Source organism: Candidatus Villigracilis affinis (assembly GCF_016705895.1).
GTDB lineage: Bacteria > Chloroflexota > Anaerolineae > Anaerolineales > Villigracilaceae > Villigracilis > Villigracilis affinis.
This window is the reverse complement of sequence record NZ_JADJKT010000037.1, coordinates 229,786-345,128: the sequence shown is the minus strand read 5'-3', so window position 1 is coordinate 345,128 and position 115,343 is coordinate 229,786. Positions and strand designations below refer to the sequence as shown.

The window sequence follows — 115,343 nt, the reverse complement described above, 5'->3', positions numbered from 1 at the left end:
AGCATCAAGGTTTCGATTTTCGAGGAGCGCAACAGGCGCGCCGTTGCATGGTTTATCGCTGATAGAATGCGCGAATACTTGGTCAATGCCAATTCAGAGCGTTTTCGTTCGGAAATGTCACGAGCAATGCTTTGAATGTAGGCGGGTTCGTTCCTCTCATTGTAGATGATCGAAGCACTGACCTCAACAGGAAAAGTGGAACCATCCTTACGTTTCAGAATACGCTCCACCATGTTTGCATCGTCGTCCAGAACAGTACCGTTTTCCACCCCATCACTCAAGGACATAACGGAGCTTACAGGCAACCCCGCGATCTCTTCTTTCCTATATCCCAAAAGGTCAAGTGCCTGACGGTTCGCTGTAATGTAATGCAAATCCATCCCGATGATGAATACAACCTCGCCTGTCTGATCGAACAAGGCACGATAATGAATGTCCTCACCCCATTCCACCTTTTTTTGCTTGTTTAGCAGCATTGCCAGATGCGGGGGAAGGTTACCGATCGGGATCGTTTTCTCATCCATAGGTTACGTCGCCGGGCTGAAGGTCAGGGAGGACAGCTTGTATGTGACAGCCCCGGGTAGAGTCCAGAATATTCACATCACCGCGCAGGCTTCGGAACACGGCACGCGCAATCGAAAGGCCAACCCCCATTCCCTCAAACTCACGGGCATCGCCCTGACTGATCTGGTAAAAACGTTCGAATACTTTTTCACGCAAGCGGGTGGGGATGCCTGGCCCGTTGTCAAAAACATCCAAAATCACCCCCCCATTCTCCTGCGAGACTATGCGTAAATGAGCCTTGCCATGACTGGAATTAAATTTACAGGCATTATCAACGAGATGCCCAAGCGCATGAGTAAACTCACGGCGCGGGGCGGCGATCTTCCCGTTCACTTGAATATCCATTGTAAAATCCAGCCCTTTGTCGCAATAACGCTCCAACCGCCGATTGATAGGGACATGGATATCCATCTCAACATCAATGGGTTGGCGGATGGTATTCAAATTTCCCTGGTCAATATTACTTAATAGGATAAGGTCGGTAGTCAGAGACTCTAAACGGCTTGCGCTTGAGAGCGCCTTGCTTAAGAACCGGCTCTGCTCCTGCGCGTTATCGAATTTATTGTTGATCGCCAGTTGCAGCGGCATCATGATATTTGAAAGCGGAGTACGGATCTCATGATGGAAATTCTGCAGGATCTCCTGACGTACCCTATCCAGATCCGCCTCTGCCGCCACCTTTGCACGCTCTCTGCCATTCTCCTCAGCAATCTTTACCCTACGCAGAACCGCGCTGATTCTCGCGATCAACTCATACACGACAAAGGGCTTGGTGATGTAATCATCTGCGCCATCCATAATGGCATTGACTTTGTCATCCATCCTGGAGCGGGCGGTAAGAAATATGAACGGAATGGAAGCCAGTTGCGGGTCGAGACTCATCAATTTGCGAAGTTCAAACCCATTCGGTGGAGGCATCATTACATCCGAAAGGATCAGGTCTGGTTGGACCTCCTTCGCCTTTGCAAATCCATCGTTCCCATCCTCTGCGGAAACAACCTGAAATCCATGTTTTTTAATGGTTGCAGAAACTCCCATGAGCAGGGCGGGGTCATCATCAATGATCAGAATAAGCGGCTTGGAATTCATGTTCACTTTTCCGCATGCAATTTCTGGGTCATCCCCATGGCTTTGCCAGCAAGCCTGGCATTGTTATTCACAAACATCACTTGAATACAGGAAAACGAAATAAGGTCGCTTGATATCAAAACACAGCTGTCTACGCGTTTGCTGTTTACGTAGGTACCCGCCGTTGAGTTGTTATCGTAAAGAATATATTTCCCGTCTTCATAACGGATCTCTGCATGAAAACGTGAAACCGACTCCTCCTGAAGCACCACGTCATTACCTAATTGACGACCAAGACGTGTCACCTTTTTCTCCAGGGGGATCATTTGCCGGTTAATGATCAAAAATACATTTTGGTCGCGCGAAGATGTGAAATTCGACTCTTCATTCTGGCCTATCATAAAAACCTCCAAAAATCGCATATAAATCAGATAATATAACTCTCTGATACGACGAGTATACATACGAAAGCATGAAAGACCACTCGGTTTATTACTTAAAGTGAATACGTAAAACTACCAGATATTGACAGGTAGGCACATCTACTCAAATATCGGAGCATGAGGAACACGGGGCGATAATTAAGTAAAAATACGGATGGCGTGCCTGCGGGTGAGTCGATAAGATGTATACATTGGAGTCCATCATGCTCCATAAACGGGATTCACTTCGCACCCACACCACCTCCCAGTAAACAAGAAACCCACGCGGGCATAGCCGCAACGACCCTCTCCGCAGCATTATCGATTTTTTTTACGGAGCCAATCTTTTAAAGTCCATAATACAAATGTGCTTTATTCGGCCATGATCTGTATCCTGATGGGAGTTCTGTTCAGCAACCTGCAGGAAAGACTTAAGCTGGAACAATACAATTTACAGGTATCAGAAGCCGCCTTGCGGAAGCTGAACGAAGGGCTGCTGGCTCAAAGACCTCAAATTGGAGATCGTTCGCAATGATGGGAGCATTTTTGAACGTATTGTTAATGCAGCTGCAATCTGCGATGCCAAAGGAAGATATTTACAGAACCCCTCCACCATCTCTAATACACTGAACAAAAAATAACAGAAGACGCCTTGCGCGCCAGCAAGGAACGCCTGAACTACCTGCTTGCGGAAGACACCAGCCGTAATTTTTATCACCGGGCTTTCACAAGCAATTGCTGGAGACCGCGAACGCTGCCTGAATGCAGGCGCGGATGAATACATCAGCAAGCCAGTGAGACTGCATGAACTGGTATTGTCCATCAGGAAATTGATAAGAAAAGAGTGATATGACTTCCACTACTGTTCCAGTTTCAAAAAAGACGACCCTGCCATGGGCCATTCAATGGCTGATCGAGCCCTCGGAATCCATGCCGCCCATCCAAAGACGGCAGGCCCGTCTGATGTCGATCTTTTTACTCGCACTCATTCTGGCATCCTTCCTTTATCTATTTCTTCATAATTTTACAAGTATCTATCAAAGCGATTTGAAGGAAACCATTTCCGTTACCGTTACGCTGATCGTCACATATATGATGAGTCGCCGCGGGTATTGGAAACTGGCAGGATCCATAACGATCATTTTCATTTATATGAGTCTGCTGCTATTGGTCATTACCGGGGATGACCCGCTTGAAGAGGTGGATGTACTGGCATTTGTTATTCTCCCTCTGCTGATTAGCAGTATATTCTTTTCCGCTAAAAGTGTAATTTATGTCTCTGTCCTCTTTAGCCTCGGCGAATTGAGTCTTCCCATTCTTGCCCCGCCCATCACCTACATCGATCTGCTTTCAGGGACTCTCACGCTTCTATGGACCGCAACCATCGTTATTTACATTGCCAGCCGGCATCGTGACGAAATCGAAGCGGAACGCCAGACTGAATTGGCGCTGAGTGAAAACCGCTTCCGCCAGATGGCGGAAAATATCCGCGAAGTCTTTTGGACCTATGACCTGGCTGATGACCGCGTCAGTTACGTCAGCCCGGCCTACGATCAAGTAATGGGTAATTCCATTTCCACCTTTTACAAGGATCCGCTTTCCATTTTGAATATGGTCCATCCAGATGACCTCCCACTGGCTGAGTATGCCATTCGCGAATTTATGGGCGGCAATTCAGTTTCCATCGAAGTGCGCATCACCCGCCCGGATAACAACCCACACTGGGTCTGGGCGCGCGGCTTTCCAATAAGTGACGATCAAAACAAGGTCAAGGGTGTGGCGGGGATCATTTCGGATATTACCGAACGCAAACTTGCCCAGGAAAAAATAGAGGAAGTGAATCAAACCCTCGAACAACGCGTACAGGAACGGACCAAGGAACTGGTCATTGCAAACGTGGCACTCGACAAAGCCGCAAGGATGAAAGATGAATTTCTGGCAGGCATGAGCCATGAATTACGAACCCCACTTACCGGCATTCTTGGTTTTTCAGAGGCCCTGCAGTTAAGAGCCTATGGCGAGTTGAACGAAAAACAACATAAGGCCGTAAAGACCATCGAAGAGAGCGGACGCCATCTTTTGGAATTGATCAACGATATCCTCGATCTTGCCAAGATCGAAGCGGGCAAGCTGGAACTGCAATTTGGCTCTTACTCTATTGAAGATATCTGCCAGGCCAGCCTGAAATTGACAAAAGGCATGGCGCAAAAAAAGAGACACCAGTTTCATGTTCCCACCTTCGAAGAAACGATCCACGCCTACGTGGATGCGCGCCGCATCAAACAGGTCCTGGTAAACCTGATCAGCAATGCGGTTAAATTCACCCCGGAAAACGGCGAGATCGGACTGGATGTTCAAGCTGATCGAGACGGGCAAAAGATCAAGCTGACCGTATGGGACAAAGGCATCGGCATCAAACCCGAAGACCTGCATAACCTCTTCAGGCCCTTCACGCAGATCGATAGCAGCCTTGCGCGCGAATACTCCGGCACAGGGCTTGGCCTATCGCTCGTCTATCGGCTTGTCGAGTTGCACAACGGTGGCATCGAAGTGGAAAGTACGTTTGGCGAAGGCAGCCGTTTCACGATCTCGCTGCCCTGGTCACCCGAAAATACTCCACCTATCCCACATGCCTTAATGGAGCTTCCTGGTATGTTAACCAGCAACGCACAAATTCACGCTGAATCATCCAATACACCACTGATCCTGGTCGCCGACGACAATGCGGTGGTCTTGCAAATGCTTGCCGATTTTCTTGAAATGCAGGGATATCGCGTGATCAAAGCCAGCAGCGGCGTTGAACTGCTTGAACGAGTATCAGAAACTCCCCCGGACCTTATGCTGGTGGATATCCAAATGCCGCGCATGGACGGGTTGGAAACCATTCGCCGCATCCGCTCGAACAAAGACACTGCGATTGCCGCCATCCCCGTGATCGCAGTCACTGCACTGGCGATGCCCGGAGACCGCGAACGCTGCCTAAACGCCGGTGCCAATGAATATGTAAGCAAACCTTTAAAACTCAACGAACTTACCGTAATCATAAAAAAACATTTATTGAAGAAATAATCGGAAACGCGCAAGGAAACATTTATGAAGATAATTGACCAAAAAGAGAAACGATCAATAATACTCATTCGAGGCTTTTTCACGCTGCTATCGATGGGCATCATTGCTTTTGGGGTTATCGCCTATCAGGATTTCAAAGAACATCACCACGACCAGGTGAATGACCAACTCGCCGCCATCACCAGCCTGAAAATGAATGAACTGATAGATTGGCGGGACGGTCATCTGGCAAACGCCAAGATCCTTCGCCAGAACAGCGATTTTGCAGAACACGTGCGGGAATATCCGCTTCAAATCATCCTCACATGCTTGGCATTGATCTTTGTAGTGAGCGCAGCGCTGGCAATAGTCTGGCGTGAACACCGTATGCGCTATTTTCGCCAGCAGGACAGTATGGCCGAGACATTAAGTAAAAGCGAGGAGCGTTACCACAATTTCATCATGCACAGCTTCGAGGCGATCTCACGCATAGAGCTCGATCATCCCATCGGTACCTCACTGCCCGTGGAAACACAGATCGATCTCATTTATGAAAACGCCTACATCGCCGAATGTAATCAGGCCCTGGCAGACATGTTTAACGTCTCCTCGCCTGCAGGGCTTTTGAACATTCGGCTTATCGAAGTACATGGCAGTAAAGATAACCCAGTCAACCGCACCATGTTCAGGAAATTTATCGAGAATGGTTATAAATCCATCAACGAAGAAACATTTGAAGTGACCGCCGCTGGAAAGCCACTCTGGTTCCTGAGCAACACAATCGGCATGATCGAAAACGATCACCTTGTCAGAATGTGGAGCATTACGATCAACATCACCGAACGCAAGCTCATCGAACAGCAGCTGCAGGAAGCTGAGCGCAAATATCGGACGCTGGTGGAATATTCACCCGTTGTAGTTTACATCGATGAAGTCGGGGGGGAATGGCAATATCTGAGTCCGCAAGTTGAAAAGGTCCTGGGGTATTCGCCCGAAGATCTTACAAAAAACAAACTGACCTTAAAAACACTCATCCACCCGGACGACCTTCAACAATTCCAGACCCAGCTTGATGAAAGTCTGGAAGGAGGCGGGCGGATCAAACTTGAATACAGGTTACGTTCGTTCGAGGGAAACTATGTTTGGGTCCGTGATGAAGCGGATGTAATCAAAGACCCCATAAGCGGAAAAAATTATCTACAGGGTGTTTTTCACGACATCACCGAACAAAAAAAGGCGGGAGAGGCACTGATCGCCAATGAGCGCCGCTACCGCGCCCTCATCGAAAACATCGGTGACGGAATCGAGTTGGTTGATGCCCGCGGAATTGTCACCTATGCCAGTCCATCAGCGGCGCGGTTATTGGGGCATTCGCAAGCTACGCTTTTGATGCCGATCACCTCCTTGATTCACCTGGACGATCTTGATAATGCAGCCACAGGCTTCACGAAGGTATTCACCACCCATGAAACAGTGATGCAGTCTTACCGGGCACTGCACAATGATGGATCGTGGCGCTGGCTCGAAGGCAGCGCCACCAACCGCCTTGACGACCCCGCCATTGGTTCGATCGTCGTGACCTTTCGTGATGTGACCGAACGAAAACGCGCTGAAGACGCTTTGAGGGAAAGCGAGAGTTTTCTTCAATCCATTGTTCGCAGCGCGCCGGGTTATATCGTCTCCCACGACCTGGAGGGATATTTCCTTTACACGAACCACCGCTGGCCAGATCAAAGCGATGTGGAATTCTACAACATGAAACTCCAGGACCTGCTGCACCCGGATAATGCAGATGCAGTGATGGAAGCCTTCCAAAAAGCGATCACGACCCACGAACCACAGCGGGTGGAGCAATCTGTACTTACACCCGGAGGCGGTTATCACTGGTTCGATGTCATCTACAGCCCGCGCATCGTGGATGGTGAAGTAAAAAGCCTGACCGCCTTTGCATACGATATCAATGATCTCAAAATCGCCCAGAGCGAGCTGCTAGAACTTAACAGCACGCTTGAAGAACGCTTCCAAAGACGCACGGCCGAAGTGCAGGATCTTTACGATAACGCGCCGAATGGATATCACTCACTCGACCCGAACGGAGCCGTGGTCCTCATCAACCAGACGGAATTGAACTGGCTGGGGTACACCCGCGAAGAAATTTTTGAAAAAAAGATGTTCCGGGAACTGCTTACACCGGCAAGCCAGTTGATCTTTGATGAGATCTTTCCACGCTTCAAGACAACTGGAACAATATCGGATCTAACGATTGAACTCATCCGTAAGGATGGCAGCATCCTCCCGGTGTTATTGAATGCATCGGCCATTTACGATGAATATGGCAATTTCACGATGAGCCGTTCCATCACCACCGACATCACAGAACACGTAAGGATCGAAAATGCGCTGCGCGAAAGCAGGGATGAATTAAATAGCGCCAACATCTCCCTCGAAAAAGCCGCCCGTTTGAAGGATGAATTCCTTGCCAGCATGAGTCACGAGTTGCGCACGCCGCTTACAGGCGTTCTCGGCCTGTCGGAGGCCCTGCAGCTCAAAGCTTATGGCGAGTTGAACGATAGACAATTAAAAACCATCAAATCCATTGAAGACAGCGGACGCCATCTGCTGGTATTGATCAATGACATCCTCGACCTCTCCAAGATCGAAGCTGGAAAACTGGATCTGCAACTTATGTCTTCTTCCCTCAACGACATTTGCCAGTCGAGCCTGCAGTTGATCAAAGGCATGGCGCAACACAAAAAGCAAAATATCCATTATTCAGCGCCCGACGAGCCGATCGTCTTGAACGCCGATCCCCGTCGAATCAAACAAGTCCTCGCAAACCTGCTCAGCAATGCCGTCAAATTCACCCCGGAGAACGGCGAACTGGGGCTGGAGATCGAAACTGTCCCATCAGAGAAAAAGGTCAAGCTGATCGTATGGGATAAGGGCATCGGGATCAAACCTGAGAATATGCACAAGCTCTTCAAACCCTTTACCCAGATCGACAGCAGCCTTGCCCGCGAATACTCCGGCACAGGTCTTGGGCTTTCACTTGCACATCGCCTCGTCGAATTACATCATGGCGATATCGAGCTGGAAAGTGTCTTCGGGGAGGGCAGCCGCTTCACGGTCATCCTGCCCTGGTCCACGCAGGAACCGTCACTCCAGATCAATGAACAGGAATCCCTTGCACAGATCCAGTTTGAAAAGCCCGGCGATTCTCCAACGGTCATGGTCGCCGATGACAATGAAACAGTGCTGGAGTTGCTCACAGATTTCCTCGAATCAAAACAATACCGCGTGATCAGGGCTCACAGCGGCGACGAGCTGCTCTCAAAGGTTGCTGAAATTTGCCCCGATCTTATATTGATGGATATTCAAATGCCCGGCATGGATGGATTGGATACCATCCGCTGCATCCGATCCAACGCGGACCTGGTAATTGCTTCGACACCCATTATCGCTGTCACCGCCCTGGCAATGCCCGGCGACCGGGAACGCTGCCTGCTCGCCGGTGCGGATGATTACATGAGCAAACCCATGAAGCTGAATGAATTGGCCGCACTGATTCGAAAAATGAAACGTAAAAAATAAAAACAGGCCATTGACGGGAATTTCCGTCGAAACGCTCTCAAAGCAGCCCATAAGGAACTTGTCGATGAATGAAACCACTCGCATCTTGATCGTTGAAGACGCATCTATAGATATAGGCTTCGCAATGCATGAAATCCGAAAAACGATTCCGCATTGTGAGTTTCAACGCGTGGAGACCCAATCCACCTTCATGAATGCGGTTGAGGAATTTAAACCTGATCTGATCCTCTCAGGGTACCAGATGCCACACTTTAGCGGCATGGAAGCGTTGAAACTGGCAAGAGACCATACACCGCAAACGCCGCTGATCATTTATACAGACTCACTGAACGAGGATGTCATCGTTGAATGCATCAAAGCCGGTGCGTATGATTGTGTCCACAGAAATAATATCAGGCGGCTTGAGTCAGCAGTCACCCATGCATTGGAAGAAAAAAAGTCCGCCGCAAATACACAGCACATCACCGGGCACAAACTGGCTGAAAGGTCCCTGCGCGAAAGCGAGGAAAAGTTCCGCTCCATTATTGAGCAATCCAATGACGGCATTATCCTGATCGACGAACAGGGTATCATCATCGAATGGAATAAGGCGGCAACCCACATCACCAGTATTCCACGCGAAAAGGCGTTGGGCGCTCCATTTTGGGAAATTCAATACCAAATGCTCACGCCGAAACGCCGCGAAAGTCTTTCTTTGGAGGAATACAAAGAAGTTTTTACACAAATGTTCCAAACCCGAAAAAAGGAACAACTGGAAAAGACTGTGGAAATCGAGTTTGTAACAATAAACGGCGAAATCAAATTCCTCCATCAGACTTCGTTCATCATCACAACAGAAAAGGGAATTCGAATCGGCGCTATTGTTCAAGATATCACTGAACGCAAACTGGCTGAAGCGGCACTGCAAAAAAGTGAAATACGCTTTGCATCAGTATTCCGCGTCAGCCCGATCAGCATGGCGATCACACGCCTCAGTGACAACTGCCTCTTGGACGTCAATGAAGCCTGGCAGGTGATGACGGGTTTCCAAAAAGAGGAAGTGCTCGGCCACTCCATTTTGGAGTTTGCCAGTTGGGCAGATCCTTCTGAACGTCAAAAACTGCTTCAACAACTAAAAGAACACGGCCAGATACAGAATTTCGAATTCCAACTCATGCACCGTTCCGGCGAAATTCGGCAATTGTTGATGTCGGCGGACCTGATCGAACTTGCCGGAGAAGCGTGCATGGTGTCGCTCGCGCTTGATATTACAGAGCGAAAGAAAACCGAAGAGGAACTGCACAGAAGCAAGGAAAGATTCCATGCCCTCGTTCAAAACTCGGCAGATCTGATTGCAGTCATCGACGAAACAGGTATCATACAATACGCAAGCCCAACCTCCGAACGGATTCTGGGGTACACCACAGCGGAGTCAATAGGCAGGAATTTTATCGAATGGGTGCACCCCGAAGACATCCCGCTTGCACTCGAATCGCTTATCAGCCGCAGCCGAGAAGCGGGGACGGCCAATCAAAGCATTGAGGTGCGCGGACAACACAAAGACGGCACCTGGCGCGATATCGAAGTGCTTGGCACAAACTTATTGACCGACCCGGTGATCAAGGGAATTGTCTTGAATATGCGGGATATCACCGGACGCAAACAATCTGAGAAAGAAATTGCCCAAGCTGAGGAACGATTCCACAAGGCTTTTTACTCGGGACCAGTGGGGCTCGCCATTACCCGCGCGTCGAACAGTGTCTTCATCGAAGCCAATGATGCCTTCTCCAGGATCGTCGGTTTCAGCCATCAAGAACTTATTGACCATACATCGTTGGCCTTACAGATCACCACTCAAGATCAACGCGATGAATATGTTGAGTTAATAAAGAGAGATGGGTGCATTCGCGACAAAGAAATGACATTACGCCATAAAACCGGCGAAATACGCATTGTCCTTGGTTCGATGGAAATTATCGAACTTAACCATGAAACCTGTGTGCTTTCCACCGCCATTGATATTACCGAACGCAAGCATGCGGAAAAGTACTTGCAAGAGTCTGAAGAAAAATATCGCGCCCTGTTCCAAAACGCCCAAATAGGCATGTTCCGCTCGCTTGTCGAAGACTCTACCATTCTTGCGGTCAACCCAAAGTTTTGTGAAATATTTGGATACACTGAACAGGAATTGCTCTCGAAGCCCGCATTTTTACTTTGGGCACAGAGGGAAGATCGAGACCAAGTGGTGTTGGAGCTAAAAGAAAAAGGGAGGCTTAACGATCACGAAGTCGAGATCCGTACAAAAAACGGCGACGTCCGCACTCTCCTGTTGTCAGCTCAATATCTGCAGGATAAAAGCTACATGGAAGGCTCAGTTATGGACATCACTTCGCGCAAGCAGGCAGAGGACTGGGTGTCGCGCCTGAATCACCAACTGGAGGGAATTCTGAATTCTGCAGGCGAGGGTATCTATGGAGTTGATATTGAAGGCAGAATCACATTCATCAATCCGGCCATGGCAAGAATCATTGGCTGGGATACTGCCGACCTGCTCGGACACAGAATGCATTCGATCTGCCATCACACACGCACGAATGGACAGCCATACCCTGAAAATGAATGCCCGGCCTTCCTGGCTTTCCATGATGGGATCGCCTGTCCATCGTCAATCGATTTCTACTGGCACAAAGACGGCAGGATGATCCCGGTCGAAAATACCATCACCCCCATTCGCGAAGGTGACAAGTTAGCCGGTGCCGTGGTGGTGGTCAGCGACATTACCAACCGTCTGCAACTGGAAAATGAAACCAATCAGCATGTCACAGAAATGGAAATGCTCTATGAAAGCGGCCTGGCGCTCAGTCAACTCCTAAGCCCGAGGGAGATCGGTCAAAAGATCATCGAGCTGCTCGAGAAAAAAATGAACTGGCATCATACCGCGATCCGCCTGTATCATGCCAAGACCGATTCACTGGAATTGCTTGCTTTTAGTCAGCCAAATATAAAAAACGAAAAACAGCACAGTGATGTGGAAAAGCATTTCAACAATAAAATATCAAAACCCGGGGATGGTTTGAGCGGCTGGGTCGTCCAAAATTTTCAGATCATTCGTAATGGCGATGTAAGCAACGATCCCCGCTACAAGGAAACATACCCCGGCTTGAACTCCGGGCTGTATGTACCCATAAAAATGGGGGCAAGCATTTTCGGGGTGATCAGTATTGAAAGCGAAAAACCAGATGCCTTCAGTGAAGCAGACGAGCGTCTTGTTGTGACACTTGCAAATCAAGCTGCTGTCGCATTTGAAAATGCCCGCTTATTTCAGACAGCCCAACAGGAGATCATTGAACGCAGTCGAGTCGAGCAATTACTTGCCACAGAGAGAAATCAACTCGCCCAGCATGTGGAAGAACGTACAGCCGATCTCCTCCACGCAAACATGGATCTGGCACGCGCCTTGCGTGTGAAGGACGAATTCCTGGCCAGCATGAGTCATGAGCTCCGCACTCCGCTCACGGGCATCCTTGGCTTCTCCGAAGCCTTGCAGTTAAAAGCATACGGCGAATTAAGCGAAAAACAGGTAAGGCCGATCAAAGCCATTGAAGACAGCGGCCGACATCTGCTGGAGCTGATCAACGATATCCTTGACCTCTCCAAGATCGAGGCAGGGAAACTTGAACTGCAATTTGCGGCCTGCTCCATCGCGGATATCTGTCAGGCAAGCCTGCAGATCATTAAAGGCATGGCCCACCACAAGAATCAGATGGTCCATTACTCGCCAACCGATGAACCGATCGCTGTTTTCGCAGATTCCCGCCGCCTCAAGCAAGTCCTCGTTAACCTGCTTAGCAACGCCGTAAAATTCACCCCGGAAGGCGGCGAACTTGGGCTGGATATTGAACCCCTCCCTGTAGAACAAAAAATTAAATTAAGCGTATGGGATAAAGGCATTGGGATCAAGGCCGATGACCTGCCCAAACTCTTCAAACCATTCACACAGATCGATGGCAGCCTCGCCCGTGAATACTCCGGCACAGGGCTTGGCCTGTCACTGGCGCATCGCCTGGTGGAATTGCATAACGGTGAAATTGTAGCGGAGAGTATTCCCGGCAAAGGCAGTCGCTTCATCGTCACCCTACCCTGGCTGCTGCAAACTCAAAACATGATCTCACACAAGGCTGAAATCAATAAGCCAGATAGTTTTGAAGACCCTGAAAATTCCAACTCCATCCTGATCATGATCGCAGATGATAATGAAACCATATTGAGTCTAATCGGAGACTTCCTTGCCTTGAAACAATACCGTGTCATGAAGGCTCACAGCGGCATGGAATTGATGCAAAAAGTCACCGAGATTCTACCCGACCTTATTCTGATGGATATCCAAATGCCTGGCATGGACGGACTGGAAACCATCCGCCGCATTCGTTCACATTCCATTCCAGCGGTGGCCTCCATTCCAACGATCGCGATCACTGCGCTGGCCATGCCAGGAGACCGGGAACGATGTTTGCAGGCAGGCGCAAATGAATACATGAGCAAGCCCGTCGAATTACAGAAGCTTGTATCGACCATTCAAAAACTGACGGAGAAACAAAAATGAGCGAACAACCCTACACCATTCTCATCATTGATGACGAAGAAATAACACGCACAACCCTCGCCGCCTTGCTTGAAAAATCCAACTTCCTCGTGGAAATGGCTGAAGACGGAATTCAAGGGATTGAGCTTGCCAGGCGAATCCACCCCGATGTCATTCTTCTGGATGTGATGATGCCGCGCATGAGCGGATATGAAGTATGCAAATATATCCGCGCAGACGCCAAGATCGCCGAAGTACCGATCATCATGATCACCGCTCTTGACGACCATGATGCAAAATTGAGCGGACTAAGCGTCGGCGCAGATGATTTTCTTTCCAAGCCATTCGACAGGCTCGAATTGGAGATCCGCCTGCAAACACTCAAACGCGTAAATCGGTACCGCCATCTCATGGAAGAACGCGAAAAGCTTCAGGAAGCCCTCACCGAACTATCCAAAAAACATGAGCAATTGCGTCAGCTGTCCCGTCAAATCCTTGAAGCCCAGGAGAACGAAAGGCGGCATATCGCCGTGGAACTGCACGACGAGATTGGCCAGCTTGTGACCGGCTTGAAATTGATTCTGGAACGCAAACCTGAAGACATGTCCACCGTGATCACGGAAGCACGCGCTGTCACAGCCGAATTGTTCCAGCATCTGCGTGAAATGTCTCTGAACCTTCGGCCTACCACGCTGGATGATTTTGGTCTTTCTGCCGCGCTCGACGGCCTGCTCAAGCGCTTCACAAAACAAACCATGATCACGGTCAATCACAACATAAATCCGCTTGACGATCAACGTTTCGACAAGATGATTGAAACGACTGTCTTTCGCGTGGTTCAGGAGGCTCTTACCAATATCGCCCGCCACGCAGAAGTAAATATTGCCAACGTCACCATGACAGTCGCGCCCAGTCATTTACAGGTCAGCATCACAGATGCAGGAAAAGGATTCGACCTAAAATCGAAGGACCAGAATATCTCTATTGGTCTTTCAGGTATGGCAGAACGCGTAAACATGGCAGGCGGACTATTCACCCTGCAATCGACCCCCGGCAAAGGCACATTTATCCTGGTAGAGTTTGAATTGAAAACAACGGAGTAGCCCATCATGATGCATATAAAGATTATTCTTGCAGACGATCACAAACTGGTGCGACAAGGCGTCCGCTCCCTGCTTGAGGCTCAACCCGGTTTCGAAGTGATCGGTGAGGCCAGCGACGGGCAGGAAGCCTATAAATTGATCGAGACCCTTTCGCCGGATATCGCCTTTCTGGATGTCATGATGCCCAATCTGAATGGCATTGAAACCGCGAAGCTGGTACGTCAACGCGAACTGAAAACGAAGATCATCTTTCTATCCATGCACGCTAATGCGACTTACGCCGTCCGCGCCCTGCAGAGCGGCGCGCTCGGGTATGTATTAAAAGATTCAGATTTTAGTGAAGTATTGAATGCCGTTGAGCACGTAATGGAAGGCAGGCGTTATCTTAGCACTGCAATTGCCGATGAAGTACTCGAAATGCTTTTAAATGCCGAGGCAGGAAAAGACGAAACTCTCGACCTTCTATCGCCGCGGGAACGTGAAATCCTGCAGCTTGTAGCCGAAGGAAATTCCAACGCTGCCATCGCAGACAAATTATCACTCAGCGTACGTACAGTCGAATCTCATCGGCTGAATCTGACCAAAAAACTGCGGATCACCTCCCATGCCGACCTGGTTAAATTTGCGATCAACCAGGGCTTGATCACTTCATGACCCTGTATCGTATCCACGACAAATGAGTTAACTGGAAATGAGTTCGAGAGGAAAACACAATGCACACTGAGCGTCCAAAAATTTTGATTATTGACGACGATGCCATTGCCCGTGCCGCAATTGAAGGACTACTGGCGAGTGAGCCCTACGATACATACTTTGCTTCGAATGGGTTTGATGGAATATCCATGGCCATCAGCCTTCACCCCGATGTCGTTCTGCTGGATGTAATGATGCCAAAAATGAACGGCTTCGAAGTATGTCGAAGCATTCGGTCCATGCCCGAGATCGCTGAAGCGCCGATCATCCTCATTACATCACTAGACGATCATGAATCACGCATCCAAGGGCTGCGAGCGGGGGCAGACGATTTCGTCACCAAACCATATAACAGCATGGAATTATTTGCGCGCCTGCAAACCATTCTGCGCTTAAATCGCTATCGTCGCATTGCAGAACAACAAGAGGAATTACAGGCCTTAAATAAGGAACTTTTATCCGCCTATAATAGAACCATTGAAGGCTGGTCTCAAGCGCTTGATTTACGAGATAGGGAAACGGAAGGCCACACGCAACGCGTGACAAACCTGACTCTTAAATTTGCCACGGCCGTCGGATTTTCAGATGCCGACCTTGAACATGTACGCAGAGGCTCGCTCCTGCATGACGTAGGAAAGCTGGGCATCCCCGATTCGATCCTGCACAAAGCGGACAAATTAACCGACGAGGAGTGGATCACCATGCGCAGGCACCCAGTCTACGCTTATCAATGGCTTTCCTCCATCGATTTTCTTGGGCCCGCACTGGATATCCCCTACAGTCATCACGAAAAATGGGATGGCTCCGGATATCCGCGCGGCATCAAAGGAGAGGAAATCCCCCTTTCAGCGCGCCTCTTTGCAATCGTAGATGTATGGGATGCGCTTTGCTCCGACCGCCCCTATCGACATGCCATGTCCAAGGCGGATGCATTGGAATATATCCGCAGCTCAGCTGGCACACATTTCGATCCTTCGCTGGCAAGAGTTTTCATCGAACTTATCAAAGACGAAATTTGACACCCACCTCTGATCCGCGCTTCAACCAACAGGGCATGAAAAAGACTTCCTTTGCAGGAAGTCTTTTTCATTTGAAGTCCGCTACAAAAAATCTACCCGCCAGTGATCCTGGCCGTTGCAGCAGTCCGTGTATGGACATCCAATTTCTCGAAGATGGCTTTCAAATGTCGCTTGACGGTATTCGTCGTGATAAATAATTTTTCCGCAATTTCTTTGTTGGTCAGACCCAATGCCAACAGATCCAGTACTTCACGTTCGCGTTCTGTAAGGGCGTTCAACTCACTGGTTGATTGACTCTTCGATCTCGTCTCTTCGACCACGCGGCGGAAAGCAGCTCGGTCGAAAGCCTGCTTTTCGATGAAGGCAGAAATCGCGTATTCAGAATAGACCCGCTGAATCTCTTCCGTCTCTGTGATGCCGCTGACGACAATGGATGGAACTCCTTCAGACCGCGCAGTCGCCAGCAGTTGATAGCCATCTTGATTCGAACTATCCAACGATGTGCTCAAAGATAAGTCAATCACGGCGAGGGTAAATTTTTCCTTGCGAAGATATCCGAAGGCATCACCAAAACTTGCACAGGCGCGGACCTGGAATCCTGCATCGCTCAATAATTCTTCGAGGATGCTTCTCCAGCCTGCATCATCTTCCACAACGAGGGCTTTTTCATTGGGAGGCTTTTGTGGAGCAGCCAACCCTTTTTCAGCGGAGGAAGATGTTCCAGTTCCAGAAGCAGGCGCGGGCGCGGAAAGAGGCGGTGGGCTGACGAGGATCCTGTACACGATGTCGCGGAATTGGCTTCGGTGGAAACTTTCCTTGCGAAGAAATGTAAACGCACCATAATCTGTGAGCGCAGTGACAGCCAATTCAACGGTTGCAAAACCAGTGAGAAGAATCGCGCGGCAATTGGGGTCAAGGCGGCGGATGGAATCAAGCACGCGCAAACCATCCACGTTGTTGTGATCGTTCGGCGAAAGTGAAAGATCTACAACGGCGAGGCGATGCGGCTGGGCTTTGAGCGCAAGAGCAGCGGCATCCACACTGCTGGCAACATCCACTTCAAGGCCGCAATCCGAAATGATCTCGCTCAGAATTTGCTGCCAGGAATTATCGTCATCCACAACAAGGGCACGCAGGGCTTGCGGCGTCATAATTGATTCTCCACGCGCGGCAGGCGCAAAATAAATTTCGCGCCATGCTGGCCGTCGCTTTCGACAACCACAGAACCACCAAGGCGCGTCATCAGCGTTTTCACCCACCAAAGACCGAAGCCCAACTTGCCAGGCTGCACACCAGCCCGCCCTGAAAAATTCAGTTCAAAAATTTGGTTATGCAATTCAGGTGATATGCCAGGCCCGTTATCGATCACAGAGACCTCCACCCAATCCGCACCCACATGGCCGCGAATGGTGACGCTTCCATTTCCATTCATGGCAGCGTTTGCATTTTCAATTAAGTTTTTGAAAACAAAAGTAAGGCTTTGCCCGCTGGCTTTAACCATCGGCAGCGCATCCAATTCTTCAACGTTGATCTGCAAACTCGGCAGGATCTGCACTCCGCGAATCGCATCTGAAACGCAAGTGGCAATGCGAACATTTTCCATGCGAATGGGACGCAAGTGCGAAAGATTTTCCTGAACGATCTGCATTGCCTCCATCGCGCTGCGTTCGATCTCACTCAGGCTCTTATTGAGGTACGCATCGCTTTCAAGCACCTTGCTGTATTTATCTTGAATGCCTTGCACCCGCACAGGGATAATGCCAACTTTGTTGTTCATGTTGTGCAGCAGGTTCGCTGAGATGTCACCCACCGCGGCGAAGGTCTCTGCCGTCCAATGCTGTTCCTGTGACTTGCGCAATGCCTGTTGACGCGACTCATTTTGAACAGCGAGCACGGCATAGTTGGCGAGACATGCCAACACTTTATTATCCCATTCCGACTTTGCGCTTCTCGCTTCGCGCGCGCCCGTATCTGCGTAGAACACCCCAAACATTCCCAACGCCTTTGCATCTTCTCCTGCATGCAAGGGTAATGTAAATAAATTGGGAGAATTGATCTCATCGCCATGAAGCACGCCATCAGAGGATGCAAGCTGTAATTGTCCCTGCTCATTGTTCAACCAAATTCCACTTGAAGACGAATTCAGCAGATCATTTGCCATCAAACAAAGCTGGTCGAGAACCTTCAGGCTTGGCTGCGAGATCAGTAATTGAGCCGCTTCCTGTAAAGCATCCAACAAGCGGACTTCTTGAATAGCCGTAATGGCATGCGTTGCCAACGACTGGAGCATGTGACTGTCATCCTCAGTAAAGCCGCTGACTTTGGGGCTTTCCAAATTCAGCACACCTTCCAAACGTCCGCTGGCGTTGATGAGCGGCACGCACAACTCGGAACGCATCTCCAATTTTGAATCCAATGGATAATAGATCTCAGACCATTGCTTGTCGCGCAGGTCACGGATGAGCAGTGGCTGACGAGTCCGCGCTACATGCGCCATCACGCTCGCGCCATTGACGGGCAGCATTTCCACAAGCGGTCTTTCCAAATGCACCGAGCTGACCGCGCGAGTGACCAGAAAGTCGCCGCTCTTATCCAGCAGGCGGAAAATGCCGTATTGGGCATTGGTCAATTCGAGGGCAAATTCAAGGATCGATTCAAGGGTTTCTTCGAGGCGCAAACGGGAGGAGATGAGCATCCCTGCATGGCGCAGGCGGTTCAATTCATTTTCTTTTTGCGCAAGGTTGCGTTTGATCCCCGCAATGTGGCGGGCATGGAAGATCGCCATCGCCGCCTGATTGACAAAATTATCCAACATCAATTGTTCGATCTTCGTGAACTCGCGTTTTTCGTACAGATAAATATATAAAATCCCCACAGCCTGCTCGGCAACGATCAGCGGGAAGCAGCCCACCGCATTCACGCCCAACGCCGCATGAAAGGGATGCACATCCAGATCATGCTCTTCGTAGGATAATGTTCGGCGTCTGCGCTCAATGGTGCGGATGCCTATTCCACCAGGACGCGGGGCATCGTCCAAATATTCTGGATTTTTGGAAAGGGCGTGTCCCTCAGCCTGAGCAGAGACTCGCGACTCTGCTTCAAACCTGCCCGTGTCCTGATCGTATGTGTAGATCACCGCCGAAGACCCAGGCACCACGCGAATGGCACTCTCCACGATTAACTGCAAACTGACGCCGCTATTGTTCGCGTCTCCTGGGCCAATATGATTGATCGCATCACTGATCTGGTTCAGGCTGGCGAGGACTTCAAGCAGTTTTGATTCGTTAATTTCGGGAGGAGGCTGTCTTTTTTCCATTAAAGTAATTCTAACTGATATGCATGGTGCGGACGGTCTTTTTTGTACACAGGCAAATACGAATGTATTCTGTGCATGGCAAATATTTACACCAGACTCTGGGCGGTTTGTAAGCCAAGTTGAATGGCGAAGTACACCATGGCGGCGCCGCAGGTGAGATTGACCCAGCGGAAGAAATTATTCGTCATCCACTGTTTGCCCCAGGCAACGAGCCCTGCCATGACAAAGCACCACAAGATCGCGCCAGCCAGAAAGCCAGTGAAGAAGATGGCAAAATGAATTGGTTGCGGCCCACCTGTGATGGATGCAAAGACAGTCGTGCCAAGACCTGTCCAAAAAACGATGTTGAGCGGATTGCCGAGGGAGAGAAATGCGCCGCTGGCAAAATCTCCATGCGCAGATGTGGACTCGGAAGTGCTCAGTCCATTGCCGTGGCGGGCATCTTTGAAAGCATCCCATGCGAGTTTGAGCATCAGCAAAATGCCGATCAAACTCAGGGTGGTTTTGGCGATGGGGTTTTGAATGAGGAAGGCAAGACCAGTCAGTGCGATGATGGCCCAGGTCGTGTCACCCACGAGGGAGCCGAATTGAACATACAAGGCAGGGATAAATCCACGGGCAGAACCGCGGCGAACCGTCTCAGCGGTGATGATGCCAGGCGGAGCGCAGAAGGAGATCGCGAGAATGAATGAGGAAATAAAGAGTGTAGTGTGCATGGCTATTTTTTGTTTTGTAGGGGCGGGGTAACCCCGCCCCTACCAGGTTAGAAAAAGGCGACAGCTGGTTACAGGCCCATTGGTCTGCAACCAGCTGTCAGTGTACGCGAAGCGTGAAGCGGCTTACAGTCGGTTAGGCATCAAAGTACATGACGTATTCGTGCGGAGTTGGGCGCAGGCGAATTGCATCCACTTCGTGGGTACGCTTGTATTTGATGTATTCCTCGAGGAGGTCAGGAGTGAAGACGCCGCCCTTGAGCAGGAAGTCGTGATCGGCTTCGAGAGCATCGAGCACTTCGCCGAGGCTGGAAGGAACCTGCTTGATGAGCTTCTTCTCTTCTGCGGGCAATTCGTACAGGTCGCGATCTTGAGGCTGACCGGGATCGATCTTGTTCAAGACACCATCGAGACCAGCCATGAGGATGGCAGAGAACGCGAGGTACGGATTGCTGGTGGCATCGGGCGCGCGGAATTCGACGCGCTTTGCCTTGGAGCTTTTGTTCGCAGGAATGCGGCAGATGGCCGAGCGATTGCGCTGTGAGTAAGCGATGTTGACGGGTGCTTCATAACCAGGCACGAGGCGGCGATAGGAGTTGGTGGTCGGCGAAGTGAGCGCGAGCAACGCAGGAGCATGCTTGAGCAAGCCACCGATATAGTAAATAGCTGTTTGGGAAAGACCTGCATAGCCCTTCTCATCAAAGAAGACGTTCTTGCCGTCTTTCCAAAGTGAAGAGTGAACATGCATACCAGAGCCGTTATCACCGAAGATGGGCTTGGGCATGAAGGTGACGGTCTTGCCGTTCTGGCGAGCTACATTCTTGATGATGTACTTGTAGAGCAGGAGATCATCAGCCATGCGGGTGAGCGTGGTGAAGTGCATGGACATTTCGCTCTGACCAGCGGTGGCGACTTCGTGGTGATGCAAGTCCATTGAAACGCCAGCAGCTTGCATGGCAAGCATAAATTTGTTGCGCAGTTCCTGAAGGGTATCAGTTGGGGTGGTCGGGAAGTAGCCGCGCTTCGGCTGGATCTGCCCGCCCTTGCTGCCTTCACGATTGCTGCTCCACCAACCTTCTTCCGATTCGATGGAGAAGGATGATTCATATGGAGTAGATGCGTAGCGAATGCCGTCGAAGACGAAGAACTCCGCCTCAGGCGCGAAATAGGCTGTTTCGGCGAGACCCGTGCTTTTTAAGTACGCTTCAGCTTTTTGTGCCACATAACGCGCATCGCGAGAATAGGGTTCTTCGGTGAACGGGTCAAAGACGTTGCAGGAGATCACCAAAGTGGGGGTGATGGCTGTGGGGTCAACGAAAGCAGTCTCGGGGTCAGCCTTGAGGAGCATGTCTGATTCGTGAATTTCCTGAAAGCCGCGAATGGATGAGCCGTCGAAGGGAATGCCTTCGCTGAAGAAATCCTCTGTCAGACGCTGAACAGGCATGGTGAAATGCTGCCAGGTACCAGGTAAGTCAATGAAGCGCAGGTCCACAACCTGAACGCCTTTTGCCAATTCCAAAACTTCTTTAATTGTCTTTGCCATAATTGCTTCTCCTTACAATGTTTTTTGGTGTCGTATAGGGCGGGATTATATGGGTAGGGTTCGGGTAGGTCTATTACCCAAACGGGTACTTAAAAATAAAACATGGCGACTGGTAAAAAACCAATCGCCATGTACCCCCTCTGAAGGGGTAATCTGTTGTGGCAGGATGTGCCGAGAAGCCAGGTTTGCTTACTTCAGGCGCACCCACATCCTGCGGTTCCCAATCCACGGGATACCCCACTGCACCCATTTCCGAAATATCCAAGCCTTGCAATTCCACTTCGCGGGAAACGCGCAAGACTTTGAATGCAGCAAGCACTTTGAAGAATACATAAGAGAGGCCAAAGACGAAGGCAAAGATACTGGTCACTTCGGCAAGCTGTGCAAAGATCTGAGTAGTGCCGCCATACAGCAAGCCTGTCACTGCGGATTCAACCCCGTTCCATGCGGCGGTGTCAGGGTTGCCATTGGCAAAGATACCGACAGCCAGCACACCCCATGCGCCATTGAACAAATGAACAGGGACAGCGCCCACGGGATCATCGATCTTGAGTTTATCCAGCAAGGCGGTTGCCCAGCACACGATCACACCAGAGACCAGACCGATTACAACAGCAGCCCACGTATCCACAAAAGCACAAGGTGCAGTGATGGCAACCAAGCCAGCCAAAACCCCATTGACCGATAATGCAGGATCTGGTTTCTTGGTTGGGCCAACCAGCCATGCATACGCCATGGCTGAAACGCCGCCCGCCGCGCCTGCCATGAGTGTGTTGATGGCAGCGATCACCGCAAGGTTACGAAATGCGCCGACAAATCCCAAGGACGAACCAGGGTTGAAGCCAAACCAACCGAAGAACAAAATGATCGTTCCCAAAATTCCAAGCGACAGGTTATGACCAGGGATCGTATTGGCCGAACCATCCTTGTTGAACTTACCAATGCGCGGGCCGATCACGATCGCACCAGCCAAGGCAATTGCGCCGCCGATCAAATGCACCACGCCTGAACCAGCAAAGTCCACTGCGCCGTTACCAAGCCCGGCCGCGCGTCCCAAATTCTGCAGCCAGCCGCCGCCCCAAACCCATCCGCCCGCAATCGGGTAAATGATCATGCTGACCCACAAACTCATGAACACAAAACCAACAAACTTCAATCGCTCCGCCATCGAACCTGTCGGAATGGTCGCGGCCGTATCCATGAAAACCATTTGGAAGAGGAAGAAAGCCAGAACGCCAGCATTTGCACCAAGGCCGCCCAAAAGAAAGCCGCTTCCGCCAAGGAAACCATATTGACCAAAGCGGATGAGAGGAGTCGCGAGCAAGCCTGACCAATCACCGAGGGTAATGGGCGAATGAGCCCACTCGCCTCCAACCGCGCCGACAGTTGATACTGCTGGAAAAGCAGCATTTACCGCGCCGAATTGAAAAGCAAAACCAACCAACCAGTAGCCCACCGCGCCAATGCAGAAGACCATCATATTCATCATCATGGTGTGGGCGACGTTCTTGTTGCGGGTGAAACCAGTTTCCACCAAGGCAAAGCCTGCCTGCATGAAGAAGACGAGGAAACCGCCAACGATCATCCACAAGATGTTGATGCCCAAGGTCAGGTCAACTACTTCGTCTGACGGCGGCGTGCCATCCTGTGCAAAAGCGGGAGTGACGAAGACCAGAGCCATCACCATCACCAGAGACAAAATCCATACCCAGCGTTTTTTTATGTAATTCATTTCTCTCTCCTAGAATTAAGATTTTTATTTCAAGGTATCGGCGAACACCGTTATGCAACCAACGAATTAGTACCAGCCCCAGTGACCTTTGAGCATGACAGACAAAGAGGCAAATAGCATTGCAAGGATGGTGGGCGGAACTGCCACAACCAGCCAACGCTTCCAGCCGATGGAACCGTGATTGCGCTCCATGAATGAGTAAGCCACCACATTTGCAGATGCGCCAATTGGCGTCAGGTTCCCGCCAATGTCAATTCCCAGCGCCAGCGACCAGACCATCAGACCAAGGGCGGGCATCCCAGGGATGGCGGCCAAATCTTTGAGCACATAGCTCATGGCAAGCGCCAACGGGACGTTATCAACAATTCCACTGGCAAGGCCGGGGATCCAGTGCAATGCCATCACCAAGCCACTGTGATTGTCTGTGGATATTTCAGACAAGCCCTGCGCCATGGATTTAAAAATGTCGATCTTTTCCAATCCGCCGATCAGCACAAATAAACCAGCAAAGAAAAGGATGCTTTCGCCATCCACTTTGAGGACAGCCTTTTTGCGGTCCACACTTTTCATAACGAGCAAGGCAATGCCCGCAGGGACAAGAGCAGCCATCGCGGCGTTGATGTGAAAACCAGTCAAGTCACTCAGCGGGATGTGAAGCACGAGCAAGATCACTGCCGCTAGAAAACCGATCAGCCCAACGCGAGTCAGATGCGCGTGCATGGGTTCGTTGTGGAGGGCTTCAATTTCGGTGATGGTCGCATCGGTCAGCAGGTCATGGGCATCCATCAAAGATTTGCGATTGGTAAGGTAGAACATTCCAAGTAAAAGAAGCGCCGCAATCGCAGAGATCGGGCCAGTGTGGGTAATGAAATCAGCGAAGTTAAATCCAAGGGTTGTGCCGAGAATTACGTTGGGAGGGTCGCCAACCAACGTTGCGGCGCCGCCCGTATTTGCCGCGCAGACTTCTGCGATCACCAACGGAACGGGGTCGAGTTTCAGCAATCGGCAGAGTTGCAGCGTGAGAGCGGAGAGGAACAACATAACGGTGATGCTATCCATGAACATAGCCATGACAGCCGCGAAGATGATCAAAATCACGAAAAGAGCGACGGGGTGATAATTTACCTTCTTGAGAGATTTCATCGCCAGCCATGTGAAAAAGCCAGCCTCCTGCAAAATTGAAACCAGAGTAAACATACCCGCGAGAAGTCCCAGAGTTTCCCAATTGATATAGGACAATGCTTCCATGGGGCTGAGGATGCCGAAGACGATCAGCAACCCTGCGCCAAGCAAAGCCACATAATGACGTGGAAACTTTTCACTTGCAATCGCTATGTATGCCAAAATGAAAATGGTCAAAGTGAAAAACATGGACTACCTCGCTTTCTAAAATATGAAGAACGTTTTGTAGTTCTTATTCTATGGATTTGAAGCAGTACGCCTATTACCCCTACGGAGTATTTTGACTGGACAACCTGTTGAATTACAGGTTTCGAGCGAATAATTTCCTACCCAAATGGAGCATATCGCATGAAAAATAAAAAATGACCTGTGAATATTCACAAGTCACTTCAAATATATGTTTAACTCGTCATTTTATGCAATGTCATTCTGAGCGAAGCGAAGAATTTCGGATGACGGGAGTAGAGACCCTTCGCTCCGCTCAGGGAATCACAGTTACTCCGTTGCGAATTTCTGTTCTTCCTGCTGCCCCAACGGAACCACGCGGACAAAGGTGCTCTTCCAATCCACAAGCAGATCAATAGCCTTTTGAGCTTCATCAGCTTGATGATTGTGTTTTAGTTCATCTGCATAGATCGTCAAAAGTTCACGCAGATTTTGCAGGTCACTTTCGCCAACTTCCTGCACAGATACTTTTGCGCCTTTTCCCAAACGACGCTGAATGGCGGCTTGATCAAAATTGAGATGCGGCTGTAAGCGGAGATATAACACGCCGCCCGTCATGCCTGCGCACATCCACGGGCCGGGGTCGCCCAAGACCAGCACGCGGCCTGAGGTCATGTATTCGCACAGGAAGCCTTTCACGTTGGAGCGCGCGCCAATAAAGCCGAGGCTGTCATTGAGCGGCTTGAGAATTTCGCCGCCGATGATCACATCCGCGCCAGAGAGGCGGATGCAGGCGCGTGAATCCGCGTTGCCTTGCACGATCACCACGCCGCCCGTGCCGCCATACGCAAGGCTCTTCCCAACCGAGCCATCGATCAACTTGCCATCGTGGTTGTAGCCTTTCATGATGACCACCCGCCCGCCAGAGATGCCTTTCGCAACCCCATCCTGCGCGCCGCCTTCAACGAGGATATGAACGGGGTCGGCATTGTACGCGCCGAGTCCATTGCCTGGGACGGAACTGCTGACGAAGTGCAGAGATGTGCGCGGCACAGAATCTGTTTCAACATTATCAAGCGGCTGCAGCCATGTTTCCCGATGGCCGCCCTGACCACCATGCCCAGGCGACCAATTCCAATTATTGCGGAAGCGTGTGAGAGCGCCAGTGAGATGCGTGCCGAGGGCGCGGTCCACGGGGGTCACTTTATCATCTTCAAAAAGAATCGCTATCCTGCCGATACGTGGTGAAACTTTCCATCACCAAATTGGAAATGACCGTGGTCAGATGATTGCGCGGACGATGCAAGGGGCCGCGGTCAATGGTCAGCATTTCATTCATCGGTAACGAGATCGGGATGGGAGCCGCAGACAAATACTCACCAATCGGGATAAGCATTTGAGCAAGGTCAATTTTTTCGTGATGCGAAATTTGCACGAGCAAATCAGAACGGCCAACAATATCCTGTGAATTTTCAAAACCAAGTTTGGATACGATATCCTTCACGCCTTCGCCCAAGCCTGTGAACACATTGACCAAAGCTTGCGTGGCCTGCTCGATATCACGCGGGACAAAATGCTTGATGCCCTGACTAAACGCCTCTTCCTTCGTTTCAAGCTGGGTGGTGATTCCCGTGTGGCATGTGCCACTCTGACAGTCTCTACAGATCGTACAGCCGATGGCAACCATCGCCAGCGTGGCAAAGCCAATTCGATTCGCGCCGAGGCACATCAGCTTGACCGTGTCCGACGCGGAGCGGACTCCACCGTCAGCCCAGATCTCTACTTTGGAGCGCAACCCTGCCTCCGTTAAAGCACGATGCGCTTCCACGATTCCAATTTCCGCAGGCAGGCCAACATGTCGCAAAGAATGTTGACGCGCCGCACCCGTTCCTCCATCATAACCAGTGAGATAAATAATATCGGCTTCGGCTTTGGCAACACCGACGGCGATAATGCCGATGCCAGGCACAACTGGAATTTTGACCGCGACACGCGCCTTGGGATTGATGGTCTTGAGTTCCTCGATAAATTGCGCGAGGTCTTCGATGGAATAAATATCGTGATTGTTGGACGGGGAAATAAGGTCAACGCCCTTTTGCGAATGACGCGCCGCCGCAACTTTTGCGGTCACCTTGCGCGCAGGCAGATGCCCGCCTTCGCCAGGTTTCGCACCCTGCCCAACTTTTATTTCCAAAAGATTCGTGGCATTGATGGTTTCCGCCGTGATGCCAAAACGACCCGACGCAATTTGAATGCCGCGATTGAACGGATACTTGCCGAGCAGGTCAGGGATTTCGCCGCCCTCGCCGTTGAGCGAAAGCATGTTCAAACGGAACGCAGCCTCGGCATACGCGCGATAAGCCGTTTCACCCTGCGAACCAAACGACATGGACGCGATCAGGAACGGAAGTTTGTGCGATGTGATTCCGAGATTGACATTATTGGATTCAACAGAAGTTTGTTCGGGATAACGAAAATCAAGAATGTGGCGGATGGTGACAGGGTTGGCTTTTGCCGTGGTCTGCGTGTGCGCCTCATACTCACCCCAGCCTGATTCGCCCTTCCCAAGCTTTCCCGCCGCCTTCCAGATTTTTGGATAAAAATGATTGACGCGCGAAAGTTCGCCGCGGCCTGCGCTGTGATACGCCTGTGTACGTTTCTCCGTGTCTGCGTCAATATCATTCCACTTCAAGCCGCCCTGTTCTGAGCCGCCATAATTTTTCACACCCAACGCGAAAGCGACAGGATTGCTCAACCCGATGCTTGAGAATAATCGTCCATAGCCGCGCGCTTCATGAATGCCCATCGTGCTGATACATTTTTCAATGCCCGAACGCAGCGCCTTGAACGTTTTCTTTAATCCTTCGGTTTCTTCTTCATCATTCGTCGCTTTGACCGCCGCCTCGAAAATCAAGTAAGGTGAAATCGCATCCGCGCCCATGCCGATACACATGATGACATCATGCAAATTGCGGATGGCTCCGCTGCGCACGACCAGCCCCACCTGACGGCGCAGGTTCACCGCTGATTGGGAAGCCATCAGGCTGAGGTCTATTTTTCCGCTGTCATTTATTGGCAGCGGCGTGGATGAAGATTCTGAGGAGGAAAGTTCGGCAAAGGTTTTACGAAGCGCAAGGTCAATGACACTGAGCGCGAGAATGGGGTCAACCCATCCGTTTTGATTCTGGAATGCGGCGGAGTCATCCAACAGCATGAGCTTCGCCCCGTTGCGGACAGAGTCAATGGCGGCCTGCGCGAGACGTTCCAAAGCCTGAGCCGTTGTCTCTTCAGGCAATGTGACCGTTTGCAAGTGACCAAGCTGCTCATTTGGAAAACGGCTCGTCAACTGGCTCAGTGTGGGATAACCTGTTTTCAAGCCAGCACTGACCGAATCCAGCAAGATCGGCGTTTCGAGCGTAAACGTGGATTCTTCTCTTAATTCATTGGGCACAAGCGGTGGACGCGAGCCGATAATCGTTTGCGTGGAAAAATGTTCCACTTCACGCTCGCGGTCAATGGCGGGATTTGTGACAACGGCAACCGCCTCTTTGAAATAGTCTGCGATATTTTGGCGTTCGGTGGAAAGAGAAGCCAGCGGGCCGTCAAAGCCGAGCGAGCTGATCGGGTCAATGCCATTCTTGGCAAGTTCCTGAACCCACTCGCGGTCTTCACGTCCCCAGCCGAAAGCGGAGAGACGATTGTCCAAGTCCACTGCGGGCTGGACGTTGCTTTCGCCATTCTCTGCAATTTCCAATGGCAACGGCGGATGAGCAATTCGCTTGTTTAGTGTTTCGAGTGAACCAAATCTGCGCATGGTCAGGTTCAACATGCGCTGCTGAATGGCGGGGTAATCAAAGACTTCCACATTTCGTCCACGGTGAATGCGCACGCGCATTTTTTCACCAGGCGAAAGCGGAATTGGGTCAACAACCATATCGTCCAGATGGTAGACGCCCTTCTCCGAGGAGAAGAAATATTCCTTTTCCGTGTCACCAAACCAGAGCGGGCGCAGACCGAGCGCATCCACGCTGAAGACACATTCATCACCAAAGCGGGAGATGATCCCCGCAGGGCCTTGCGAGTATGGGCCAAACGCCTGACGATAATATTTATAAATTGTCTGTAATTCAGGGGAGAGTTTTTCCACTTCGCTGAGGATGGGCGGGAAAGCCAGTTCCAACGACTCGGTCAACGAGAAGCGATAATGATGGATCAATGTGGAGAGCAAACGGTCGAGGTCTTGAGAGTCGCTTCCGCTTTCCACCAAATTGACGCCGAGCATCTCCGCCTGTTCACGCAAACGGGCAATCGTATTGATCTCGCCGTTGTGCCCGATCAAACTAAAAGGCTGGACGCGTTCAAAACTCGTGGCGGTGTTGGTGGAGTAACGCGCATGTCCAATGGTGATGGCGGTGGTGAAATCAGGGTTGCGCAATTCAGGAAAATATTGATACAAAGTTTCGATCGAGCCGCGCACTTTGTAAACGACCACATTGCTGGAAAGGGAAGCAATGGCAACATTCGTAAATTTTTCAATGTGAAGCGCAAGGTCAAAGAGAGTCCGCTCTACATTTTCCAATGGGCCGTTATGTACCATGCCCGAAATCTGCCAAAGGTGCGGCACCTGCTGACGCGCCATTTTTCCGAGCGCCTGCAAACGCGTGGGAGTTGGGCGTTCCAACAGCAGGTCAATATCTCTTTCCTTGAGCATATTGATAATTTTGGTTTTGACGCCTTGAACATCCGCTTCAGTATTTGGGATCATCAAATGTCCCACAAAGAAGCGGCGGTCTTCGGCAAGCCAGCCAGGCTTGCCCGCCTGCTCCAACGCCTGCGACCACAACACGCGCGGAATGTCGGTCATCACACCGATGCCATCCCCTTCCCCGTTGACTTCGCCAGAGCGATGTCCCATGATGCTCAATGCAGCCAATGCACGTTTCAAATTCCCATGCGTGGCTTCACCATTCTTGCGAACCGATGCGACCAACGCGCAGGCATCACGTTCATCAAGCCAGGTCTTTGTATGAGCAGAGGTCAACCAGTTGAACGAATTGGAACGTGAATCATTTGCAGATTCATTGTCAACGTTTTGGAATTGAACTTTATTTTTCATGGCATCACCTTATGGTTGAATGGATAAAAGTTAATTCCATCCATCATAGGGCAATAAATAGTTAATGCTATTCCCCATACGGGTACTCATCAACAATATACACCACTCAAATGGGTAATATATAAACCAGCGATATACCCCTATGTTCTATTTTGATAATCAATGCAGTAATCTGAAAGATGATGCAAGGTTATGAACGAACATGCAGAATGTGTTTTAGCAATTAATAAAGCTTGGAATTCTTTTGAAAAATTTGTCTAAACAATAATAAATGAGGTGCTATAATCGGCGGAATTTACCGCCCAAAAATCTGCGGTATTTTGCAGGAGCCAACTTTTTATGAAATTAGCTACTCTCGTTTTACAAGATGGAACCGTGATCGAAGGTCAAGCCTTCGGCGCGGAAACAAACGCCGTGTTTGAGTTGGTGTTCAACACCAGCATGACAGGCTATCAGGAAATTCTCACCGACCCCTCGTATCGCGGACAAGGTGTGCTGTTCACCGTGTCGCACATTGGGAATGTGGGCATCAATTTGGAAGATGATGAGTCCGCGAAGCCGCAAGTTTCAGCAGCCGTCATCCGTTCGTTGAGTCCCGTAGTGTCGAACTGGCGTTCGGCACTTTCTTTATCTGATTGGCTCGCTCAACATGGCGTCCCAGGCATCAGCGGCGTGGACACGCGCTGGCTGACTCGCAAACTCCGCGATGGCGGCACACAAAAAGCCGCGCTTTCCACAAAGGGAACATCTCCAGAAAAGTTACTTGCAATGGCGCGTGACTGGGCGGGACTTGATGGCCGCGACATGGTGAAGGAAGTGACTTGCGAAGAGAGTTATCGGTGGGTGGATGATGAGGGAAGCAAGTGGGTAAAACCAGTGATCAGTGATCAGTTATCAGTGGTCAGTCGTCCGTGGTCAATCGTTGCTTATGATTTTGGAATTAAAGAAAATATCCTTCGCCATCTTTCAAGTTACGGCGCACATGTGACCGTTGTCCCTGCGGATACAACTGCCGATGAAGTGCTGGCGATGAAACCCGATGGAGTCTTTTTATCCAACGGCCCAGGTGACCCTGCGGGCTTGCCCTACGCTGTCGAAGCCGTGAGCGGACTCATCCAAAGCGGCGTGCCAATGTTTGGCATTTGTCTCGGTCATCAACTCATCGGGCGCGCGCTTGGTGCAGACACACACCGCCTCAAGTTTGGACATCACGGCGGGAATCATCCCGTTCAATATTTGCCGAATGGCGAAGTCCTTATCACCGCGCAGAATCATAACTACTGCGTCACTGAAGGCGACTTGAATAAAGACGAAGTGGAAATCACTTATAAAAGCCTGAACGATGACTCGCTTGAAGGCTTACGAATGAAAAACAAACCTGTGTTTAGCGTGCAGTTTCATCCTGAGTCTGCGCCTGGCCCGCATGATGCGCATGACATCTTCGGCGAATTCTTCAAAATGATTGGGGGTAAATAATCATGAAACGTACAGATATTCATACAATTCTTGTGCCTGGTTCTGGCGCTATTGTTATTGGTCAAGCCGCGGAGTTTGATTACTCTGGCACGCAAGCAGTGAAAGCACTCAAAGCCGAAGGCTATCGCGTGGTCTTGGTCAACTCGAATCCCGCCACCATCATGACCGACCCCGAAATCGCGGACGCAACTTACATCGAACCGCTCACTGTCGAATCACTTGAAGCCATCATCGCGCAGGAAAAACCCGACGCCATGCTTCCAACTGTCGGCGGGCAAACGGGATTAAATCTTGCACTGGCGCTCAGCGAAAATGGCGTGCTTGAAAAATATGGCGTGCAACTCATCGGCGCGAATCTCAATGCCATCAAAGCCGCCGAAGACCGCTTGCTTTTCCGCGAGACCATGCAAAAAGTTGGCATCCCCATTCCGCATGGCGGCGCGGCATATTCGTTTGCAGAAGCCGAAGAAATCATCAAGCAGACTGGCTATCCAGTTTTGGTCCGCGCTTCATTTGCGATGGGTGGCACAGGTGCATCGTGGGTCTATGAACCCGCTCAACTTCAAGAAGCAGTCCGCAGCGCAATTTCTGAATCGCCAATTGGTCAGGCGTGGCTTGAAGAATCCGTTCTCGGCTGGAAAGAATATGAACTCGAAGTCATGCGCGATAAAAAAGATAACTTCGTTGTCGTGTGTTCCATCGAAAATCTCGACCCGATGGGCGTCCACACAGGCGACAGCATCACCGTCGCGCCCGCGCAAACGCTCACCGACCGCGAGTATCAAATCCTGCGCGACCTTGCTCATCGCGTGCTGTCTGCCGTTGGCGTGGAAACAGGCGGCTCGAATGTGCAATTCGGCGTTGACCCGAAAACAGGCCGCGTCGTTGTCATCGAAATGAATCCGCGCGTCAGTCGTTCGTCCGCGCTCGCCTCCAAAGCCACGGGCTTTCCCATCGCCAAACTCGCCGCGCTCGTCGCCGTCGGCTACACCCTCGACGAAATCACCAACGACATCACAGGTCAAACCAAAGCCGCCTTCGAACCTTCGCTCGATTATGTCGTCGTCAAAATTCCGCGCTGGGCGTTTGAAAAATTCCCAGGCGTGGATTCGACTCTCGGCCCGCAGATGAAATCCGTCGGCGAGTCGATGGCATTGGGACGCACCTTCCCCGAAGCCTTGAACAAAGCGATTCAATCCCTCGAAATCGGTGTGGACGCACTCGACGCCTCTGGCCCTAACCGAGAGCTGGTCGCTGAACCTGAAACATTCGCCACTCTGCAACACCCCACCGCCGACAGACTCTTCCGTGTCTATCGCGCCATTCAACAGGGAATGTCACTCGAAGAAATTTCCAAAGCAAGTGGATATGATTTGTGGTTCCTTGCTCAGATGAAGGAGATTAGTGACTGGGAATTAGTGATTAGGAATTGCAAGACCTGAGCCGAACTCAAATCCATTTTGCGTATTGCCAAACAAATGGGCTTTGCAGACTCACACATTGCGCGGCTTCTAAATTCATCATTCATCCTTCATCATTCATCATTCCGGGAGTTACGAAAATCATTAGGCATAACGCCTACATTCCAAAGAGTCGACACCTGCGCCGCAGAATTCGAATCACAGACGCCCTATCTCTACAGCGCCTACGAAATGGAAGATGAATCCCGCCCGACGGATAAGCAAAAAATCCTCATCCTCGGCGGCGGACCAAACCGCATTGGTCAGGGAATTGAATTCGATTATTGCTGTTGTCAGGCTGCGTTTGCCTTGTCCAAGATGGGATACGAAACCATCATGTACAACTGCAACCCTGAAACCGTCTCCACCGATTACGACACCGCAGACCGTTTGTATTTTGAACCGCTCACACTTGAGCATGTCCTCAACGTGATTGACATTGAACAACCTGTCGGCGTCATCGTCCAATTCGGCGGACAGACTCCGCTCAACCTCGCGGCTGGGCTTGAAGCGGCGGGCGTGAAAATTCTCGGCACATCACCGCACGCCATTCAACTCTCCGAAGACCGCGAAGAATTTGCGAAACTGCTCAAAGAGTTGGACATTCCCCAGCCAGAAAATGGAATCGCGCGTTCCATTGAAGAGGCGCGTGTCATCGCTGAAAGAATCGGATATCCCGTTTTGGTGCGTCCATCCTTTGTTTTGGGTGGGCGGGCAATGGCTCTAGTTGAGTCCGAACCCCATTTGGCGGGCTTCATTCAAAGCGCAATTGAGGCGGCTCCTGGTCAACCGATTCTTATCGACAAATTCATGGAAGATGCTTTCGAAATCGATGTGGATGCACTCGCAGACGGCGAGCGAGTCGTTGTCGGGGCGATTATGCAGCATATCGAAGAAGCAGGCGTCCATTCGGGAGATGCGGCTTGTGTCCTGCCTCCGTATAAAGTCAGCGCCTATCATCTTGGGATCATGCGCGAATATACCGAGCAGCTTGGTCTCGCCCTCGGCGTGCGTGGATTGATGAACGTGCAGTTCGCATTGAAGGATGAAGTTGTCTGTGTATTGGAAGTGAATCCGCGCGCCTCGAGAACTGTCCCCTACGCCAGCAAAGCCACTGGATTAAATCTCGCCTATGCCGCCGCGCAAGTGATGGCAGGCAGCAGCTTGGAAAGTCTCGGAATTTTGGAAGAACCGCGAGTGGATGGTTTCTTTGTGAAAGAGGCTGTCTTGCCTTTCAAAAAATTATCTGGCTCAAGTTCATTGCTCGGACCTGAAATGCATTCCACTGGTGAAGTAATGGGACACGCTTCACACTTCGGGCACGCCTTCGCCAAATCACAAATTGCCGCAGGGACTGGTCTGCCACAAAGCGGCACAGTTCTGATTACAGTCAATGATTATGATAAAAGCTCAGGCCTGAAATTTGCGCGCGACATGCACCGCCTTGGCTTCAAAATATGTGCCACACCGGGAACGGCCGCATTCTGCCAGAAAGCCAACCTGCCTGTGGAAGTTGTTCAAAAAGCACAGGATGGCTCCACTGAGATCGTAGACTTGATCCGTGCAGGGAAAATCCAACTGGTACTGAATACTCCGCTTGGCCCGCACGCCCACAGTGACGGAGCAGCGATCCGCTCAGCCGCAATCGCTATGAATGTGCCTCTGCTCACCACTCTCTCCGCGGCAATGGCGGCAGTCTCTGCCATTCAAGCATTGAACAAAAAAGAACTTAAATATCGCAGCTTACAAAGCCATTTTCAGTCAGGCGATTCGTCTTCGGCAGGTTAAAAAATACAGGTGCCTCATGCAAAGTCATGGCCTGCATAAGGCACTTAAAGTTTATCTTTTGCATCCGAAACTAATTGACTACACGCTACTTAATTTAAACGAACAACCCGCCATTTCTAGCGGGTTTAGCTGGGGAGCCTGGATTCGAACCAAGATACTATCCTCCAGAGGGATATGTCCTGCCGTTGGACGACTCCCCAAGACGGCCAACATTTTACCATTGTTTTCTTCCTTTGTGGGTAATTCTATGGCCGCAGTTTACAGCATAAAATTATAGAAAAGGGAAATCACAATTACATTGGAGCGTATTTTATTTATACAGGTTCTATTTGCGGGCAGCACGGCGGGTATTGTCTTCGATATCCAGCAAGATCAACAGGGCCTGAGCAAAGGCTTGCAGGGCCACGTAAAAGATCACCCCAGCGAGGCTGGGCTGTAGCAGCCAGCCGATCTGCTGCATCAAATCTGTGGGGCCACCGATGTAGACAAGGTTACGGGAAAGTTGCAGGACGAATACTGCCATGCCGGTGATCAATTGATAGATATAGACCACCGCAACGATCCATGAGGCGATCTTCAAAAAGCGGGTCAGCCGTATCACGGCATCACGGTCAAAGTACGTGCCTGCAAAATTGGTTTTGTTTTGGTTTGATTCGGTCATGGGTACCTCCAGGGTGTGGTTATTATAAAGCAGTTATAATTGGCGTGCTATTCACCTGTAACGGTTTCAGGCAGGAAAATGTTCCTGAAACGCAATCAGGCTGAAGTTAAGAAAGAGGCGGTTTTTCATCCGCATAAAATCACTGTGAAGGTTGAGTCATCCATGAGTTCAGAAGAAGTTGTAAGTCGTATTCCCGCATTTATCCGTGAGGCGGTTGATGAAGATTTGAAGAATGGACGCTTCAAATACGTCCGCACGCGCCTACCTCCCGAGCCGAATGGATATTTGCACATCGGGCATGTCAAGGCATTTTTGATCGATTATTTCACCGCAAAGGAATTCGGCGGTGAGTTGTATTTGCGCTTCGATGACACGAATCCCTCGAAGGAGGAAACCGAGTTCGTGAACGCCATCGAAGATGATGCGAAGTGGCTCGGCATTGAATGGGCAAAGGTGACTTTTGCATCGGACTATTTTGACCTGCTCTATGAGTGGGCTGTGCGGTTAGTCAAAATGGGATTGGCGTACGTTGACGATCAGACTCAGGAGGAAATGAGTGCTGGACGAGGGACATTACCCAAGGGGACAAAGTGGAGCGAAACCGAGTCTGCTATTCGTCCTGGGGTCGATTCTCCATACCGCAACCGCCCAGTCGAAGAAAGCCTTGACCTGCTGGAGCGCATGAAGAACGGAGAATTCCCCGAAGGCAGCCGTGTATTGCGTGCAAAAATTGACATGGCACATTCCAATATTTTACTGCGTGACCCTGTAATGTATCGCATCATGCATGTCCACCATCACCGCACAGGCGACAAATGGCACATTTACCCGATGTACGATTGGTCGCACGGACAGAACGACTCGATGGAAGGCGTCACACACTCGTTGTGTTCTAACGAATATATCATTCATCGCCCGCTGTACGAGTGGTTTCTGGAAAAACTAGAAGCCTTCCCTAGCAGGCAGATCGAGTTCTCGCGTCTGAATCTCACCTATGCCATGATGAGTAAACGCAAACTCCGCAAACTCGTTGAGATGGGCATGGTACGCGGCTGGGATGACCCGCGCCTGACCACCCTGCGTGGATTGCGCCGCCGCGGCGTGACCCCTGAAGCCATTGTCAACTTCGTGACAGGCATTGGCGAGACCAACAACGATAGCTGGGTCGAGATGGCACAGTTCGATGCCGTCATTCGCGACGACTTGAATAAACGCGCGATCCGCCGCATGGCGGTGTTAAATCCGATCAAGTTGGTGATCGATAATTACCCTGAAGGCGAGTCGGAGGAATTGGACGCGATCAACAACCCCGAAGATCCGAATGCCGGTGCGCGCAAAGTGAAGTTTTCGAAGACAATTTATATCGAACAGGATGATTTCCGCGAGACTCCGCCGCCAAAGTATTACCGCTTGTATCCGGGGAACGAAGTGCGCCTGCGATATGCTTATTTCGTAAAATGCACACACGTGGTAAAGAATGATAAGGGCGAAGTGGTTGAAGTTCATGCCACGTACGACCCAACCACACGCGGCGGCGATTCTGCCGATGGGCGCAAGGTGAAGTCCACAATTCATTGGGTTTCGGCGGAGCATGCCATTTCCGCGGAAGTGCGGATGTACGACCAGTTATTCAATGTGGAGCGGCCCGACGACGGCGAATTGGAAAGCATCATCAACCCCAAATCACTGGAAATCCTTGAGAACGCCTTTGTGGAACCCGCGCTTGCAGACGTAAAAGCTGGCGAAAATGTTCAGTTCGAGCGCGTGGGATACTTCTGCGCCGACCTAGACTCAACGCCTGAAAAGCCCGTCTTCAATTTGACGGTGAATTTGAAAGACACCTGGGCAAAGCTGGAAAAGAAAAAATAAAACCTGCCCATACAAAAAAAACGCTGCCAAACTCGGCAGCGTTTTTTGATTCGTCTTCTAATCTATTTCCAAATAAAACTCAGTGGTGCAGACATTGGCAGCATCCCTGTAACAATTTCGGGGTCGGGTTTTCCGCAGGTGTCATTGAGACAGTTACAATTGGCATCCATGGTGGTGCTCGGGCACGACACAGAAACAAAGCTTACAGTCCATGCACCTGTAAATTTGGCGGGCAGGAAAATGTAAAACATCCCTGCCTCGTCTGTAACGGCATCATCTCGTTTATCGCCTTGAACAGCGGCAAACCCGATACCGTTGACAGGGTTTCCGTTCACATCAAGGATCTGCCCAGTTATCGTCAGCACATCTGTAGGGTTGACCACAATCAGGTTGCGCTCATTTGGGCGACCTTCCAAGAAATCCTTCCCAACCCAACCGACAACACCCTCGTCGTTCACGACGTTCAGCCATTGTCCGCCCGGGGCTTTACCCAATACCTGTAACCTTGTCCCTTTTGCCAACACGCGGCTGACTTGAAACAGCCTGCCCGGATTCACCCGTAGATTGACATTTTCTGCATTGGTGAAAAAGAAATTCGTCCCACCAATCGGCGGCGTGGACGTGGCGGTAATCGAAACTGGGATTGGCGTGAAAGTGAGCGGGATCGGGGTAAATGTAGCCGAAATCGGCGTAGACGAAATCGCTGGCTCGGAATTCGGCATGGCGGTCAGTGTTTGCGCTACAACGGTGGCTAGCACATCGGGCGTTGGTGATGCAGGTGCAATGGCGTCACAACCTGCAATCGCAAAAAATACCAGCAGTGTAAAAGTAAACTTCAATGAAAGTGTGAATGGTTTTCTCATCGGCTCCTCTTTTCACCCATTGTAAGCGATTCGGTGACAACAAAAACCCGTCTGAGTTCAACGGTGCTATAATCAAAAGAGATAAAAGGAGTGACCTATGAATGAAGAAAAACGCAAGTCCATGAGAGATAAACTTCCGCCTGAGGCGTTGGAACATATGAAAGCCGCCCGTCAGGAAATGCGCAAGAGCATGGAAACCATCCTTCCGCCGGGTTTTCTTGAGCACCGCCGCGCAGCCCGCAAGGAAGCGTTGCTCGCCTTCCGCAGCCTGATCGACGCTGCGATCAAGAAAACGGAAGAAAAATCCTCGTAAGCAAAAATCCCAGCCAGTCGGCTGGGATTTTTTTGTAAAGCCAATATGTGTCATGCGTGAACTACCGAAACGGACGCTTCCCTCTGGCAAGGAAAGCCGTGTAGAACAACGCCAAGATCGCGCCGCCGAACAATCCCTGCGCCAGCAAAACGTGACCGTCATACAGGATCGCGCCAGAGATCAGCAAACCAAGAAAAACAATCCCCCCCGTCAGCCGATTCAACGAACGCTCCAGGTAACTGATCTGAATATTAACCAGCGGCATCTGCACGTTCAATTCGCCGCGTTCGATGCGCCCCAGCACACGTTCTGTCCTGCCTGGGATGGCGATCAGGGTTTTGAGCAACTCCCCTGCTTCGTTCAGGAACACATCGAAGGTTGAGCCATTTTCGCCTTCGGTCAACTTCTTTGCATAGGGAGCGAGTTGTAGCCATAAATTAAAATCGGCATTTAGCCCCGTACACATGCCCGATAAAATCCCGATCGTCCTGCCAAGCAGTAAAAGATTCTCAGGCAATTGAAACGGCATTGTCAGCATCAACTCGCGAAACTGTAAACCAAACTTCATCATCTCGTCATGGCGGATGCTGCGCAGTTCGTTCATGCTCATGCCCCAGAAACGGTCAAAGACCTGGGTGCTGGCTTCCTCCAACAATTTGATGTTCGCGCTCGGAAGCAATACACCCAATGTTTGATACGCCTTGATCAAACGCGACGCATCCTGCAGGCCCACCGAGATCACTGCTTCGCGCAAGCCTTCCACCAGCCGTTCAGGCATCCGCCCGACCATGCCGAAATCAATAAACGTCAAGCGGAATTTTGCGGTGCCATCTTCATTCTTCTCATGCAGCGGAGAAACAAACAAATTCCCAGGGTGTGGGTCGGCATGGAAAAATCCGTCCTCAAAAATCTGCTTCAAGTACGTGGCAAGCAAACGGTCCGCAACAGCGCCGCGGTTGATTCCTGCGGCGGTAATAGCTTCGTAATCCGTGATCTTGATCGCAGAGACATCCTCCAACGTCAGCACACGGCGACTGGTACGAGTCCACACCACACGCGGGACGTAAACGTTCTCGTCTCCCTTGAAGTTGGTTGCAAAGGCCTCGGCATTTTTCCCCTCTGACAGATAATCCACTTCCTCGCGGATGGTGGCTGCGAATTCCTCGACGATAGCAGGCACATCGGCGCGGTCGCTGACGGGACGATAACGCTTCAGCCAGCCGCCCACCACCCGCAGCGCGGACATATCCACATCCACGATCTGCTCAATGTTGGGACGCAGAACCTTCACGACGACATTTTCGAATCCGACTGTCTCTGCTTCATGCGGAAATAATCGGGCGCGATGAACTTGTCCCAACGAGGCGGCAGCGATGGGCGCCTTCTCAAAGACGAGAAAAACCTTATCGAGGGCCGAACCAAGTTCCAGTTCGGTTTGGACGCGGATCGATTCATAATCCACAGGCGGCACTTCATCCTGCAATCCTGCCAGTTCGTCGGTGATCTCAGGCGGCAAAACATCCAGCCGCGCGGAGAGGAATTGCCCGACCTTGATCATCACGCCGCCAAGATGAATCGCCAGCGCGCGAAAGCGAATCGCGATGCCGCGCAGCCGCTGTGTACGTGAGTTTCTTCCGAGAAACCCCAAGCCAATGCGCGACAGGAAAATATCCCAAAAAATGATGCTCACAGTGACGCGGGCAAAGAATAAAACAATGCGCCAATAACGCATTCGATACTTATTTTTCATAAAGCCTCCGTAGGAGCATATTGTAGTCCTTTTGGAGTGATCACAAACCTGACGAACATCCACGAAAGTATATGACCCGCATCATTGCAAAGCGGATTAAATAAATTCTGCTCTTTTGGAAAACCCAAAAGAGCAGAAAGTTGCAGAAATAAACCTATGAAGCCTGTTTCATTTGCACAACGGCAACTCCCAACAAAACGGTTGCGGCAAAAATGGAGAGACCGCCGACCAGCACAAAGTAGTAAGGCAGCCCAAGGTACACTTCGCCCAAAATACCGAGCGGCATAAGCAGACCTAGTCAGCGCCAGCCATGAGGCCCATTTCGCCATGTTTTCCTTCAAGGGCAGTTTCATCAGCAAAAAGCCAAAGACAATGTTAAGCAGCGAGAAAAGGTTTCCATGCACATGCGCAAGCCGCGCTTCAAAGTGTTTTCCTGTTGAGTAACTTGCGATCCATTCCGCTTTACCGGGGGCGAAATCGCGCAGATAGATCAACACAAAACCATAGATCATAAACGCGGCCATTACCCACAGGCCAACGCCGATATTCCACTTTCCAGTTGTAGTTTTCATTTTATCTCCTCGTTATTTTTTCGAGCTTGGAAAAACATCAGGGCAAGAATAATCAACCAGACGGCCACTCGAAAGAACATGGCGAGGATGCTTTGGGCTGCGGGTGTTCCGCGAAAAGCTGACAAAAGAAGCACGGTCACAGTTGCATGAATACCGAGCGCGGCAATCGCGGCAGGCATGGCATAACGGCTGTTTCTCCAAATGAGCATGGCCGGGATAAAAACAGTCAACACGCCCATGATAAAGTTATAAACAGGCAGCCAGTTGAGGACAAAATACCCGGGATTCCAACCCCGCATTGCCATTCCACCTGCAAGGATGGACAATCCGCCGAGCGTAAAGGCAAGTATGGCCGCAATTTTGTTAAGCGTCAATTTCATCGCGCTCCTTTATGCCGCACTGTCTTTTTATTTTCCATACCACATGCGCGCAAAGAGCTTATCCTTGAGTGCGAGTTGATGATAGAAAGCCGCGCCAACATGTAAAAGCACAAGAAGAAGCAGTGTGGGTGCAATGAAACCATGCAGCATCCGTGCGGCGAAATCAAAAAAGTCTGCGGGCAAAGGCGAGCCTGAACCACCAAAAACTATTGAAGGGAGTCCAGTCTGCACGGAAAGTGACATGCCGCTGACCGCCATCAAAAAGACAAATAAATACAAGGCGTAATGGACAGCCTTGCCGACCCAATCGAAGAATGGGTTTCCCGCAGAAACATGGGCGGGTTTAGGGAGTTTCAATCTTGTCACAAAACGGATGACAATCACGATCATTGTGATGATGCCCAGCCCCATGTGCAATGCCAGTGGCATGAGTTTATCTGCGTCATTGGGTTGCCCGCTCATGGTTTTACCGATCACAAATGCGGCAAATACCAAAACAACAACCAGCCAGTGAAGCGTTACCTGAACAGGGTGATACCGGGTGGGTGTATTTTCAGTCATGTTTGATTACTCCCCTTTTGACCCGAGAAACACGACGCGTGTTTTTGCATTCATGCCGCGTTTTACACCCGCGGGCACAACAATGGTCGCCCCGGGCTTAATCGCAAAAGTTTCCTCGCCAACCGTCATCAATCCATCTCCTTCAAGAAAGTGATACATGGCCGGGCCGCCCGGGTGCGGCGGGATTTGCTGCCCAGCCTCCAACCCGACGACAAGCGCCTTGAAATTTGGCGCATCGATCAGGAACTGGGGCTTCGTCCCATCCGCTGAAAAAACCGCCTTCGATTTCGTATCCAAAAAATAAACCTGTGATGTTGTGTCAGACATATGAACTCCTTTTTGATATGCCTGACTTTAATCCTTTTCCCCACTTCGCAACCCGACTTTTGTCGGGTTTTTGAACCCAATTATCCCTGCACCGAATTACGCCTATTTATCCTGAAGCATCGCCCGCTTTATCAATTCATCACGATCCAAAATGCGGATTTGATGTTTATCCATCTCAATCAAGCCCGCTTTTGTCAACTCGCGGATGACGCGGCTCAAAACATCCGGCACAGTGCCGAGATGCGCAGAAAGCTCGGTTTGATTCATCCAACGGCGACGCTCGATCACATCCCCCTCAGGCTGATCCAGCAGCAATTTGGAGAATCTCGCCTCAACCGTTTTCAAAGACAGGTCCGCCGCAAGGGTGACCAGGTTGATGATCTTATCCGCCATGTTTTCAATAATCTGCAGCGCCATTTGCGGATGCGCCAGAATCACCGCCTCCAGTGTCTGACGCGGAATCAACCATATCCCCGATTCTTCCAGCGCAATGGCAGTGGCAGGATTTGGCTTTTTGGCAAGCACACCCACTTCATTGAACACCTCGCCCGCGCTGATAAATCGCAGTACTTGAGCGCGTCCATCCTGCGAGGATTTCACGATCTTCAACGAACCATATTGCAAATAAAACAAACTGCTCTCAACATCCCCCTCCCAAAACACAACGGCGTCAGGCGCGAATACTTTCCATGTTGAACTTTCCGCAAGCTGCAAAAGAACATCAGGATCCAGCCCGCGCAGAAATTCAAAAGCCTGCAAGCGCTTAAGAAGAAGATTTGTATCTGACATCGCATTACAGTTTAACATGAAGATACAAACCTAAACACCTTGACAGTTCATCCAATTCTCATGTAAACTGCAATCATTAAATCTAAAGAAAGGAACGCACTTCAAATGACCTTGCATCGTACAGCAAAACAGCCCCGAATATCTCCACCTTCTCGAAGTGCGCCTATTGACCGTTAACCGCGGATTCAATTCCCTGTGTCTCTCCAAACACGGCGCACCTGCGCCGTGTTTTTTATTGTCAAATGGATAAAACATCATGAACCTTTCCTTCAAATCTTATTGGAATCTGCTTTCCGACCACATCCGCCCGCAAAAGGGACGATTCATTCTGCTCGCCGCCTTGCTGTTTGGCAGCATCGGCTTGCGGATCTTCGCCCCGCAGATCATGCGCCGCTTTATCGACTCGGCGCTGGCTGGTGAGGCCCTATCCACGCTTATGTGGACCGCCATTGCGTTCATCGGTATCGCCTTGATCCAACAGGCTGTCGCCGTGAGTGTGACTTATCTCGGTGAAAACGTGGCATGGACCGCCACTAATGACCTGCGCGCTGAACTGGCGGAACATGCTCTGCATCTCGACATGAAATTCCACAACGACCACACGCCCGGCGAATTGATCGAACGCATCGACGGCGATGTGACCGAGCTGGCAACTTTCTTTTCGCAATTCGCGCTGAATCTAATCGCCAACGGCTTACTGCTCATCGGAATCCTCGTGGCGCTTTTCATTGAAGATTGGCGTGCAGGGCTGGCATTTACGGTCTACTCGGTCCTCACGATCGTCATTCTCGGAAGGCTCAAGGACATCGCCGTACCGCATCAAAAGGCCAGGCGCGAAGCGGAAGCGCAAATCTACGGCTTCATCGAGGAGCAACTGGCTGGCACGGAAGATATCCGCTCCAGCGGCGCAGTGGATTATTCCATTCGAGAGTTGTTCCGCTTGCAAGGCGTCAAACTGATCCATGACCGCAAGGCGCATTTCAAACGCTGGATCATTGAAAATGCGATGGGCTTCGCGCTGACAACTGGCAACCTGCTCGCCATTTCAAGCGGATATTGGCTTTTCTCTGCGGGTCTGGTCACCATCGGCACGGTGTATCTTTTCGTACACTACATCAATTTGCTGGAAGAACCATTCTGGGCGATGACCCACGAGATCGAAAGCTTTCAGACCATCGGTGCCTGTGTGGAGCGCCTGACCGAATTCCGCAATTTCAAGGCAGAGGTCATCAGCGGCGACGGCGTGGAAATTCCATCGCGTCCGCTCGAATTGACCTTCGAGGATGTGACCTTCTCCTACAATAGTGAGGATACAGTCATCAACGGTCTCTCCTTTGACCTGAAGCCTGGTTCCATACTTGGGCTGCTCGGCCGCACAGGCAGCGGCAAAACCACCCTCGGACGTTTGATCTTCCGTCTGTACGATGTGAACGCTGGCAGCATAAAAATCAACGGCTCTGACCTGCGCGATGCGCACATCGAAACCCTACGGCGCAACATCGCCATCGTCACTCAGGATGTTCAGCTTTTTCGTGCCAGCATCCGCGACAACCTGACCTTCTTCGACCGCACGATACCCGATGAAAAAATCATCGCAACCCTCGAAGAATTGGAACTCGGCGACTGGTTCCAGAATCTGCCCAAAGGGCTGGATACCGAACTCGAAACAGGATCCCGTTCCCTGTCCGCGGGTGAAGCGCAATTACTGGCTTTCACACGGGTCTTTTTACGAAATCCAGGCTTGGTGATCCTTGACGAAGCTTCATCCCGTCTCGATCCCGCCACGGAACAAAAACTGGAGCGCGCCATCGACAAGCTATTGAAAGACCGCACAGCCATCATCATCGCGCATCGGCTGGATACGATCCACCGCGCCGACAATGTCATGATCCTGGATAAAGGCAAAGTCAGCGAATACGGCAACCGAAAAGAATTGGCCGCCGACTCAAACTCGCGTTTTTATCAATTGCTGCAAACTGGCATGGAAGAAGTGCTGGCGTAACCGTAGACAATTGAGCAATACAAAAAATTTACCGTCCATTGTCTATCGCCGCGGCCAAGAACCGCAAGGAATTTTATTATGACAGAAACAACCTTCACTCAAAAAGTACCCGCGCTCCCAGCGTGGAAAGTTATTCTGGAAATGGTCCGCTTTCGCCCGTGGCTTTGGGTCGTGGATCTGTTTAGTGTGGCGCTGATTCGCTTCTGCTGGCAGGTTGCGCCCGCGCTCATCATCAAAGCCTTTTTCGATATGGTCACAGGCGAAGCACAATTGACCTTCGGCATTTGGGCCATCGTCGCATTTCTCGCCGCCACATGGATCGGACGCGTGGTCGCAAGCTATGGGTTTTATTATGCCGATGTACCCATCTTCGCGGACATGAATACGTTGCTGCGCAAAAATCTATTGCGCTACATTTTGAAGCGGCCAGGCGCATCACAACTCCCCGATTCACCAGGCGAAGCCGTAAGCCGCTTCAAAAAGGACGTGGACGAAATTCCGTTATTCGTCATTTTGATCAACGACATCATGGTTGGGCTCATCATCATCGCCGTCGCGATTGTATTGATGACACAGATCAGCCCCTCCGTAACGGTCATGGCCCTGATCCCGCTGGCGATCGTTGGCATCATCGCAAATCTTGCCACAGGCCGCATCGAACATTATCGCCGATCATCACGTCAGGCTGGCGGCAAAGTGACTGGCTTCATCGGCGAGTTTTTCGGCGCTGTGCAGGCTGTCAAAGTTGCCACGGCTGAAAAAGATGTCATCAACTATTTTCATAAACTCAACGATGAACGGCGCGTACTCACTATCCGTGAAAAACTGTTTGATGAAGTACTCGGCTCGATCTACCGCAACATGTCCACACTTGGCACAGGAGTCATCCTCGTCCTCGTCGGACAATCAATGCGCGAAGGCAATTTCACGCTCGGTGATTTTTCGCTCTTCGTTTATTTATTACAAAGCATGGGCGATCTCACCACTTTTGGCGGCATGCTTGTAGCTCGTTACAAGCAACTCAATGTCTCGGTTCAACGCATGTATCACCTGATGGAAAACGCGCCCCTGAACGCGCTTGTTGAACACAGCAAAGTAGATCTGGATGGGCCTCTGCCCGATGTGATCTATCCGACGAAAACCGAATCAGACTCACTCCGCAACCTGTCCGCTGACCATCTGACATTTCACTACCCCGATTCAGTCAACGGCATCGAAGACATCTCCCTGAAGATCAAACGCGGCTCGCTGACAGTGATCACAGGCCGAATCGGTTCTGGCAAAACCACGCTCCTGCGCGCCCTGCTTGGCTTGCTTCCCATCGAATCAGGCGAGATACGCTGGAACGAAACCATCCTCACAGCACCCGGCGACTTCCTCGTCCCTCCGCGCTGTGCCTACACCGCGCAGGTTCCGCGCCTGTTCAGCAATACACTGCGAAACAACATTCTGCTGGGCATGCAACGCAGCGACGAAGAAATTTACAAAGCCACAAAACTCGCTGTCATGGACCGCGACCTGGAACAACTCGATGACAATCTTGAGACCATGGTCGGCGCGCGCGGAGTCAAACTCTCGGGCGGGCAGGCGCAACGAACCGCCGCCGCGCGCATGTTCATCCGCGAACCTGAGCTGGTCGTCTTCGACGATCTCTCCAGTGCGCTGGATGTCGAAACCGAAAGTCAACTGTGGGAGCGAATCTTCGCAGCAGACAATCAATTGACCTGTCTCGTCGTCTCTCACCGCCGTCCGCTGTTGCGGCGCGCCGATCACATCATCGTGCTGAAGGATGGCAAGATCGAATCCGAAGGCACGCTCGATCAACTGCTCACAACCAGCCAGGAAATGCGCGAGTTGTGGAAACTGGAAGAACAATAAAAAATTCGCGTAAAGCACAAGGGCTGTGTGTATTCAGCCTCGAAGTCGAAGCGTAAAAGGAAAAGGAAAAACATCATGACTCAACCTACTTCAACCGAAATGATCCACTCCGCCCGCGAACGCTTCAATAGCGCCATCGCAACCAAAAACGCAGACATCATTAAGACTCTGTTAGCCCCGAATTACCATCTCATCACGGGTCGCAGCGCGCAATTCCACGGAGCGGAAGAAGAAGGCATACGTTGGTCTGAGCTTTTCCACGCCGACCCAACCGCCGTCTATCGTCGAACCCCGCGCGAGGTCACCGCCAACGAAAGTTGGGGAATCGCACAGGAAATCGGCAGTTGGCAAGGAAGTTACACTGCTGAAGGAATTTTGGTTCACGCGTCGGGCGTCTATGCCGCCAAATGGCAGCGGACAAAAAACGGTGTATGGATGCTTCAAGCCGAAGTATTTACCACCCTCGTCTGCGAAGGTCCCTGCGACCCGCCCGACCCGATCTAGCAAATTATGTCACTTTGAGAGAACGATAGCGACCGAAGAGTCTCCCATAGCGAAATAAAAGACCTCTCGCTACACTCAAAGTGACACATATCGGAGAATTTAAAATGGACATCATTACAGGAAAAATCCTGAAACTCAACAACTGGCCCGACGGAAGGATCATCGGGCTTGCAAAAGACGCTGCCGCAAAAATGATGGAACAAGGCATGGAACGCGACGCGGTTCTCGCCCAACTGGAAGCTGTTCGGCAAAACCCCGGCAGTTTCCTCGCCGATGCCGTGACCGCAGACCTCGCCCGCGAATGCATCCGCATCACGCAAAAGGACGAGCCCAAACCAGAAGCACTGCGGGAAAATCCGCTGCCATTCCCCATTTGGGGGCGGGACAATATCGACGACGAAGCGGTCAAACAAATGAATAACGCCATGCGCCTGCCTGTTACGGTCACAGGCGCGTTGATGCCTGATGCCCATGTGGGTTATGGCCTGCCCATCGGCGGCGTGCTGGCCACTGAAGATGTCGTCATCCCCTACGCCGTGGGCGTGGACATTGCCTGCCGCATGCGCATCTCCATTTACGAAGTCTCACCCAACTTGCTTGGACAAAAGAAAGGCATGTTCGAAGAATCACTGTGGAATGAAACCGCCTTCGGCATGGGCGCAAAATGGACGGGTGCAAAAAAAGCCCAGCACGAAGTGCTCGATGATTCAGCCTGGCTCGCCACCCGCCAACTGCGGACCCTAAAAGACACCGCCATGAACCAACTCGGCACCAGCGGCACGGGCAATCACTTTGTTGAATGGGGCAGTTTCAGACTGCACGAAGATTCGTTCGGGTTGAAGGCTGGTCAATACCTGGCATTGCTCTCCCATAGCGGGTCACGCGGCGTCGGCGCAAAAATCGCCGACCGCTTCAGTAAACTCGCCATGGAGAAACATCCCGACCTTGATAGGAGTGTTAAACATCTCGCCTGGCTCTCGCTTGATTCTGAAGAAGGTCAGGAATATTGGCTTTCGATGGAACTTGCTGGAAGATTCGCATCGGCCAATCACTACATCATTCACAAACGTGTGGCCGCCGCCATCGGGCTGAAGGAATCGGCTGTGGTGGAAAATCATCACAACTTTGCATGGCATGAAACACTCCCTGATGGGCGCAAGGTCATCGTCCACCGCAAAGGAGCAACGCCAGCAGGCGAAGGTGTGTACGGTGTCATTCCAGGCTCCATGGGAGACGCGGGGTACGTAGTCCGCGGCAGAGGGGTGGAGAATTCTCTTTCTTCAGCCTCGCATGGAGCGGGTCGGAGGATGAGTCGGAGAGTCGCCATCGATTCGATCAGCAGATCCGCTCGGGATGACTATCTCAAAGAACGTGGAGTCACCCTCCTCGGCGGCGGCCTCGATGAATCCCCGCAGGCGTATAAACAGATCGAGGATGTCATCGCCGCACAAAGCGACCTCGTGGAGATCGTCGGAAAGTTTTCACCCAGAATCGTCCGCATGGCCGATGAACCTGGAGATATTTAGAAAAATGCCCTCCCAGTTTTGGGAGGGCATTGTCATGAAATTTACTTGCGAAAACAAACCATTGGTTGTATTCTATTTATCATGAACCGAAAATTACCATCCAAATTTCAAAACCTGCTTTTGAAATACTCACAGGAAGTCAGCAGCGTCAATCGGGAAGCCATTGAAGCCGAGTTGTGGCAGGAATATGGCACCGAGCAGGCAATCTTTGTGCTTGACATGTCTGGCTTTTCGCTGTTGACACGCAAGTATGGCATCATTCATTATCTTTCGATGGTGCGGCGGATGCAGTTGGTTTCGGAGCCCATCATCACCTCCTTCAATGGAAAGATGCTCAAGTATGAAGCGGACAATTGCTTCGCCGTCTTCCCTGATGCGTTGCCTGCCGTTCAGGCGGCGATTTCCCTGCAACACGCCTTCGACGCATCGAACCTGCTCACGCCCAATGATTTCGATGTCCACATCGCCTGTGGAATCGATTATGGGAAGGTGTTGGTCGTTAGCAGCAAGGATTGCTTTGGAGATGCGGTAAATCGCGCCTGCAAACTCGGCGAAGATACCGCTGCCGCTGGCGAGATCCTGGTCACCCAAAAAGCCATGGAACGAATTTCGCCAGAGGCAGGCATCAAATCCCGCCCGCTCAGCGTTTCCATCTCGGGTATCACCATCCCGTCCTACACAATCGATTATCGCGGCACCTAATCCTTCGGCATCTCCCAAATTACCACCTGTCCTACCCCATTACTTATGTTTCATTGCAGACCTTGGAATTAAACCTTATGCTTACAAAAAAAACAAAAGGAGATTCCCAATGAAACGCCCTGCCTATTCTTTTATCGTTTTATCCGCTTTGATCCTATTTATCACCGCCTGCACCCCAACCGCCACAGCAACTCAACCGCCTGTTGTTCAGGCCAGCCCAGTTCCATCTGAAACTCCAACTGTCATACCAAGCCCTACATCCACCCCGTCGCCGCTTTTCATCACTATTAATATCGATTTCGCCTATCTCAGGTCTGGCCCCGATGTGGATTATCCGACCATTTCGGACGCATACATCCGCGGCACAAAGATGGAAGTGCTAAGCAAATACAAAGACTGGTTCTACGTCAAAGCGCCCGATGAAAAGATCGGCTGGTTGTATCTCGCCTGGGTTGATGCCAGCGGAATCGACCTGAGCATCATCCCCACGCCATCCTTCCTGCCCGAGCCTCCGGTGCGTCCCACACTCAAACCCACCAATCCCGCATATCCAAATCCGTAGATTTCAGATCAATAGGATAAGCGTTAAAATATCCACAACATGAAATCATCCACTCCAAGTCAACCCTTTCAGGCATTCATGGACGGCTTAATCGATTATGCCGGCCTCTTCCCACCTGCCAGCCTTGACCTTACTTCAGCATTGGACGAATATGGCGCGTATCTTCCCTCCGCCGACAGTTGGATGCTGGGCCGGTTCATCATCCCCGCTGTGGATTTATCCAAGCTGCCAATTCTCTCGGCCGCATGGCGCTTTTCCGTCCTCGGGCGCAGTGGAAAGATGCAGACGAATTCATGCGCAATCTGGAAGTTGACCTGGCGGATATACAGGCATTTCGCCAAACCCAGCCAGCAACCGCCGATATTTTCGAAGTGCGCCTCCCATCAGACATTCTCAGCTTTCCAACAAAGTTATTCAACCTGCTGAATCAAACCAGCCAGCAAATTACAAATCAACACAAATTGACCACCTTCTACGAGATTCCACTCGATGATGCCTGGCGCGAAAATATGGCTGCGACCATCACCACTCTTTCCCAACAAAACGAACAAAACAGCCGCCGCAGCGGATTCAAACTCCGCTGCGGCGGCGTCGTTGCGCATGCTTTCCCTGCCGTGGAGCAGGTCGCCCATGCCTTGCTCCTGTGTCGGGATCATCGAGTCCCATTCAAGGCAACCGCTGGGCTTCACCATCCCATTCGCCACTACAACGAGAGCGTGCAGACAAAAATGCACGGATTCATCAATGTCTTCGGTGCAGCCATCCTCGCGCGCGCGCATAATCTATCCCTGGAACAGACCATCGAAATATTGAACGAAGAAGACCCGCGTCATTTCGATTTTAATGAATCATATTTCGCCTGGAAAAATCTTTCCACCACTTCCGAAGAGATCGCCGACGCTCGAAAATCGCAATTCATCGCCTACGGCAGCTGCAGTTTCGATGAGCCTCGCGAAGACATGCAGAAATTGGGCTGGTTGTAAAACAACTGAAACCGTTACTATAATTTCAAAAAGGACACCTCTTAATGCTTAGATCGTTCATTCCTGTCTCCCCCGAGTCTCATTTTCCCATTCAAAACCTGCCATATGGCGTTTTCAGCACACCAGAAGACCAGCATCCACGAGTCGGCGTTGCGATCGGGGAATTTGTCCTTGATCTGGCTGTGCTCGAACAGGCGGGACATCTCAAAACCAAACATATATTCAATCACCCCAACCTCAATTCCTTCATGGCCCTGGGCCGTGAAGTATGGCATGAGACACGCATCACTTTGCAAAGCCTTCTTTCCGCTGACAATCCCATTCTGCGCGACAACTCAGAACTACAAAAACAAGTCCTGCATCCGATGAGCGCAGTGACCATGCATCTCCCAGCTACTATCGGCGATTACACAGATTTTTATTCCTCGAAAGAACATGCCACCAATATTGGATCCATGATCCGCAGCAAGGAAAATCCGCTTATGCCGAATTGGGTACACATCCCCATCGCATATCACGGACGGGCAAGCTCGGTCGTCATTAGCGGCACAGAAATACGCCGACCCAATGGGCAAACCATCGCCGAAGGCGCAGACAAACCCGCTTTCGGTCCAAGTCGCAATATGGACTTCGAACTCGAAATGGGATTCTTCGTCGGCCCTGGTAATCCACTTGGCTCCCCCATCCCCATTGAAAAGACCGAAGAACACATCTTCGGTCTTGTACTCATCAACGACTGGAGTGCGCGCGACATTCAAAAATGGGAATATCAGCCACTCGGCCCTTTCCTTTCAAAAAACCTCGCCACATCTATTTCACCGTGGGTCGTCACGCTTGAAGCACTCGAACCTTTCCGTTGCGAAAACCCCAGCCAAGACCCAACTCCACTTCCCTACCTGCAAAGCAGCGGCCCCGCCTCTTACGACATCAAACTGGAAGTAATGCTACAAACTGAGCAAATGAAATCACCCGCCACCATTGCACGCTCCAACTTCCGCCACATGTACTGGACGATGCGCCAACAGCTTACCCATCACACAGTCAACGGTTGCAATATGCGACCCGGTGATCTGCTCGGTTCAGGCACGATCAGTGGACCCACCCCTGATTCATACGGGAGCCTTATGGAACTTACATGGCGTGGCACAAATCCGCTTACCATGCCGAGCGGCGAAAAACGCACCTATCTCGAAGATGGTGATACCCTTGCACTGACAGGCTGGTGCGAAGGTGATGGTTATCGAGTAGGCTTTGGGGAAGTCACAGGCAAATTACTGCCCGCCCACAATTAGGTTAGTCAATTCAACTGCCAATCCGATATAGGTTTCGGGTGAGAGTGCTTTTAACTTTTCGCGCGTGGCATTATCTACGTCAATTGAATCACACCAAGCTTTGTAATCAGACTCGGTGAGGACTCGTCCGCGGGTTTGTTCTTTGAGCGATTCATACGCGTCTGATTTTCCAGCGGCACGCAGGATGGTTTGTGCGCCTTCGGAGACGACTTCCCAATGGGCATTTAACTCGGCTGTGAGTTTTTCCTCATCAGGAGCAATGCGCTTCAAACCGCGCTGGAAGTTGGTCCATGCTAACAGGCTGTGACCCAACGCCGTGCCAAACGTGCGGCGGACGGTGGAGTCGGAGAGGTCGCGTTGTAAACGTGAGACGGTCAACTTTTGGGCGTAATGCGCGAAGAGCGAATTCGCCACACCGAGATTGCCTTCGGCATTTTCAAAGTCAATCGGGTTGACCTTCTGCGGCATGGTGGACGAACCGACTTCGCCCGCCACAACGGCTTGTTTGAGATAGCCGTCGCTGATGTAACGCCAGACATCTTGAGCGAAGTCGATCAGGATGGAATTCGTTAATCGGATCAAATCAAAATATCTAACCCAATTATCGTAGGGGAGGATTTGGGTGGTGAGCAGATTGGGTTCAAGACCAAAACTTGAGACGAATTCTTTGCTGAATGAAATCCAATCCACATTGGGGACAGCGGCTTGCAAGGCGTTGAAGTTGCCGACGGCGCCCGTCAACTTGGCTTCGAATTTGTGGGATGCGATCTCGTCGCGAGTCTTTTTGAGGCGGGCGATGTAGACGGCGAATTCTTTGCCCAGCGTGGTTGGGACTGCGAACTGTCCATGCGTGCGGGCGAGCATGGGGGTGGATTTGTATTTGAGAGCAAAATCAGAGAGATTCGATATTAGAGATTCGATATTCGGGAGAATGACCTTGTCTCTTGATTCTTTGAGTGCAATGGCTTGACCTAGGCTGTTCGTGTCTTCGGAGGTCAAGCCGAAGTGAATCCACGGAATCAGATCTTCGAGAGAGGTTCCCTGCAATTTGCTTTGGATGAAATACTCAATGGCTTTGACGTCGTGACGAGTCTTGCGTTCGTATTCGAGGATCAGTTCTGCGTCGGCGTCTGAGAAATTTGCGAGAACCGATTCGAGGTGCGCGGACTCAGAGTCGCTCAAGGGGCGCACCAAGCCTGTTTTGGAAAGAGCAGGCAAAAAGTTAAGTTCGACGCGCACTCTGTCGCGTAGAAAAGCAAACTCGGAGAAGTGATCCCGCAGAGGCGATGTGGTCTCGGCGTAGCGTCCATCCAAAGGAGAAAGAAGGTGAAGGGTCATGTGTTATCGCTGGCTCAACTGATAGTTTGGGGCTTCCTTGGTAATAATAACATCATGCGGGTGGCTTTCGATGAGACCCGCGTTGGTGATGCGCGTGAGGCGGGTCTTGGTGCGCAGGTCTTCGAGCGAGGCGGCGCCCGCATAGCCCATGCCCGAGCGCAGACCGCCGACGAGTTGATAGACATATTCGCCGAGCGCGCCCTTATATGGCACGCGACCTTCGATGCCTTCGGGCACGAGTTTGCCGCTGCCGCTTTGACCCGTGGCATAGCGATCAACGCCGTAGCCTTTCATCGCGCCGAGGCTGCCCATGCCGCGATATTCCTTGAAGCGGCGCCCTTCATACATCATCACTTCGCCTGGCGCTTCTTCAAGCCCCGCGAGCAGACTGCCAAGCATGACGGCATTGCCGCCCGCGACGATGGCTTTGACGATGTCGCCGCTGAACTTGATGCCGCCATCGGCGATGATGGCGACGCCATGTTTTTGCGCGGCGCGTGAACATTCGAAGATGGCGGAGACTTGCGGCATGCCCGCGCCCGAAACGATGCGCGTGGTGCAGATGGAACCCGCACCGACTCCGACTTTAATTGCGTCTGCTCCTGCTTCGACGAGTGCATCCACGCCTTCGGCTGTGACCACGTTGCCCGCGAAGACGGGCAGGTCTTTCCATGCGCCTTTGATGCGGCGAATGGCTTCGAGCACACCTTTGGAATGTCCGTGCGCGGTGTCGATGGTGACCACGTCCACGCCTGCTTTGAGCATGAGGTCAACGCGGGTTTCGACATCCTTGCCCACGCCGACGGCTGCGCCGACGATGAGACGTCCTTTGGAGTCGGTGGAGGCATTGGGATAGTCGCGCGCTTTTTGAATATCCTTGACGGTGAGCAAGCCTTTGAGGATGCCATGTTCATCGACAAGTGGAAGTTTTTCGATGCGATATTTTTGCAGAATGTCTTGCGCGTCTTTGGCAGAGATGCCCACTTTGGCGGTGACGAGTTTTTCTCCGCTGGTCATGAACTGACTGACGGGCAGGTTGTAATCAGATGGTTCGACAAAGCGGATGTCACGATTGGTGAGGATGCCGACGAGTTTGCCTTTGTCATCGGTGACGGGCACGCCGCTGATGTGATACGTGGACATGATCTCTTCGGCTTTGCTGAGCGGCGCGTCGGGTTGCAGGCTGATGGGTTCGACGATCATGCCTGACTGCGAACGCTTGACCTTTTCCACTTCGGCGGCTTGGGCTTCGGGCGGCATGTTGCGGTGGATGATGCCCATACCGCCTTCACGCGCCAAGGCAATCGCCAGCCGCGCTTCGGTGACCGTGTCCATGGCGGCGGAGAGGATCGGGACGTTGAGTTGAATGTTCGGTGTGAGTTGGACGCGCACATCCGTTTCGTTGGGCAAGACTTCGGTGTAGCCAGGGACGATGAGGACATCGTCGAAGGTGAGGGAATCAAAGCGGTCAAAAAGTTCTTCGTTCATTATTTATCTCCTTGGTTGTAATGTAGGGGCGACCCGCCACTGCTAATCAAAGGATTCTGATTTTGCAGGACGGGTCGCCCTTACGCTTGAAAATCAACTTTATTTATTCAAGTAGGCGTGGATGGCGGTATCGTAATGCGCAGTGGAAGCAAAGCCTTTGATGGCAAGTTTGGTGCGGGTTTGAGCGGATATGCCACCAGCGCGGATTTCATCGAGAACAGAATTGTAATCGGCTGGGTCGCAGATAAGGGTAACACGTTCGTGGTTCTTCGCCGCGGCGCGGATGAGGGTCACGCCGCCGATGTCGATGTTTTCGATGGCGTCAGCGTAGGTGACATTGGGCTTGGCGATGGTCTCTTCGAAGGGATAGAGATTGACCGCGACGAGGTCAATGTAATCCCAGCCGAGGTTGAGGAGTTGCTGGTGGTCTTCGTCGGTGGGGCGGGCGAGGAGTCCGCCGTGGATGGCGGGGTGGAGAGTCTTGACCCGTCCGCCAAGGATTTCGGGCGACTTGGTGTAGTCCGCGACTTCGGTGACGGGGATGTTCTTGTCGCGCAGCAGTTTGGCTGTCCCGCCAGAGGCGAGCAGAGTCCAGCCGAGGGAGGCGAGTCCCTGGGCGAATTCGACGAGTCCAGTTTTGTTGTGGACGGAGAGGATGGCGGTAGGCATTTAATAACTCCTTGTTACTTTTTCTTCAAGAATTTTCTTGAGCGTGTTGACTAATAAAACATGTTCGGTTTGATGAACTCGTGCTTCGAGTGTTTCAAGCGTATCTTCTTTATCGATCGAGACAATTTCCGTTGCCAGCACGGGACCGTTGTCCACGCCTTCATCGGGGACGAGGTGAACCATGACGCCTGTGTGATCGATCTCGCCGCGTTGATAGGCTTCGAAGGCGCGTTCGATGGCGTGTGTGCCAGGGAAGGTATCGGGCAGGGCGGGGTGGAGGTTGATGACTTTGTTCGGGAAAGAGGAAAGAAAGGAAGAGGAAAGAATCCGCATCCAGCCAGCGAGGATGATGTAGTCGGGTTGTTTGGTGGTCACATAGTCGGCTAGTCGTTGGTCGTATTCTTGGCGAGTCTCGGTTGAAAGTTTTGCGAAGTGGACGGCTTCGACTCCTGCATTTTTGGCGCGGACAAGTCCGTAGGCATCCGCTTTGTTGGAGATGACGCAAACTACAGAAGCGGGAAGTTCACCTGATGCACAGGCGTCGAGGATGGCTTGTAAGTTGGAGCCATTGCCAGAGATGAGGACAACCAAACGCGCAGTCATATTAGTGATGAAAGAATCGCAAACCTGAGAAGACCATGGTCATGCCGTATTCGTCGCAGGCGGCGATGACATCTTCGTCGCGGTTGGAGCCGCCAGGTTGCAGGACGTATTTCACTCCGCTCTTGGCGGCGCGGTCAATCGAGTCGCGGAAGGGGAAGAAGGCGTCGGAGCCGAGCGTGACATCGGTGAGACCGTCGAGCCATGCGCGGCGTTCTTCGGCGGTCAGTTGCTTTGGAATTTCAGTGAAGACATTCACCCAATTCTTTTTCTCTTCGTCGGTGACATCGGGTTGCAGGAACTGGTCAATGGCGTTGTCGCGGTCGGGGCGTTTGACGCCTTCCTTGAATGGAAGCGCGAGAACGGATGGATGCTGGCGCAGACGCCACAAGTCCGCTTTGGAGCCAGCGAGACGGGCACAATGCACACGCGATTGCTGTCCCGCGCCGACGCCGATGGTCTGTCCATCGGTCACATAGCAAACGGAATTGGACTGCGTGAACTTGAGCGTGATCCATGCGATGAACATATCGCGCACCGCAGATTCGGGCAGGTCTTTTTTCTTCGTCACGATGTTGGCAAAATCTTCGCGGGTCACAATGCGGTCGTTGCGGCGCTGTTCCATGCTCACGCCGAAGACCTGGCGCGTCTCGGTCAACTGCGGTTCGTAGGCAGGGTCAATTTGCACCACGGCATATTTGCCTTGCTTCTTTTTCTTCAAAATCTCCAGCGCTTCAGGTTCATACGCGGGCGCGATCACGCCATCGGATACTTCGCGCGAGATCAGTTTTGCAGTCGGTACATCTACTGTATCTGATAACGCAATGAAATCGCCGAACGATGACATCCTGTCCACGCCGCGGGCGCGGGCGTAGGCGGTGGCGAGCGGCGAGAGTTCCATGTCGTCCACGAAGTAGATTTTCTTGAGGATGTCGGTCAACGGGACGGCGACGGCGGCTCCCGATGGGCTGACATGTTTGAACGAAGCCGCCGCAGGCTGACCGATGACCTGCTTCAGCTCCCGAACCAGTTGCCACGCGTTGAGCGCGTCCAGCAAATTGATGTAGCCTGGCGAACCGCCAAGGACGGTGATGGGCAAGTCACTGCCATCTTGCATATAGACGCGGGCGGGCGATTGATTGGGGTTTGTTCCGTAGCGGAGGGTGAGGTCTTTCATGATGATTCCTTTATTTCAAAATAACTTTTTGTTCACCATCGATCAATTCACCGATGATGAAGGTAGGTTCTGATATGGATGATTGCAAATCGCTGGCAATGGATTTGTCCACGATGGCGACCATGCCGATGCCCATGTTGAAGACGCGGTACATTTCTTCGGTGGAGATATTGCCTTTTTCTTGGATCAACTTCCACAACGGTGGGACTTGCCATGAATTCAAATTAATAACTGCGCTCAAGTTTTCTGGCAAGATGCGCGGAATGTTTTCGATGAATCCACCGCCAGTGAGATGTGCCAAGGCTTTGACTTTGTCGAGATGCGGATAGAGTGCATTGAAATACGAACGATGCGGAGCAAGCAATGCGTCTGCGAGTGAGCAACCGAGTTCGGGGTGAACGGATTCCAAGTCTGCGCCTTCGAAGACTTTGCGGATGAGCGAGTAGCCGTTGGTGTGCGGTCCGCTGGAGGGGAGACCAAGGATCAGGTCACCAGCGAGCAGGTTCGGGCGGGGGAGGAGGCGGGAGCGTTCCAATACGCCGACGATCGTGCCAGCCACGTCAAATTCTCCATCACGATACACGCCAGGCATTTCCGCCGTCTCACCGCCGAGCAATGCGATGCCCGACTCTTTGCAGGCTTCGGCGATGCCTGTCACCACATCCGCGGTTTGTTCGGGATTCAATTTTGAGGTGGCGAAGTAATCCATGAAAAAAAGCGGACGCGCGCCTTGCACGAGAATGTCGTTGATGCAGTGATTGACGATGTCGTGACCGATGCCGCGATAACGACCGACCGACGCGGCGAGTTTGACCTTGGTGCCAACGCCATCGGTGGACGCGACGAGCACGGGGCTGTCCATTTGCTTGAGCGCGGAGGCATCGAAGAGACCGCCGAACGAACCGATGCCCGCGAGCACGGATTCGTTGTAGGTGGCTTTGACCGAATCTTTCATCAACTCAACGGCGCGATTGCCTGCATCGATATCAACGCCTGAAGAAGCATAAGAGTTTGTCATTTGGCACCTTCCAATGCGCGGTGGGCGATGTCTTTGCGATATTGCATTCCATCGAATGTGACCTTGTCAATGTTTGCATAAACTTTCTTGACTGCACTGGCAATATCTTCTGCCCACGCGGTCAGACCGAACACACGTCCACCTGACGTGATGAGATTTCCGTTTTCCGTTTTCGTGCCTGCGTGAAAACAAACCATATCATCGGGGAGTTTCTCGATGGTTACGACTTTGCCGCTTTCCACTTTTTCGGGGTAGCCTTTGCTTGCCAGCACCACACAGACCGCCGCATTGTTTTTCCATTGAATATTGATGTTGGCTAAATTTCCATCCGCACAGGCTGCGGCGATTTCAACCAAATCTGTTTCCAACAGCGGAAGTACCACCTGCGTTTCAGGATCGCCGAAACGACAATTGAACTCCAATGTGCGGATGCCGTTCGGCGTGAGCATCAAGCCTGCATACAGCACCCCAACGAATGGATTGCCTTCACTTCTCATTCCGTTTACGGCGGGCTTCAAAACTTTTTCAATCGCTTCGTTCATCATCTCAGATGTAAAGATCGGCGCAGGCGCATACGCACCCATGCCGCCCGTGTTCAATCCTTGATCGCCATCCAGCAATCGTTTGTGGTCTTGCGCGGGCAACATTGGCACAACGGATGTTCCATCCGTGAACGCCATCAACGATACTTCCTGCCCCGTCATTCGTTCTTCGATCACCACTTCCGCGCCCGCTTCGCCAAACACTTTCTTCACCAAAATATCTTCAAGCGTAGACTTCGCCTCTTCATCCGTTTCAGGCAAGATCACGCCTTTGCCTGCTGCCAGTCCTGATGCCTTGATGACGATTGGATAATCAACGGATTGCAAATAACGAACGGCTTCATCGTAATTGGAAAAGGTCGCATACTTCGCGGTTGGGATGTTGTGCCTTGCCATGAAATCCTTGGCAAAGGACTTCGACGCTTCGATCTGCGCCGCGGCTTGACTCGGTCCGAAGCAGCGGATTCCCTCCGCTGAAAGCGAGTCCACCAACCCCGCCGCCAATGGTGCTTCGGGACCGACAATGACTAAGTCAATCTGTTTATCTTTGCAAAACGAAGCGACAGCCGTGTGGTCATCCACAGATATTCCGTTGACGTTCTCTGCCAATTCCGCTGTCCCTGGGTTGCCAGGCAACGCATATAACTTCGTCAACTTCGGCGATTGACTGACCTTCCACACAATCGCATGTTCCCGCCCGCCCGAACCAATGACCAACACATTCATTATTTCGTCCCTCTTTCAAAGCCTGTTTTTACAGACATCAAATCCACAGGGATGGGATATTGCCCCGTAAAACACGCCTGACAAAATCCATCCTTGCGTTGCACTGCTTTCATCATGCCATCCACGGAGAGATAATACAAACTGTCCGCACCGACATATTCGCGGATTTCCTCCACTGTGCGTTTGTGAGCGATCAAATCTTCGTGCCTGCCCATGTCCACGCCCATGAAGCATGGATGCGCAATCGGCGGGCAGGTAATTGCCACATGCACTTCCTTTGCGCCTGCATTCTTCAACAACTTGATCAGCGGACCTGTCGTATTGCCGCGCACAATGCTGTCGTCGATCATCACCACCCGCTTATCGCGGACATTCTCATTAATCACATTGAACTTCAACGCCACACCGCGCTTGCGGAGCGAATCCGTTGGTTCAATAAATGTTCTTCCAACATATCTGTTCTTGATAAAGCCATCGTTGTACGGAATCCCACTCACATGTGAAAACCCGATCGCCGCAGGGACTGACGAATCAGGCACAGGGATGACCACATCCGCAAATCGTCCTTTTCCATCCCCAAGTCCGCTTGCAACTTCTCGTGCCAACTCTTCCCCCAATCTCTGCCGCACATGATGGACGTTGATCCCATCCCAAGTCTGATCGGGTCTTGCAAAATAAATATGCTCAAACACACACATCGCCGAAGGCTGTTCTGGCTTCACCGCCTGCATCACCTTCAACGCATTATTCGATAACGAAACCACTTCGCCAGGCTTCACATCGCGGATGGCTTCGCAGCCCAACGTCTGCAATGCACCCGTCTCCGAAGCGACGGCATGTCCGCCGCTTGGCAGCATCCCAATACACAGCGGACGAAATCCCCACGGGTCGCGCACCGCATACACACAATCGCGCGTCAATATCACCAACGAATACGCACCAACCCATTTCTTCATCGCTGTCTTGATGCGCTCTTCCCACGTCGCGCCGCCGTTGCGCGCCAGCATCATCGTCATCACTTCAGTATCCGACGACGATGAAAACCCGACGCCCTGTTGCATCAACTCCTGTCGCAACTCAGCAGAATTGACCAAGTTGCCATTATGCGCCAACGCCAGCGGACCATTGATGGTCTCGATCATGAACGGCTGCGCATTGCGCAACGACGATGATCCTGTTGTTGAATAGCGCGTGTGCCCAATCGCGTAATGTCCCTTCAAATCTGCCATCACATTGGGCGTAAAAACATGCGACACAAATCCCACGCCCTTGTGCATCGACATCGTCTGACCATCCGCCACCGCCATGCCCGCGGCTTCCTGTCCGCGATGCTGCAAGGCATACAAACCAAAGAACGTCATGCGCGCCACATCTTCATTCGGCGCGAAGATCCCGATCACGCCGCATTCTTCCTTCGGCGACTCACTAAAATTCAGCATACAACTTCCTTATCTCATCCAGTTTTTCGTTCAACGTCGCAACATCTTTTTCAACCAACGTAATGTGCCCCAACTTGCGTTTCGGTCTCGGCGCCTTGTCGTACAGATGCAAATGCGCTCCCTCAATTTTCAAGATGGATGTCTCGTCTGGAAGCGTTCCCACCAAATTGACCATGGCACACACCCCAAGCGGATTCGTGCTCCCAAGCGGCGCATCACACACCGCCCGAACCTGATTCTCGAACTGAGACGTGATCGCCCCTTCGATCGTCCAATGCCCGCTGTTGTGAACACGCGGCGCCATTTCATTCGCCAGCAATTGACCGTCCTTCTCGAAGAACTCAATCGTCAGCACCCCAACATAATTCAACGCAGACATGACTCGTGTTGCATATTCTTCTGCTTGCGCTTGCAACTCTGCCGAGACATTCCCAATCACCAACGACAACCGCAAAATCCCATCGCGATGATGATTCTCGATCAACGGATAAAACTTCGTCTCACCTGATTTATTCCGCACAGCAATAATGGAAAGTTCACGGTCAAAGGAAACAAACTCTTCCAAAATACAATCGACTGCTTTTTCAGCCGCTACTTCCGCTTGCGAATGGACAATGCTTTGCCCCTTCCCGTCATACCCCATGCGACGAGTCTTCAACACAGCAGGAAAGCTAAACGAAGAATTGAGATCGATTGTGAATTTGGGAGTGGGTATTCCCAACTCTTGAAAAAAAGATTTCTCAACGAAGCGGTCTTGTGCTTTTTCCAATGCCAATGACGGCGGATACACAGGGACAAATTTTTCCAAATGTCTCGCCGCCTCCACAGGGACGTTCTCAAACTCGTAGGTGACTACATCCAATCCATTTGCAAACTGCTCGAGAGCGGATGTGTCCGCGTAGCCCAATGCCAGATGGTCAGCGAGCAAGCCTGCGGGTGAGTCCGAAGCGGGGTCTAGGAAGCGGAAGCGATGTCCGAGTGGGTATCCAGCCAGGGCGAGCATGCGTCCCAGTTGACCTGCTCCCAAAATGCCGATGTTCGTCATTCGTGAGTCTCTCGCGGGTCGGGGTTATCCAAAACGGATTGGGTTTGCGCGGCGCGATAGGCGAGCAGGGCGGCGAGATATTCGCTGTGCTTGTTGGCAACGATGGACGCCGCCAGCAACGCCGCATTGACCGCGCCCGCGCGACCGATAGCCAGCGTGCCAACGGGAACGCCCGCGGGCATTTGCACGATGGAGAGCAGCGAGTCCATGCCGTTGAGCGCCTTCGATTGGACAGGCACACCCAGCACAGGCAGATGCGTTTTCGCGGCGGTCATGCCAGGCAGATGCGCCGCGCCGCCCGCACCCGCAATGATGACTTCAATGCCGCGCTCGTGAGCGGACTCTGCAAATTGAAACAGCAGGTCAGGCGTGCGATGTGCCGAAACGATTTTGACTTCGTAGGGAATGTTTAGTTGGTCGAGCGTTTTTGTAGCATGTTCCATCGTCTCCCAATCAGACTTGGAACCCATGATGATGGCAATGAGTGGTTGGGTCATAGCAACTCTTTCAGATTTTTGAGCAGGCGTTCTTCGATGGGATATGCGCCCGCTTCAAAGGTTTTGCCCGTGAGCATTTCGTAGATGGTGATGTAGCGTTCACTGGCGGCTGCCCACAAGTTCATTCGGCATGGATGGGATTTCGCCATCGCCGCGATAGCCTTTTTCGGCATACGCAATGCGGACAAATTCCTTGTCGAAGTTTTCGGGTTCTTCGCCTGCGTTGAATTTTGCTTGGTAGGTATCCGCTTTCCAGTAACGGGATGAGTCGGGTGTATGGACTTCGTCAATGAGCATGACGCTGCCATCGGGTGCAATGCCGAATTCGTATTTGGTGTCCACGAGAATCAAGCCTGCTTTGTTGGCAACTTCTTGTCCGCGTTTGAAGATGGCGAGCGCGGCGGCTTGAACTTGATTCCAAGTCTTTTCGTCGAGCAAACCTTTTTCGGTCACTTCGGCGCAGGTCAGGCGTTCGTCGTGCCCCGTCTCGCCGCCTTTGGTGGTGGGGGTGATGATCGGCTCGGGCAAGGCTTGATTCTTTTTCAAGCCTTCGGGGAAGTCATAGCCGTAGATATTTCGCTCGCCGATGGAGTAGCGATACCACAACGCCGTGGACGTGACGCCTGTGATGTATCCGCGCACGATGACTTCGATGGGGAGTGGCTGAACGGTGGTGACGATCGAAACATTCGGGTCGGGAACAGAGAGCAGATGATTGGCGATGATGTCTTTTGTCTGCTCGAACCACCATGCGGAGAGTTGATTGAGCACCTGTCCCTTGTATGGGACTTTGGCGAGAATGCGGTCGAACGCCGAGAGTCTGTCCGTGGTGACGATGAGTCGTTTGCCATCGGGTAGGTCATACCACTCACGGACTTTGCCTGTCTGCTTATTGGGAAGCGGAAGATTTGTTTCGCCGAATGCTGCGGTAGTAATTTGATTATTTCTTCTTTTGCGATCATGCGAAATCCTTGGCGTATTTCACGCCATTTTCAAACAAGACCAATCCACTGTTGCCTTTCACGCCACGCGTCCATTGCGGATGTTGATAGGGATGAATGTGATTTTCAGGGTGGGGCATGAGTCCGAGCACGTTGCCTTGCGGGTTGCAGATGCCAGCGATGTCGAGAATGGAGCCGTTCGGGTTGATGGGGTAATCGCCGTTCGCAGGCGAGCCGTCCGCGTGGATGTAGGTGAGGGCGACTTGGTCGTTGGCGATGAAAGACGAAAGAGGAAAGGATTTGGATATTTGAAAATTGCCTTCACCATGTGCAATGGGACAGGCGATCGTGTCTTCCAAACCTTTTGTCCAAATGCAGGTTTGAGAAACGGGAGCAAGATTCACCCAACGACATTCGAAGTGACCTTCTGCATTGAAGGTGAGAGTTGCGCCCGATTCATTCTTTCTTCTTTCCTCTTTCTTTTCCCCTGGCAAAATCCCAGATTTGACCAACGCCTGAAACCCATTGCAAATGCCAATCACAGGTTTGCCTGATTCAACAAAAGCGGATATCTCTTCATTGAAATAGGAGTTCAGGTCGAGCGCAAGGAGTTTGCCTGCACCGAGTGAGTCTGCGTAGGAAAATCCGCCCGCGACGACGAGCATTTGATAATCGGCGAAGTGTTTTTTGCCAGCGCGGAGGTCATTGAGCGGAACAGGGTGTGGGTCTGCGCCAGCGAGAGTCAATGCTTCGGCGACGTCGTAATCGCGGTTGGTGCCGTGGGCTTGGAGGATGAGGGCTTGTGGTTTCATAAGTTTGTTAATTTATATTAGAGGGTGTGTTGAATGCTTGGTGAGGGCTTCGACAGTGATGTTTGTTTCGTTGAGTTTGAGAACAGGGTCAGTGATGACTTGCCCGAGTTTTTTGAATGGCAAGTCTTTGAAGGTCTCTTCGAAGCGGGCGATGTTTGCAGGAGAAACTTCAACGAGCAAACAGCCTGTGGTCTCGCCGAACAGGTCACGGGTAGAGAGAGGCGGGGTTTATATCCAGCCCCAAGCGCCCGCCAATGCACATCTCCGCGGCGGCGACAGCCAATCCGCCTTCGGAGAGATCATGTGCGGAACGGATGAGACTTGCGTTGATGGCGTTGTGCAATGCTTTGTAAACCTGTGGTGTGATTTCTGAAACTTGCGGAATGGATTCGTTGATTGTTGTATCAAAATGAGAACCACCAAACACGGGCGCAAAATCGCCAATGAGATATATCGCATTGCCCGCTTCTTTCAAATCCATCGTGACGGCTTTGGTGACATCGTCCATGATGCCGAGCGCGGAGATGAGCAGTGTGGGCGGGATGGCGTGACGTTGACCATCGGTGCCGAGATATTCGTTGTTGAGCGAGTCCTTGCCGCTGATGAAGGGCGTGCGGAACAAGAGCGCCGCATCATGACAGCCGCGGGCTGCTTCAACGAGTGAGCCTAAGGTTTCGGGACGTTTCGGGTCGCCCCAGCAGAAGTTATCGAGAATGGCGATGCGCTCGGGGTCAGCGCCGACGGCGACTGCGTTGCGAATGGCTTCGTCGATGACGGCGAATGCCATGTGATAGGCGTCGCGTTTGCCGTATTCAGGATTGATGCCGTTCGAGAGGACGATACCTTTCATGCCCTTCGTGCCAATCGGTTTGAGAACCGTCGCATCGGAAGGAGCGTCTGCTTCGACGCCCGTGAGTGGCTTGACGACTGTGCCGCCTTGAATCTCGTGGTCGTAGATGCGAATGACGGAAGATTTGCTGGCGATGTTGGGATGGGAGAGGAGGGAGAGCAGAGTTTGTTTTGTATCGATATTCGATATTCGGGAATCGATATTCGATATTCGTTCGTCGAGTATCGAATTATCGATTATCGCATTTAACTGTCTTTGCGGAATACCTTCATGCAAAAATTCGTTATCCATGTCCACGACGGGATTGCCGTTATAGCGGACGATGAGACGATGCTTGCCTGTGATTTCGCCGATGTCGGTGAGTTCGGTGTCGAAGGTGTCACAGAGTTCTTGCAGGGCAGGGATGTTCTCAGGTGCAACGGCTAAGACCATGCGTTCTTGTGCTTCGGAGAGCCAGATCTCCCACGGGGCGAGACCAGGGTATTTGAGTTTGACTTTTTTCAGTTCAACGTCACAGCCAATATTGGATGCCATTTCTCCAACCGCAGAGGACAAGCCGCCTGCGCCACAGTCGGTGATGTCGTTGTACAAGCGCAGATCTCTCGCGCGGGTGATGACGTCGATGAGTCCTTTTTCGACGATGGGGTCACCGATCTGAACGGATGCGCCAGCGACTTCACCTGTCTGCGCATCCATCGTCATGGAAGAGAAGGTCGCGCCGCGCAAGCCGTCACGTCCCGTGCGCCCGCCGAGGACAATGACTCGGTCACCGACTTGGGGAGTCTTGCGGTGCAGTCCCTTCGGGGCGATGCCGACACATCCGCAAAAGACGAGCGGATTGGCGGCATAACCTTCGTCAAAAAGAATCGCGCCGTTGACGGTGGGAATGCCGATCTTGTTGCCATAATCCTGCACGCCTGCGACGACTCCGCTCATGATGCGTTTGGGGTGGAGCACGCCTTCGGGTAGTTCATCGAAGGAGACGTTTTGTTTGCCGAAGCAGAGCACATCGGTGTTGGCGATCGGTTTGGCAGAGACGCCGAGAATATCGCGGATGACTCCGCCAACGCCGGTGTTCGCGCCGCCGAAGGGTTCGATGGCAGAGGGATGGTTGTGGGTTTCGGCTTTGAAGGAAATTTCGAATTCGTCGTCGAAGTCAATGATGCCTGCGTTGTCGACGAAAGCGGAGATGACCCAGGGGGCGTTGATCTTGTCGGTGGCGGATTTGAGGTAGGTCTTGATAATGGAGTCAATGACTTTCCCATCATCAAATGTCACTTTTGCCTTGAATGTTTTGTGAACGCAATGCTCACTCCACGTCTGCGCGATGGTTTCGAATTCGACGTCGGTTAGGTCGCGGTTTTCTTTTTGACAGTAGGCGCGGATGGCTTGCATCTCCGCCAAGTCCAATGCGGCGCGGCGGTCTTTGGAGAGGGCGAGGAGTTCGTCATCGCTCAGGTTGCGGATGGCGATGGTTTCGACTTGTCCGCTTGATTCGACTTCTTCAGGGAAGGATGGTTCGATGCTGCCGAGCTTCCAGTGTTGGATGACTGGATTTGCCAATAATGTTTTTGCCAACCGTTCAACCTGCCCAACATTCAAACCTGTAACCTGAAACCTTGAACCCGTAGCGGCACGGTGGACTCCGCTTAATCCAATCTCATGTGCGGCGCGGACAATTTCGGCGGCGACGGGGTCGGTCACGCCGGGGCGAAGGGAAACTTCGAGAATAACTGAATCAGCTGCGGGCGGAGTCAGATTCGGGTTTTCATCCCATGAAATGGTTTGTGTGACGGGGTCGCTTAAAAGTTTGAGGGCCAACTGCTGCATTTCTTCCTGCGACAATTGGCCCTCGATAAAGTAGAGATCCTGACACTCGATTCTTTGCAAGTTGTCATACCCCAACGCTCTTGCATCGGAAAGCATCCCCGCTGAGCGGGGGTCATGATGTTCAAAACGGACTACAAAACGGTGAATGGACATGTGCGTTTATCTCCAAAAACGGCGCGATTGTACTTTAGGAAAGTTGTCTAGTCAATGCCGAATATAAAGTCACAGGTCATAATTCGGTGGTCGAGTAGGTGACGACGTTCTTGCGTCGCCGTATCGAGACCACCCATGTGGTGTGGAGTATAATTTTGAAAACCTCTCCCCAACCAAACAGGAGCCGCACATGGGGCGCATTGAAAAGACCGTTTTCATCAGTTACAGGCGAACAAATTTTTATACAGCACTGGCTGTCTATCAATATTTGACTCAGAATGGCTACGATGCTTTCTTTGACTATCAAAGCATAGACAGCGGGAATTTTGCAAAAGCCATTCTCGAAAACATCGCAGCGCGCGCACATTTTGTGCTTGTGCTCTCCTCCTCAGCGTTGGAACGATGCAGCGAGCCCAACGACTGGCTGCGCCGTGAGATCGAAACCGCGATGGATTTGAAAAGAAATATCGTGCCGTTGATGATGGAGGGATTTGACTTCAGAACTACGATTCAAGCTCTCGCCCCATCCTACACGACCTGTATTCCGAATCTTGACCGATGGAAAAATTCGCCTTTTGAACACCTGACGAGCCCCCCCCCCCCCCCCACAGCCAAACACCCCGCACCCACACCAACCCCACAGCAGCCCCCCCCCCCCCCCAACCGACCCCCCCTTGGGTATTTAAGACCTGAAACGCTACGACGAAGCCGAAGCCGCCTATCGCAAAGCCATCGAACTCAATCCCGACGACGCCACCGCCTACTCCAATTTGGGTATCTTGCTGAAGAACCTGAAACGCTACGACGAAGCCGAAGCCGCCTATCGCAAAGCCATCGAACTCAACCCCGACTACGCCACCGCCTACTACAATTTGGGTAATCTCCTCGGTTACTGAAACGCTACGACGAAGCCGAAGCCGCCTATCGCAAAGCCATCGAACTCAAGCCCGACGACGCCACCGCCTACTCCAATTTGGGCAATTCCTCCTAAGCCATCCCCCCCTATTTGGGTATCTTCCACGTGAAACGCTACAAGGCCGGCCCTCGCAAAGCCTAACCAACCACCCGCCCCAATGGGTTTGTAAAGAAACACGCGAACCTAAGCCTGACCTCAATGGAAACGAGATACCCCGTTGGGCTAAAAGCACGCAAACGCCAATGAACCCGCCCCAGCCAAAGAAAAGCCTTTTAGAGACCTCGTAGATTTCAAAAATCTCCGAGGTCTTATAATATGCCCATGAACCTCACCACCATCCTCCCCGCCTCGCGCATCCGTGACCGTTTGATTGACCGCATCGCTTATGCCAATGACGCTTCGTATTTTCGGCTGGTGCCGCAGGCGGTGGTGCAGCCGAATTCCATCGGGGAAATTCAATCGCTTTTCAAATTCAGCCAGCAAAATAAAATCCCGATGACCTTCCGCGCGGCAGGGACGAGTCTTTCGGGGCAGGCAGTGACGGATGGGATTCTGGTGGATATTTCCAAACATTGGGGGGAATTCAGCGTGGAAGCCGATGTGAACCGAATCCGCTTTCAGCCTGGGATCGTGGGCGGATTTCTCAACAACGTGCTCAAGCCGCACGGACGGCGCATCGGCCCAGACCCTGCTTCCATTGATGCGTGTATGATGGGCGGAATCCTCGCGAACAATTCCAGCGGCATGTGCTGCGGCACCACCGAGAATTCGTACAAAACCATCCACTCGATGACCTTTGTTTTGCCAAATGGATTTGTGCTGGATACAGCCGACCCGAATGCAAATCAGATTTTTGAGAACGAACAACCGCAGATCGCCAAAGGTCTGCTTGAACTCAAAGAACGTGTAACCTCCAACCTTCAACTTTCAACCCGCATCGCCAAACGCTACCAGATCAAGAACAACAACGGCTACCTGCTCAATGCCTTTCTCGATTTCGACTCACCGCTTGATATTCTCGTCCATTTGTTGATCGGTTCTGAAGGTACGCTCGGATTCATCGCCGAGGGTGTGCTCCACACTTTGCCCGATTTCACCCACAAATACACAGGACAGATGTATTTCAAAAACATCCGTGATGCGGCGGCGGCGATTTACCCCATCAAGCAATCGGGTGCGCGCGCGGCAGAGATCATGGACAGAGAGTCCCTGCGGGCGGTGGAAAACAACGCGGGCGTGCCTGCCATTCTCAAGCAACTGCCCAATGGCGCGGCGGCGATTCTGGTGGAGTATCAGGCTGCAGATTCAGAATCCATGCTTCAGTTTAAGAAAGAAGCGCAGCGCGTCATCGGTGAGCTTAAACTGATTCACGACGTCGAATTTACCGATGACCCGATTCAACAAGCTGCATTGTGGAAACCGCGCAAAGGCATCATTGCATCGGTCGGCGCGATGCGTCCGCGCGGCACAACTTCGGTCAATGAAGATGTTGCCTTTCCCGTTGAGCATCTTGCCAATGCCGTCACCGACCTGCGTCATCTCTTCGATGATTTCGGTTACGCCGAGGGCGTCATCTTCGGTCACGCGAAAGATGGCAATTTGCATTTTCTCATCAATCAGGCTTTCGATACGCCCGAGCAGATCAATCACTTCGACAATTTTATGCAAGCGATGGTGAAGATCGTCAGCGGCAAATATGATGGCTCGCTCAAAGCCGAACACGGCACGGGCCGCAACATGGCGCCGTTCGTCGAAACCGAATGGGGCAGCGAAGCCTATTCCATCATGCGCAACCTCAAGTCATTGCTTGACCCTGATGGAATGTTGAACCCAAACGTGCTCATCAATGATGACCCGAAGGCGCATGTCACCCACTTGAAATCGCTGTCACTCGTTGCGCCCGAAATTGACAAATGCATCGAATGTGGATTCTGCGAGCCGAAATGTCCAAGCCGCAGGCTGACTCTGACTCCCAGACAGCGCATCGTCGTCCAAAGAGAACTCGCTTCGATGCGCCTCGTCGATTCAAACTCACCCGAAATTGATTCTGTTTCGACAGCCTACGCCTACGCTGGAATCGACACATGCGCCCTCGACGGCTTATGCGGAACTGCCTGCCCTGTGGGAATTGACACGGGAAAGTTTATAAAGAAGCTACGTGAGAAACGAGTAACAAGTAACAAGTCCGCAGAGTGGATTGTTGAAAATTTTGGTGTAGCAGAAAAAGTAACTGGAATTGGTGTTTCACTCGGACATGCCGCAGAGAAAGTAATTGGCGTGAATGGAGTCAAATCTATTTCGGTCACTGTTGAAAAAATTAAGGGAACAAAATTACCAAAATGGAACAAATCCATTCCGCACCGCACAAAAAATCTTAGCGGTCTTTGCGGCCTTGGCGGTTCAAAGGAATTCATCTACTTCCCCTCCTGCATTTCACGTCAATTGGGAATTCCAGATTCCAAGTCACAGGCTCCAAACTCTTCCAACATTCAACCTGAAACCTTCAACCTGTCACTCAGCGAAGCCTTCCTCACGATCGCCAAGCGGGCAAACATCAATCTACAAATCCCTGTCAACACCGAGGGTCACTGCTGCGGCATGCCCTTCTCTTCCAAGGGATACAAATCTGCGTATCAGGCCTCTCTTCACAAAACCCTCATGCAGATGTGGAAATGGTCTGAGCATGGAAAATACCCCATCGTCATCGACACCACCTCCTGCACACACACGCTCAAAACCTGCGGCGATGACCTCACACCCGAAGACAAAACCATCTGGAGTCAACTCACCATTCTCGATGGCGTGGAATTTTTGCACGACCATGTCCTGCCTAAACTCGAAATCCACCCCGTGGACGAAGAAGTCATCCTGCACCCCAACTGCTCCGCCCGCAAACTCAACCTCGATTCAAAAATGCACGCCATCGCCAGGCAATGCGCCAAATCCGCAGTTGTGCCGTTCAACCTCGGTTGCTGCGCCTTCGCAGGCGACCGCGGCCTCACCCATCCCGAACTCACCGCCTCCGCCACCGAAAAAGAAAGCGCCGAAGTCCTTGCAAAAGAATACGGCGGCTATTACTCTTCCAACATCACCTGCGAAATTGGCATGAAAGAAGCCACGGGCAGAGATTATGTTTCCATCGTGTATCTGGTGGAAAAAGCAAGTAGAAAGCTCTAACAACAAAGGCAACAAGAATGGATTACGCCCAGCGCGCGTTCGAACACATTCGTCATCTTTCAGAAACCATCGGCGGGCGCGGCAGTTGCAGCCCAAATCATCGGCGGGCGGCAGAATATTCCGCCGAAGCCTTGAGATCAGCGGGAGCAGGCCAAGTCGAACTTGAGCCGTTTCGTGGCGTGGCATCCACCTACCTGCCTTTTGTGCTGGCCTTTGCCTCGGCACTCGTCGGGACCAGCCTCGCTTTATTTTTTGGAAATCGAATCGCCCTCGGAATCGCAGCCCTGATGAACTTCCTCGGCACCTGGGCCATGTATGCGGAAAGTGAATTCGCATCCAACTGGACCCGCTGGCTGATTCCGACCGCCGAAACATTTAACGTCACTGGGGCAGTTTCTCCGCAAAACAAACCCAAACGCCAGATCGTATTGTGTTCCCATCTCGATACACACCGCACGCCGATCTTCTATTCATCCACAGCCTGGCAAAAAGCATTTGGGGTTTCTGTCACTGGGGCTTTTTTGAGCATGGCATTGAGCGCATTGACATTCGGATTGGGAAGCCTGCTGGATTTGAATTGGTTTCGATGGGCAGGTCTGCTTTTTGGGCTTGTGCAAATGTACGCGCTGGTTTTGGTCATCTCGGCTGAATTCACACCATTTTCCCCGGGGGCCAATGACAATGCCTCAGGCACTGGCATCATCCTTGCCATTGCAGAACGCCTTCACGCGGAGCCGTTGATGAACACAACGGTCAACTTCATCTTTACCGACTGCGAAGAAACAGGGGCGCACGGCATCATCGCCTACTTGAAGAAACACGCAGAAGCATTGGGCAAAGACGCCATCTACATTATTCTCGACGAAGTCGGCGCGGGGCAGCTAAAAACCGTCACCGAAGACGGCTTGATCCGCAAATACAAAACACATCCACGGGCGCTTCAGTTGGCGCGAAATGCAAATTTTGGGTTATCACGAAGTCTGATCGAAGCAAATGGAGAGGCTTACACCGATGCCCTGCCCGCAACCAAACAGGGACTCATCGCACTGACTGTCTCTTCGGCCTTCCCCAACCCCGAACAGGCTGTCTCTCACTGGCATCAAATGTCTGACCGAATCGAGTTCATTGACAAACAGTCACTGCAAGACACACTCACCTTCACGTGGAATATTTTGCAGGAAGTGGATAATCTCTAAGCCGCAGGAACGATCTCTTCCTTCGACTCAATTACTTCCGCCTGAATCTTCCCAGCCGAGAGTTCGCGCATATCTGCCTGAAAGGCATCGAAATTCTCAATTGGGAACAGCAAAGTAAGCGTGATATCCCCGGCATAATCTTCCCCCAGAATCTTTCCGTGATCTTTTGAAACCAACAGACGCACCCGCTCGAGCAGGTTGTAGGGAATCGCCATCATCGCCACATGGACAGGGACTCTACGTCCGCGCTCCACGGTGTTGACCACAGATTGCGCGGCCTCGGTGTAGGCTTTGACCAATCCACCTGTGCCGAGCAGGGTCCCGCCGAAATAGCGGGTGACGACCAAAACCACATCGCCAAGTCCACTGCCGCGTAGGACCGCCAGAGCAGGCTTCCCCGAAGTCCCGACCGGTTCTCCATCATCTGAAAAATATTCCGTGACCGTATTTCCGCCACCGATGATGTACACAGGCACGTTATGACTCGCGTCCGCAAATTCGGCACGGATGCGTTTCATAAACGCCCGCGCTTCGTCGATGGAAAAAGCAGGGGCAAGCGTGGCAATGAAGCGCGACTTTAACACTTCATGCTCGCGGCGAATTTCGGTGAGAGGGACGAGATAGGGCTTTGTCATGAGGACATTGTAATCAATAGCTCGAAATTTCGTCCAATATATATGACAAACACAGATTTCATTGTAAAATACAAATACTTACAAAGCTTATCGAAGAAAAATCCTGCGACTACCAAGGCAAGGAGCGCCACATGGCAAAAGTCTTCGTCTCCTATTCCCGAAAAGACACTGAATTTACAAAACGCCTGACCGAAGAACTGCAAAAAAGCGAGCTTGAGTTCTGGGTGGATTGGGAAGGCATCCCTCCCACTGTGGATTTTATGAAGAAGATCGAAAACGGCATCGAGGAATCAGATGTATTTCTATTCCTCCTCAGTCCGGATTCTGCGAAATCGAAAGTCTGCGGGGATGAAATTGCGCATGCGGTCAAAAACAACAAACGCCTGATCCCGTTGGTGGTGCGCGATGTCAAAGAAGATGAAGTACCCGCAGCATTCTCGCACCTCAACTGGATATTCTTCCGCGAGCAGGATGATTTCGATGCATCCTTCAAAAAACTATTGTTGGGCATTAACACAGACTTCGAATGGGTTGAGAACCATAGGCGCCTGCTTGTCCGCGCACTGGAATGGAAAAACAAAAACAAGGACAAAAGTTTTCTCCTGCGCGGGCAGGACCTGCACGATGCAGAAAGTCAGCTGGCGCTTAACACCTCGAAAGACCCGCACCCAACCGACCTGCACCGCGAATACATTTTAAAAAGCCGCCATGCAACCGATCAACAAAGGAGATGGACAACCGTCTTTGTTGCCATTGCGGCGGTCATTATGTTTGCATTGGCCGTGTATGGCTTGAACTCTGCCAGGCTGGCCGCCAATGAAGCCGAAAGAGCAAATGAAAGCGAACAGCGGGAAGCCACGGCAAAAAATCTTGCACTGCTGAAAGAAACCGAAGCGAAGATCAACCAATTATCGGCACTGGCCATGTCGAAGATCGACCAAAGTTTCAACGAAGCCCTGCTCCTGAGCGTGGAAGCCTACCTTCACGCCAAAGACAACAAGATCAACGACGTGAACACGCAAAGCGCGATCACCAAGATCCTTCAAAGTAATCCGGGGCTGCGCCAGATCCTGCTTGGGCATGCAGACTGGGTTAACACCATCGCACTCAGCCCGGATCAAACCATCCTGGCTTCCGGCAGTTGGGATTACACCGTCAATTTATGGGATATTTCAAACCCCGCCTTCCCAGTAAAACTAAAAACATTGGAAGAATTCACCGGTCCTGTGGAAAGTGTGATATTTAGCGCTGATGGAAAAACTCTGGCGACATCTTCCGATTACGAACTCATTTTATGGGACGTAGCCGACCCATCCACCCCGAAACTGATCAGCAAAACTGACGGATACTACACCAACCTCGGCTTTACCTTGGATGGAAAAATCCTCACATCATTAAAAATCCACAGCGACGTCAATAACGTTGTCGTGCTTTTCGATGTATCCAACCCGAAATCGCCCGTTGAATTAACTCAACTGGAAAGCGGAGATGAAGAGCTGGATATAACAAGGATAATTTTCAACCCAAACAAGAATCTCCTTTTCTTCTCGCGAAGCGATGGAAGCATCCTTGCATGGGATGTCCAGAACCCTGAAGTCCCCGTCATGCTCTCCACAATGAATGGCTACGGGAATTGGGTGTACGGATTGGCGCTCAGCCCGGACGAAAACACACTGGCGGTGGGAGATGGAGGCACGATTATTGCGCTTTGGGATGTCACCGATCCTGCCGCACCTTCATTCTTAAGCAGTTGGAGCGGACATTCCTTCGCGATCAATAGCCTGGCCTTTAGCACAGATGGGAACACTTTGGCTTCCAGCAGCACCGAAACCAACGCGCAAGTCGTCTTGTGGGATGTTACAGATAAATCCTCCCCCATCAAAACCCGCACCATCAACGGGCATTCATTGGGAGTCAACGTTGTAATATTTGAGAGCAGGAACAATATGTTGTTATCCGGAAGCCGCGACGGCGCCATCATGATTTGGGATTCCGTCCAGCCCAAAACTGAAATGGAGCTCGGTTCCATTGATGGAAGCATGATCGACATGGCCTTTCAACCCAATAGCAATATCCTCCTCTCCGTTGACAATGAATACAGGATGACAACCTGGGACATTTCCGATCTTTCGAATCCCGTGAAACTCAAAACGCAAGATGGTCCAGCAAGCATTGTGATATTCAATAATGATGGAAGCTTAATGGCTTCCATGGACTTCGATGAAACTGCGACCCTATGGAACATGAAAGATTTCTCCAAACTAGGCACAATCACTATGAGCGGAGAAACAGTCAACGCCATCGAGTTTAGTGCGGATGGGAAAATACTCGCTGTCAACGGCGAAAAAGTTGTTTTTTGGGATATTAGTGACCCCAAAAAGCCGGTAAAACTTTCCACCCTTCCCCAAGATTCCAATGAATTCAGTGACTTGGCCTTTAACGCAGAGGGAAAACTCCTGGCGGCCATTGCGGGCAACAATGTCGTTCTATGGGATATTTCAGACATCTCCAAACCCAGCCGGTTGGCTGTGTTGGAAGGTCATTCCAACCAGATCCAGTCAGTGGTCTTCAACCCTCTAAACCCCAGTCTGCTTGTAAGCGCCGGCAAGGACAAAAATATTATCTTGTGGAACGTGGCCGACCCACTCAATCCGCAAAAAGCGGACACGCTCGCCAACCATTCCGATTGGGTAACCTCCGTTGCCTTTAGCCCCGATGGGACCAAACTGGCCTCCGGCAGTTACGACAAATATGTTAACCTATGGAATGTTTCCAACCCTGAAGTTTCCATCCTGATCAGCAAGATGGTTGGGCATGTCGGCAGTGTTGGCACCGTTGAATTCAATTCCTCAGGAGGTTTCCTTGCATCACAGGGGCGCAGCGGCAACATTATTTTCTGGGATATCACCCCGGAGTCCTGGGTACAAAAAGCCTGCACCATCACAGGCGGCGACTTGACAGATATTCAATGGAAGCAGTATTTTCCAACTGAAGAATACAATCAAACATGTGAACCATTTAACATCGTACCGGAAGAGTCAACCTTGATCCCTGCAACGGGTGGAGACGTGCCTTCATATTTGGAAGTTTGCACAGCCAGCCAGACCCCAAGTTGCAGCGAGCCAACCTATGACATAACCGACCTGTTCTGCATCGACAGCGGTTCATATGGTTTGTACACCCTGTCTCCTGACACGACTTTCGAGGTACTCACACCCGGGTTCACTTGCATCAACGAGGTCGAGAACAGTTATGGTGAACCTCGAATTTCCTGCACCGGCCCGGCAGACACGAATTTTCAGGTCTCTTTTTGCAATTCAGCCTGCACAAATACACTGGAAACATCCAATCAATGCCAGGCTGGGTTCGGTTTCAATACAGCAGAAGGATGCTGCGCCCCGGTCACCTCCACAAGCAATGGGTGCATCATCGAAACCTTGGCCTTACCCGAGTGCGAATAAACGGTCATACCGACTTCCAAACCAAGAAAATTGAGTCAAAAAAGCCCCGAGAAATTCTCGGGGCTTTTTATTCTAATACCTGCCTCTATTCAAAACGATTTCAGGGTTTGGCAGGTCATTTTCCCTCGCAGGGAAGACCTGCACCGCGCACGCCTTGAATTCGGGAATTTTTGCCTGTGGGTCGAGCGCATCATTCGTCAGCAAATTCGCGGCAGATTCGGCAAAGTGCCACGGGAGAAAGACGACGCCAATGGATGTCTTTTCTGTCACTGTGGCACGGACAATGATCTCACCGCGTCTGCTCTGGACTTTGACAGGGTCGCCGTTTCGAATGCCATGAATCTCCGCATCAGCAGGATGAATTTCCACACGCGCTTCAGGGTAGATCTCATTAAGCGCGGAATTTCGCGTCATGGTTCCGCCGTGCCAATGCTCAAGCAAGCGGCCCGTAGTGAGGATGAACGGATATTCATCATCTGCTTCCTCGCGCACAGGGACGTAATCCAACTGATGGAATTTACCGCGTCCACGCGGGAAGGATTCAGTAAAGAGGGTCGGCGTGCCGGGGTGGTCCATCGAAGGCACTGGGTAGATCAAACCAACTTTATCAATGCGCTCATACGTGATACCTGCATAATCAGAATTTATGCTGCCCATCTCGCGCAGAACCTCTTCCGGGTTGGAGTAATCCCATTTTGCAGTAGGCCTGCCAAGGCGCGATTCGATGCGTAATGCCAAATCGCAGATGATCTGCCAATCGGGGCGGGCCATTCCACGGGGAGCCTGAGCCGCGCGGACGCGTTGTACGCGGCGATCCGTATTCGAGAAAGTCCCATCTTTTTCGGCAAAGGGAGTCGCAGGCAGGAAAACATCCGCAAAGGAACCGCTCTCATTAATGAAAATGTCCTGCGCAACGATGAATTCCAACTCCAGCATATGCTTGCGAGTTTCATTGAGATTCGGTTCCGACATCATCGGGTTCTCGCCCATGATGTACAACGCACGCACACCGCCTTCGTGCGCATGGCTGAGAATTTCAGTGGTGGTCAGACCAAGTTTGAGACTCAAGCCGCCTTCTTCGATATTCCAAGCCTTTTCCCATTTTGCGCGATTTTCAAGATTATCCACACGCATGTAACCAGGATAATGGAAGGGCATGGAGCCCATATCGCTGGCACCTTGCACATTGTTCTGTCCGCGCAAGGGATTGAGCCCCGTGCCATCACGGCCAATATGCCCTGTAAGAAATGCCAAATGGATCAAAGCCATCGCAGATGCCGTACCATGTGAAAGCTGGGAAATTCCCATACCCCAATAAATCGCGCCATTCTTCGCACCCGCATACATGCGCGCCGCCTTGCGAATATCTTCGGCAGGCACACCTGAAATCTCCTCGGCATATTCGGGGGTGAATTTTTCAAGCGACTCGACAAAATCCTGATAACCTTCTGTGCGATTGGCAATGAACTCGTGATTGATCAAATTCTCTTTCACGATCACATGCGCCATTGCAGAGAAAACAGGCACGTTCGTGCCCGGCTTGAGCGGAAGCCACATCTCTGCCATGTCAACCAGGTCGATGCGGCGCGGGTCGATCACGATCATTTTCGCGCCGTATTTTTGCACGGCTTCCTTCATTTGCAAGGCAATGATGGGATGATTTTCGGAGGTATTCGAACCCGTCACAATGAACACATCGTTCATGATGACCTGTGAAGCGGTATTGCTCATCGCCGAGGAGCCAACTGCCTGTTGAAGCGCCACCACGGAACCTGCATGGCACAGGCGCGTGCAGTGATCCACATTATTGGTGCGGAAGAGCGAGCGATACATCTTTTGCAAAAGATAATTATCTTCGTTGGTGGCCTTCGCACAGCAATAAACCGCCATCGCATCCGAACCGTCACGCTGATAAATGCGGACAAGGTTATCGGTTACGAAATTCAGCGCGGTATCCCAATCCGTCTCGACCCAATCCCAATCATTGGAAATTTTCGAATCAGGAATCGGCTTGCCATCTGTGCTGACCGCAAAAACCTGTTCGCGGCCTGCGGGCTTCGGCTTGCCTTCGAGTAAATAGCGACGTACCAGCGGCGTTGTCGTGCGCTTTGGGTGATAAATGAAGTCATACCCGAAACGGCCTTTCACGCACAAATTTCCGTGATTAACAGGCGAATCGAACGGGCTGGTCACCTTGTAAATAAAATCATCTTTGACGTGCAGTTGCAAAGTGCAACCCACTCCGCAGTAGGGACAAGGTTGTTGTGGTAACTCGGTCAGATTTGATCATCGCGGCTTCCTCTGTTTTCTGCCCGTATTCATCACGCTGATCTCACTCGGGCTCATGCCTTGTTCCAATAAAAATTCGCGTTTCGGTTTCAATGCACCTGTTGGGCACACGCCCACACATTGTCCGCACATTACGCAAGATGTCTGCGGAATGGCTTTGTCGAAGAACGTGCCGATCTGGGTCTCAAATCCGCGCCCATCGAAGTTGATTGCAAAGGTATATTGCGCATCCTCCGCGCAGACCTGCACGCAGCGCCAGCACAGCAAACACTTCGAGTAATCGCGGATATACATCGGGTTGTCATCCTTGATTTCCGACTCGCGCCGCTCAGCACCAGGGAAACGCTCCGATGAAGCACCATACTCAATCATCATCTGCTGGATCTCTGCCGCTTCGGAAAGATCCATCGTGGAGGCAAGCATTTCCAAAATCGTCCTTCGCGCACGGATGACTTTCTCGCTTCGCGTCTGGACCTTCATGCCTGCTCCTGCCTTGACGATGCACGCTGGCTGGAGCACTCTCTGCCCCTCCACCTCGACGACACAGATTCTGCACAGGGCATTGGCTGTCGTCGCATCGTGGAAACAGATGGTTGGGATATTCTTTCCCATTTCGCGGGCTACTTCGAGCAGAGTTTTGCCCTGCTCAGCACTTACTTCCTGTCCATCAATGGTTAGGTTTACGGTTTCAGTCATTTCGCCTCAACGATTAACGTTTCTTCACAGATTTACTTGCGGTCGACTTCTTTGATTTGCTTTTTACAGCCTTCGCCTTTGCAGGCTTGACCGATTTCTTCGTCACAGCCTTTTTAGTCGCACTTTTCTTGGCAGACTTCGCCTCTACCTTTGCAACCTTAGATACTCTAGAAACCTTGATAGCCTTCACTTTGCTCAAAACAGGTTTTTCACTTTCGAACAACGCGGGCCACAACTTCATCGCGGATAGCACCGCACCCGCAGCTGTCTGACCGAGGCCGCACAGGCTTGCTTCTGTCATCGTCCAACCGACATCCTGCAAGCGGATCAAGTCATCGGGCAGGGTCTTCCCAGCCGCTACGCGATTCAGGATCTCCATTTGTCGTTGCGTACCCATCTGGCAGGGATAGCATTTCCCGCAGGATTCATGGGCAAAGAAATGGCCCAATCTCTGCAAGACGTCGCGCATATCACGGGTTTCATCGAAGACCATGACCACGCCGGAGCCAAGCGGCAAACCAACGGCGCGCAAATCCTCGAAGGTCATTTTCACGTCGAGATGTTCTGCAGTGGCAAAGGCTCCAGCCGCGCCTCCAAACAGCACGGATTGCAATGCTTTTTTGCCTGTCACGCCGCCTGCCATTTCAAGCAGTTCGCGCAAGGTCACGCCAAAGGGGACTTCGTATACGCCAGGTTTGGCAACATCGCCAGAAACGCAGAATAATTTTGGCCCAGGCGATTTTTCTGTGCCGATCTTGCGGTATTCGGCAAAGCCTTTTTCAATAATGAGCGGCACGTTGCACATCGTCTCAACATTGTTGATGACAGTTGGCTTGCCGAACACGCCGTGCGTCGTCGGGAAGGGCGGCTTCACACGCGGAAAACCGCGCTTCCCTTCGATCGATTCAAACAGCGCGGTCTCCTCGCCACAAATGTAGGCACCAGCGCCGACGCGGATTTCAATATCGAATCGTTCTCCAAGATAACCTGCCATTCTTGCTTCGTTCAAGGCTTCTTCGAGAACAGGAACAATATACGGGTATTCCCCACGAATGTAGATATAACCTTTTGTCGCACCGATCGCATATGCGGTAATGCACATGCCTTCGATGGTGCGATGCGGATCATCCAACAGCAAAACGCGGTCTTTGAATGTACCTGGTTCAGATTCATCCGCATTGCAAATGACATATTTTTGGTCAGCACTGGCTTTTGCTGCACCTTCCCATTTGATGCCTGTCGGGAATGCTGCGCCGCCACGGCCGACTAATCCGCTGGCTTTGATCTCGGCAATGATATCTTCGGGGTTGACACTTAATGCTTTCTTGTAGGCGGAATATTCGCCGTATTTTGCGAGCGTGGTCGTGCCTTCACCACAGTTAATCGTCAACTCGCGGATCGAACCATAAACAAGCGATTGCGGAATGCCGATATCGTAGGAGCGAAAATTGCGTGAGATGTTCGTCTCGGCATCATCGTCTACGAGTGCGGCGGGAGCCTGGTCACAAAGCCCAAGGCATGGACTCTGCTCAATGGTCAGAGACAGGTCATCGGTCGTCTGACCCGCATCCACTTTGTAGTTTTTACATAGGTGTTTGAGGAGTCCATCCGCGCCTTTTAATGCGCAGGCAGGGTCGGTACAAACTCGAATGAATTTCTGTCCCACCTGCTCGTTATAATAAAGCGAATAGAATTCGATCACGCCGTGCACATCTGCAAGCGGCACACGCAATGACTTCGCAACTTCAGATGCAACCTCTTCAGGCAGCCATCCATAGATCTTTTGTGCCGCATGCAAAGCGGGCATCAAGCCCGAGCGGCCGAGGGGAATATAGGATTCAATTGCAGGCTTTAGCGGATTCAGATCGATTTCAGACATGTGTGCTCCAGTATGCCGAGTATAACTCAAACGAATTTTTTTTATCACTGGCGGATATCCTGTTTTTTTTACAGTGGAATGCCCGCACTTGTGACAATTTTCGTGACATTTCGTACTTCCGAAATTCGCCCCAATTATATATAATATATAATCATATTGGCAACCCATGGAAAAAGAACTCACCCACAAACCCCTCAAAGAGGAAATTTACGATGCCCTTCATCGGCAGATCATTGCCGGTAAATACGGACCTGGTGACTGGTTGCGCCAGGAGGAAATTGCCAGCCAAATGGGCGTGAGTATGACGCCTGTGCGGGAAGCGCTTGACTTGCTTGTATCCGCCGGGCTGGCGGAGCGCGTTCCCTATCGCGGTGTGCGCGTTCGCGAAATGTCCACGCAGGATGTGGTGGAAGCGTACGGATTAAGGCTTGTGCTCGAAGCAGTCACTGCCCGTGAGGCGGCGATCAATATCACAACCGCGCAGGTGGCAGGGCTTGAAAAGATCCTGGTTGAAATGAAGAAGTATGTAAAACTGAACGACATGCCTCGAGAACGACAGTTAAGCCGCGAGTTTCATTCAGCCATTGCCAATGCATCCGGGAACAGTTTGTTGATCAAGTTATATGCGGTTACGGCCAACGCATTTCCAGACTGGCTATTGTACGAAGCGTTGTATCGTTATCCGGAATTACTTTCGGGCAGCGTATCGCAGACTCACGAAGAGCACAGAGCGATCGTGGATGCGCTTGCAAGGCATGATGCAGACAGGGCGGTTCAGGCATCTCTTGAACACGTTTTGGATTCGGGCAGGTGGCTGGTGGAATATCTTAAGATCCCCGCTGATCTGCTAAAAGAAAAAGAACAGCAAGTAACTCATTTGTTAAAGAAATCGAAATAAGGAGGCTAAATCATGTCTGAAGAACTTTATAAGGAAATGGCTCAATGCATCATCGATGGGGACTCTGATATTTCCGCAGAGCTCGCGAGGAAGTCCATCGAGCTGAACATGCATCCGCTGGATGCGATCACCAAGGGCTTCGTTATTGGGGTCAATTATATTGGTGATCAGTTCGGAAAAGGTGAGGCATTTCTCCCTGAGTTGGTCATGGCAGGCGAGGCGATGAAAGCGGCAGTCGCTGTGTTGGAGCCTGAATTACTCAAGCTCGGTGAAGCGCGCGAGATGATGGGAAAAGTGGTTCTCGCCACCGTCGAAGGTGACATCCACGAGATCGGCAAAACCCTTGTCGGCACCATGTTAAGCGCCTCCGGATTCGAAGTCGTTGACCTAGGTGTGGATCAACCCGCTGACAAGATCATCGGCAAGGCACTTGAGATTGATGCACAGATCATCGGCATGAGTGCATTGTTAACCACCACCATGGTGCGTCAGCGCGAAGTGATCGAAGAGTTGGATAAAGAAGGTCTGCGCCCACGTATCAAAGTGATGGTTGGCGGTGCGCCTATTACCCGTGACTGGGTAGAGAAGATCAAAGCGGACGGCTACTCCGAAGACGCCATCGGCGCAGTAAAGATCGCCAAGGACCTGGTTGGCAAGGGCGATCAATAATTTACGTCCCTACGCCTTGACACATCCCGGTAAATACGGGGCTGTTGAAAGCAAAAAAGTTACAACACAGAGAGAGTGGAGAGACATATGCCTCGGGAGGGCCTTATGTCTCAGAAAAATATAAAGACCATCAGCAACCCAAAGTTAAAACTGGAGGTGCTGACAAAAGAAGATGTACAAAAAATCCACAATGCCACACTGCAGATCATTGAAAAGGTCGGCGTGAGGTTTCCGTCCAAACGCGCATTGGAAATCTGGGAAGCGGTTGGCGCGGAAGTGGACCACGAAAAGAAGATCGTGCGTGTTAAACCGCAGATCATCGAAGATGCGATCAAGAAAGCGCCGCCTGCCTACAAACTCGCGGCTCGTGATCCACAGCAGGATCTGCAGCTTGATGGCAACCACGTCAACCTCGGCACAGATGGCTGCGGTGTGGAAGTGATCGACATCAACACCGGCGAAAAGCGGACTTCATGTCTGCAGGATGTACGCGACATCGCGCGAATAGCCGATGCAACCGAAGAAGTGGCCTTTCACTGGGTCGCAGTCTCGGCTCAAGACGCCCCCGTCGAAGCGCGTGGACTGCATGAATTGAAAGCCGTTTGGGAAAGTTCCACCAAACACGTGCAGACCGAATCCATCTACAACGTGGAAGAGGCCAAAGCCGCGATCGAAATGGCTGCGCTGCTTGCTGGCGGCAAAGATAAATTAAAGGATCGCCCCGTACTTTCGCTCATGCAATGCACGGCTCCCCCGCTCGGACATGACGGTGGAAGTTTGGACGCGGCGCTCCTTGCCGCTGAAGTCGGGATTCCAACAGGCTTTATGACCATGGCGGCCTGTGCAACGACAGGTCCAACCACCATGGCCGGCAATCTCGCCGTTGGCAACGCGGAAGTGATTACAGCCACCGCCCTTTTACAAATTGCTTTCCCCGGCGCACCCGTTTTCTACGCAGCAGCCCAAACCGCGTCCGATTTGAAGACAGGCGCATATACAGGCGGTGGACCCGAAGACTTCCTCTTCGGCGCAGCGACCAATGTGCTGGCAGATTTCTACAACATCCCGCTTTCGATGGGCGCATTTGCCACAGGCGCGAAGGAACCCAACTGGCAGGCTGGTCTTGAAGGCGCAATGTCCAGTTTCATGGCAAGTGTGGTTATGTCCGATATGCTGTTGGGATGCGGATTCCTGCACGGCAGCCGCATCTGGTCATATGCAGAGATGATGATGGACTGCGAGATCTTCTCCATCGTCCACAAGATGATGCAAGGCATCGAAGTCAACGACGAAACACTCGCCATGGATTCCATTGCCAACGTTGGCCCCGGCGGACATTATCTTGCGCAGAAACACACCCGCAAGCACATGCGCGAATTGTTCATGCCGCAATTCATGGACCGCCGTCCGTACTCCGAATGGGAAAACAAAAAAGACGATGCCCGCGATTGGGCATTATCAAAAGCCCGCAAGACCTTGAAAGAACATCAACCTGACCCGCTTGATGAAAAGATCGGCCAGGAAATGGACAGAATTATCAAGTCGGTTGAAAAATAAAAGTTATAAAGTTGACATGTTAAGAAGTTTGCAGGTTGTAGAAAGGTAACTTTACAACCTGCAAACTTTCAAACTTTTATTCTCTTTCGCCAAAGAGAACTCAATTCAAATTAGAGGTGTCCCATGCAACCAAAACTCACTCTCCTAAGCGATGAGATCATCGCTCGTATTTTGGAAGAAGCCTATGAGCTATTACGATGTCCCGGCGTCAAGGTGCAAAACCCTGAGGCGCGAGACTTGCTCGCTGCCGCGGGGGCGATCATGTATCCCGATAACAATGTCGTTGGGATTCCCGAGGCACTTGTCAAGAAAGCACTGGAAAGCGTACCGCGCGAATTCTATCTGTACGATTACGATGGCAATCCCACCGTTCATTACGGCGGAGACTCTGTCCACTTTGACCCAGGTTCATCAGGCATTACCATGCTCAACCCCGAAACGCTGGAGCATGACACTACTGAAACAGAACATCTCATCCGCCTGCTAAAGGTCGCGGAGCAGCTCCCACAATACGATGCACAATCCACGGCAGTCATTTGTCACGATGTCCCAAAAGAGATCCAGGATTCATATCGTTTATATCTAACGCTGCTTTATTCAAAGAAACCCATCGTCACTGGCGCTTTCACGAACAAGACCGTGCAGGAAATGATCGACATGCTCGTGCTTTTTGCGGGCAGTGAAGAAGCCGCACGCGCGAAACCACGGGCCATCTTTGATGTGTGCCCCGCGCCGCCTTTGATCTGGTCCAACTTTGGGGCAGGGAATTTGATCGCCCTTGCTCGTGCGGGTGTCCCAGCTGAGATTGTTTCCGTTCCGTTATCGGGAGCAGCCGCCCCTGTGACCATGCTCGGGACGGTAACCCAGCACACAGCGGAGTGTTTCGCGGGGATCGTCATCCACCAATTGGCGCACCCGGGTTCCCCCATCGTTTGGGGCGGAGCAGCAGCCATCTTCGACATGCGCAAAGGTGCAACCCCAATGGGCGCAGTTGAAACGGCCATGCTTGATTGTTCGTACGCGCAAGTCGCGAAGACTCTCGGTATGCCCACGCACACCTATCTCGGCGCAACCGATTCGAAACTCGTTGATGCACAGGCAGGACTCGAAAGCGGCATCTCCGCCATGGTCGGCGCGTTGAGCGGCATCAACATGATCTCCGGTTCAGGTATGCTCGATTTTCTCGCCTGTCATAGCGCGGAAAAACTCGTGCTTGATGCAGAAGGCATTGCCATGGCCAAGCGTATGATCGGCGGCGTAAAACTTCATACCGACACGCTCGCCACTGGCTTTTACGATGACAAGATCAATTTCAAAGGCGGCGACTTCCTCAAGCAGAAAGCCACCATGCAGCTCTTCCAAAAAGAGCAGCATTTGCCCAGCAGTGTGATTGACAGAGACTCGACCCGCGCATGGAAAGCCGCTGGCAGCCTGGATGCCTTCGGCAGATGCAAACTGCGCGTGATCGAATTGCTCGCTTCTTATCGACGCCCTGAAATTGATCCTGAAAAAGAAAACAGACTCCACGCTTTTATATTAGACCTCGCCAAAAAGTGCGGCCTCGAAGAATTACCTAAGCTCGAAGATTTTCAGCCCGTGTGAAACTCCTTGTGATTAGAGGTAAGTGAGAGAGAATTAATATTTAGAGATTAGAGAGTAGCTAGCAGTAGACAGCACGCGGCAGATCAAAGACAAGTGCAAAACATGCATTACCTTGCATTCAACTTAAACAAACGCATATAACACAGCTTTCAAGTTACCAACTACTAACCTCTATTCTCAATTCTCTACTTACCTTTCAAGGAGGAACCATGCAACCCAAATTGTCCCTGCTCGATGCTCAATTGATCGAACGTATCATCGAGGAAGCCTACCAATTGATGATCAAACCTGGCATCAAGGTGCAGAACCCGGAAGCCAGACAGCTGCTCGCAGACGCAGGCGCGCAAGTGGATGAAGAGACGATGATCGTCAAGATTCCCGAGCAGATTGTCAGGAAGGCATTGGAAACCGTTCCTCACCAGTTCCTCCTGTACGATTATGACGGCAATCCCAAAGTTCAATACGGCGGCGACGCGGTTCAATTCGATCCAGGTTCTTCTGGCATTTCGATCCTCATTCCGGAAACGCTTGAGCACAAAACAGCCGAAACTGCAGACTTGATCCGCATCATCAAGATCGCCGAAAGCCTGCCGCAGTACGACGCACAATCCACGGCAATTGTATGCCACGATGTACCAAAAGATATTCATGACCTGTATCGTTTATATCTGGTTATGCTGTATTCAAAAAAACCGATCGTCACGGGTGCATTCACAAATAAGACCGTGCATCAGATGATCGAGATGCTCGCCATTTTTGCGGGCAGCCCTGAAAATCTGCGCAAGTATCCACGCGCCGTGTTCGATGCCTGCCCCTCACCGCCGTTGATCTGGTCAAACTTTGGTGCGGGCAATTTGATCTCGCTCGCACGCGCAGGTGTACCCGCTGAGATCGTATCCATGCCATTGGCTGGCGCAGCAGCCCCTGTGACATTGCTTGGTGCGGTCACACAGCACGCCGCAGAATGTTTATCAGGCATCACAATTCATCAACTTGCGTGCGCAGGTTCGCCCATCGTTTGGGGCGGCGCGCCATCCACATTTGACATGCGCAAGGGCGGCACGCCCTTTGGCTCTGTTGAAACGGCGATGATTGATTCATCCTATGCGCAGGTCGGCAAATCGCTGGGTTTGCCAACGCATGCGTATCTCGGCTCGACCGAATCGAAAGTGCTCGATATGCAAGCTGGCCTTGAAAGCGGCATGGGTGCGATGATCGGCGCGTTAAGCGGCATCAACATGATCTCTGGTTCAGGCATGGTTGACTCGCTTCTTTGCCAAAGCCCCGAAAAATTGGTCATCGATGCGGAAGGTATCGCGATGGCTCAACGCATGCTGCAAGGCATGAAGATCCAAACCGAAACACTGGCCACAGGTTTTTACGAAGGCGTCAACTTCAAAGGCGGCGACTTCCTCAAACAAAAGATCACCATGCAGCTTTTCCGCGAGGAACAGCACATGCCCGGCAAAGTGATCGACCGCGACTCGATGCGCGGCTGGAAAGAATCAGGCTCAATGGATACTTTCGACCGCGCCAGAATTCGCGTGAAGGAAATTCTCGCCTCCTACAAGCGCCCCGAGCTTGACCCTGATAAAGAAGCAAAACTCCATGCCTACGTTTTGGAACTCGCCAGACAGGCTGGTCTTGAACATCTACCGATCGCAGAGGAACTCCAACCCGCATGACCCTACTCAACCTCGCCCAGCTTTTACGCGTCCCCCATGTGGAAAGCGGCTTACGCTTCGATATCTCACCCGATGGGCAGAGGTTGACCTTTTCATGGAACAAAACAGGCCGATGGGAATTATATGAAAGAGGACTAAACGCCTCTGACTCACCTCGGCCTGTTTCTGAAATACAAGGGGCCAAATTCTCCCCGCGATACGCTCCGCGTCCTGATGGCTCCATGCTTGCCTTTGCACTGGACCTCGATGGCAGCGAGTCATATCACATTGTCGTCCACGATTTCAAAACCAACACCACAACAGACTTGACGCCTTCAATTGCCTACGCGCATCAGCCGAATATCAGTTGGTCACCAGACGGCCAAATGCTGGCTGTGCTCTCCGACATGAAGGGACAATTCGCTTCGTACCTGCTCCCGATTGATGGTGGACCTGTCCGCTTGTTGAAAAATATCTTCCATCCTTGCTGGGATGCGGTTTGGTCTCCAGATGGTCAGTGGATAGCAATTGAGTCTGAATCAGTTGCAAGTGACAGAAGCATTCACATCGTGCCAGTTGGGCGTTCACGCAAGGGCCCCAAGGTAAGTACCATCCAGTTGAAGGTCAACGACAAGGTGTTGAATGCGCAACAACCCGCATGGTCACCCGATTCAAAATTTCTCGCCTTTTCGGCTGAGTTGGATGAATGGCACGATATTGGATTATTCAATGTAGAAACAAAGGAACTCACCTGGGCTAATCAATCCACGGGGGATGATACACAGCCTGCATGGTCGCAAAGCGGAGACACGATCGGGTGGATTCACTCCGAAGGTGCGAAGACCAGCTTCCAGTTTAAGAAAGGAAGCGCTGACCTCGGGCAGGTCCAAGTTGGAGTGGGAGTCCATTACTGGCCGAAGTTCACATCCGATGGTGTAGTCATCCTCTATGAAGATTCGAGGCGTCCGTGCGATCTGTGGAAGATCAATCTGGAAAATGATGCATGCGAACAATTGACGAATTCACTTCCCGATGAGTTGCAGGATGCCGAATTCATTCAACCCGAGGAAGTTTGGTATGCAGGCAAAGACGGCGTGCAAGTGCCTGCGTTGTTGTATCGCTCGAAAACCGCAGGCAAAGATTCGCCTGCGGTCATAAACATTCATGGCGGGCCAAACTGGCTGTATCAATTCTTATGGGAGCCGACGATGAGTCATATGGCTTCACGCGGCTGGACAGTGCTCGCACCAAATTATCGCGGCTCGACGGGCTATGGAAAAAAATGGCAGAACGCCAGCCGCTACGATATGGGCGGCGTGGATACGGACGATTGCGCGGCAGGCGTAAAATATCTGGTCGAAAACGGACTGGCAGATAAAAACAAAATCGCAGTGACGGGACGGAGTCACGGCGGATTTTTAACCATGTCGTGCATGACGACATATCCTGAATTATTCGCTGCGGGGTCAGCGGTGGTTCCATTTTTGAACTGGTTGAAATCGCATAAGGATTCACGCGAAGACCTGCAGCACTGGAACATCGAAAACATGGGCGACCCCGAAGACAACAAGGAATTATGGATCGCACGTTCGCCGTATTTCTTTTTAGACAAAATCAACGCGCCTGTACAAATGATCAGCGGCGGAAACGATCCACGCTGCCCTGCCTCTGATGCCATCGAAGCGCGTGATAAACTGGTTGAGCTTGGCAAGGAAGTTGAATTATTGCTTTACAAAGATGAAGGACATTCGTTTTTGGACATCAACAACGTGATCGATGCGGAAGAAAAGTGTGTGGAATTCATGGCGAAAGTTTTGGAAAAATAAAAGCATGTAAGGTCTCATTAAAAATAGGAGAGAGAATTTATGGAGCCATTAAAATTTCTGAGCGACAACGATGTAAAAGCAATGCACGAAGCCACGCTTCATATTATGAGCGAAGTGGGTCTGATCTGGACGCACCAGCCAAGCCTGGATATTTTACTGGGCGCAGGCTGCACGATGAAAGGTAATCGTGTGTGCATGCCTCCCGACCTTGTCATGGATTGTGTGGCGAAGGCCAATAAACGGCCAAAGATCCGCGGGCGCAATGGGTCGGTTAATGAATTAGGCGGCGGCAATTTGTATTTTCATAACCTTGGCGGCGCGCGCGATGTATTCGATGCCAAAACCGGCACAAGGCGTATCGCCACCGATCAGGATGTCATCGACGCCACCCGCGTGCTCGATGCACTTCCCAACTGCCACACCGTCACGCCATTCTTCACGCCGCAGGATGTGCCCGGCGAGTTGATGTCTCTTTTCATGTATCGCCATTCACTGCCCTACACAACCAAACCCTTGCAGGGACCTGGAATCCAATTTGCGGAAGAAGTGAAATACGCCGTTGAAATGGCACAGGTGGTCGGCACACCGCCAGAGGAATTAACACTTTCTCTTTCTCCCGTCAGTCCGCTCACCATTCATGACCCCGCAGCAGCGGCAATCGTTGAAATGGCAAAGGCGGGCGTGATCTGTTCCAATCTCCCCGCCCCCACAGGCGGCGCCACATCTCCAATGACGATCACAGGCAGCCTTGTGCAACAAAGCGCGGAAACACTCGCCCTCGTTGTGCTTGCGCAAATCGTCAACCCCGGCTGTGGGGTTGTATATTGCGGACGTCTGGGTATGTTGGAGCCGCGCACTGGATTGATCTGGGGCGGTGTGGAACTTGGGCTTTCCTCCGCAGGCACGGTTCAACTCGGACATTATTACGGATTCAGCGTCAATGTATATGGGTTTTCAACGAACGCACACACCCTCGACGCGCAAAACGCCTTCGAGCGTGGACTGAACGCCACCATCCCAGCCCTGGCTGGCGCAGACGAGCTCTCCGGCATCGGTGAAATGGAAGCAGGTGTGATGGGCTCCTACGCTCAAATGGTTCTGGATAACGAACTTGTCGGAAGTGTGATGCGCCTGCGTTCCGGTCTCTCTGCAGATGTGGAGCATCTCGCGGTGGATATCATCGGCAACGTCATGGACGGCACCCGCAATTATCTCGGTCAAAAACACACCCTCAAACATTTGCGCGCAGGCGAATTGGCGCTTACAAAACTTGCCGAACGCAACTCCTGGGAAACATGGGAAGGCAAATTGGAAAGAAAGCAGATGGCAGATTACGCCGCAGAGGAAGCCGAAAGGATCCTGCGCGATCATCAGGTTCCACCGCTGGAGCCACAGCAGGAAAAAGAACTTGATAGAATTATGGCGGCTGCTGAAAAAGAAATGGTAAAGAAAAGGTAAGTGATTTTCGCATTAAGAAGAATATTTTTTGGAGGTACTTATGCTTAAGCAAGCACATGCAATTTCAGAAGAACTCATCGAATGGCGGCGCGATTTCCACATGCACCCCGAAACTGGATTCGACGTCCATCGCACGGCAGGGATCGTGGCGGATGAATTGGAGAAAATGGGATACCGCGTCAAACGCGGCGTCGGAAAAACAGGCGTCGTAGCCGAGATCGGCGAAGGCGGAAAAATCGTCGCCATCCGTGCAGATATGGACGCCCTGCCGATCCTTGAACAGAACGACACAGACTACGTTTCAAAGAATACGGGCAAAATGCATGCCTGCGGACATGACTCGCATACCGCCATGGCACTGGGTGCGGCGCAAATCCTGGCCAGTGAAAAGCTTAATGGGCGCGTCCGTTTCCTTTTTCAGCCTTCGGAAGAAACTGCCGACGAAGAGGGCCTCAGCGGCGCACAGCGCATGGAAGCGGAAGGCGCAGTCGAAGGCGTGGATTATGTCATCGCGCAGCACGTCGACCCGACCAGCCCAGTTGGCACGATCGCTATCAATGAAGGCCCAAGCGGCGGAGGCGTGGATACTTTTTTCGCCACGATCATCGGCAAAGGCGGACACGGAGCCTATCCCCATACAACGGTTGACCCTTTCGTTTTACTTGCGCATGTCATTATGGCGCTGAATGGGATCGTCTCACGCAGGCTCGATCCATTTGAACCTGCTGCAGTCAGCATTGGCGTGGTCAACGGCGGATTTGCAGAAAATGTAATCCCCGAGATCGTCACAATGAAAGGCACGCTGCGCTTCACCTCGCTCGAAGTGCAAAAGCAGATTCGCGAAGAAGTGACTCGCGCATTCGAACTTACGAAAGTATTCGGCGGCAATTACGAGTTGAAATTCGAATTCGGCGGCCTGCCCCTGATCAACGATAAATATGTCTCGGAAGTGATCGCCCAGGTCGGCAAAGACCTGATCGGTGACAAAAACGTCCACGAAATGCACAAGAGTTTGGGGGCGGAGGATTTCCCTGAATTCCTGAAGAATGCCCCCGGAGCCATGTACACGATCGGCACCATGATCCCCGGGCGTGAAATCTATGAACTTCACCATCCAAAATTTGACCTGGATGAACGCGCACTGCCCATTGGCACAGCGGTATTGGCGGAAACTGCGTTGAGATTTTTGAAAGGGTAAACTGTAACCCTGACCGATCCTGGAGACCCGTCAGGGTTTAATATTTTTCTCTCGGAGGGCATACGTGCACACCATACTCAAATCAAACAGCAAGGAAGTCATCATTGGGATCGACAAGCCGTTCGTCATGATCGGCGAAAAGCTCAACCCAACAGGCATCAAGAAGCTCGGACAGGCGCTCGTTGACAAGGATATGGAATATGTCAAATACCTCGCCAAACGTCAGGTGGCCTGGGGCGCGGACGTTCTCGATGTGAACGTCGGTCATCCGCAGATCGACGAAGCGGCCATCATTCCGATGGTTGTTGAAGCCGTCAAATCGGTTGTGGATGTACCATTGTGTATCGACTCGAACGACCCGAAGATCCTCGAAGCAGGACTCAAGGTCGCGCCTGGCAAGCCGTTGGTGAACTCTGTCAACGGGGAGGAAAAGCAATTGGACACGGTCCTGCCCATCGTTAAAGATAGAGGCGCGGCAGTCATCGGGTTGACCATCGGTGATGACGGCATCCCGCCCACCGCAGAATTACGTCTCGCTGCGGCAGGCAAGATCATCGAGCGCGCGGCAAAGATCGGCATCCCGATCGAAGACATCATCATCGACCCACTGGTGATGACGGTCGGACATAATTCCATGGCTGCAACGATCACATTGCAAACCATCGAATTGCTGGTGAAGGAATTCGGCGTGAACATCAACCTCGGCGCGAGCAATGTCTCGTTCGGACTGCCCGACAGGCACTCGGTCAATGCGGCGTTCCTTGCGTTGGCAATGCATGCAGGGACAACCTGCTCCATCACAGACCCGATCAAATTAGGCAGCACCATCCGCGCAACGGACCTGCTGCTGGGCAGGGATGCGAACTCGATGCGATATTTGAAATACTTCCGCGCCACCGAGAAACTGCGTGAAGCAGAAGCGGCGGCAAAACAATAAACCAGCCTGTCAGATCAAGGGACTCACAAGAAATCAGAAAGCTTGTGGGTCTCTTTTCAATATTGTATTTTCCATTTGAAGGCGCAATCTGATAAACTACAGAGGTTCGCATAACTAGGTAAACACAAGATCATTCTTCACTCTCAATTTTCGGCAAAAGATCTACTTTATTACGAGACAAGCGACACCATTAATGAGAACCACCTTTTGGCTAAAACCATCCCTGGCAAGACAAATAGCCATTCGCATGAGCCTGCTTGCGGTTATGGCGGTTCTCCTATTGACCTATCAATATACAATTCGTGAATGGGAGTATTCCCAAAGGGAAATGATCTCCCAATCCGAGTTACTGTTGAGTACGATCTCCTTAACTTTGCGTGATCCGCTATACAATCTTGAGATCGACGAACTAAAAGACCTGGCTGGAAAGATCGGGGAAAATCCGCAGATCACAATGTTCATTGTTTATGACAAAATGGGAAGGATCCTTGTCAACTCGGAAAAACCTGAGCTGGAATTTTCACAAGAGGTGGATGAACTCGGCTATAACCTGGTGACCACCCCCACAGACGAACAATACATTGCCTGGCAATCCAACCAACTGGTAACGGGCAGGGGAATCAGGGTCGGCAATCAAACCATCGGTGCAATCGCGATCGGTTTCTCCACACAGCGGCACGACCAAAAAGTAAAAGACCTGACCCTGCAAGGGTTGGCCCTCGCTCTCATCGTCATTTTCCTTGGCGGGTTATTCACTTTCGGTACAGCGCGCAAGATCACTTCGCCGCTGAGCGAGCTGGCCAATGTGGCAAATGAGATGAAGGCGGGCAATCTCTCCATTCGGGCGAACCAGCCCAAGGTCGATGATGAGATCGGGCAACTTTCCACAGCATTCAACCAAATGGCTGCGTCGATCCAGCAACGCCAGCTTGAATTACGGGAATTTGCAGATGGGCTGGAAAGAACCGTCAACGAAAGAACCGCTGAGCTTCAGGAACAGGCCAAAATTTTGGAGGAAATGGCGATCACCGATCCGTTGACGCAGGCGTACAACCGAAGGCAATTCTTCAAACTTGCAAAGATCGAAATGGAACGGGCTCAAAACACAGGCGTGCAATTATCTGTGATCGTGATCGACGCCGATCATTACAAACGCGTCAACGATACTTTTGGTCACCAGATCGGCGACCTTGTTTTGATAAAGCTGGTTGAAATATGCCACGGAGCCATTCGCAAGACCGACGTCTTTGCGCGATATGGCGGTGAAGAATTCGTCATCCTGATGCCTGAAACGGACTCTGAGACCGCCAGAGTGATCGCGGAAAGGATCCGCGAACGGGTTGAAAATACCAGGCTGCCTGTAAATGGTCAGGTCGTGCAGATCACCATCAGTCTTGGCATTTCAACTTTCAACAATATGCAGGAATTAAGCTTCGATTCATTATTGACCCAGGCAGACCGCGCATTGTATAAATCCAAGCGGACTGGCAGGAATCGAGTCACCGTTTGGGCGGAGGAGGTGCTGATGCCAGGTTAGAAAACCTGCCTTCGCCTCATCTTTACCGGCAGGAACCCTTAACATGGTAAAACGACTTTATTTGTTCTCAATGATCCTGCTTCTTATTGCTTGCAGTACACAATCCCCACAGCCTACGGCAACTCCGCTGGCCAACACTGAAGTCGCCGCCACGCAAACCATCCCCCCGTCACAAACAAGCCTTCCAACCGCCACAGCGACATTTACGCCGCTCCCTACAGCGACGCCTGTTCCGTACCCGATGAGCATCATCGCCATGCGGAATGGAGATTACCCCGGCAGCCAGATCACCATCGTCAAAGAATTGGATCGCGGCTTGAACTATCGCCGCTATTATTCCTATTATCTCTCAGAGGGTTTGAAGATCTACGCACTGCTCACCATCCCAAGCGGCGAACCGCCCGAAGGCGGCTGGCCCGCGATCGTTTTCAATCACGGCTACATTCCTCCCGATGTGTATCGCACAACGGAACGCTATATCGCCTATGTGGACGAGATCGCCAAATCTGGTTACGTTGTCTTTCGCATTGACTACCGCGGACATGATGCTTCCGAAGGCGAACCTACCGGCGCGTATGGCGACCCAGGCTATCAAATCGATGTGTTGAACGCAGTCGCATCCATCAAACAATTGCCCGATGTAAACCCCGACAAGATCGGCATGTGGGGACATTCCATGGGCGGCTATCTCACACTGCGCGCCATGGTCATTTCGCAGGATGTAAAAGTCGGTGTGATCTGGGCAGGCGTGGTGGCTTCCTACCAGGATCTGCTTTATAACTGGCGGCGCACAGGCTCATTCACCCCATCACCCAGTTCGCGCGGAGTGGGCTGGCGCACAAGATGGATCGAAGAATTTGGCACGCCCGAACAGAACCCAGCGTTTTGGGATTCGGTCTCGGCCACATCCTATCTCAACGATCTTTCTGGACCGTTGGAACTGCATCATGGAACCGCAGATGAAGACGTCCCTTTGGATTTCTCGATCCGCCTCGCTGAGCAGGCACGGAATGCAGGCCAAGTTGCCGATCTGTATATTTATGAAGGTGACAATCACAACATCTCGGCCAATTTCTCCATCGCCATGGAGCGGACGATTAAGTTCTTTGATTCGTACCTGAAATAAAGCTGCATCGTATAATATCCGCACGTATCTCAGAAAACGAGCACCCAAACATGTTTCAAAACAAAATCGCACTTGTCACCGGCTCCGGCCGTGGAATTGGACGCGCCATTGCCCTGCATTTCGCCAAACACGGCGCAGACGTGGTCATTAATTTCTTTCGCAACCGCGCGCCTGCTGAAGAAACCGCACGCGAAGTTGAAAAGCTCGGGCGGCGCGCCCTGCTCGTCAAAGCGGATGTTGGCGATCTCGACGACCTCAACCGTATGTTCGATGAAATTCAAGCGGGGTTTGGCGGGCTGGATATTCTCATCCACAATGCGGCTTCGGGATATAACCGCCCTGCGTTGGAGCAAAAGCCCAAAGGCTGGGAATGGACGATGAATATCAATGCGCGCGCTTTGCTCTTCTCGGCGCAACGCGCCGCGGCGTTGATGGAAAATCGCGGCGGCGGGAAGATCGTCAGCATTTCGAGCGCGGGGGCTTCACGCGTACTGCCAGATTATGTCGTTGTCGGCGCGAGCAAGGCCGCACTGGAAGCGCTCACCCGCTATCTGGGCGTGGAGTTGATCTCAAAGGGAATCAATGTCAATGCCGTGTCACCAGGCGTCGTTGAGACCGATGCGCTGCATCATTTCGCGTCGATGGGAAATCAAGACAATATCCTTCAAAACTTTATCGCACAGGTTCCAGCGGGCAGGTTGATCACGCCCGAGGAAGTGGCCGAGGTGGTTGCGTTTTTGTGCACGCCTGCCGCCGCCATGATCGTGGGGCAGACCATCGTGGTCGATGGCGGATATACGCTTCCCATCCCGAAGTAAAGCTGATTCGTTCAGAAGAAACTCAAGGAAATAAATTCCGCCTGCTGGCGGCCAAAGTGCGGACAGCCCCAATCCTGCTTTCAACTTTATGGGTTCTGTAACAACTCTGTAAGGTGTTATTTGATTTACAAACAGCTATGATGGGAGCATGAATATGTCTCTGAAATCTCAGTTTCACAAAAGCCTGATAGATAACTTGTACGACGGGGTTTATTTTGTGGACAAGGACAGGTTGATCACGTATTGGAACAAGGGCGCCGAGCGCATTACAGGCTACGAAGCTGAAGATGTCATCGGTCACTATTGCCACGCCAACCTATTGGATCACGTGAACGATGAAGGCTGTCACCTTTGCGCGAGCGGATGCCCCTTGCTGGCAACGCTCGCCGACGGCGAACCCCGCGAAACGGAAGTACACCTGCGCCATGCGGATGGATACCGCGTGCCCGTGCTGGTGAGAACCTCCCCCATGTACGATGAGCAGGAGCGGATCATCGGTGCGGTGGAGGTCTTCAGCAACAATCAATCCCTTCTAAAAATGAAGGAGCGTGTGCATGAACTGGAAAAGGATATTTTTCGCGACGCGCTGACCAAAGTGGGGAATCGCAAATTCCTGGAGTTGAAGATCAATACAGCCCTGCAGGAATTTCACCAGCATGATCTTTCGTTTGGACTGTTGTTCGTTGACGTGGATCACTTCAAAGCCATCAACGATACCTATGGACACCAGGCGGGCGACCATGTTTTGCAGAACGTGGCTGAAAGCCTGGCGGGACATTTACGGAATACGGATGTTTGCGGGCGCTGGGGCGGGGAGGAATTTATCGTGCTTCTGCAGGGCGTAAACTTGAACAGCATTTCGCGTATTGCCGAAAAGCTGAGAGCCATGATCGCAAGTTCGGTCATTACCGTCAATCAGGATGAGCAGGTTTCGATCACCGCCTCGATCGGGGCGGCTGTCGTTCGCGATACAGATTCGATGACCTCCCTCGTCGAGCGCGCCGATCAATTAATGTACCAGAGCAAGCAATTGGGAAGAAACCGCGTGACGCTGGAAGAATAGCAAAACCCAGCTCATTTTTTCAGCCAGGCTTTGGCTTCTTCAATATCGTGAAACAGCCTGATGTGATGGCTGCGGTTGCGCGCGACAGTTTCATAAAAATCAAGGACATCCTGATTTTCTGAAGCGACAAATGCCCTTTTGAAGGCATGGATTTCCAGCCCTTCGGCCGCGGCAAATTCGACTATATCTTGTGGAAGATTGAAAGTTTGCATAACCGTCACGTTCAGTTCCGCCTTGCTCAGGTCGGTGAGGATGCGGAAGCAGTTTTCGCGCTTCGCTGTGCGGATGATATTCACCGCAAACTCCCTTAACTCAGCCAGGTTTACTTTCCCCGTAATCCCTGCCATAACCATATTTTCTACAGCGTCGTAGTCAATAGAGTATGTCATACCGCCTCGCTATCGAACACTGGATGATGGATGCTCCTCTTGCTTCAAGGGGCAGTGTTGGTCTGAATACAGGCAGTATACACAATACCCCCCTTTTTGGGATATGAAATTTTACCGCAACGGACAGCGACTCAATTCCCCGGGATAACCTTGTCAATTAAGAGTTTTTCCAGCGGCGGCCCGCAGATGTTCAGCCACCCGCCCAGGGATCTCTCCCTTGCTAATAAACATATCAGCGCCGACGGTGAGCGCGGCTTGGTGACGGGCTTCCAGGTGACTGATGAGGACGATGACCAGCAGGTTCGGGCAGGCCCTTCTCAATTCATCCAGAGCCGCGTGGGGGTCACGGGGGAGCAACCCCGAATCTATCACCAGCATATCCGTATGGCAATTGGGCACATGGGCCAATGCGGTTGACCAATCCCCAGCTTCCCCTGCAATTTCCATATTCATATCCAGCAACAATAAACGCAAGGCTTTGCGTTCAAGAAGTATTGCGTCGGCAAGAAAGACCCGTGTCATATATCCATAGTATAGCAAAAGCGCTCATCCACCTTCCCCCACTTGGGGGAGAATTACCAGCCAAAGGCATCGTCTCGTCCGCTTTTGATGCGGAAGCATGGTTCTGCCTCTAATAGAGTTATAATTAAATACGTAGGGAATGTGGTCCGATAAAGATCGGACCCAAGTCATATTCATCTCAAACCATATAAGGAGTAAACATCATGGGTTTCTTCAGTACAATTCTTGAAAAACTTGGGATCAAAAAGGACGAGCCTGCTCCCACACCTGTAAGCGCTCCCGCCAAGATCGTTGCTTCTGAAAGACCAGCGGGGCCTTTGGCAGCTGGTCAGGCCGCGGCAGCTGCCAAGGCCGCAGCGGACAAGGCAGCTGCGGACAAGGCGGCTGCGGACAAGGCAGCGGCGGCAAGCACAGCGGCGGCAGCTGCTGCTGCGGCTGCGGCCCCCAAAGCCATTTCAGTAGTGGATGTGGTCAAGAAGCTTGAGGATCTTTCTGTTGGATCAGAACTCGATTGGAAAGTCTCCATCGTGGATTTGCTCAAAGTTTTGGGCATCGACAGCAGCCGCGAGGCACGCAACGAACTTGCGACCGAGTTGGGCTGCCCCGCTGACCTGATGAAAGATTCAGCGAAAATGAATGTCTGGCTTCATAAGGAAGTGTTGAGGAAAGTCGCCGAGAACGGCGGCAATATTCCCCAAACACTTCTGGACTAGAAATAAAGAAGACGCCTTCGTTAGAGCGAAGGCGTCTTCTTTATTAGACTTCTTGCAAAAGTCACATTTTTACCGCGCTCAAGGCGGCGTCCCCGCCGCCGAGGACTGCGGCGGGAGCACTTATGAAAATACAATCAATCATCCCGCCCGTGGACTTCGATCTCCCGTTTCACCATTTTCTGCCTGCAATTCGCTTTGCTTCGAGGGACAGTGTGTATCGGAATACGAACAATAAACACAACAATCGCCCGCCTTTGGACGCAGGAGTACGCCGCAACTGGCGCATGGATAGAAAACCACTCAGGTATCAGACGGCATTTGCTCGGCTTTGACAAACCCGCAGTGCGGACAAGTGACGATCGCATGTAATTCAATCACTGTTTATCCTTCCACAATCCCAATCTCTTCTTCCGTGAGACCGTACAACTCATAGACAAGTTTATCAATCGCCCTGTCCGTGGACTCGATCTCCCGTTTCACCATTTCCTGCCCCCTCCCAAGACACTGTCCTCCCACACCCCCTCAACACGCCCACACACGGACCCACCACAACCACCTTAATAAAACCTGCGGAGCGCCTTTCCAGCAAAGGCATTACAGGTACGTTCTTCCATCCAGCCCACAACTGTGGCCTCTAATAATCAGGCCCGATCAAGGAATTTCCGCATTGAATGTTTCGGCTCAGGTCGGGCAGTACCCGTTCCTGTAACAGTGATAACTGCGAGCCGATGGTCTCCTGACTTTCACCTTCCAACACCTTCAAGAGCAGCGAGAGCTTGGTCACTTCCACGGCTTGTGCGTCAATGTCCACGCCGTAGATGTTGTTGAGCAAAATATCCTTCTTCTTAGAAGTCGTCAGCCGATAGCCGTCTTTGCTCTGGAAGATGGCAGGGGCTTTTCCCGTCAGCCATTTTTCAGGAGTATTCTCAACGTACCATTTCAAGTGCCAATCCAGCAAATACTGGTAGGCTCCCAGTGGGAAAGTCCCAGACCCGCAGGCAGGGTCAAGAATGCGCAGCTTCTCGGCATCCTTCGGCGTCTTGCCTTCCAGCAATTTTCCAACCGTGTTTTGCACAATGTAATTCACAATGTAAGTGGGGGTGTAGTACACACCGCCCGCCTTGCGTACTTCGGGTTTTTCCTCCACCTTGGCTTGGTGCGAGGCCGTCAGGCGGATGACCTTGCCGAGGAAGCGTTCGTATACCTGCCCTAAAATGTCAGATGGGATTTCACGGAATACATACGGGCTTTCGGGATAATACAAATTCTTGAGGATGTCCTGCAAAACCTTGTCATCTATATTTAGAGTAAGTGTCAGGCTGTCGGCTGCTGCGGATTGATTCTTCTCGTCTGTAAAATGGAACAGGCCAGAGTTATAGCGCGCATCTGCCCGTTTGAATAACTGGCATAAACCAGCGTAAACCGACCCCCTCCCGTCCTCCCCCAAATCCGCATTACTGTTACGCCCTGAAGACTTCTCCCCTGCGGATTTGGGGGGCCGGTGCCAATTCTTTTAGCTGCCCATCCCGTTCCACACCTCGGTCTTCGCAAATCCGCAGGAACACAATGCGGTCAATCGTCATCTGCACTGCGTAATTCAATTCACGCACGTTCAGGCTTTCATTCCGCAGGGCAATATTCTTTGCCAGCAGATCGCGCCAGCGTTCGATCTCGATCAGGAAGGCATCGTCCACTTCGGTGGTGCCTTTTTTGGTTTTCATTCCCTCGGCATACTGATCGAACGAACCTTTTAGGACTGCATCCCGTGAGAAAATGGCGGCGATCTCATCCCATTTCTCAATGTAATCCTTGTAACTATACAAAGCCACACGTCCCACAGAAGCCTTGTCCTTTTTATCGGGCTTGTTCCTGCAATCGTATACCGCGAACTCTTCAAAGTCTGTCAGGATGGAAATAGGCAGTTTCGCAGACCAGGCATAACGCCGTACCTGAAAGGCAGGCTGGATATTATTTTCAATGTTGACTGCGGGTTTTTTAGCTTCCACAAAGAACTTACGCTGACCGCCAATGCGAAAGGCGTAATCAGGCGCTTTATTTTCCCCTTCAATTTCAAGGCTGTCTTCGTGAATGACATCCTTGTACATTTCAGCATACCCCTGTTTATTCAATATATCCCAGCCGAGCGCCTCAAAGAACGGGTCTAAAAACTCGCGCCGAAGTTGTGTCTCATTGTATTTCCCAGCACGATACGACTCGCGGTTATTCTCAAAACGATCCACCAGTTGCTTGATAATTTCAGGAGTTGTCATTGGCTTGGTTTTCCCTTTGCCTGATTATATAGCAACAGTCCCCATCCTAAGGGAACTGTTACGGGATGATCTGCTTTGAACTCTCGACCTTACGGACCCGAACCGTGCGCTCTGCCAGGAGAATCCGAAGGTCAAGCATGCCGAATGGAGTTTTTATTTCCCTCAAAAAATTGCATCGCTTCCTGTTGCTGGTCTGAAAGCCGCAATGACAAAATGGCATCTTGTAATGTAGAAACGACTTTAAGTTCCAGGGTGTTTTTCGTTGAAATCGAATAAATGGCGTCAACCAGCAAATACAGCGATTTACTGGGCGTCACCAAAATCTGTCGTTCAAGCTCTGGTCCTTGATCAGGCAGCTCGTTGAGATAACTAATGCTCCTATACATATCTGGCAGATCAAAATCCAACTCGCTTGCCATCATGTCGATCACGGTGCCCATGCCCGTTTCTCTGCGGAAATCAAGGCTCGAGAGTTCCACGACCTCAAACAATTCCTGCGCTGTAACCAACCCAGACAGATAATATATACGATCTTCAAATCAGAGCCGATATTGTAATAAACAGGCATTTTAGGGCGCTTTCCGTTTTGGGTTTCGAAAACCGCACTAGGCGATTTATGATAATAAGCTTCGATTATACGCAGTTTTATTGTAAAATTGTCAAAACATCCGTATATCTTTATAAAAACATCAGCTTGCAAAAGTGCTCTCGCCGCCGTCCTCGGCGGCGGGGATGCTGCATGGCAGGACGACAAGGTACGGGCGGGCTAAAAAACGTCCCGACATCTTTGTAAAAATGTCAGTACATCTTTATAAAAATGTCAGTACATTTTTGGGAAAATGTACTGACATTTTTTAGTTCCTTCCTACTCCTGCGGCGCGGCAGGTTCAGATGTCTTTACAAATTCGATGGTATCCAGCACCTTCTTGAACTCTTTGCCCGCGTTGAAGCGCGGCAGCACGCCCTTGATGTGGACGGCGCGTACTTCCTCAGGGGTGGCTGTGCCTTCGGTTTCCGTCCGCAGCCAGAAATTGCCGAAATCGCCCAGCTCCACGATATTGCCGCGTGAAAGCTCCTGCGGGATGACGGTCAGCAGGGCCTCCAGCACCGCCATCGTATCGGCGCTGCTCAGGGTGGACATCTGCGAAACCGTCTGCGAAATCTGCCGCAGGGTCACCCGTCCGCTCGATAGAATGGACGGATAATACTTCTTCGGCGCTTCGATATCGCCTGGCTTGCCTCGTTCCACTACATTGTATTTGACGCTCATGAGATTTACCTCCTATGTCTCTTATTCAGGAGGACATCCGTATCCCCCCGATTTCGGTTATTTTATAAAATTTTATAAAATTGTCAAGCGTAAAAAAACAAACAGGGACGAAAATCATATTATTAACAGGAAATAGGGGTGCTATACTCTTTTCATGTCTTGTCCTGTTTTTTTGGGGCGCTTTTTAGCACTGGCAGGCTGTCCCGTTCATTCATGGAGTACCGAATGAAATCAAGCAATAACACAACCCCGCTGCGCACGGCATCGATCTATGCAGTCTTTGGTTTCCTGTGGATTCTGTTTTCAGATATCCTGGTGGAAATAAATAACAGCCCCGCTGCAACCTACAGCCATATTACAACTCAAACCCTGAAAGGCTGGCTGTTCGTTTTCGCAAGCGCCAACCTGATCTATTTCCTGTTGCGCAGGGATATGAAAACCCTGCAAGAGCAGCAAAAACAGATCCGCTATCAGGCGGGGCTGGTCGAAGATGTTTCCGACGCGGTCATCTCCACCGATATGCAATTCCACATCCTGAGCTGGAACGCCGCCGCCGAACGCCTGTATGGCTGGGAAGCCTCCGAAGTGCTCGGCCATAGGCTGGCCGAATTCGTTCAAACCGAATACATCAACACCCCGCGCGAAGAGATCATCCAGACCGCCATGCGACAGGGCAGGTGGATGGGCCAGGTCAGCCAGAATCATAAAGACGGCAGGCGCTTCTTCGTCTCGACCGCGCTCTCGCTGGTAAAGGATGAGGATGGGCAGCCGATCGGGTTCGTTGCCGTCAACCATGATATTACCGAGATCAAACGCGCTCAGGAGCAAACCATGATGCTGGCGCGCTTCCCGACAGAGAATCCCAACCCCGTCATGCGGGTCAATCTGGATGGACGCCTGACCTTTGCCAACCAGGCCAGCGCCCCCCTGCTTGAATTATGGGACTGTCAGGTGAACGAGCATCTTCCACAAGAGTTCATGGAACGTATCGCAGCCTCCGCACTTGGAAACACCCCCGACTTGACCGATTTGCAGTGCGGCGAGCGTATCTTTTCGGTGACGATCACGCCCATTTACGGGGGAAATTATGTCAACATCTACGCAACCGACATCACCGAGAGCAAACGGGCGAATAACGCATTACAGGCGAGCGAATTACGCTTCCGCGCGCTGATCGAGCACGGGCTGGATAACATCTCCCTGCTGGCCGAGGATGGAACCCTGTTATGGGAAAACCCCGCCGCAACCCAGATGCTGGGGTATGTGTACGATCAATTCAAGGGGCATAATATCTTTGAACTGCTCCACCCAGACGATCTGGAACGGGTGCAGATGCACTTTGCAGACCTCCTCGGCAAACCGGGCAAGGTGGCGCACAGTTCATTCCGCCTCAGGCATTCCAATGGCTCCTGGCTGTGGGTGGAAGGGGTCGGTACCAACCTGCTGCACGAACCCAGTGTGGGCGCGGTTGTGATCAATTATCGGGATGTCACCGAGCGCGTGTTGGCCGAGGGAAAATTACAAAAAGCGAAGAAACCCCGCCCTCGTTCGCGCCTCCGCCCTGCAGCATCGCCCGTGACGGGGGCCCCGTCACCGAACGCAGGCAGGTGGAGGAAAAACTACGCGAGAGCCAGTTGAAACTTCAGTCGATCATCGATTATTCCCCTGCGCTCATTTCGATCAAAGACTTGAGTGGAAATGTCATTTTGGCGAACCAGAGCTTTTCCGAATTGGATGCGCCGCCGCTCAATGAACTGATCGGCAGGAATGTTTTCGATCTATTTCCCGCGGAAGTGGCACAACAGCTATGGAACAATGATCTGGCGGCCCTGCAGGCCGACGGGCCTGTTCGGTCTGAAGAAACGGTTAAACATAAAGACGGGGCCTGGCACACGTATTGGACGGTCAAGTTTCCAATTTATCTTGAATCAGACCAGCCCTTCGGCATCTGCGCCATCTCCAACGACATCACCGAGCGCAAACGGGCAGAGAAGGCCCTGGAGGAATCCGAACGCTTCGCCCGCGCAACGGTGGATGCGCTCTCCGCACACATCGCCATCCTGGATGAAAATGGCGTCATTCTGGCGGTCAACCATGCCTGGCGCATGTTCGGCCTGGAAAATTCGCCAAACAATCTACAGTTGAACGTGTGCGAAGGCGCAAATTACCTGTCTGTGTGTGACGCAGCAATTGGCCCAAATTCAGCGGGAGCCGCAATCATGGCCGCCGGTATTCGCGCGGTCATGGAGGGTGAACGTGAAGATTTCTTTCTCGAATATCCCTGCCACTCTCCGCTCGAAAACCGCTGGTTTGTCGCGCGGGTCACACGCTTTCCCGGGGCAGGCGCCCTGCGCATCGTGATCGGCCATGAAAACATCACCAAACGAAAACAGGCCGAGGAGTTGATCCACCAATACGCCAATCAACTTGAACTGCGGGTGGAGGAACGCACAGCGGAACTGGTCCGCGCCAACCGCATCAAGGATGAATTCCTCGCCAATATGAGTCACGAACTCCGCACCCCGCTGACGGGCATTCTGGGCGCTTCGGAAATGCTGTTGGGCGGGTATCAGGGTGAGATCAGTGAAAAACAGGCACTGACCGTCGAGATGATCGCCAACAGCGGCCAGCACCTGCTTGGGCTGATCAACGACATTCTGGATGTCTCCAAGATCGAGGCGGGCAAACTTGAGCTCAAACTGGAAGGCATCCTGGTGAATGATATCTGTCATTCGAGCCTGGCTTTTGTAAAGCAATTGGCGGTGAAGAAATCCATCACGGTCGAGTACTCGTCCGCTTTGAATGCTCAACGAATTTTTGCAGACCCCAAGCGCCTGAAACAGATCCTCGTCAACCTGTTGAACAACGCCGTAAAATTTACCCGGGAAAAGGGATCCGTGCATCTCGAAGTATCGAGCGACAGCGAAGCAAACTGCATCGTTTTTTCCGTCACAGATGATGGTATCGGCATTTCCCCCGAAAACCTGCAAAAGCTATTTGCTCCTTTCGTACAGGTGGACAGCAGTTTATCCCGACAATATGAAGGCACAGGGCTGGGGTTGGCTCTGGTAAAGAAATTGGTTGAGCTGCATGGCGGCCACGTCAGCGTGGAAAGCGAATTGGGCAAAGGCAGTCGTTTTCAATTCACAATTCCCATCCTTGCTACAGACATCGCCGACAAAGAAGGCGCACAAGCAGTCGAAAGCCTCCCGCCTCAAAACGACTTTGCCCCAAAAGAGAAAAACAAACGCATTCTCATTGCCGAGGATAATGCCGTCAATATGATGGTGTTGAGTGATTTCCTGGGCGCAAATGGCTATACCATTATCAAAGCTCCGGATGGATTCGAGGCCCTGAAACAGGCACGCGAGCAAAAACCAGACTTGATCTTGATGGACATTCAAATGCCGCGCCTGAATGGGCTTGAAACGATCAAGGGTCTCCGCGCCCACCCTGAATTGGCATCCATCCCGATCATTGCACTCACCGCCCTGGCCATGCCCGGTGACCGTGAACGCTGCCTCGAGGCAGGCGCAAACGAATATATGACAAAACCTGTCGGTCTGAAAAACCTCCTCGAAATGCTGGAGCGGTTTTTACAGTAATCTAAAATCGACTACGGCAGTGCGATCGGCGTAAGCGTCACCGTTGGCTGCGGGACGGGAGTCGGCTGCAAAGGCATCCAGCCGCTGTAATAAAAATAGTCAGAGAGAAAAGCCGCCCGCTCAACATCGGTCATCGGGCGCGGACGTGAGTAATCCTCCAACATCGAAGTGAGCAATTCAACGCCAAGATAACGGCCGTCATAGAATATGTGACGGTCGTGAAATTCGCGCCGCGTTTCATCAATGGTTTCGCCGTTCGGGAGGATATAAGTCATCTGGTCGAAGAACATGTTCCCCAGGCCATAATGAATGAAAGCGTCGCCATGAAATTCCATCACATGGGGAAAATGCGCCTGACTTCCACTGACGACCGTCGCGCCTTCATCGGCCACTCTGCGAAAACCTTCCTCATGGGTATAGCACGGCCCGGGTGAATAACATTCTTCGTGTTGAAAAGTGAAGATCACGTTATAGCCCTGCGCTTTCAAAGCCTGCATCTGATCGCCAAAAAAATCATAATCACACAACGCGGGGCCGGGGCTGGCAACACCCGCCTTCGGATATTTCCCTTCGCGTTTTCCATTGCAGCCCATGAACGCGATCTTATTTCCATTGACTTCCATCAATACAGGCTGGCGCGCGTCCTCGGCATTGATACCGCCGCCGTAATACGGCAGGTTATTTGCCTTGTAGATCGCGAGCGTATCCAACAGCGCCGCTTCACCGCGGTCTCGAAGGTGGTCGCCTGTCACTTCCACAACATCCACACCCACATCCTGCAACAACTCCATATAACTGGGATCGCTGCATAAAATAAAATTGCGATACCCAGAGCTTGGATACGGGCAATCCTTATCGAACGTGACTTCATTGCTGATGTGTGTGATATCCGCCTCACGCAGCACATCGCGAATGAATTCAGCGGGGAAGGTCACACCTCTCAGCTCCATGGTCACAGCCGTTGCACGCACAAGCGCGGTCACACCGGTCAGGATCACAGTGGTTAATTTGGATGGATCACGATTGGTTGAAGGAAGCGCAAAGGCATCTGCCTGTGTCAACCCGAAATGAATCTTCAACGGGTACGCATCGGCATCGAAATTTTTCCGCAGCGGTGATTGACCGTCCACGCTGAGCACTTTCCACTTCGGTTGGATTTCTTCAAATGGGATGATCGCCCACGCGGATTCTCTCCACGCGGTATCCAGCAACTCACCCGACGGAACGCTTCTGACTGCGCCCGAAGCGGGTTCGCCCCAAACAGCAGCAAACGCCCGCAGGGTGGATTCTGCCAATAGAACGCTGTGCCCATTCAACGGTCCAGCGGGAACGCCTTTCCAGGTGGAGAGTAAATCTTGATAGGCCACATCATCCGTCACCGTAGGAAATGGCGCGACAAGGGCATAAATCCACAAAGAGCCTGAGTCAGAAATATCCAATTGATTCGTGGCAAGTGCGGGGTCATTCGTAACGGGTATCCCCCACGATTTCGTGGCTTCAAGAATTGCGGCAGGGACGCCGGGGTGAATCCACAAGGCGGAAGGCATGGGAGTATTCGTGACAGCAGGCGGCGGAGTCACCGAAGGAACCGTAGTATTTACAATAACAACGGGTGTACTGGTGGCAGGAGCACACGCCGCAAGCAGGGCAAGGCAAATAAAACAAACGAGAATTTTTTTCATTTATGATCCGATATCGGTTTAGTTGGCCTGAGCATTCTACACAAAAAGCAGAATGGACGCTAGGAGCGCCCATTCAAGTTTGAAACCATCAGGATTTTTTTACTGCCCCACTTGCAGGAAGCCCCAATCACTTTCCTTGAAAATGTCGGTCAGGAATCTGGTGCGCTCAAGCTCGGTCATATAACGCGGACGGGCGTAATCGGTGAGCCAGGCTGTGATCAATTCCACGCCAAGATAGCGGCCATCATAAAACACGTGGCGGTCAATGAATTCGCGTTCAGTCAGGCGCGGACCTCTCTTGGCGATCTGATCGAAGAACAGGTTCCCCAAGCCGTAATGGATAAATCCGCCGTTATAGAATTCCATTTCCTGCGGCACATGCGCCTGGCTGCCGCTGACAATGATCGCGCCAGCATCGGCCATTCTGCGGAAATCGATGATCTGCTGCGGGCGCGCCTTGGCGGTATCGAACTCATGATATTGGAAGGTGGAGATCGGCAAATATCCCTGTGAACGATAATAGGCGATCTGCCCGGTCATGTAATCAAAGTCACATGGCACGGCACCGGGGATCGTGTCGGTTGCACTGGCATAGATCGTCTTGTAATTGCAGCCGATAAACATGATCTTGTTGCCATTCACTTCCATCAACAATGGTTTGCGACCATCTTCCAGATTGTAACCACCGCCATAATATGGCATGTTGTATTGCTTGTAGATATCAAGCGTTTCATACATGGCAGCTTCGTCATAATCGGCGAAGTGATCGCCCGAAAGCTCGATCACATCGGTACCAATATCCATTAAAAGCTCCATGTAGCGAGGGGAACTACAGAAGATCTGCTTTTCCTGATTGGGGTCCGGTGATGGACAGCCGCCATAGAATGGAACTTCATTGTTGATATGAGTAACATCTGCTTCACGCATCAGGTCGCGGATCGCCTCACCGGGATAGGTGATGCCCTTTACATCCATTGTCTTTGCCGTGGCCCGCACCATCGCGGTGACGCCGGTCAAGATCACGGTGGCAAGTTTGGCTGGGTCACGGTTCTGGTAGGAGAAATCCAGTTCATCGGGCACTTGGCATGGTTCGGAACAAGTCAGCCGATACGTCACCGTAAGCGGATAAATGATCGAGTCGAAACTTTTTTGAATGGGAGATTGCCCATCAATGGTCAATACTTTCCACTTTGGTTCGATCTGTTCAAATGGAATGATCGCCCAGGCGGGCATTTGATTCCAGGCGGTATCGAGTAACTGATCCGCTGGCACCACCTGCACGGTCCCAGCCGCAGGCGCGCCCCACAGCGTAGTAAATGTCATCAATGTGGATTCTTCCATCAGAATCGGGATGCCTGCAAAGGGTCCGAATGAAGCGCCGCTCCAGACGGAGATCAATTCCTGTGAAGACACTCCGTCAATAATGGTCGGGAAAGGCGCAACAAGCGCATAGGTCCAAGTGGAGGAATCCATCGCACCAGTGATGGGCTGGGCAACGTCAATGTATAAATTGGCTGAGGATTGATTGGTGGTCAGCACCTGAAAACCCCAGTGCTGAAGTTTTTCACGCAATGCCACCGGCGTGGCCGGGCTTGCCCAAACCTGTGCGGCATTCAACACCACCGGTGTGGGCGCGGCTGTGGGAGGCATGGCTGTGATCGTCGGCGCGAGGGTCGGCACGCGGATCATCACCGCAGGGGTCGGCAGAGAAAAAGTTGGCGGAGGTGGAGGCGCTCCCCACAGTGACGGCTGACAGGCTACCAATGACAGAATACTGATAAAAAGAAAACCGATACGGGTGGCATGTCGGCCATTTCCGTTCACACGACGTGAAAAGAGAAAACTCATTCCAGTAGAAAGGGTGTCTAATAGTTGGTTTTTGATCTGCTCAAAAAATATAATGCGAGGCATCTTCATGCTTCGCATTATATGAAGCAAATGCGGTTTGCTTCAAAATAATATCAATACAGTTTTATTTATTATGAACTTGCAACAATTGGAAGTTCATTGAGCGTAAATAGTTTCAACGCTTCCTGGTCGATGGTCATGCCAAGGCCGGGGCCAGTGGGCACATCGATGGTCGAATCGGGGTTTAGCACAAAGCGTTCGTTCGTAATATCCCGCGCATAATAGCGGTCTGACGCAGAGACATCGCCGGGCAGCACGAAATTCGGCAGCGACGCCAGCGCAAGATTCGAAGCACGCCCGATCCCCGTCTCCAACATACCTCCGCACCAAACAGGCAGGGATCTTTCCAGGCACAGGTCATGAACCATCACACCTTGACTCAATCCGCCCAGCCTGCCCGCCTTGATATTGATCACACGGCACGCATTCATCTCGATGGCATAACGCGCGTGGCGCGGTGAAAGGATGCTTTCATCCAAACAAACGGGGGTGTCGAATTGTTCCTGAAACTTGTGATGGTCCCAAATATCATCTTCGAACAACGGCTGCTCGATCAACAGCAAATTCAACTTATCGAGCGGCTTAAGGGCGGGCACATCGCTCATCGAATAGGCGGAATTTGCATCCACCTGCAAGCGCAGATTTGGGAATGCATTTCGAACGGCGACCGCATCCTCGACATCCCTGCCCGGCTTGATCTTGATCTTCACCCGCGCATAACCCTGCTCGATAAAATCCGCCGCGGTTCTGACCAACCCTTGAGCTGATTCTTGAATCCCAATGGAGACTCCCACCTCAACCTTTTCACGCACCCCGCCCAGCATCTCGCGCAAAGACTTGCCCGAACGCTTTCCCAGCAGATCCCAGATCGCCATCTCCACACCAGCCTTCGCGAGGTGATGACCGCGAATCCCCGAAACACGCATTTGAAAATCCGCGGCATCTTTGACATCAACGCCCAGAATCAGCGGCAGGACGAAATCCTTGAGAATATGCATGGCCGTGCCGGTGGTCTCGTAGTTATAGCCCGGGTCGCGAGTGGCAACACATTCACCATACCCAATCAATCCCTCCGACCTCAATTCGATCAGGACACATTCACGGTCCGTTTCGCGGCCAAAGGAAGTTTCAAATGGAGAAACCAGCGGCATGCTTAAGTGATGAAGTACTGCAGAGTCTATTTTCATTTTAGGATCCTTTATTTTTATAACTACAAGACCACGAATCGCTTCGGGCGTTGATGCGCCCATGCAGATTCGTGGTCTTGAGTTTTGTATTTAATATTTGAGTTCAGCGGCACTCATGTTTCTTGATCAGGTTGCAGAATCGATCTTCACATCAGCCTGTTCGTCAGCCATTTTCAGGTTGCGCAAGGCATCATCCATGCCCGTTGACTCGAGGCGCATACCCGGCGCAGGCGTTCCGCAATACGGACAGATATTCCAAGGCAGTTCCATGAACTTTCCGCAATTGTGACAGGCCTTCTTCAACTTGGTATGACAATTCGGGCAGACCTGCCAATCCTCTTTCACACGGCGCTCGCAGCCCGGGCAAAGCGGAAGGTCTTCCAACGCCTGAAGTAGAGCTTCCTCTTCCAATGTGCGTTGATATTCCTCCTCCAAAGTGCGCGGCGGACGCAAGATGAGATAAACAAGCACGCCCGGAAGATTCAAAACCGCCACCAACAAGGCAGCCAGTGTCTGTGTCAATGGGTCGCGGGCACGGGCCCGGATATCGCGATACGTCCACACCACCAGGCTGATCCACAAGGCGGCCAGAAATGCTCCACCGAATGCGGTCAGGACAAGCGTTAAACTTCCAAGGAAAACGGGGTCAAAAGTCATGTCAGCTCCAAACGAACGCGGATGCGATGTATTTTATCGCTTGTCACATAATTTAGTAAACTTTTTTTCAAGATCAAGCGGCATACCGCAATCCAATATTAGATATCGAAAATTGGGAGGGGGTATCATTCACGGCGTTTCGAATTTGAAATGCCAGTCGTTCCCGTCCTGAGTATATGTGGAAGTAAATCCCATCACCTCGTAGAAGGTGCGGCCGGGGCGTAAATAGATCGGGCTGCCATCCAGATTGGTAAGCAAAAGCGGCTGGTTGACATCGGTGCGTTCCCATTTGGCGGGGGTCACAAATCCATCGCGAAAGACAAAGGCATTCCCTGAATCGATCAGGTCAATGTGGTAGACCTCGTCTTTTGCGTCGAATTGATTCGCGAAAATATGCGGCACAAAGATGACAACGATATTCTCCGCGTTCACGGGCAAACCCGTTTGAGCATCTGAAAGAGGCGCGTATGCTTCAGGCTTGCCATTCAACATATCATTCGCTTCCTGAAAGCGGAAATACTTGTGGGTAATGACATCGTATTCCCAGTAGTTATAGCTTTGCCTGGAATAGTACGAAAAAATACGTGTGGCTGTCGTCGAGGTTTCCATGGCTTCGTCGGAGAAGAATCCGCCGCGAATGACCTGGGGTGAATTATCGAGTCCCTTGCTGGCGGCGCAGGCAGCCCATTCGGGTGTGTCAAAAAAGAAATTGTTGTAATCGTCACGCTTTTTGTCAGGGCCAAAAACAAACGGCGGACAACCCGAGCCGCCCGGCACCACCAGAAATTCGTTCAAGGTGGAATTCTGCAAATATGAATACTCGCGCGGGTCGGCAAATTTAAAAACGAGAAACGCATTGTACATACGTGCGATGTGTTCATCAAAATAGCGTCCCGAACGTACAGGGCCAACCATGGGAGAGTCGTTTCCGTACATGACGGCGATAAAGCGCGTATCGCCCCATTCGATGTAATATTCGTAAACGACATCCGCCAGGGTCAGCCCGGATTGCGGGCGGATGGTGTCCGGTGCGTTCGCAACTTTGATGACCATCGGTCTGCGGTTGAGGAGGGAGGGGTCATTAACAGGCAGGCCGGTCAGCGGGTTGTTGATGTTCATCAAGCTGAAATCTGCGGCGGCTCCGCTGGAGGATGGATCCACGAGTACCGGGGTCGGTATGTTTTCGATCGCCGTGTTTTGCCTTGGCAAAGGGGTATAGGTAGGCTCAGCGGGGACCGCCGCCGGGTCAACCAGCAGGACGGCAGGCTCGATCACGGGTTGAAAAGGCGTCAGGGTTGGAACGGCTTGGGGAACAGAAGCAGGCAGCGGGTCCGGCGCAGATGCGCATGATGTCGCCAGAAAAACAACCAATAAAGTGAGGATGCGCCTTTGAAAAGTCATGTTCACGATTGTACCAAATGCGAATCGGGGAAAGTATGCCAACAATAAAACTGATACAATTGTTCATTCCATGTTGATCTTAATTTCCTGTCTGCTTCTTTTTGTGACTGCGCTGATCCTGCTGGGGCTGAGTGTGGCCCAGCCAAATGCGCGATATACCTGGCTCGCGGCAATCGGAGGCGCAATGCTTGCCCTGGCAAGCGTGTTTATCTGGCTCGCTCAAATGCCAGTGGACCTTGTGTTTCCCGCGTGGCAGCCGCTTGCTTTGTTCCAAAATCCGATCCTGTTTCGCGCAGATGCAGTTTCGTGGCCATATGCGATTAGCGTCGCTGGCATTACATTGACCATCCTGCTGACAGCGGTGGCGAGGCCAAATTCGACGAGTTCGTATGCGTGGGCTGGCGTGCTCGCCCTTGGCGGGCTTGGAATTCTGGCAGTCACAGCGAACAACCCCTTTACGTTATTGCTCATTTGGAGCGCACTCGACCTTTCCGAACTCATCACGCAACTGCGTTCTGTGGATGGGCCAAAGAACAATGAAAAAGTTGTTATTTCTTTTTCCACGCGCGCGCTCGGCACTTTTCTTTTGCTATGGGCAAATATTGTAAGCATTGCCCAGGGCAGTTCATTTGATTTTCAATCGATCGCGCCAAGCTCTGGCTTGTATTTCGTTGCAGCGGCAGGGCTGCGACTGGGTGTATTCCCCCTGCATCTTCCGTACTCATCCGAGTCTGTATTGAGGCGCGGGTTTGGAACCTCCCTGCGTTTGATCGCCGCCGCATCCAGTTTGGTGCTGCTGGCACATGTTCCCGCCGGCAGTTTGAGTTCGGGCGCTACGCCATTCTTATTGGCACTTGCGATCATTGCTGCTGTGTACGGCGGTTGGATGTGGCTGCGCGCTCCAGATGAATTGACGGGCCGCCCTTATTGGATCATCGGCATGGCGGCGCTTTCGATCGTCGCCACACTCAACGGCAATCCGCTTGGCGCAATCGCATGGGGATGTGCGCTGATCCTCGTCGGCGGCGCTTTGTTCCTTTCCTCCGTTCAACACACGTGGTTGAATCGCGTTCTGCTTTTCGGTGCCTGGAGTCTTTCGTCTCTGCCATTTTCACTTACAGCCAGCGCATGGCTTGGTACATTGAACTTTTTTATTCCTTTCGCAATTGCAGCGCAGGCCTTGTTGATCGCAGGGTTGATCCGCCACACCCTGCGGCCCGGAGAACGAAGCTCACTCGACTCACAAGAAAACTGGACCAACCGCGTGTACCCGGCAGGGATCATTTTGCCCATCGCGCTGCAATTCATTCTTGGATTTATCGGATGGGACGGCGCGCGCCAGATCGGGGCATGGCTGCTCGCTGTGATCGTTTCACTCTTAACCCTTGGGCTGGTTTGGGCGACACCGCGTTTTCGCATCCTCAACCCGATCCGCGCTCATTGGGTGAATCCTGCAAGCTCAAACGCAACCAACATGTACAGCAGTTTCTGGAGCGTGTATCGTATTTTCGAGAGGATCAGCCTCGCCATTACTACCGCGCTGGAAGGCAATGGCGGCGTCATGTGGACTTTGCTTTTCCTCGTTCTATTTATCTCACTTCTATCACAAGGGCTTCCATAGCATGGCAACCGACATCGTTTCATGGATTGCAGTGGGAATGATCCTTGCAACATCCGCAACTATTTTGATCAGCCGCGACTGGCGCGTACCTTTAGGCGCGCTGGCCGTGCAATATATCGCCGCATTCTGGCTGGTTACACGTCACCTGCCTTTCGTAATGGGCTCTGCAAAACTCATCACAGGCTGGATGGTGGTCGCCGCACTCGGCATGACCCGCCTTGGCCTGACATCTACCGAGGAAAGTGCTGATGAAACCTCCCTGCTCAGCGGACGTTGGTTCCGCGCCACTCTGATCGG

The 115,343-nt window shown here is 51.7% G+C and carries 86 protein-coding genes, 1 tRNA gene and 5 pseudogenes (2 of these 92 only partly in view); 43 read left to right on the top strand and 49 right to left on the bottom strand.

What is annotated here, in order from left to right; genetic code table 11:
• The 3 genes in view from IPI86_RS20290 to IPI86_RS20280 are tightly spaced (at most 2 nt apart) and all read right to left on the bottom strand, a layout consistent with a single transcriptional unit that may run on beyond the window.
• Positions 1–524: the start of an ATP-binding protein gene (locus tag IPI86_RS20290; RefSeq protein ID WP_345299834.1), read on the bottom strand. The gene continues 1,468 nt to the left of window position 1, outside the view; only the first 524 of its 1,992 coding nucleotides appear in the window; its start codon is at positions 522–524; the stop codon falls past the left edge of the window.
• The gene (locus IPI86_RS20285; RefSeq protein WP_345299833.1) at positions 517–1,653 is read right to left on the bottom strand and encodes a hybrid sensor histidine kinase/response regulator; all 1,137 of its coding nucleotides are present in this window, start codon (positions 1,651–1,653) and stop codon (positions 517–519) included. The genes IPI86_RS20290 and IPI86_RS20285 overlap by 8 nt, the downstream gene beginning before the upstream one ends.
• A gap of 2 nt (positions 1,654–1,655) precedes the next feature.
• Entirely contained in the window at positions 1,656–2,033 is a 378-nt protein-coding gene (locus IPI86_RS20280) for an FHA domain-containing protein (RefSeq protein ID WP_345299832.1), read from the bottom strand.
• An 870-nt stretch (positions 2,034–2,903) separates the two neighbouring features.
• Between IPI86_RS20280 and IPI86_RS20275 the strand changes: the two genes are divergently transcribed.
• The 6 genes from IPI86_RS20275 (at position 2,904) to IPI86_RS20250 (ending at position 16,069) form a co-directional block, all read left to right on the top strand.
• Positions 2,904–5,123 (top strand): ATP-binding protein, encoded by a 2,220-nt coding sequence (locus IPI86_RS20275; protein WP_345299831.1) that lies wholly within the window; start codon positions 2,904–2,906, stop codon positions 5,121–5,123.
• Positions 5,124–5,147: 24 nt separating this feature from the next.
• Positions 5,148–8,693: a PAS domain S-box protein gene (locus IPI86_RS20270; RefSeq protein ID WP_345299830.1), complete on the top strand. Its 3,546-nt coding sequence runs from the start codon at positions 5,148–5,150 to the stop codon at positions 8,691–8,693.
• A 64-nt stretch (positions 8,694–8,757) separates the two neighbouring features.
• Positions 8,758–13,275: a PAS domain S-box protein gene (locus tag IPI86_RS20265; protein ID WP_345299829.1), complete on the top strand. Its 4,518-nt coding sequence runs from the start codon at positions 8,758–8,760 to the stop codon at positions 13,273–13,275.
• Positions 13,272–14,357: a response regulator gene (locus IPI86_RS20260; protein WP_345299828.1), complete on the top strand. Its 1,086-nt coding sequence runs from the start codon at positions 13,272–13,274 to the stop codon at positions 14,355–14,357. Before IPI86_RS20265 ends, IPI86_RS20260 begins: the two co-directional genes overlap by 4 nt.
• 6 nt (positions 14,358–14,363) lie before the next feature.
• Complete coding sequence (locus IPI86_RS20255; RefSeq protein WP_345299827.1) at positions 14,364–15,011, top strand: response regulator transcription factor; 648 nt, start codon at positions 14,364–14,366, stop codon at positions 15,009–15,011.
• A gap of 59 nt (positions 15,012–15,070) precedes the next feature.
• On the top strand, positions 15,071–16,069 hold the full coding sequence (locus tag IPI86_RS20250) for an HD domain-containing phosphohydrolase (RefSeq protein ID WP_345299826.1): 999 nt from the start codon (positions 15,071–15,073) through the stop codon (positions 16,067–16,069).
• A 92-nt stretch (positions 16,070–16,161) separates the two neighbouring features.
• On the opposite strand, the gene IPI86_RS20245 is transcribed toward IPI86_RS20250, so the two are convergent.
• The 8 genes from IPI86_RS20245 to IPI86_RS20210 all read right to left on the bottom strand — a co-directional run bounded on the left by IPI86_RS20245 (position 16,162) and on the right by IPI86_RS20210 (position 29,836).
• A complete protein-coding gene (locus IPI86_RS20245; protein WP_345299825.1) occupies positions 16,162–17,220 on the bottom strand; it encodes a DNA-binding response regulator in 1,059 nt (352 codons plus the stop codon).
• A complete protein-coding gene (locus IPI86_RS20240; RefSeq protein WP_345299824.1) occupies positions 17,217–19,385 on the bottom strand; it encodes a GAF domain-containing protein in 2,169 nt (722 codons plus the stop codon). Before IPI86_RS20240 ends, IPI86_RS20245 begins: the two co-directional genes overlap by 4 nt.
• A gap of 86 nt (positions 19,386–19,471) precedes the next feature.
• Complete coding sequence (locus IPI86_RS20235; RefSeq protein WP_345299823.1) at positions 19,472–20,101, bottom strand: LysE family transporter; 630 nt, start codon at positions 20,099–20,101, stop codon at positions 19,472–19,474.
• A 133-nt stretch (positions 20,102–20,234) separates the two neighbouring features.
• Positions 20,235–21,641, bottom strand: a complete 1,407-nt coding sequence (glnA, locus tag IPI86_RS20230) for a type I glutamate--ammonia ligase (protein WP_345299822.1) — start codon at positions 21,639–21,641, stop codon at positions 20,235–20,237.
• 73 nt (positions 21,642–21,714) lie between these two features.
• Complete coding sequence (locus IPI86_RS20225) at positions 21,715–23,373, bottom strand: ammonium transporter (RefSeq protein ID WP_345299821.1); 1,659 nt, start codon at positions 23,371–23,373, stop codon at positions 21,715–21,717.
• A gap of 66 nt (positions 23,374–23,439) precedes the next feature.
• Positions 23,440–24,744, bottom strand: coding sequence for an SLC13 family permease (locus IPI86_RS20220; RefSeq protein ID WP_345299820.1), 1,305 nt, complete (start codon positions 24,742–24,744; stop codon positions 23,440–23,442).
• Between the two features lie 306 nt (positions 24,745–25,050).
• Positions 25,051–25,923 (bottom strand): hypothetical protein, encoded by an 873-nt coding sequence (locus IPI86_RS20215; RefSeq protein ID WP_345299819.1) that lies wholly within the window; start codon positions 25,921–25,923, stop codon positions 25,051–25,053.
• 10 nt (positions 25,924–25,933) lie between these two features.
• Positions 25,934–29,836: a glutamate synthase-related protein gene (locus tag IPI86_RS20210; RefSeq protein WP_345299818.1), complete on the bottom strand. Its 3,903-nt coding sequence runs from the start codon at positions 29,834–29,836 to the stop codon at positions 25,934–25,936.
• Positions 29,837–30,175: 339 nt separating this feature from the next.
• Between IPI86_RS20210 and carA the strand changes: the two genes are divergently transcribed.
• Both carA and carB read left to right on the top strand, forming a co-directional pair.
• On the top strand, positions 30,176–31,312 hold the full coding sequence (gene carA, locus IPI86_RS20205) for a glutamine-hydrolyzing carbamoyl-phosphate synthase small subunit (protein ID WP_345299817.1): 1,137 nt from the start codon (positions 30,176–30,178) through the stop codon (positions 31,310–31,312).
• A gap of 2 nt (positions 31,313–31,314) precedes the next feature.
• Positions 31,315–34,560, top strand: a pseudogene (gene carB / locus IPI86_RS20200) (carbamoyl-phosphate synthase large subunit).
• Between the two features lie 129 nt (positions 34,561–34,689).
• Here the strand turns inward: carB and IPI86_RS20195 are convergent.
• Both IPI86_RS20195 and IPI86_RS20190 read right to left on the bottom strand, forming a co-directional pair.
• Positions 34,690–34,760: transfer RNA gene (locus IPI86_RS20195), tRNA-Gln, on the bottom strand.
• 125 nt (positions 34,761–34,885) lie between these two features.
• Positions 34,886–35,221, bottom strand: a complete 336-nt coding sequence (locus IPI86_RS20190; RefSeq protein ID WP_345299816.1) for a hypothetical protein — start codon at positions 35,219–35,221, stop codon at positions 34,886–34,888.
• A 162-nt stretch (positions 35,222–35,383) separates the two neighbouring features.
• On the opposite strand from IPI86_RS20190, the gene IPI86_RS20185 reads away from it, so the two are divergent.
• Positions 35,384–37,090: a glutamine--tRNA ligase/YqeY domain fusion protein gene (locus tag IPI86_RS20185; protein ID WP_345299929.1), complete on the top strand. Its 1,707-nt coding sequence runs from the start codon at positions 35,384–35,386 to the stop codon at positions 37,088–37,090.
• A 62-nt stretch (positions 37,091–37,152) separates the two neighbouring features.
• Here IPI86_RS20185 and IPI86_RS20180 read toward each other — a convergent pair whose 3' ends face one another.
• Complete coding sequence (locus IPI86_RS20180; protein ID WP_345299815.1) at positions 37,153–37,953, bottom strand: SH3 domain-containing protein; 801 nt, start codon at positions 37,951–37,953, stop codon at positions 37,153–37,155.
• A 97-nt stretch (positions 37,954–38,050) separates the two neighbouring features.
• On the opposite strand from IPI86_RS20180, the gene IPI86_RS20175 reads away from it, so the two are divergent.
• Positions 38,051–38,266, top strand: a complete 216-nt coding sequence (locus IPI86_RS20175) for a hypothetical protein (RefSeq protein WP_345299814.1) — start codon at positions 38,051–38,053, stop codon at positions 38,264–38,266.
• Between the two features lie 61 nt (positions 38,267–38,327).
• On the opposite strand, the gene IPI86_RS20170 is transcribed toward IPI86_RS20175, so the two are convergent.
• From IPI86_RS20170 to IPI86_RS20145, 6 genes are all read right to left on the bottom strand, one after another.
• Entirely contained in the window at positions 38,328–40,016 is a 1,689-nt protein-coding gene (locus tag IPI86_RS20170; protein ID WP_345299813.1) for an AarF/UbiB family protein, read from the bottom strand.
• Positions 40,013–40,588 carry a hypothetical protein gene (locus tag IPI86_RS20165; protein WP_345299812.1) on the bottom strand — a complete coding sequence of 192 codons (576 nt, stop codon included), beginning with the start codon at positions 40,586–40,588 and terminating at the stop codon, positions 40,013–40,015. Before IPI86_RS20165 ends, IPI86_RS20170 begins: the two co-directional genes overlap by 4 nt.
• Positions 40,585–40,968: a hypothetical protein gene (locus IPI86_RS20160; protein ID WP_345299811.1), complete on the bottom strand. Its 384-nt coding sequence runs from the start codon at positions 40,966–40,968 to the stop codon at positions 40,585–40,587. Before IPI86_RS20160 ends, IPI86_RS20165 begins: the two co-directional genes overlap by 4 nt.
• A gap of 27 nt (positions 40,969–40,995) precedes the next feature.
• Entirely contained in the window at positions 40,996–41,529 is a 534-nt protein-coding gene (locus tag IPI86_RS20155) for a cytochrome b/b6 domain-containing protein (RefSeq protein ID WP_345299810.1), read from the bottom strand.
• A gap of 6 nt (positions 41,530–41,535) precedes the next feature.
• The gene (locus tag IPI86_RS20150) at positions 41,536–41,856 is read right to left on the bottom strand and encodes a cupin domain-containing protein (protein WP_345299809.1); all 321 of its coding nucleotides are present in this window, start codon (positions 41,854–41,856) and stop codon (positions 41,536–41,538) included.
• A 102-nt stretch (positions 41,857–41,958) separates the two neighbouring features.
• Positions 41,959–42,645, bottom strand: coding sequence for a Crp/Fnr family transcriptional regulator (locus IPI86_RS20145; RefSeq protein ID WP_345299808.1), 687 nt, complete (start codon positions 42,643–42,645; stop codon positions 41,959–41,961).
• A gap of 256 nt (positions 42,646–42,901) precedes the next feature.
• On the opposite strand from IPI86_RS20145, the gene IPI86_RS20140 reads away from it, so the two are divergent.
• From IPI86_RS20140 to fahA, 8 genes are all read left to right on the top strand, one after another.
• Positions 42,902–44,647 (top strand): ABC transporter ATP-binding protein, encoded by a 1,746-nt coding sequence (locus IPI86_RS20140; protein WP_345299807.1) that lies wholly within the window; start codon positions 42,902–42,904, stop codon positions 44,645–44,647.
• Positions 44,648–44,725: 78 nt separating this feature from the next.
• On the top strand, positions 44,726–46,525 hold the full coding sequence (locus IPI86_RS20135; protein WP_345299806.1) for an ABC transporter ATP-binding protein: 1,800 nt from the start codon (positions 44,726–44,728) through the stop codon (positions 46,523–46,525).
• A 75-nt stretch (positions 46,526–46,600) separates the two neighbouring features.
• Positions 46,601–47,029, top strand: coding sequence for a nuclear transport factor 2 family protein (locus tag IPI86_RS20130; protein ID WP_345299805.1), 429 nt, complete (start codon positions 46,601–46,603; stop codon positions 47,027–47,029).
• A 104-nt stretch (positions 47,030–47,133) separates the two neighbouring features.
• Positions 47,134–48,555, top strand: coding sequence for an RtcB family protein (locus IPI86_RS20125; RefSeq protein ID WP_345299804.1), 1,422 nt, complete (start codon positions 47,134–47,136; stop codon positions 48,553–48,555).
• Positions 48,556–48,636: 81 nt separating this feature from the next.
• Positions 48,637–49,257: an adenylate/guanylate cyclase domain-containing protein gene (locus IPI86_RS20120; RefSeq protein ID WP_345299803.1), complete on the top strand. Its 621-nt coding sequence runs from the start codon at positions 48,637–48,639 to the stop codon at positions 49,255–49,257.
• A 109-nt stretch (positions 49,258–49,366) separates the two neighbouring features.
• Positions 49,367–49,819 carry an SH3 domain-containing protein gene (locus IPI86_RS20115; protein WP_345299802.1) on the top strand — a complete coding sequence of 151 codons (453 nt, stop codon included), beginning with the start codon at positions 49,367–49,369 and terminating at the stop codon, positions 49,817–49,819.
• A 293-nt stretch (positions 49,820–50,112) separates the two neighbouring features.
• Positions 50,113–50,802 carry a hypothetical protein gene (locus tag IPI86_RS20110; protein WP_345299801.1) on the top strand — a complete coding sequence of 230 codons (690 nt, stop codon included), beginning with the start codon at positions 50,113–50,115 and terminating at the stop codon, positions 50,800–50,802.
• 44 nt (positions 50,803–50,846) lie between these two features.
• Positions 50,847–52,094 (top strand): fumarylacetoacetase, encoded by a 1,248-nt coding sequence (gene fahA / locus IPI86_RS20105; RefSeq protein WP_345299800.1) that lies wholly within the window; start codon positions 50,847–50,849, stop codon positions 52,092–52,094.
• Here fahA and purB read toward each other — a convergent pair.
• The 14 genes and pseudogenes from purB to purL form a co-directional block, all read right to left on the bottom strand.
• Positions 52,074–53,432, bottom strand: coding sequence for an adenylosuccinate lyase (purB, locus tag IPI86_RS20100; protein ID WP_345299799.1), 1,359 nt, complete (start codon positions 53,430–53,432; stop codon positions 52,074–52,076). The genes fahA and purB overlap by 21 nt on opposite strands.
• A gap of 3 nt (positions 53,433–53,435) precedes the next feature.
• Positions 53,436–54,920 carry an IMP dehydrogenase gene (gene guaB, locus IPI86_RS20095; RefSeq protein WP_345299798.1) on the bottom strand — a complete coding sequence of 495 codons (1,485 nt, stop codon included), beginning with the start codon at positions 54,918–54,920 and terminating at the stop codon, positions 53,436–53,438.
• 99 nt (positions 54,921–55,019) lie between these two features.
• The gene (locus IPI86_RS20090; protein WP_345299797.1) at positions 55,020–55,589 is read right to left on the bottom strand and encodes a hypothetical protein; all 570 of its coding nucleotides are present in this window, start codon (positions 55,587–55,589) and stop codon (positions 55,020–55,022) included.
• Positions 55,590–56,192, bottom strand: coding sequence for a phosphoribosylglycinamide formyltransferase (gene purN / locus IPI86_RS20085; protein WP_345299796.1), 603 nt, complete (start codon positions 56,190–56,192; stop codon positions 55,590–55,592).
• 1 nt (position 56,193) lies between these two features.
• Positions 56,194–57,366 carry a phosphoribosylaminoimidazolecarboxamide formyltransferase gene (locus IPI86_RS20080; RefSeq protein WP_345299795.1) on the bottom strand — a complete coding sequence of 391 codons (1,173 nt, stop codon included), beginning with the start codon at positions 57,364–57,366 and terminating at the stop codon, positions 56,194–56,196.
• Between the two features lie 10 nt (positions 57,367–57,376).
• The gene (gene purM, locus IPI86_RS20075) at positions 57,377–58,384 is read right to left on the bottom strand and encodes a phosphoribosylformylglycinamidine cyclo-ligase (protein ID WP_345299794.1); all 1,008 of its coding nucleotides are present in this window, start codon (positions 58,382–58,384) and stop codon (positions 57,377–57,379) included.
• Positions 58,381–59,652: a phosphoribosylamine--glycine ligase gene (gene purD / locus IPI86_RS20070; protein WP_345299793.1), complete on the bottom strand. Its 1,272-nt coding sequence runs from the start codon at positions 59,650–59,652 to the stop codon at positions 58,381–58,383. Before purD ends, purM begins: the two co-directional genes overlap by 4 nt.
• Positions 59,652–61,091, bottom strand: a complete 1,440-nt coding sequence (gene purF / locus IPI86_RS20065) for an amidophosphoribosyltransferase (RefSeq protein ID WP_345299792.1) — start codon at positions 61,089–61,091, stop codon at positions 59,652–59,654. Before purF ends, purD begins: the two co-directional genes overlap by 1 nt.
• Positions 61,078–62,136 (bottom strand): 5-(carboxyamino)imidazole ribonucleotide synthase, encoded by a 1,059-nt coding sequence (locus IPI86_RS20060; RefSeq protein WP_345299791.1) that lies wholly within the window; start codon positions 62,134–62,136, stop codon positions 61,078–61,080. Before IPI86_RS20060 ends, purF begins: the two co-directional genes overlap by 14 nt.
• Positions 62,133–62,633: a 5-(carboxyamino)imidazole ribonucleotide mutase gene (gene purE / locus IPI86_RS20055; protein WP_345299790.1), complete on the bottom strand. Its 501-nt coding sequence runs from the start codon at positions 62,631–62,633 to the stop codon at positions 62,133–62,135. Before purE ends, IPI86_RS20060 begins: the two co-directional genes overlap by 4 nt.
• Positions 62,630–63,569 (bottom strand): annotated as a pseudogene (locus IPI86_RS20050) (phosphoribosylaminoimidazolesuccinocarboxamide synthase). The gene purE and the pseudogene IPI86_RS20050 overlap by 4 nt, the downstream one beginning before the upstream one ends.
• 22 nt (positions 63,570–63,591) lie before the next feature.
• A complete protein-coding gene (gene purQ / locus IPI86_RS20045) occupies positions 63,592–64,386 on the bottom strand; it encodes a phosphoribosylformylglycinamidine synthase I (protein ID WP_345299789.1) in 795 nt (264 codons plus the stop codon).
• Between the two features lie 12 nt (positions 64,387–64,398).
• Complete coding sequence (locus IPI86_RS20040; RefSeq protein ID WP_345299788.1) at positions 64,399–64,566, bottom strand: hypothetical protein; 168 nt, start codon at positions 64,564–64,566, stop codon at positions 64,399–64,401.
• 25 nt (positions 64,567–64,591) lie between these two features.
• On the bottom strand, positions 64,592–67,219 hold the full coding sequence (gene purL, locus IPI86_RS20035; RefSeq protein WP_345299787.1) for a phosphoribosylformylglycinamidine synthase subunit PurL: 2,628 nt from the start codon (positions 67,217–67,219) through the stop codon (positions 64,592–64,594).
• A gap of 689 nt (positions 67,220–67,908) precedes the next feature.
• Between purL and IPI86_RS20030 the strand changes: the two are divergent.
• The 6 genes and pseudogenes from IPI86_RS20030 to IPI86_RS20005 all read left to right on the top strand — a co-directional run.
• A pseudogene (locus IPI86_RS20030) lies at positions 67,909–67,962 on the top strand (hypothetical protein); the annotation flags it as partial.
• A 6-nt stretch (positions 67,963–67,968) separates the two neighbouring features.
• Positions 67,969–68,051 (top strand): annotated as a pseudogene (locus tag IPI86_RS20025) (tetratricopeptide repeat protein); the annotation flags it as partial.
• A 1-nt stretch (position 68,052) separates the two neighbouring features.
• Complete coding sequence (locus IPI86_RS20020) at positions 68,053–68,115, top strand: hypothetical protein (RefSeq protein WP_345299928.1); 63 nt, start codon at positions 68,053–68,055, stop codon at positions 68,113–68,115.
• On the top strand, positions 68,112–68,210 hold the full coding sequence (locus tag IPI86_RS20015; protein WP_345299927.1) for a tetratricopeptide repeat protein: 99 nt from the start codon (positions 68,112–68,114) through the stop codon (positions 68,208–68,210). Before IPI86_RS20020 ends, IPI86_RS20015 begins: the two co-directional genes overlap by 4 nt.
• A gap of 240 nt (positions 68,211–68,450) precedes the next feature.
• Complete coding sequence (locus IPI86_RS20010; protein ID WP_345299786.1) at positions 68,451–71,312, top strand: FAD-binding and (Fe-S)-binding domain-containing protein; 2,862 nt, start codon at positions 68,451–68,453, stop codon at positions 71,310–71,312.
• Between the two features lie 17 nt (positions 71,313–71,329).
• Complete coding sequence (locus IPI86_RS20005; RefSeq protein WP_345299785.1) at positions 71,330–72,508, top strand: M28 family peptidase; 1,179 nt, start codon at positions 71,330–71,332, stop codon at positions 72,506–72,508.
• On the opposite strand, the gene IPI86_RS20000 is transcribed toward IPI86_RS20005, so the two are convergent.
• Positions 72,505–73,143, bottom strand: a complete 639-nt coding sequence (locus IPI86_RS20000; protein ID WP_345299784.1) for a YigZ family protein — start codon at positions 73,141–73,143, stop codon at positions 72,505–72,507. The two genes, IPI86_RS20005 and IPI86_RS20000, sit on opposite strands and share 4 nt — an antisense overlap.
• Before the next feature lie 131 nt (positions 73,144–73,274).
• On the opposite strand from IPI86_RS20000, the gene IPI86_RS19995 reads away from it, so the two are divergent.
• Complete coding sequence (locus IPI86_RS19995; RefSeq protein ID WP_345299783.1) at positions 73,275–76,604, top strand: TIR domain-containing protein; 3,330 nt, start codon at positions 73,275–73,277, stop codon at positions 76,602–76,604.
• 72 nt (positions 76,605–76,676) lie between these two features.
• On the opposite strand, the gene fdhF is transcribed toward IPI86_RS19995, so the two are convergent.
• The 3 genes from fdhF to IPI86_RS19980 are packed head-to-tail and all read right to left on the bottom strand — an operon-like array spanning position 76,677 to position 81,468.
• Complete coding sequence (gene fdhF, locus IPI86_RS19990) at positions 76,677–78,884, bottom strand: formate dehydrogenase subunit alpha (RefSeq protein ID WP_345299926.1); 2,208 nt, start codon at positions 78,882–78,884, stop codon at positions 76,677–76,679.
• A 6-nt stretch (positions 78,885–78,890) separates the two neighbouring features.
• Entirely contained in the window at positions 78,891–79,589 is a 699-nt protein-coding gene (locus IPI86_RS19985) for a 2Fe-2S iron-sulfur cluster-binding protein (RefSeq protein WP_345299782.1), read from the bottom strand.
• Between the two features lie 13 nt (positions 79,590–79,602).
• Positions 79,603–81,468, bottom strand: coding sequence for an NAD(P)H-dependent oxidoreductase subunit E (locus tag IPI86_RS19980; RefSeq protein ID WP_345299781.1), 1,866 nt, complete (start codon positions 81,466–81,468; stop codon positions 79,603–79,605).
• A 166-nt stretch (positions 81,469–81,634) separates the two neighbouring features.
• Here IPI86_RS19980 and IPI86_RS19975 point away from each other — a divergent pair, with 166 nt between their 5' ends.
• The 13 genes from IPI86_RS19975 (at position 81,635) to IPI86_RS19915 (ending at position 97,821) form a co-directional block, all read left to right on the top strand.
• A complete protein-coding gene (locus IPI86_RS19975; protein WP_345299780.1) occupies positions 81,635–82,366 on the top strand; it encodes a GntR family transcriptional regulator in 732 nt (243 codons plus the stop codon).
• A gap of 12 nt (positions 82,367–82,378) precedes the next feature.
• The gene (locus IPI86_RS19970) at positions 82,379–83,035 is read left to right on the top strand and encodes a B12-binding domain-containing protein (protein WP_345299779.1); all 657 of its coding nucleotides are present in this window, start codon (positions 82,379–82,381) and stop codon (positions 83,033–83,035) included.
• Between the two features lie 87 nt (positions 83,036–83,122).
• The gene (locus IPI86_RS19965) at positions 83,123–84,592 is read left to right on the top strand and encodes a trimethylamine methyltransferase family protein (RefSeq protein WP_345299778.1); all 1,470 of its coding nucleotides are present in this window, start codon (positions 83,123–83,125) and stop codon (positions 84,590–84,592) included.
• A gap of 123 nt (positions 84,593–84,715) precedes the next feature.
• Positions 84,716–86,194: a trimethylamine methyltransferase family protein gene (locus IPI86_RS19960; protein ID WP_345299777.1), complete on the top strand. Its 1,479-nt coding sequence runs from the start codon at positions 84,716–84,718 to the stop codon at positions 86,192–86,194.
• A gap of 209 nt (positions 86,195–86,403) precedes the next feature.
• Positions 86,404–87,879 carry a trimethylamine methyltransferase family protein gene (locus tag IPI86_RS19955; RefSeq protein ID WP_345299776.1) on the top strand — a complete coding sequence of 492 codons (1,476 nt, stop codon included), beginning with the start codon at positions 86,404–86,406 and terminating at the stop codon, positions 87,877–87,879.
• Positions 87,876–89,684, top strand: a complete 1,809-nt coding sequence (locus IPI86_RS19950) for a S9 family peptidase (RefSeq protein ID WP_345299775.1) — start codon at positions 87,876–87,878, stop codon at positions 89,682–89,684. Before IPI86_RS19955 ends, IPI86_RS19950 begins: the two co-directional genes overlap by 4 nt.
• A gap of 39 nt (positions 89,685–89,723) precedes the next feature.
• A complete protein-coding gene (locus IPI86_RS19945; protein ID WP_345299774.1) occupies positions 89,724–91,142 on the top strand; it encodes a trimethylamine methyltransferase family protein in 1,419 nt (472 codons plus the stop codon).
• 40 nt (positions 91,143–91,182) lie between these two features.
• Positions 91,183–92,340, top strand: coding sequence for a M20 family metallopeptidase (locus IPI86_RS19940; protein WP_345299773.1), 1,158 nt, complete (start codon positions 91,183–91,185; stop codon positions 92,338–92,340).
• 64 nt (positions 92,341–92,404) lie between these two features.
• Entirely contained in the window at positions 92,405–93,277 is an 873-nt protein-coding gene (locus IPI86_RS19935; RefSeq protein ID WP_345299772.1) for a dihydropteroate synthase, read from the top strand.
• A gap of 193 nt (positions 93,278–93,470) precedes the next feature.
• A complete protein-coding gene (locus IPI86_RS19930) occupies positions 93,471–94,814 on the top strand; it encodes a diguanylate cyclase (RefSeq protein ID WP_345299771.1) in 1,344 nt (447 codons plus the stop codon).
• A 43-nt stretch (positions 94,815–94,857) separates the two neighbouring features.
• A complete protein-coding gene (locus tag IPI86_RS19925) occupies positions 94,858–95,940 on the top strand; it encodes an alpha/beta fold hydrolase (RefSeq protein ID WP_345299770.1) in 1,083 nt (360 codons plus the stop codon).
• A gap of 50 nt (positions 95,941–95,990) precedes the next feature.
• Positions 95,991–96,758 (top strand): enoyl-[acyl-carrier-protein] reductase FabL, encoded by a 768-nt coding sequence (fabL, locus tag IPI86_RS19920; protein ID WP_345299769.1) that lies wholly within the window; start codon positions 95,991–95,993, stop codon positions 96,756–96,758.
• 154 nt (positions 96,759–96,912) lie between these two features.
• Complete coding sequence (locus IPI86_RS19915) at positions 96,913–97,821, top strand: diguanylate cyclase (protein ID WP_345299768.1); 909 nt, start codon at positions 96,913–96,915, stop codon at positions 97,819–97,821.
• Between the two features lie 11 nt (positions 97,822–97,832).
• Here IPI86_RS19915 and IPI86_RS19910 read toward each other — a convergent pair whose 3' ends face one another.
• Together IPI86_RS19910 and IPI86_RS19905 are read right to left on the bottom strand one after the other, a co-directional pair.
• The gene (locus IPI86_RS19910; RefSeq protein WP_345299767.1) at positions 97,833–98,210 is read right to left on the bottom strand and encodes a hypothetical protein; all 378 of its coding nucleotides are present in this window, start codon (positions 98,208–98,210) and stop codon (positions 97,833–97,835) included.
• A gap of 153 nt (positions 98,211–98,363) precedes the next feature.
• Positions 98,364–98,732, bottom strand: coding sequence for a response regulator (locus tag IPI86_RS19905; protein ID WP_345299766.1), 369 nt, complete (start codon positions 98,730–98,732; stop codon positions 98,364–98,366).
• Between the two features lie 203 nt (positions 98,733–98,935).
• On the opposite strand from IPI86_RS19905, the gene IPI86_RS19900 reads away from it, so the two are divergent.
• The gene (locus IPI86_RS19900; RefSeq protein WP_345299765.1) at positions 98,936–99,445 is read left to right on the top strand and encodes a DUF3597 domain-containing protein; all 510 of its coding nucleotides are present in this window, start codon (positions 98,936–98,938) and stop codon (positions 99,443–99,445) included.
• 138 nt (positions 99,446–99,583) lie between these two features.
• Here IPI86_RS19900 and IPI86_RS19895 read toward each other — a convergent pair whose 3' ends face one another.
• The 4 genes and pseudogenes from IPI86_RS19895 to IPI86_RS19880 all read right to left on the bottom strand — a co-directional run bounded on the left by IPI86_RS19895 (position 99,584) and on the right by IPI86_RS19880 (position 102,985).
• Complete coding sequence (locus tag IPI86_RS19895; protein WP_345299764.1) at positions 99,584–99,823, bottom strand: GDCCVxC domain-containing (seleno)protein; 240 nt, start codon at positions 99,821–99,823, stop codon at positions 99,584–99,586.
• A gap of 259 nt (positions 99,824–100,082) precedes the next feature.
• Positions 100,083–101,715 (bottom strand): annotated as a pseudogene (locus IPI86_RS19890) (DNA methyltransferase); the annotation flags it as partial.
• Between the two features lie 131 nt (positions 101,716–101,846).
• The gene (locus IPI86_RS19885) at positions 101,847–102,194 is read right to left on the bottom strand and encodes a hypothetical protein (protein ID WP_345299763.1); all 348 of its coding nucleotides are present in this window, start codon (positions 102,192–102,194) and stop codon (positions 101,847–101,849) included.
• 386 nt (positions 102,195–102,580) lie between these two features.
• A complete protein-coding gene (locus tag IPI86_RS19880) occupies positions 102,581–102,985 on the bottom strand; it encodes an HU family DNA-binding protein (protein ID WP_345299762.1) in 405 nt (134 codons plus the stop codon).
• 225 nt (positions 102,986–103,210) lie between these two features.
• Between IPI86_RS19880 and IPI86_RS19875 the strand changes: the two genes are divergently transcribed.
• Complete coding sequence (locus tag IPI86_RS19875) at positions 103,211–104,623, top strand: PAS domain S-box protein (protein ID WP_345299761.1); 1,413 nt, start codon at positions 103,211–103,213, stop codon at positions 104,621–104,623.
• Positions 104,620–106,590 (top strand): ATP-binding protein, encoded by a 1,971-nt coding sequence (locus IPI86_RS19870; RefSeq protein ID WP_345299760.1) that lies wholly within the window; start codon positions 104,620–104,622, stop codon positions 106,588–106,590. The genes IPI86_RS19875 and IPI86_RS19870 overlap by 4 nt, the downstream gene beginning before the upstream one ends.
• Before the next feature lie 11 nt (positions 106,591–106,601).
• Here the strand turns inward: IPI86_RS19870 and IPI86_RS19865 are convergent, their stop codons facing one another.
• The 5 genes from IPI86_RS19865 to IPI86_RS19845 all read right to left on the bottom strand — a co-directional run bounded on the left by IPI86_RS19865 (position 106,602) and on the right by IPI86_RS19845 (position 113,425).
• The gene (locus IPI86_RS19865; RefSeq protein WP_345299759.1) at positions 106,602–108,272 is read right to left on the bottom strand and encodes a CapA family protein; all 1,671 of its coding nucleotides are present in this window, start codon (positions 108,270–108,272) and stop codon (positions 106,602–106,604) included.
• A 99-nt stretch (positions 108,273–108,371) separates the two neighbouring features.
• On the bottom strand, positions 108,372–110,120 hold the full coding sequence (locus IPI86_RS19860) for a CapA family protein (protein WP_345299758.1): 1,749 nt from the start codon (positions 110,118–110,120) through the stop codon (positions 108,372–108,374).
• 131 nt (positions 110,121–110,251) lie between these two features.
• Positions 110,252–111,367, bottom strand: coding sequence for an o-succinylbenzoate synthase (gene menC / locus IPI86_RS19855; protein WP_345299757.1), 1,116 nt, complete (start codon positions 111,365–111,367; stop codon positions 110,252–110,254).
• Between the two features lie 126 nt (positions 111,368–111,493).
• Entirely contained in the window at positions 111,494–112,024 is a 531-nt protein-coding gene (locus IPI86_RS19850) for a zinc ribbon domain-containing protein (RefSeq protein WP_345299756.1), read from the bottom strand.
• 129 nt (positions 112,025–112,153) lie between these two features.
• Complete coding sequence (locus IPI86_RS19845; RefSeq protein ID WP_345299755.1) at positions 112,154–113,425, bottom strand: DUF3048 domain-containing protein; 1,272 nt, start codon at positions 113,423–113,425, stop codon at positions 112,154–112,156.
• Between IPI86_RS19845 and IPI86_RS19840 the strand changes: the two genes are divergently transcribed.
• Together IPI86_RS19840 and IPI86_RS19835 are read left to right on the top strand one after the other, a co-directional pair.
• Entirely contained in the window at positions 113,424–115,046 is a 1,623-nt protein-coding gene (locus tag IPI86_RS19840) for a hypothetical protein (RefSeq protein ID WP_345299754.1), read from the top strand. The genes IPI86_RS19845 and IPI86_RS19840 overlap by 2 nt on opposite strands.
• 1 nt (position 115,047) lies before the next feature.
• A protein-coding gene (locus IPI86_RS19835) for a hypothetical protein (RefSeq protein ID WP_345299753.1) crosses the window boundary here: on the top strand, positions 115,048–115,343 show its 5' end (the start). It continues 316 nt past the right edge of the window; the window shows 296 of its 612 coding nt (coding positions 1–296); its start codon is at positions 115,048–115,050; its stop codon lies off the right edge, out of view.

Excerpts from the sequence above, each read along its gene's own strand:
- IPI86_RS20285 (WP_345299833.1), bottom strand. The coding sequence starts at position 1,653 with ATGAATTCCAAGCCGCTTATTCTGATCATTGATGATGACCCCGCCCTG.
- IPI86_RS20280 (WP_345299832.1), bottom strand. The coding sequence starts at position 2,033 with ATGATAGGCCAGAATGAAGAGTCGAATTTCACATCTTCGCGCGACCAA.
- IPI86_RS20275 (WP_345299831.1), top strand. The coding sequence starts at position 2,904 with ATGACTTCCACTACTGTTCCAGTTTCAAAAAAGACGACCCTGCCATGG.
- IPI86_RS20270 (WP_345299830.1), top strand. The coding sequence starts at position 5,148 with ATGAAGATAATTGACCAAAAAGAGAAACGATCAATAATACTCATTCGA.
- IPI86_RS20265 (WP_345299829.1), top strand. The coding sequence starts at position 8,758 with ATGAATGAAACCACTCGCATCTTGATCGTTGAAGACGCATCTATAGAT.
- IPI86_RS20260 (WP_345299828.1), top strand. The coding sequence starts at position 13,272 with ATGAGCGAACAACCCTACACCATTCTCATCATTGATGACGAAGAAATA.
- IPI86_RS20255 (WP_345299827.1), top strand. The coding sequence starts at position 14,364 with ATGATGCATATAAAGATTATTCTTGCAGACGATCACAAACTGGTGCGA.
- IPI86_RS20250 (WP_345299826.1), top strand. The coding sequence starts at position 15,071 with ATGCACACTGAGCGTCCAAAAATTTTGATTATTGACGACGATGCCATT.
- IPI86_RS20245 (WP_345299825.1), bottom strand. The coding sequence starts at position 17,220 with ATGACGCCGCAAGCCCTGCGTGCCCTTGTTGTGGATGACGATAATTCC.
- IPI86_RS20240 (WP_345299824.1), bottom strand. The coding sequence starts at position 19,385 with ATGGAAAAAAGACAGCCTCCTCCCGAAATTAACGAATCAAAACTGCTT.
- IPI86_RS20235 (WP_345299823.1), bottom strand. The coding sequence starts at position 20,101 with ATGCACACTACACTCTTTATTTCCTCATTCATTCTCGCGATCTCCTTC.
- glnA (WP_345299822.1), bottom strand. The coding sequence starts at position 21,641 with ATGGCAAAGACAATTAAAGAAGTTTTGGAATTGGCAAAAGGCGTTCAG.
- IPI86_RS20225 (WP_345299821.1), bottom strand. The coding sequence starts at position 23,373 with ATGAATTACATAAAAAAACGCTGGGTATGGATTTTGTCTCTGGTGATG.
- IPI86_RS20220 (WP_345299820.1), bottom strand. The coding sequence starts at position 24,744 with ATGTTTTTCACTTTGACCATTTTCATTTTGGCATACATAGCGATTGCA.
- IPI86_RS20210 (WP_345299818.1), bottom strand. The coding sequence starts at position 29,836 with ATGAAAAATAAAGTTCAATTCCAAAACGTTGACAATGAATCTGCAAAT.
- carA (WP_345299817.1), top strand. The coding sequence starts at position 30,176 with ATGAAATTAGCTACTCTCGTTTTACAAGATGGAACCGTGATCGAAGGT.
- IPI86_RS20190 (WP_345299816.1), bottom strand. The coding sequence starts at position 35,221 with ATGACCGAATCAAACCAAAACAAAACCAATTTTGCAGGCACGTACTTT.
- IPI86_RS20185 (WP_345299929.1), top strand. The coding sequence starts at position 35,384 with ATGAGTTCAGAAGAAGTTGTAAGTCGTATTCCCGCATTTATCCGTGAG.
- IPI86_RS20180 (WP_345299815.1), bottom strand. The coding sequence starts at position 37,953 with ATGAGAAAACCATTCACACTTTCATTGAAGTTTACTTTTACACTGCTG.
- IPI86_RS20175 (WP_345299814.1), top strand. The coding sequence starts at position 38,051 with ATGAATGAAGAAAAACGCAAGTCCATGAGAGATAAACTTCCGCCTGAG.
- IPI86_RS20170 (WP_345299813.1), bottom strand. The coding sequence starts at position 40,016 with ATGAAAAATAAGTATCGAATGCGTTATTGGCGCATTGTTTTATTCTTT.
- IPI86_RS20165 (WP_345299812.1), bottom strand. The coding sequence starts at position 40,588 with ATGAAAACTACAACTGGAAAGTGGAATATCGGCGTTGGCCTGTGGGTA.
- IPI86_RS20160 (WP_345299811.1), bottom strand. The coding sequence starts at position 40,968 with ATGAAATTGACGCTTAACAAAATTGCGGCCATACTTGCCTTTACGCTC.
- IPI86_RS20155 (WP_345299810.1), bottom strand. The coding sequence starts at position 41,529 with ATGACTGAAAATACACCCACCCGGTATCACCCTGTTCAGGTAACGCTT.
- IPI86_RS20150 (WP_345299809.1), bottom strand. The coding sequence starts at position 41,856 with ATGTCTGACACAACATCACAGGTTTATTTTTTGGATACGAAATCGAAG.
- IPI86_RS20145 (WP_345299808.1), bottom strand. The coding sequence starts at position 42,645 with ATGTCAGATACAAATCTTCTTCTTAAGCGCTTGCAGGCTTTTGAATTT.
- IPI86_RS20140 (WP_345299807.1), top strand. The coding sequence starts at position 42,902 with ATGAACCTTTCCTTCAAATCTTATTGGAATCTGCTTTCCGACCACATC.
- IPI86_RS20135 (WP_345299806.1), top strand. The coding sequence starts at position 44,726 with ATGACAGAAACAACCTTCACTCAAAAAGTACCCGCGCTCCCAGCGTGG.
- IPI86_RS20130 (WP_345299805.1), top strand. The coding sequence starts at position 46,601 with ATGACTCAACCTACTTCAACCGAAATGATCCACTCCGCCCGCGAACGC.
- IPI86_RS20125 (WP_345299804.1), top strand. The coding sequence starts at position 47,134 with ATGGACATCATTACAGGAAAAATCCTGAAACTCAACAACTGGCCCGAC.
- IPI86_RS20120 (WP_345299803.1), top strand. The coding sequence starts at position 48,637 with ATGAACCGAAAATTACCATCCAAATTTCAAAACCTGCTTTTGAAATAC.
- IPI86_RS20115 (WP_345299802.1), top strand. The coding sequence starts at position 49,367 with ATGAAACGCCCTGCCTATTCTTTTATCGTTTTATCCGCTTTGATCCTA.
- IPI86_RS20110 (WP_345299801.1), top strand. The coding sequence starts at position 50,113 with ATGCGCAATCTGGAAGTTGACCTGGCGGATATACAGGCATTTCGCCAA.
- fahA (WP_345299800.1), top strand. The coding sequence starts at position 50,847 with ATGCTTAGATCGTTCATTCCTGTCTCCCCCGAGTCTCATTTTCCCATT.
- purB (WP_345299799.1), bottom strand. The coding sequence starts at position 53,432 with ATGACCCTTCACCTTCTTTCTCCTTTGGATGGACGCTACGCCGAGACC.
- guaB (WP_345299798.1), bottom strand. The coding sequence starts at position 54,920 with ATGAACGAAGAACTTTTTGACCGCTTTGATTCCCTCACCTTCGACGAT.
- IPI86_RS20090 (WP_345299797.1), bottom strand. The coding sequence starts at position 55,589 with ATGCCTACCGCCATCCTCTCCGTCCACAACAAAACTGGACTCGTCGAA.
- purN (WP_345299796.1), bottom strand. The coding sequence starts at position 56,192 with ATGACTGCGCGTTTGGTTGTCCTCATCTCTGGCAATGGCTCCAACTTA.
- IPI86_RS20080 (WP_345299795.1), bottom strand. The coding sequence starts at position 57,366 with ATGAAAGACCTCACCCTCCGCTACGGAACAAACCCCAATCAATCGCCC.
- purM (WP_345299794.1), bottom strand. The coding sequence starts at position 58,384 with ATGACAAACTCTTATGCTTCTTCAGGCGTTGATATCGATGCAGGCAAT.
- purD (WP_345299793.1), bottom strand. The coding sequence starts at position 59,652 with ATGAATGTGTTGGTCATTGGTTCGGGCGGGCGGGAACATGCGATTGTG.
- purF (WP_345299792.1), bottom strand. The coding sequence starts at position 61,091 with ATGCTGAATTTTAGTGAGTCGCCGAAGGAAGAATGCGGCGTGATCGGG.
- IPI86_RS20060 (WP_345299791.1), bottom strand. The coding sequence starts at position 62,136 with ATGACGAACATCGGCATTTTGGGAGCAGGTCAACTGGGACGCATGCTC.
- purE (WP_345299790.1), bottom strand. The coding sequence starts at position 62,633 with ATGACCCAACCACTCATTGCCATCATCATGGGTTCCAAGTCTGATTGG.
- purQ (WP_345299789.1), bottom strand. The coding sequence starts at position 64,386 with ATGAAACCACAAGCCCTCATCCTCCAAGCCCACGGCACCAACCGCGAT.
- purL (WP_345299787.1), bottom strand. The coding sequence starts at position 67,219 with ATGTCCATTCACCGTTTTGTAGTCCGTTTTGAACATCATGACCCCCGC.
- IPI86_RS20010 (WP_345299786.1), top strand. The coding sequence starts at position 68,451 with ATGCCCATGAACCTCACCACCATCCTCCCCGCCTCGCGCATCCGTGAC.
- IPI86_RS20005 (WP_345299785.1), top strand. The coding sequence starts at position 71,330 with ATGGATTACGCCCAGCGCGCGTTCGAACACATTCGTCATCTTTCAGAA.
- IPI86_RS20000 (WP_345299784.1), bottom strand. The coding sequence starts at position 73,143 with ATGACAAAGCCCTATCTCGTCCCTCTCACCGAAATTCGCCGCGAGCAT.
- IPI86_RS19995 (WP_345299783.1), top strand. The coding sequence starts at position 73,275 with ATGGCAAAAGTCTTCGTCTCCTATTCCCGAAAAGACACTGAATTTACA.
- IPI86_RS19985 (WP_345299782.1), bottom strand. The coding sequence starts at position 79,589 with ATGACTGAAACCGTAAACCTAACCATTGATGGACAGGAAGTAAGTGCT.
- IPI86_RS19980 (WP_345299781.1), bottom strand. The coding sequence starts at position 81,468 with ATGTCTGAAATCGATCTGAATCCGCTAAAGCCTGCAATTGAATCCTAT.
- IPI86_RS19975 (WP_345299780.1), top strand. The coding sequence starts at position 81,635 with ATGGAAAAAGAACTCACCCACAAACCCCTCAAAGAGGAAATTTACGAT.
- IPI86_RS19970 (WP_345299779.1), top strand. The coding sequence starts at position 82,379 with ATGTCTGAAGAACTTTATAAGGAAATGGCTCAATGCATCATCGATGGG.
- IPI86_RS19965 (WP_345299778.1), top strand. The coding sequence starts at position 83,123 with ATGCCTCGGGAGGGCCTTATGTCTCAGAAAAATATAAAGACCATCAGC.
- IPI86_RS19960 (WP_345299777.1), top strand. The coding sequence starts at position 84,716 with ATGCAACCAAAACTCACTCTCCTAAGCGATGAGATCATCGCTCGTATT.
- IPI86_RS19955 (WP_345299776.1), top strand. The coding sequence starts at position 86,404 with ATGCAACCCAAATTGTCCCTGCTCGATGCTCAATTGATCGAACGTATC.
- IPI86_RS19950 (WP_345299775.1), top strand. The coding sequence starts at position 87,876 with ATGACCCTACTCAACCTCGCCCAGCTTTTACGCGTCCCCCATGTGGAA.
- IPI86_RS19945 (WP_345299774.1), top strand. The coding sequence starts at position 89,724 with ATGGAGCCATTAAAATTTCTGAGCGACAACGATGTAAAAGCAATGCAC.
- IPI86_RS19940 (WP_345299773.1), top strand. The coding sequence starts at position 91,183 with ATGCTTAAGCAAGCACATGCAATTTCAGAAGAACTCATCGAATGGCGG.
- IPI86_RS19930 (WP_345299771.1), top strand. The coding sequence starts at position 93,471 with ATGAGAACCACCTTTTGGCTAAAACCATCCCTGGCAAGACAAATAGCC.
- IPI86_RS19925 (WP_345299770.1), top strand. The coding sequence starts at position 94,858 with ATGGTAAAACGACTTTATTTGTTCTCAATGATCCTGCTTCTTATTGCT.
- fabL (WP_345299769.1), top strand. The coding sequence starts at position 95,991 with ATGTTTCAAAACAAAATCGCACTTGTCACCGGCTCCGGCCGTGGAATT.
- IPI86_RS19915 (WP_345299768.1), top strand. The coding sequence starts at position 96,913 with ATGTCTCTGAAATCTCAGTTTCACAAAAGCCTGATAGATAACTTGTAC.
- IPI86_RS19910 (WP_345299767.1), bottom strand. The coding sequence starts at position 98,210 with ATGACATACTCTATTGACTACGACGCTGTAGAAAATATGGTTATGGCA.
- IPI86_RS19905 (WP_345299766.1), bottom strand. The coding sequence starts at position 98,732 with ATGACACGGGTCTTTCTTGCCGACGCAATACTTCTTGAACGCAAAGCC.
- IPI86_RS19900 (WP_345299765.1), top strand. The coding sequence starts at position 98,936 with ATGGGTTTCTTCAGTACAATTCTTGAAAAACTTGGGATCAAAAAGGAC.
- IPI86_RS19880 (WP_345299762.1), bottom strand. The coding sequence starts at position 102,985 with ATGAGCGTCAAATACAATGTAGTGGAACGAGGCAAGCCAGGCGATATC.
- IPI86_RS19875 (WP_345299761.1), top strand. The coding sequence starts at position 103,211 with ATGAAATCAAGCAATAACACAACCCCGCTGCGCACGGCATCGATCTAT.
- IPI86_RS19865 (WP_345299759.1), bottom strand. The coding sequence starts at position 108,272 with ATGAAAAAAATTCTCGTTTGTTTTATTTGCCTTGCCCTGCTTGCGGCG.
- IPI86_RS19860 (WP_345299758.1), bottom strand. The coding sequence starts at position 110,120 with ATGAGTTTTCTCTTTTCACGTCGTGTGAACGGAAATGGCCGACATGCC.
- menC (WP_345299757.1), bottom strand. The coding sequence starts at position 111,367 with ATGAAAATAGACTCTGCAGTACTTCATCACTTAAGCATGCCGCTGGTT.
- IPI86_RS19850 (WP_345299756.1), bottom strand. The coding sequence starts at position 112,024 with ATGACTTTTGACCCCGTTTTCCTTGGAAGTTTAACGCTTGTCCTGACC.
- IPI86_RS19840 (WP_345299754.1), top strand. The coding sequence starts at position 113,424 with ATGTTCACGATTGTACCAAATGCGAATCGGGGAAAGTATGCCAACAAT.
- IPI86_RS19845 (WP_345299755.1), bottom strand. The coding sequence starts at position 113,425 with ATGACTTTTCAAAGGCGCATCCTCACTTTATTGGTTGTTTTTCTGGCG.